Source organism: Pseudonocardia sp. HH130629-09 (assembly GCF_001294645.1).
In the GTDB taxonomy this organism is placed as follows: Bacteria; Actinomycetota; Actinomycetes; order Mycobacteriales; family Pseudonocardiaceae; genus Pseudonocardia.
Genome location: NZ_CP011868.1, coordinates 3,321,702 through 3,437,044, shown reverse-complemented (window position 1 = coordinate 3,437,044; position 115,343 = coordinate 3,321,702). Strand labels below are relative to the sequence as shown.

106 protein-coding genes (2 of these 106 cut by a window edge) are annotated in these 115,343 nt (G+C 74.6%); 68 read left to right on the top strand and 38 right to left on the bottom strand.

Annotated features, from left to right (window positions below):
• The 18 genes from ftsW to dnaE all read left to right on the top strand — a co-directional run.
• On the top strand, positions 1-630 hold the final stretch of the coding sequence (gene ftsW, locus XF36_RS15760; protein WP_060712576.1) for a putative lipid II flippase FtsW. Its footprint begins 651 nt before the window's first position; 630 of the gene's 1,281 nt are visible here — the last part of the coding sequence; its start codon lies beyond the left edge, outside the window; the stop codon is at positions 628-630.
• Between the two features lie 2,136 nt (positions 631-2,766).
• Positions 2,767-3,843: a UDP-N-acetylglucosamine--N-acetylmuramyl-(pentapeptide) pyrophosphoryl-undecaprenol N-acetylglucosamine transferase gene (locus XF36_RS33335; RefSeq protein WP_060714741.1), complete on the top strand. Its 1,077-nt coding sequence runs from the start codon at positions 2,767-2,769 to the stop codon at positions 3,841-3,843.
• 47 nt (positions 3,844-3,890) lie between these two features.
• Positions 3,891-5,255: a UDP-N-acetylmuramate--L-alanine ligase gene (gene murC / locus XF36_RS15750; protein WP_168169598.1), complete on the top strand. Its 1,365-nt coding sequence runs from the start codon at positions 3,891-3,893 to the stop codon at positions 5,253-5,255.
• A 99-nt stretch (positions 5,256-5,354) separates the two neighbouring features.
• Positions 5,355-6,440, top strand: a complete 1,086-nt coding sequence (locus XF36_RS15745; protein ID WP_060712574.1) for a cell division protein FtsQ/DivIB — start codon at positions 5,355-5,357, stop codon at positions 6,438-6,440.
• 213 nt (positions 6,441-6,653) lie between these two features.
• Positions 6,654-8,057 carry a cell division protein FtsZ gene (gene ftsZ, locus XF36_RS15740; protein WP_060712573.1) on the top strand — a complete coding sequence of 468 codons (1,404 nt, stop codon included), beginning with the start codon at positions 6,654-6,656 and terminating at the stop codon, positions 8,055-8,057.
• Between the two features lie 77 nt (positions 8,058-8,134).
• Positions 8,135-8,857 (top strand): peptidoglycan editing factor PgeF, encoded by a 723-nt coding sequence (pgeF, locus tag XF36_RS15735; protein ID WP_060714740.1) that lies wholly within the window; start codon positions 8,135-8,137, stop codon positions 8,855-8,857.
• A 64-nt stretch (positions 8,858-8,921) separates the two neighbouring features.
• Complete coding sequence (locus XF36_RS15730) at positions 8,922-9,692, top strand: YggS family pyridoxal phosphate-dependent enzyme (RefSeq protein WP_060712572.1); 771 nt, start codon at positions 8,922-8,924, stop codon at positions 9,690-9,692.
• A gap of 128 nt (positions 9,693-9,820) precedes the next feature.
• A complete protein-coding gene (locus XF36_RS15725) occupies positions 9,821-10,570 on the top strand; it encodes a cell division protein SepF (RefSeq protein ID WP_064485438.1) in 750 nt (249 codons plus the stop codon).
• A 21-nt stretch (positions 10,571-10,591) separates the two neighbouring features.
• The gene (locus tag XF36_RS15720) at positions 10,592-10,870 is read left to right on the top strand and encodes a YggT family protein (RefSeq protein ID WP_060714739.1); all 279 of its coding nucleotides are present in this window, start codon (positions 10,592-10,594) and stop codon (positions 10,868-10,870) included.
• Between the two features lie 47 nt (positions 10,871-10,917).
• Positions 10,918-11,772 carry a DivIVA domain-containing protein gene (locus XF36_RS15715; protein ID WP_060712570.1) on the top strand — a complete coding sequence of 285 codons (855 nt, stop codon included), beginning with the start codon at positions 10,918-10,920 and terminating at the stop codon, positions 11,770-11,772.
• Positions 11,773-11,860: 88 nt separating this feature from the next.
• Positions 11,861-13,513 (top strand): PepSY domain-containing protein, encoded by a 1,653-nt coding sequence (locus tag XF36_RS15710; protein ID WP_060712569.1) that lies wholly within the window; start codon positions 11,861-11,863, stop codon positions 13,511-13,513.
• A gap of 275 nt (positions 13,514-13,788) precedes the next feature.
• A complete protein-coding gene (ileS, locus tag XF36_RS15705; RefSeq protein ID WP_060712568.1) occupies positions 13,789-16,989 on the top strand; it encodes an isoleucine--tRNA ligase in 3,201 nt (1,066 codons plus the stop codon).
• A 153-nt stretch (positions 16,990-17,142) separates the two neighbouring features.
• On the top strand, positions 17,143-17,952 hold the full coding sequence (locus tag XF36_RS15700; protein ID WP_060712567.1) for a class I SAM-dependent methyltransferase: 810 nt from the start codon (positions 17,143-17,145) through the stop codon (positions 17,950-17,952).
• Between the two features lie 13 nt (positions 17,953-17,965).
• Entirely contained in the window at positions 17,966-19,459 is a 1,494-nt protein-coding gene (locus XF36_RS15695) for a potassium/proton antiporter (RefSeq protein WP_060712566.1), read from the top strand.
• A 43-nt stretch (positions 19,460-19,502) separates the two neighbouring features.
• Positions 19,503-20,051 (top strand): signal peptidase II, encoded by a 549-nt coding sequence (gene lspA / locus XF36_RS15690; protein WP_082375447.1) that lies wholly within the window; start codon positions 19,503-19,505, stop codon positions 20,049-20,051.
• Between the two features lie 10 nt (positions 20,052-20,061).
• Positions 20,062-20,973, top strand: coding sequence for an RluA family pseudouridine synthase (locus XF36_RS15685; RefSeq protein ID WP_060714737.1), 912 nt, complete (start codon positions 20,062-20,064; stop codon positions 20,971-20,973).
• A gap of 3 nt (positions 20,974-20,976) precedes the next feature.
• Positions 20,977-21,702 (top strand): hypothetical protein, encoded by a 726-nt coding sequence (locus XF36_RS15680; protein ID WP_060712565.1) that lies wholly within the window; start codon positions 20,977-20,979, stop codon positions 21,700-21,702.
• A 724-nt stretch (positions 21,703-22,426) separates the two neighbouring features.
• On the top strand, positions 22,427-25,975 hold the full coding sequence (gene dnaE / locus XF36_RS15675; protein ID WP_060712564.1) for a DNA polymerase III subunit alpha: 3,549 nt from the start codon (positions 22,427-22,429) through the stop codon (positions 25,973-25,975).
• Positions 25,976-26,036: 61 nt separating this feature from the next.
• On the opposite strand, the gene XF36_RS34155 is transcribed toward dnaE, so the two are convergent.
• Positions 26,037-27,062, bottom strand: a complete 1,026-nt coding sequence (locus tag XF36_RS34155; protein ID WP_060712563.1) for a PaaX family transcriptional regulator C-terminal domain-containing protein — start codon at positions 27,060-27,062, stop codon at positions 26,037-26,039.
• A 41-nt stretch (positions 27,063-27,103) separates the two neighbouring features.
• On the opposite strand from XF36_RS34155, the gene XF36_RS15665 reads away from it, so the two are divergent.
• The 7 genes from XF36_RS15665 (at position 27,104) to XF36_RS15635 (ending at position 34,678) form a co-directional block, all read left to right on the top strand.
• Positions 27,104-28,465 (top strand): adenosylmethionine--8-amino-7-oxononanoate transaminase, encoded by a 1,362-nt coding sequence (locus tag XF36_RS15665; protein WP_082375446.1) that lies wholly within the window; start codon positions 27,104-27,106, stop codon positions 28,463-28,465.
• Positions 28,466-28,742: 277 nt separating this feature from the next.
• A complete protein-coding gene (locus XF36_RS15660; protein WP_060712562.1) occupies positions 28,743-31,061 on the top strand; it encodes a SulP family inorganic anion transporter in 2,319 nt (772 codons plus the stop codon).
• A 49-nt stretch (positions 31,062-31,110) separates the two neighbouring features.
• On the top strand, positions 31,111-31,500 hold the full coding sequence (locus XF36_RS15655; protein ID WP_060712561.1) for a thioredoxin family protein: 390 nt from the start codon (positions 31,111-31,113) through the stop codon (positions 31,498-31,500).
• 73 nt (positions 31,501-31,573) lie between these two features.
• The gene (locus XF36_RS15650) at positions 31,574-32,755 is read left to right on the top strand and encodes an 8-amino-7-oxononanoate synthase (protein ID WP_060712560.1); all 1,182 of its coding nucleotides are present in this window, start codon (positions 31,574-31,576) and stop codon (positions 32,753-32,755) included.
• Positions 32,752-33,450 carry a dethiobiotin synthase gene (bioD, locus tag XF36_RS15645; RefSeq protein ID WP_060712559.1) on the top strand — a complete coding sequence of 233 codons (699 nt, stop codon included), beginning with the start codon at positions 32,752-32,754 and terminating at the stop codon, positions 33,448-33,450. Before XF36_RS15650 ends, bioD begins: the two co-directional genes overlap by 4 nt.
• A gap of 2 nt (positions 33,451-33,452) precedes the next feature.
• Entirely contained in the window at positions 33,453-34,460 is a 1,008-nt protein-coding gene (gene bioB / locus XF36_RS15640) for a biotin synthase BioB (protein ID WP_060712558.1), read from the top strand.
• Entirely contained in the window at positions 34,457-34,678 is a 222-nt protein-coding gene (locus XF36_RS15635; RefSeq protein WP_060712557.1) for a hypothetical protein, read from the top strand. The genes bioB and XF36_RS15635 overlap by 4 nt, the downstream gene beginning before the upstream one ends.
• Before the next feature lie 15 nt (positions 34,679-34,693).
• Here the strand turns inward: XF36_RS15635 and XF36_RS15630 are convergent, their stop codons facing one another.
• A complete protein-coding gene (locus tag XF36_RS15630; RefSeq protein ID WP_060712556.1) occupies positions 34,694-35,731 on the bottom strand; it encodes a zinc-dependent alcohol dehydrogenase family protein in 1,038 nt (345 codons plus the stop codon).
• An 80-nt stretch (positions 35,732-35,811) separates the two neighbouring features.
• Between XF36_RS15630 and XF36_RS15625 the strand changes: the two genes are divergently transcribed.
• Both XF36_RS15625 and XF36_RS15620 read left to right on the top strand, forming a co-directional pair.
• Positions 35,812-36,366, top strand: coding sequence for a type II toxin-antitoxin system PemK/MazF family toxin (locus XF36_RS15625; protein ID WP_060712555.1), 555 nt, complete (start codon positions 35,812-35,814; stop codon positions 36,364-36,366).
• Between the two features lie 129 nt (positions 36,367-36,495).
• Positions 36,496-38,124, top strand: coding sequence for an ABC-F family ATP-binding cassette domain-containing protein (locus tag XF36_RS15620; RefSeq protein WP_060712554.1), 1,629 nt, complete (start codon positions 36,496-36,498; stop codon positions 38,122-38,124).
• 2 nt (positions 38,125-38,126) lie between these two features.
• Here XF36_RS15620 and XF36_RS15615 read toward each other — a convergent pair whose 3' ends face one another.
• A complete protein-coding gene (locus XF36_RS15615; RefSeq protein ID WP_060714735.1) occupies positions 38,127-38,798 on the bottom strand; it encodes an LON peptidase substrate-binding domain-containing protein in 672 nt (223 codons plus the stop codon).
• A 13-nt stretch (positions 38,799-38,811) separates the two neighbouring features.
• On the bottom strand, positions 38,812-39,522 hold the full coding sequence (locus tag XF36_RS15610) for an NUDIX hydrolase (protein ID WP_060712553.1): 711 nt from the start codon (positions 39,520-39,522) through the stop codon (positions 38,812-38,814).
• Between the two features lie 166 nt (positions 39,523-39,688).
• On the opposite strand from XF36_RS15610, the gene nadA reads away from it, so the two are divergent.
• The 3 genes from nadA to nadC are packed head-to-tail and all read left to right on the top strand — an operon-like array spanning position 39,689 to position 43,199.
• On the top strand, positions 39,689-40,687 hold the full coding sequence (gene nadA / locus XF36_RS15605; RefSeq protein ID WP_060712552.1) for a quinolinate synthase NadA: 999 nt from the start codon (positions 39,689-39,691) through the stop codon (positions 40,685-40,687).
• Positions 40,684-42,285 carry an L-aspartate oxidase gene (locus XF36_RS15600; RefSeq protein ID WP_060712551.1) on the top strand — a complete coding sequence of 534 codons (1,602 nt, stop codon included), beginning with the start codon at positions 40,684-40,686 and terminating at the stop codon, positions 42,283-42,285. The genes nadA and XF36_RS15600 overlap by 4 nt, the downstream gene beginning before the upstream one ends.
• Positions 42,282-43,199 carry a carboxylating nicotinate-nucleotide diphosphorylase gene (gene nadC / locus XF36_RS15595; protein ID WP_082375445.1) on the top strand — a complete coding sequence of 306 codons (918 nt, stop codon included), beginning with the start codon at positions 42,282-42,284 and terminating at the stop codon, positions 43,197-43,199. Before XF36_RS15600 ends, nadC begins: the two co-directional genes overlap by 4 nt.
• 150 nt (positions 43,200-43,349) lie before the next feature.
• Here the strand turns inward: nadC and XF36_RS15590 are convergent, their stop codons facing one another.
• Positions 43,350-44,540, bottom strand: a complete 1,191-nt coding sequence (locus XF36_RS15590) for a winged helix DNA-binding domain-containing protein (protein WP_060712550.1) — start codon at positions 44,538-44,540, stop codon at positions 43,350-43,352.
• Between the two features lie 174 nt (positions 44,541-44,714).
• Here XF36_RS15590 and XF36_RS15585 point away from each other — a divergent pair, with 174 nt between their 5' ends.
• From XF36_RS15585 to XF36_RS15565, 5 genes are read left to right on the top strand one after another with little or no spacing between them, the layout of a single operon-like run.
• Positions 44,715-46,193 carry a hypothetical protein gene (locus XF36_RS15585; protein ID WP_168169525.1) on the top strand — a complete coding sequence of 493 codons (1,479 nt, stop codon included), beginning with the start codon at positions 44,715-44,717 and terminating at the stop codon, positions 46,191-46,193.
• A 34-nt stretch (positions 46,194-46,227) separates the two neighbouring features.
• A complete protein-coding gene (gene hisD, locus XF36_RS15580; RefSeq protein ID WP_060712548.1) occupies positions 46,228-47,553 on the top strand; it encodes a histidinol dehydrogenase in 1,326 nt (441 codons plus the stop codon).
• A complete protein-coding gene (locus XF36_RS15575) occupies positions 47,550-48,671 on the top strand; it encodes a histidinol-phosphate transaminase (protein ID WP_060712547.1) in 1,122 nt (373 codons plus the stop codon). Before hisD ends, XF36_RS15575 begins: the two co-directional genes overlap by 4 nt.
• Positions 48,668-49,267, top strand: coding sequence for an imidazoleglycerol-phosphate dehydratase HisB (hisB, locus tag XF36_RS15570; RefSeq protein ID WP_060712546.1), 600 nt, complete (start codon positions 48,668-48,670; stop codon positions 49,265-49,267). Before XF36_RS15575 ends, hisB begins: the two co-directional genes overlap by 4 nt.
• Before the next feature lie 46 nt (positions 49,268-49,313).
• Entirely contained in the window at positions 49,314-50,363 is a 1,050-nt protein-coding gene (locus XF36_RS15565; protein ID WP_060712545.1) for an LLM class flavin-dependent oxidoreductase, read from the top strand.
• Between the two features lie 63 nt (positions 50,364-50,426).
• Here XF36_RS15565 and XF36_RS15560 read toward each other — a convergent pair whose 3' ends face one another.
• Positions 50,427-51,311, bottom strand: a complete 885-nt coding sequence (locus XF36_RS15560) for an NAD(P)-binding domain-containing protein (RefSeq protein ID WP_060712544.1) — start codon at positions 51,309-51,311, stop codon at positions 50,427-50,429.
• Positions 51,312-51,393: 82 nt separating this feature from the next.
• Here XF36_RS15560 and XF36_RS15555 point away from each other — a divergent pair, with 82 nt between their 5' ends.
• The gene (locus XF36_RS15555) at positions 51,394-51,741 is read left to right on the top strand and encodes a winged helix-turn-helix transcriptional regulator (protein WP_193393972.1); all 348 of its coding nucleotides are present in this window, start codon (positions 51,394-51,396) and stop codon (positions 51,739-51,741) included.
• A gap of 139 nt (positions 51,742-51,880) precedes the next feature.
• Here XF36_RS15555 and XF36_RS15550 read toward each other — a convergent pair whose 3' ends face one another.
• Positions 51,881-52,525 (bottom strand): response regulator, encoded by a 645-nt coding sequence (locus XF36_RS15550; protein WP_060712542.1) that lies wholly within the window; start codon positions 52,523-52,525, stop codon positions 51,881-51,883.
• On the bottom strand, positions 52,516-53,727 hold the full coding sequence (locus XF36_RS15545; protein WP_060712541.1) for a sensor histidine kinase: 1,212 nt from the start codon (positions 53,725-53,727) through the stop codon (positions 52,516-52,518). The genes XF36_RS15550 and XF36_RS15545 overlap by 10 nt, the downstream gene beginning before the upstream one ends.
• Before the next feature lie 111 nt (positions 53,728-53,838).
• On the opposite strand from XF36_RS15545, the gene XF36_RS15540 reads away from it, so the two are divergent.
• Genes XF36_RS15540 through XF36_RS32480 form a run of 3 tightly spaced genes read left to right on the top strand, consistent with a single transcriptional unit; the run spans position 53,839 to position 56,929 of the window.
• The gene (locus XF36_RS15540) at positions 53,839-54,612 is read left to right on the top strand and encodes an ABC transporter ATP-binding protein (RefSeq protein WP_082375443.1); all 774 of its coding nucleotides are present in this window, start codon (positions 53,839-53,841) and stop codon (positions 54,610-54,612) included.
• Entirely contained in the window at positions 54,609-56,093 is a 1,485-nt protein-coding gene (locus tag XF36_RS15535; protein ID WP_060712540.1) for an FtsX-like permease family protein, read from the top strand. Before XF36_RS15540 ends, XF36_RS15535 begins: the two co-directional genes overlap by 4 nt.
• Positions 55,991-56,929, top strand: coding sequence for a hypothetical protein (locus XF36_RS32480; RefSeq protein ID WP_168169524.1), 939 nt, complete (start codon positions 55,991-55,993; stop codon positions 56,927-56,929). The genes XF36_RS15535 and XF36_RS32480 overlap by 103 nt, the downstream gene beginning before the upstream one ends.
• Before the next feature lie 59 nt (positions 56,930-56,988).
• Here the strand turns inward: XF36_RS32480 and XF36_RS15530 are convergent, their stop codons facing one another.
• On the bottom strand, positions 56,989-57,921 hold the full coding sequence (locus XF36_RS15530) for an amidohydrolase family protein (protein WP_060714732.1): 933 nt from the start codon (positions 57,919-57,921) through the stop codon (positions 56,989-56,991).
• A 109-nt stretch (positions 57,922-58,030) separates the two neighbouring features.
• Between XF36_RS15530 and hisH the strand changes: the two genes are divergently transcribed.
• A complete protein-coding gene (gene hisH / locus XF36_RS15525; RefSeq protein WP_060712539.1) occupies positions 58,031-58,666 on the top strand; it encodes an imidazole glycerol phosphate synthase subunit HisH in 636 nt (211 codons plus the stop codon).
• On the opposite strand, the gene XF36_RS15520 is transcribed toward hisH, so the two are convergent.
• Complete coding sequence (locus XF36_RS15520) at positions 58,656-59,369, bottom strand: hypothetical protein (RefSeq protein ID WP_060712538.1); 714 nt, start codon at positions 59,367-59,369, stop codon at positions 58,656-58,658. The genes hisH and XF36_RS15520 overlap by 11 nt on opposite strands.
• A gap of 140 nt (positions 59,370-59,509) precedes the next feature.
• Between XF36_RS15520 and priA the strand changes: the two genes are divergently transcribed.
• Genes priA through hisI form a run of 3 tightly spaced genes read left to right on the top strand, consistent with a single transcriptional unit; the run spans position 59,510 to position 61,409 of the window.
• Positions 59,510-60,259 (top strand): bifunctional 1-(5-phosphoribosyl)-5-((5-phosphoribosylamino)methylideneamino)imidazole-4-carboxamide isomerase/phosphoribosylanthranilate isomerase PriA, encoded by a 750-nt coding sequence (gene priA, locus XF36_RS15515; RefSeq protein ID WP_060712537.1) that lies wholly within the window; start codon positions 59,510-59,512, stop codon positions 60,257-60,259.
• Positions 60,259-61,032: an imidazole glycerol phosphate synthase subunit HisF gene (hisF, locus tag XF36_RS15510; RefSeq protein WP_060712536.1), complete on the top strand. Its 774-nt coding sequence runs from the start codon at positions 60,259-60,261 to the stop codon at positions 61,030-61,032. The genes priA and hisF overlap by 1 nt, the downstream gene beginning before the upstream one ends.
• The gene (gene hisI / locus XF36_RS15505) at positions 61,029-61,409 is read left to right on the top strand and encodes a phosphoribosyl-AMP cyclohydrolase (protein ID WP_060712535.1); all 381 of its coding nucleotides are present in this window, start codon (positions 61,029-61,031) and stop codon (positions 61,407-61,409) included. The genes hisF and hisI overlap by 4 nt, the downstream gene beginning before the upstream one ends.
• 4 nt (positions 61,410-61,413) lie before the next feature.
• On the opposite strand, the gene XF36_RS15500 is transcribed toward hisI, so the two are convergent.
• On the bottom strand, positions 61,414-62,331 hold the full coding sequence (locus XF36_RS15500; RefSeq protein WP_060712534.1) for an oxygenase MpaB family protein: 918 nt from the start codon (positions 62,329-62,331) through the stop codon (positions 61,414-61,416).
• Here XF36_RS15500 and XF36_RS15495 point away from each other — a divergent pair.
• The gene (locus XF36_RS15495) at positions 62,330-62,674 is read left to right on the top strand and encodes a response regulator transcription factor (RefSeq protein ID WP_145981378.1); all 345 of its coding nucleotides are present in this window, start codon (positions 62,330-62,332) and stop codon (positions 62,672-62,674) included. The two genes, XF36_RS15500 and XF36_RS15495, sit on opposite strands and share 2 nt — an antisense overlap.
• Here the strand turns inward: XF36_RS15495 and XF36_RS15490 are convergent.
• On the bottom strand, positions 62,632-63,279 hold the full coding sequence (locus XF36_RS15490) for a TetR family transcriptional regulator (protein WP_060712532.1): 648 nt from the start codon (positions 63,277-63,279) through the stop codon (positions 62,632-62,634). The two genes, XF36_RS15495 and XF36_RS15490, sit on opposite strands and share 43 nt — an antisense overlap.
• 57 nt (positions 63,280-63,336) lie before the next feature.
• Between XF36_RS15490 and XF36_RS15485 the strand changes: the two genes are divergently transcribed.
• From XF36_RS15485 to XF36_RS15465, 5 genes are all read left to right on the top strand, one after another.
• Positions 63,337-64,968 carry an anthranilate synthase component I gene (locus XF36_RS15485; RefSeq protein ID WP_238588897.1) on the top strand — a complete coding sequence of 544 codons (1,632 nt, stop codon included), beginning with the start codon at positions 63,337-63,339 and terminating at the stop codon, positions 64,966-64,968.
• Positions 64,965-65,615 (top strand): Trp biosynthesis-associated membrane protein, encoded by a 651-nt coding sequence (locus XF36_RS15480; RefSeq protein WP_060712531.1) that lies wholly within the window; start codon positions 64,965-64,967, stop codon positions 65,613-65,615. The genes XF36_RS15485 and XF36_RS15480 overlap by 4 nt, the downstream gene beginning before the upstream one ends.
• 127 nt (positions 65,616-65,742) lie before the next feature.
• A complete protein-coding gene (trpC, locus tag XF36_RS15475) occupies positions 65,743-66,534 on the top strand; it encodes an indole-3-glycerol phosphate synthase TrpC (protein WP_043281760.1) in 792 nt (263 codons plus the stop codon).
• Between the two features lie 72 nt (positions 66,535-66,606).
• Entirely contained in the window at positions 66,607-67,518 is a 912-nt protein-coding gene (gene lgt / locus XF36_RS15470) for a prolipoprotein diacylglyceryl transferase (protein ID WP_145981631.1), read from the top strand.
• The gene (locus tag XF36_RS15465) at positions 67,515-68,153 is read left to right on the top strand and encodes a DUF2461 domain-containing protein (RefSeq protein ID WP_060712530.1); all 639 of its coding nucleotides are present in this window, start codon (positions 67,515-67,517) and stop codon (positions 68,151-68,153) included. The genes lgt and XF36_RS15465 overlap by 4 nt, the downstream gene beginning before the upstream one ends.
• Positions 68,154-68,229: 76 nt before the next feature.
• Here the strand turns inward: XF36_RS15465 and XF36_RS15460 are convergent, their stop codons facing one another.
• Complete coding sequence (locus XF36_RS15460; protein ID WP_060712529.1) at positions 68,230-68,598, bottom strand: VanZ family protein; 369 nt, start codon at positions 68,596-68,598, stop codon at positions 68,230-68,232.
• A gap of 93 nt (positions 68,599-68,691) precedes the next feature.
• Between XF36_RS15460 and pyk the strand changes: the two genes are divergently transcribed.
• From pyk to XF36_RS15435, 5 genes are read left to right on the top strand one after another with little or no spacing between them, the layout of a single operon-like run.
• Positions 68,692-70,116 (top strand): pyruvate kinase, encoded by a 1,425-nt coding sequence (gene pyk / locus XF36_RS15455; RefSeq protein WP_060712528.1) that lies wholly within the window; start codon positions 68,692-68,694, stop codon positions 70,114-70,116.
• Between the two features lie 25 nt (positions 70,117-70,141).
• Positions 70,142-71,059, top strand: coding sequence for an acyl-CoA thioesterase (locus XF36_RS15450; protein WP_060712527.1), 918 nt, complete (start codon positions 70,142-70,144; stop codon positions 71,057-71,059).
• Positions 71,056-71,766 (top strand): dienelactone hydrolase family protein, encoded by a 711-nt coding sequence (locus tag XF36_RS15445; protein WP_060712526.1) that lies wholly within the window; start codon positions 71,056-71,058, stop codon positions 71,764-71,766. The genes XF36_RS15450 and XF36_RS15445 overlap by 4 nt, the downstream gene beginning before the upstream one ends.
• 18 nt (positions 71,767-71,784) lie before the next feature.
• Positions 71,785-73,116, top strand: coding sequence for an O-acetylhomoserine aminocarboxypropyltransferase/cysteine synthase family protein (locus XF36_RS15440; RefSeq protein WP_060712525.1), 1,332 nt, complete (start codon positions 71,785-71,787; stop codon positions 73,114-73,116).
• Positions 73,113-73,592 (top strand): CoA-binding protein, encoded by a 480-nt coding sequence (locus XF36_RS15435; RefSeq protein ID WP_020627508.1) that lies wholly within the window; start codon positions 73,113-73,115, stop codon positions 73,590-73,592. Before XF36_RS15440 ends, XF36_RS15435 begins: the two co-directional genes overlap by 4 nt.
• 20 nt (positions 73,593-73,612) lie before the next feature.
• Here the strand turns inward: XF36_RS15435 and XF36_RS15430 are convergent, their stop codons facing one another.
• Positions 73,613-73,837, bottom strand: coding sequence for a hypothetical protein (locus tag XF36_RS15430; protein WP_060712524.1), 225 nt, complete (start codon positions 73,835-73,837; stop codon positions 73,613-73,615).
• A 288-nt stretch (positions 73,838-74,125) separates the two neighbouring features.
• On the opposite strand from XF36_RS15430, the gene XF36_RS15425 reads away from it, so the two are divergent.
• On the top strand, positions 74,126-74,458 hold the full coding sequence (locus XF36_RS15425) for a hypothetical protein (RefSeq protein WP_060712523.1): 333 nt from the start codon (positions 74,126-74,128) through the stop codon (positions 74,456-74,458).
• A 93-nt stretch (positions 74,459-74,551) separates the two neighbouring features.
• On the opposite strand, the gene XF36_RS15420 is transcribed toward XF36_RS15425, so the two are convergent.
• Complete coding sequence (locus XF36_RS15420; protein ID WP_064485618.1) at positions 74,552-75,742, bottom strand: DUF418 domain-containing protein; 1,191 nt, start codon at positions 75,740-75,742, stop codon at positions 74,552-74,554.
• Between the two features lie 98 nt (positions 75,743-75,840).
• Between XF36_RS15420 and XF36_RS15415 the strand changes: the two genes are divergently transcribed.
• Positions 75,841-76,827 carry a malate dehydrogenase gene (locus tag XF36_RS15415; RefSeq protein ID WP_060712521.1) on the top strand — a complete coding sequence of 329 codons (987 nt, stop codon included), beginning with the start codon at positions 75,841-75,843 and terminating at the stop codon, positions 76,825-76,827.
• 188 nt (positions 76,828-77,015) lie between these two features.
• Here XF36_RS15415 and XF36_RS15410 read toward each other — a convergent pair whose 3' ends face one another.
• From XF36_RS15410 to treZ, 5 genes are all read right to left on the bottom strand, one after another.
• The gene (locus XF36_RS15410; RefSeq protein ID WP_060712520.1) at positions 77,016-78,095 is read right to left on the bottom strand and encodes an ABC transporter ATP-binding protein; all 1,080 of its coding nucleotides are present in this window, start codon (positions 78,093-78,095) and stop codon (positions 77,016-77,018) included.
• 15 nt (positions 78,096-78,110) lie between these two features.
• Complete coding sequence (locus XF36_RS15405) at positions 78,111-79,448, bottom strand: ABC transporter substrate-binding protein (protein WP_060712519.1); 1,338 nt, start codon at positions 79,446-79,448, stop codon at positions 78,111-78,113.
• A 46-nt stretch (positions 79,449-79,494) separates the two neighbouring features.
• Entirely contained in the window at positions 79,495-80,367 is an 873-nt protein-coding gene (locus XF36_RS15400; RefSeq protein ID WP_060712518.1) for a carbohydrate ABC transporter permease, read from the bottom strand.
• On the bottom strand, positions 80,364-81,326 hold the full coding sequence (locus XF36_RS15395; RefSeq protein WP_145981377.1) for a carbohydrate ABC transporter permease: 963 nt from the start codon (positions 81,324-81,326) through the stop codon (positions 80,364-80,366). Before XF36_RS15395 ends, XF36_RS15400 begins: the two co-directional genes overlap by 4 nt.
• A gap of 148 nt (positions 81,327-81,474) precedes the next feature.
• Complete coding sequence (treZ, locus tag XF36_RS15390) at positions 81,475-83,220, bottom strand: malto-oligosyltrehalose trehalohydrolase (protein WP_060712517.1); 1,746 nt, start codon at positions 83,218-83,220, stop codon at positions 81,475-81,477.
• A gap of 83 nt (positions 83,221-83,303) precedes the next feature.
• On the opposite strand from treZ, the gene XF36_RS15385 reads away from it, so the two are divergent.
• On the top strand, positions 83,304-83,816 hold the full coding sequence (locus XF36_RS15385) for a DUF5709 domain-containing protein (protein ID WP_060712516.1): 513 nt from the start codon (positions 83,304-83,306) through the stop codon (positions 83,814-83,816).
• A gap of 58 nt (positions 83,817-83,874) precedes the next feature.
• Here the strand turns inward: XF36_RS15385 and treY are convergent, their stop codons facing one another.
• From treY to XF36_RS15370, 3 genes are all read right to left on the bottom strand, one after another.
• On the bottom strand, positions 83,875-86,241 hold the full coding sequence (gene treY / locus XF36_RS15380) for a malto-oligosyltrehalose synthase (protein ID WP_060712515.1): 2,367 nt from the start codon (positions 86,239-86,241) through the stop codon (positions 83,875-83,877).
• 3 nt (positions 86,242-86,244) lie between these two features.
• Positions 86,245-88,413 (bottom strand): glycogen debranching protein GlgX, encoded by a 2,169-nt coding sequence (glgX, locus tag XF36_RS15375; RefSeq protein ID WP_060712514.1) that lies wholly within the window; start codon positions 88,411-88,413, stop codon positions 86,245-86,247.
• Between the two features lie 170 nt (positions 88,414-88,583).
• Entirely contained in the window at positions 88,584-89,051 is a 468-nt protein-coding gene (locus XF36_RS15370) for a PPOX class F420-dependent oxidoreductase (RefSeq protein ID WP_060712513.1), read from the bottom strand.
• 79 nt (positions 89,052-89,130) lie between these two features.
• Between XF36_RS15370 and XF36_RS15365 the strand changes: the two genes are divergently transcribed.
• The 3 genes from XF36_RS15365 to XF36_RS15355 all read left to right on the top strand — a co-directional run bounded on the left by XF36_RS15365 (position 89,131) and on the right by XF36_RS15355 (position 92,050).
• Positions 89,131-89,556, top strand: coding sequence for an HIT family protein (locus tag XF36_RS15365; protein ID WP_060712512.1), 426 nt, complete (start codon positions 89,131-89,133; stop codon positions 89,554-89,556).
• 4 nt (positions 89,557-89,560) lie between these two features.
• On the top strand, positions 89,561-90,157 hold the full coding sequence (locus XF36_RS15360) for a histidine phosphatase family protein (RefSeq protein WP_060712511.1): 597 nt from the start codon (positions 89,561-89,563) through the stop codon (positions 90,155-90,157).
• Between the two features lie 573 nt (positions 90,158-90,730).
• Positions 90,731-92,050: a GGDEF domain-containing protein gene (locus XF36_RS15355; RefSeq protein ID WP_060712510.1), complete on the top strand. Its 1,320-nt coding sequence runs from the start codon at positions 90,731-90,733 to the stop codon at positions 92,048-92,050.
• Between the two features lie 62 nt (positions 92,051-92,112).
• Here XF36_RS15355 and XF36_RS15350 read toward each other — a convergent pair whose 3' ends face one another.
• Positions 92,113-93,405, bottom strand: coding sequence for a GGDEF domain-containing protein (locus XF36_RS15350; protein ID WP_060712509.1), 1,293 nt, complete (start codon positions 93,403-93,405; stop codon positions 92,113-92,115).
• A gap of 763 nt (positions 93,406-94,168) precedes the next feature.
• Here XF36_RS15350 and dxs point away from each other — a divergent pair.
• Genes dxs through XF36_RS15335 form a run of 3 tightly spaced genes read left to right on the top strand, consistent with a single transcriptional unit; the run spans position 94,169 to position 97,957 of the window.
• Complete coding sequence (gene dxs, locus XF36_RS15345; RefSeq protein WP_060712508.1) at positions 94,169-96,109, top strand: 1-deoxy-D-xylulose-5-phosphate synthase; 1,941 nt, start codon at positions 94,169-94,171, stop codon at positions 96,107-96,109.
• Positions 96,109-96,786: a response regulator transcription factor gene (locus XF36_RS15340; protein ID WP_043278510.1), complete on the top strand. Its 678-nt coding sequence runs from the start codon at positions 96,109-96,111 to the stop codon at positions 96,784-96,786. The genes dxs and XF36_RS15340 overlap by 1 nt, the downstream gene beginning before the upstream one ends.
• A gap of 4 nt (positions 96,787-96,790) precedes the next feature.
• Positions 96,791-97,957, top strand: a complete 1,167-nt coding sequence (locus XF36_RS15335) for a sensor histidine kinase (protein WP_238588896.1) — start codon at positions 96,791-96,793, stop codon at positions 97,955-97,957.
• Positions 97,958-97,981: 24 nt separating this feature from the next.
• Here the strand turns inward: XF36_RS15335 and XF36_RS15330 are convergent, their stop codons facing one another.
• The 3 genes from XF36_RS15330 to XF36_RS15320 all read right to left on the bottom strand — a co-directional run bounded on the left by XF36_RS15330 (position 97,982) and on the right by XF36_RS15320 (position 100,849).
• Complete coding sequence (locus tag XF36_RS15330; RefSeq protein ID WP_060712506.1) at positions 97,982-99,163, bottom strand: HRDC domain-containing protein; 1,182 nt, start codon at positions 99,161-99,163, stop codon at positions 97,982-97,984.
• 86 nt (positions 99,164-99,249) lie between these two features.
• On the bottom strand, positions 99,250-99,810 hold the full coding sequence (locus tag XF36_RS15325; RefSeq protein ID WP_029239699.1) for a LuxR C-terminal-related transcriptional regulator: 561 nt from the start codon (positions 99,808-99,810) through the stop codon (positions 99,250-99,252).
• A gap of 418 nt (positions 99,811-100,228) precedes the next feature.
• Complete coding sequence (locus tag XF36_RS15320; protein WP_060712505.1) at positions 100,229-100,849, bottom strand: DUF3000 domain-containing protein; 621 nt, start codon at positions 100,847-100,849, stop codon at positions 100,229-100,231.
• 95 nt (positions 100,850-100,944) lie between these two features.
• On the opposite strand from XF36_RS15320, the gene hemE reads away from it, so the two are divergent.
• The 3 genes from hemE to hemQ are packed head-to-tail and all read left to right on the top strand — an operon-like array spanning position 100,945 to position 104,243.
• Positions 100,945-102,039 (top strand): uroporphyrinogen decarboxylase, encoded by a 1,095-nt coding sequence (hemE, locus tag XF36_RS15315; protein ID WP_060712504.1) that lies wholly within the window; start codon positions 100,945-100,947, stop codon positions 102,037-102,039.
• The gene (gene hemG / locus XF36_RS15310; RefSeq protein ID WP_060712503.1) at positions 102,036-103,514 is read left to right on the top strand and encodes a protoporphyrinogen oxidase; all 1,479 of its coding nucleotides are present in this window, start codon (positions 102,036-102,038) and stop codon (positions 103,512-103,514) included. The genes hemE and hemG overlap by 4 nt, the downstream gene beginning before the upstream one ends.
• A 33-nt stretch (positions 103,515-103,547) precedes the next feature.
• Positions 103,548-104,243, top strand: a complete 696-nt coding sequence (gene hemQ, locus XF36_RS15305) for a hydrogen peroxide-dependent heme synthase (RefSeq protein WP_060714728.1) — start codon at positions 103,548-103,550, stop codon at positions 104,241-104,243.
• A gap of 40 nt (positions 104,244-104,283) precedes the next feature.
• On the opposite strand, the gene msrB is transcribed toward hemQ, so the two are convergent.
• Positions 104,284-104,736 (bottom strand): peptide-methionine (R)-S-oxide reductase MsrB, encoded by a 453-nt coding sequence (gene msrB / locus XF36_RS15300; RefSeq protein WP_020625557.1) that lies wholly within the window; start codon positions 104,734-104,736, stop codon positions 104,284-104,286.
• 60 nt (positions 104,737-104,796) lie between these two features.
• Positions 104,797-105,078 (bottom strand): hypothetical protein, encoded by a 282-nt coding sequence (locus XF36_RS15295; protein WP_060712502.1) that lies wholly within the window; start codon positions 105,076-105,078, stop codon positions 104,797-104,799.
• 57 nt (positions 105,079-105,135) lie between these two features.
• On the opposite strand from XF36_RS15295, the gene ligD reads away from it, so the two are divergent.
• Positions 105,136-106,140 (top strand): non-homologous end-joining DNA ligase, encoded by a 1,005-nt coding sequence (gene ligD, locus XF36_RS15290; RefSeq protein WP_060714727.1) that lies wholly within the window; start codon positions 105,136-105,138, stop codon positions 106,138-106,140.
• Between the two features lie 94 nt (positions 106,141-106,234).
• Positions 106,235-106,393, top strand: coding sequence for a hypothetical protein (locus XF36_RS32475; RefSeq protein ID WP_168169523.1), 159 nt, complete (start codon positions 106,235-106,237; stop codon positions 106,391-106,393).
• On the opposite strand, the gene XF36_RS15285 is transcribed toward XF36_RS32475, so the two are convergent.
• The 9 genes from XF36_RS15285 to XF36_RS15245 form a co-directional block, all read right to left on the bottom strand.
• Entirely contained in the window at positions 106,394-107,356 is a 963-nt protein-coding gene (locus XF36_RS15285; protein WP_060712501.1) for a DNA polymerase domain-containing protein, read from the bottom strand.
• A gap of 3 nt (positions 107,357-107,359) precedes the next feature.
• Positions 107,360-108,334, bottom strand: coding sequence for a glycine betaine ABC transporter substrate-binding protein (locus XF36_RS15280; protein ID WP_060712500.1), 975 nt, complete (start codon positions 108,332-108,334; stop codon positions 107,360-107,362).
• 110 nt (positions 108,335-108,444) lie between these two features.
• Complete coding sequence (locus tag XF36_RS15275; protein WP_060712499.1) at positions 108,445-109,416, bottom strand: glycine betaine ABC transporter substrate-binding protein; 972 nt, start codon at positions 109,414-109,416, stop codon at positions 108,445-108,447.
• 54 nt (positions 109,417-109,470) lie between these two features.
• Positions 109,471-110,277 carry an ABC transporter permease gene (locus XF36_RS15270; protein WP_020622351.1) on the bottom strand — a complete coding sequence of 269 codons (807 nt, stop codon included), beginning with the start codon at positions 110,275-110,277 and terminating at the stop codon, positions 109,471-109,473.
• Positions 110,274-111,347: an ABC transporter ATP-binding protein gene (locus tag XF36_RS15265; RefSeq protein WP_414706194.1), complete on the bottom strand. Its 1,074-nt coding sequence runs from the start codon at positions 111,345-111,347 to the stop codon at positions 110,274-110,276. The genes XF36_RS15270 and XF36_RS15265 overlap by 4 nt, the downstream gene beginning before the upstream one ends.
• Positions 111,340-112,023 (bottom strand): ABC transporter permease, encoded by a 684-nt coding sequence (locus tag XF36_RS15260; protein ID WP_060712497.1) that lies wholly within the window; start codon positions 112,021-112,023, stop codon positions 111,340-111,342. The genes XF36_RS15265 and XF36_RS15260 overlap by 8 nt, the downstream gene beginning before the upstream one ends.
• 399 nt (positions 112,024-112,422) lie before the next feature.
• Positions 112,423-114,000, bottom strand: coding sequence for an alpha/beta hydrolase (locus XF36_RS15255; protein ID WP_064485613.1), 1,578 nt, complete (start codon positions 113,998-114,000; stop codon positions 112,423-112,425).
• A 52-nt stretch (positions 114,001-114,052) separates the two neighbouring features.
• On the bottom strand, positions 114,053-114,805 hold the full coding sequence (locus XF36_RS15250; RefSeq protein WP_043278159.1) for a 3-hydroxybutyrate dehydrogenase: 753 nt from the start codon (positions 114,803-114,805) through the stop codon (positions 114,053-114,055).
• A 67-nt stretch (positions 114,806-114,872) separates the two neighbouring features.
• A protein-coding gene (locus XF36_RS15245) for a hypothetical protein (protein ID WP_060712495.1) crosses the window boundary here: on the bottom strand, positions 114,873-115,343 show its 3' portion. It continues 219 nt past the right edge of the window; only the last 471 of its 690 coding nucleotides appear in the window; its start codon lies off the right edge, out of view; the stop codon is at positions 114,873-114,875.

Genomic DNA, 115,343 nt, shown 5'->3' with positions numbered 1-115,343 from the left:
GGCCTGGCCGGTGCGGTGATCCTCGGGCTGACCGCCGGCTACCGGGCCAGCCGGATCACGGCGTTCCTGTCGCCGTCGGCGGACCCGCTGGGTCCGGCGTACCAGGCGACGCAGGCGCTGTACGCGCTCGCCGACGGCGGCCTGTTCGGCGTCGGGCTCGGCCAGGGCCGGGCGAAGTGGGACTACCTGCCCAACGCCCACAACGACTTCATCTTCGCGATCATCGGCGAGGAGCTGGGGCTCGTCGGGGCCGGAGCGGTGCTCGCACTGTTCGCGACGCTGGCCTACACCGGCATGCGGATCGCCGCCCGCAACACCGACCCGTGGCTGCGGATCGTCGTCGCGACGTCGACGGCGGGCCTGGTTGTCCAGGCCTCGATCAACATCGGGTACGTCGTGGGACTGCTGCCGGTGACCGGGCTGCAGCTCCCGCTGATCTCCTCCGGCGGTACCTCGCTGGTGGTGACCATGTTCCTGTTCGGGCTGCTCACGAACGCGGCCCGGCACGAGCCGGAGGCGGTCGCCGCGCTCCGGAAGGACGGGCAGGGGCGGCTGGCGAAGCTGCTGCGCCTGCCGTTGCCGCAGCCCTACCGCGCACCGGTCCCGGTGTCGCGGTGGGCGGCGCGTTAGGGCGCTCCCACTCCGGGTGGAAGCGGACACGACGGACGACGCGAGGGGCACGAGAGCGTGACGGGTACGGATCAGACCGGCGGGAACGACGGCACCGGCTCGGGCCGGGAGCCCGGCCGGCGTCCGACCATGGGCGGCCGTGCTCCCGGGCCCCACGAGGTCCGGCCGGACGGCGTGGTCTTCGGCGGGCCCGACGGAGCCGGTGGCACGGGTGGGTGCACGGCCTGGCCTGCGGAGACCCCGTCGGGTTCCGACCTGTTCAGCGCCCCCGCGCAGCCCCCCTCGTCACAGTCCTCGTCGCGGCAGCCCTCGTCGCCACAGCCCCCCTCGGGACAGCCGTCCGCGGAGCCGGGGGAGCCGCAGGGCGTGCGCGGGCCGCAGCGGCTGCCCGGGACCGGGTGGGACCCGCACGCGCAGTCCCGGCGCCCGGGTGCCCGCCCGCTCAACGGGAGTGGGTCGCAGGGCACGAACGGCGTCGCGCACGGCGACCGCGGGGCGGCACGGCCGGTGGGCGACGCCGCACACGAGGAGCCCCGGCCGGACGGCACCGACCGCCACGAGGCCCCGCTCAACGGTGCTCCGCGCAACGACGGCCCCTCCAACGGCGTTCCGCGCAACGGCGCCCCGGGCAGCGGCGCTCCGCAGAACGGGGCCCCGCTGAACGGGGCCCCGCGCAACGGGTTTCCGCGCGGTGCTGCCGGGGGCGGGGACCAGGGCGCCCCGCAGGGCCCGAACGCCGTGACCGGCGGCCAGGACGGCGCCCCGGACGGTGGGCCGCGCGGCCGCAACGGCGCCCCGCGTTCCGACGACGCCGGAGGGCAGCCGGGTGGCCTGCCGCGTCGCCGGCCCGGGCGACCGGTGCCCCCCGCGGCGATGCCGGCGCGACCCGGTGCGGCCGACGACCTGTTCACCCCACGCGCGAGCACCGGACGCGGTGGATCGGCGCCGGCGGACCGCGGCCCGGCGGACGGCGCGGACCCGACCCGGTCCGGCGACCCGGTGAACGGCGTGCCGCGCACCGGCCCGGCGCAGGACGGCCCCGCCGCCGGTCCGGGACCCGACGTCCCCGGCGGGTCCGCGACGGACACCGGCCCCACCGTCACGCCGCACACCACGGCCCCGCAGGGCGCCGATGCGGAGGGCACCGGAACGAACGGTGCCGTCCCGAACGGGGCCGTCCCGAACGGCACCGGCCCGGATACGGCCGACGCGTCCGGACCCGACGCCGGGACCGGCCCGCAGCGGCCCGTCGCCGACGCCCGGGGCGAGCAGGCGGCCCCCGACGAACCGCCGACCGTCGCGCAGCCCGCCGGTGACACCGCAGCGCTCCCGGCCGCCGCCTCGGCGGACGGGCCGTCGGGCACCGGGCGGCAGCAGGCCCGGCCCCCGTCGGCTCCGCAGCAGCGCCCGGGCCGGCCCGACGAGCGCGAGCACGCCGGCGTCACCGCCACCGGTCCGCAGAGCGGGCCCGAGCCGGGCGCCCTGTCGGCGACCGGCCCCCGCGGTCCGGTTCCGCCGCACGGCCGGTTCGCCCCCGGCCCGTACGCGCCGGGCCGTGCCGGCGTCGGTCCGCAGGGTCCCGGCCCGGTCCCCGGCGGACCCGGCCCGCAGCAGTTCGGGCGTCCCGGCCCGACCGGGCCGAACGCCCTGACCGGCATCGGTCCGCACCACCCCCACGCCCCCGGCAGGCAGGGCCCCGGCCCGGCCGCCCCGGGACAGCAGGGCCCCGGCCGCCCGGCGCCTGGGTTCGCGGGCCCCGGACGACCGGGTCCCGCGGGGACCGGCCCGTTCCGCCCGGGCGGGTTCGGCCCGGCAGGTCCCGGCGCCCCTCGCCAGTACGGTCCCGGCGGACCCGGCGCTCCCGGTCGGCAGGGCCCCGGCGTACCCGGGCAGCAGGGCCCGGGTGCTCCGCAGGACCCCCAGGATCCCGGCGCCCCGCAGCCCCAGGGCTTCCAGGGACCCGGCCCCCAGGCACCCGGCCTGCAGCCGACCGGTCCGCAGCCGACCGGTCCGCAGCAGAGCCCGCAGGGCGAGGGTGTGCAGGGACCCGGCGTGCCCGGACCCACGACCCCCGACGCGACCCGCACCGGCGGCCCCGCCACCACGCGTCCCGCGGGGGAACAGGCACCGGGCCCGGTGTCGGGCGGCCTGTCGGTCGTCGTCGCCGGGGGTGGCTCGGCCGGGCACATCGAGCCCGCGCTGGCCGTCGCCGACGCGATCCGCCGGCTCGTCCCGGGGGTCCGGATCACCGCGCTCGGCACCGAGAAGGGCCTCGACACCCAGCTGATCCCGGCCCGCGGCTACCCGCTCGAGCTGATCCCGCCGGTGCCGCTGCCCCGCAAGCCCACCGCCGACCTGCTCAAGCTCCCCGGCAACGTCCGCGGCGCGGTGAAGCGGGTCAGGGAGGTGCTGGAGGCGGCCGAGGCCGACGTCGTCGTTGGGTTCGGCGGGTTCGTCTCGCTGCCCGCCTACCTGGGCGCCCGCGGCCGGGTGCCGATCGTCGTGCACGAGGCCAACGCCCGCGCCGGGCTCGCGAACAAGGTCGGTGCGCGGTTCGCCTCCGCCGTCTGCGTCGCGGTGCCCGGCACCGGCCTCGCGAACGAGGAGGTGGTCGGGATGCCGCTGCGCCGCTCGATCACCTCCCTGGACCGGGCGTCGCTGAGGCCGGAGGCCCGGACGTACTTCAACCTGCCGCCGCACGGCCCGGTGCTGCTGGTCTTCGGCGGCTCCCAGGGCTCCCGGACGCTCAACGAGGCGGTCGCCGCCTCGCTGCCGGCGTTCACCGAGCGCGGCATCTCGGTGCTGCACGCGTACGGGAAGGGCGGCACCCCCGCCGACCCGCGGCCCGGCTACGTGCCGGTGCCCTACATCGAGCGGATGGACCTCGCCTACGCCGCCGCGGACGTCGTCCTCGGCCGCTCGGGCATGACCACCGTCGCCGAGCTGACCGCCGTCGGGCTGCCCGCGGTGTACGTACCGCTGCCGCACGGCAACGGCGAGCAGGCGCTCAACGCCCGTCCGGTCGTCGAGGCCGGGGGCGGCAAGCTCGTGCAGGACGAGGACATGAACGGCGACCGCGCGATCGACGAACTGATGCCGATGCTCACCGACCCCGACCTGGCCCTGGCCATGGGCCGACGCGCCCGCGCCGCCGGGCACGGCGAGGCCGACGAGAAGATCGCCCGCATCGTCCTCGAGGTGGCGGGCCGGTGAGCGTGCTCTCCGACCACGTCCACCTCATCGGGATCGGCGGCGCCGGGATGAGCGGGATCGCACGGATCCTGCTCGCCCGCGGGGCCACGGTCTCCGGGTCCGACGCGCGGGACTCGCGCACGGTCACCGCGCTGCGTGCGCTCGGTGCCCGCGTCGAGACCGGGCACGACGCCGGCCACCTGCGGCACGACGGCGAGTCCCCGCCGACCGTGGTCGTCTCCACCGCCATCCGGGAGACCAACCCGGAGCTGGCCGCCGCCCGCGAGCGCGGCTACGACGTGGTCCACCGGGCGGTCGCACTGGCCGCGCTCACCGAGGGACGACGGCTGGTCGCCGTCGCCGGGACGCACGGCAAGACCTCGACGACGTCGATGGTCACCGTCGCCCTGCAGCACGCCGGGGCCGACCCTTCGTTCGCGATCGGCGGCGACCTGTCGGTGTCCGGGTCGGGCGCGCACCACGGCAGCGGCGACGTGTTCGTCGTCGAGGCCGACGAGAGCGACGGCTCGTTCACCGCGTTCGCCCCGTCGGTCGCGATCGTCACCAACGTCGAGCCCGACCACCTCGACCACCACGGCGACGAGGCCGCCTACCGGGCCGTGTTCGAGCGGTTCCTGGAGCGGCTCGTCGCCGGCGCCACCCTGGTCGCCTGCGCCGACGACCCCGGGTCGGAGGCCGTGGCCGTGCGGGCGGAGCAGGCCGGCGTCACCGTGCTGCGCTACGGCCGCACCGCGACCGGCCGGCAGGACGCCCGGCTGCTCGAGTTCACCCCGGACGGCACCGGCTGCCGCGCCCGGTTCCGCACCGGCGACGCCGAGCACGAGCTCACCCTCGGCGTCCCGGGTGAGCACATGGTCCTCAACGCGCTCGGTGCCTTCCTCGCCGGCCGCGCCGTCGGGGCCGACCCCGCCGTGCTGCTGGAGGGGCTCGCCGGGTTCGGCGGGGTGCAGCGCCGGTTCGAGTTCAAGGGCCGCGCCCGCGGCGTGTCCGTCTACGACGACTACGCCCACCACCCCACCGAGGTCGCCGCCACCCTGCGCGCCGCCCGCGAGGCCGCACCGGTCCGGAACGGGCGGTGCGGCCGCGTCCTGGTCGTGTTCCAGCCGCACCTGTACTCCCGCACCCGGCTGTTCGCCGCGGAGTTCGGCGCGTCGCTGTCGCTGGCGGACGAGGTGATGGTGCTCGACGTCTACGGTGCCCGGGAGGATCCCGAACCCGGCGTCGGTCCGGCGCTCATCACCGACGCGGTGACGTTGCCGGCCGAGCGGGTGCACCGTGCCCCCTCGTGGGAGCGGGCACCCGCGGCGATCGCCGCGCTCGCGACCGACGGAGACGTCGTGATCACCATGGGCGCCGGTGACGTCACCGCGCTCGGGCCGGAGATCCTGCGGGAGCTCGCCGGCGAGGGGTGAGCGCGCGGGCAGCAGCGCCACACCAGCGCCACGGCAGTGGGACGGCGGCGGCAGACCGGCGGCAGACCGGCGGCAGACCGGCGGCACAGCGGGGGCACGATGAGCAGCGACGAGCAGGACACCGGCGACGACCGGGCCCGGGACGGTGCCCGCTCGTGGGGCCGCCGTGACCCGGAACGGGAACGGCGCGCCGCCGAGCGTGCCCGCCGCATCCGCGAGCGCCGTGCCGCCGAACGCCGCGCCGGACGCCGTGGCACCGCCGGGACCCCCGCCGACACCGACGATCACACTGCCGCCGCCGACCACACCGCCGCCGACACCGACGACGGGGCGACCGACGACGGGGCGACCGACGACGGGTCGACCGACGACGGGGCGGCCGGCACCGACCGGGCCGGGACGGCGGGCCGGGGGAGCGGACGCGGCGCGGCCGCCGCCGTCCGGGAGCGCACGGCGGCCCGTGCGGCCGAACGGTCGCGCAGCCGCGACCCCCGCTACCGGCGCCGCCGCCTCGTCGCCCTGCTGGCCACCGCCGCCGTCGTGCTCCTCGGGGTGTCCGCGGCCGGCTGGTGGGCGCTGGGGGAGTACGGCCCGCCGGTGGCCACCGTGCAGGTCGACGGCACCCGCCAGATCCCCGTCCGCGACGTCGAGGACGCCGCCGGCGACCAGACCGGGGTCCCGCTCGCGGCGGTGGACACCGACGGCGTCGCCGCCCGGGTGTCGGCCATCCCGGGCGTCGCCGCGGTGGAGGTCGACCGGTCCTGGCCGGACACCCTGGTCGTGGTCGTGACCGAACGCACTCCGGCCGCGGTGCTCGACACACCGGACGGACCGAAGCTCGTCGACGTCACCGGGTTCGTCTACCGCGACGCCCCGCCGGACGTGCGGCTGCCCCGGCTGCAGCTGCCGCGCATCGCCCCGGACGACCCCGCCACCCTCGCCGCGGTCGGCGTCCTGCAGGCGCTGCCGGTCCCGGTCCGGGACCAGGTGCAGACGCTGTCGCTCGGCGGGGGCGGTTCCACCTTCGAGCTGGGGTTCACCGAGGACCGGCGGGTCCTGTGGGGCCCGTGGGCGGACACCGGGCAGACCGTCGCCCGGGCCCGGGTGCTCGGGCCGGTGCTGCAGCGCCCGGGCGCCGTCTACGACGTCTCCAGCCCGTCGCTGGTCACCGTCCGGCAACGCTGAGCACCCGTCCGCTGCAGCGGGTGACCGGACGACGACCCTGCGCGTTTCCATCGGGGGAGAAGACGAACCACCCGAGCAGGGTGTTGTCGTTGCGCGGCGCGCCTGCTGGACCCGGGCACCGCACTCCACTTAGCGTGCGCGTTCGAAGGCCCGGGGCACCCGGAGCTTGACCCACCCGAACCCCGGACCCCGAGCGACTGGAAGGTGCCGCGCATGACGCCCCCGCACAACTACCTGGCAGTGATCAAGGTGGTCGGCATCGGTGGCGGCGGCGTCAACGCCGTCAACCGGATGATCGAGGTCGGCCTCAAGGGCGTCGAGTTCATCGCGGTGAACACCGACGCCCAGGCCCTCCTCATGTCCGACGCCGACGTGAAGCTCGACATCGGCCGTGAGCTGACGCGCGGCCTCGGCGCCGGCGCCAACCCCGAGGTCGGGGGCAAGGCCGCCGAGGACCACGCCGAGGAGATCGAGGAGGTCCTCAAGGGGGCCGACATGGTCTTCGTCACCGCGGGAGAAGGCGGCGGCACCGGCACCGGCGGTGCGCCCGTCGTCGCGTCGATCGCCCGCAAGCTGGGTGCTCTGACCATCGGCGTCGTCACCCGCCCGTTCACCTTCGAGGGGCGCCGTCGCGCCGGCCAGGCCGAGGAGGGCATCCAGGCGCTCCGCAACGAGTGCGACACCCTCATCGTCATCCCGAACGACCGGCTGCTGCAGCTCGGCGACGTCGGCGTCTCGCTGATGGACGCCTTCCGCTCCGCCGACGAGGTGCTCCTCTCCGGTGTGCAGGGCATCACCAACCTGATCACCACCCCCGGCCTGATCAACCTGGACTTCGCCGACGTCAAGTCGGTCATGTCCGGTGCCGGGTCGGCGCTGATGGGAATAGGGTCCGCCCGCGGCGAGGGCCGCGCGGTGCAGGCCGCCGAGAAGGCGATCAACTCGCCGCTGCTCGAGGCGTCGATGGACGGCGCCCAGGGTGTGCTGCTGTCGATCGCGGGCGGCTCGGACCTCGGCCTGTTTGAGATCCACGAGGCTGCGTCGCTGGTCCAGGAGGCCGCGCACCCCGAGGCGAACATCATCTTCGGCACCGTGATCGACGACTCGCTCGGCGACGAGGTGCGGGTCACCGTGATAGCGGCCGGCTTCGAGGGCGGCACGCCGACCCACAAGAAGCTCGAGCCCGCCGTGTTCGCTCGGGGAGGCCAGAAGCCCGCCGGGTCCGCCCAGCAGGCCGCGTCGCCCGCGACCCCGCAGCAGCCCGAGCAGACCCAGCAGCACCAGACCCAGCAGCAGGGTCAGCAGCCGCAGGGCCAGTCCCGCTGGGCCGCGACGACCGCGACCACCCCGTCGGCGCCGCACCTGCCCGCCACCACGCCGGCGCCCGAGCGCTCCGGCGTGCTGCCGCCCGAGCGGCCCACCGCCCCGGCCCCGCGCCAGGGCGACACCCAGCAGCACTGCGGCGACGGCGCGTCCGTCCCGAGCAGCCCGATGTCCGCGCCGGCCTCGTCGACGTCGTCTCCGGCCCAGCACGGTGCGGTCGGTGGGAGCTCCGCGACGCGTCCGGCCGAGCCGGTCGAGGACGAGGTGGACGTCCCGCCGTTCATGCGGCGCTGACCCGCGTGCCGGACTCAGCAGGCCCGGCCCGGACCCCGGCCACGGCGGCCCGCGCCGGCACCACCCGCCGCGCGCGGATCCGCCGGGTCACCACCACCCGCGCCGGTGGCCGGTCCGAGGGCCCGTTCACCTCGTTCAACCTGTCGGCGGGGGTCGGGGACGACCCGGCCGCGGTGGCCGGGAACCGGGCCCGGGTCGTGCGTGAGCTCGCCCTGTCCGGTCTGGTCTTCCTGAACCAGGTCCACGGCCGTGACGTCGCGGTGCTGCGCGAGCCCCCGCGGGCCCGCCCCGGCACGGGCGGCGTCGCCCCGGACATCGCCGACGTCGACGCCGTGGTCACCGACGTGCCGCTGCTCGGTGTCGCCGTGCTCGCCGCCGACTGTGTGCCGGTGCTGCTCGGCGACCCGGTCGCCGGCGTCGTCGGGGCCGCCCACGCGGGTCGCGTCGGCGCGGCCGCGGGCGTCGTCGACGCCGTCGTGACCGATATGACCGCGCTGGGCGCGGAGCCCGCACGGCTGGAGGTCCTGCTCGGGCCGTCGGTCTGCGGCCGCTGCTACGAGGTGCCCCCGGCCATGCGTGCCGAGGTCGACGCCGTGCTGCCGGGCAGCGCGTCCACCACCCGCACCGGCACGGCCGGGCTGGACCTGCGGGCCGGTCTCGTCCGCCGCCTCGCCGACCTCGGCGTCACCAAGGTCGCGACCGACCCGCGCTGCACCGTCGAGGACCCGGACCTGTTCAGCCACCGCCGCGACGGCCGCTGCGGCCGCCAGGCCGCGGTCACCTGGCTCGACCCGCGCTGACCGGCACCTCGGCCCGGCGATTCTCACCACGCGGGGCTCGCGGGCGCTCCCGCGGGCGGGAACCATGGGCGCCGTGCCCGATCCCGTGTCCGATCTTCGTACCCCCGCCGCCGACCGTGTCGGTGAACTGACCGACCGACTGGCCGCCGTCCGCGAGCGGGTGGCCGCGGCCTGCCGCGCCGCCGGCCGCGACCCCTCCGAGGTCGACCTGCTCGCCGTCACCAAGACGATCCCGGCCGTCGACGTGGCCGCGCTGCTGGACCTCGGGCTGGACGCCTTCGCCGAGAACCGCGCGCAGGAGGCCGCGTCCAAGGTGGACGAGGTCGGGGCTCTACGCCCGGCCGCCGCCCCGGACTGGTTCTTCGTCGGCGGGCTGCAGCGGAACAAGGTACGGACGGTGCTCCCGTGGGTGACACGGATCGACTCCGTCGACTCGCCCCGGCTGGCCCGCGCCATCGACAAGGAGGTCGCGAAGGCCCGTGACGCCGGGGCTCGCGGTGGCCCGCTGCCGGTGCTCGTGCAGTACAGCGTGGACGGCGACCCCGACCGCGGCGGCGTCGCCCCGGACGGGCTCGTCGAGCTGACCGACCTGGTCACGGAGCTGCCGGGGCTGGAACTGGCCGGGCTGATGGCCGTCGCGCCGCTGGGCTGGGAGCCCGACGCGGCGTTCGAGGGGATCGCGCAGGCGCACCGGGAGACCGTCGGGCGGCACCCCGGCGCCACGGTTCTGTCGGCCGGGATGAGCGGGGACCTGGAGTCGGCGATCGGTCACGGATCGACGGTGGTGCGTGTCGGTACGGCCCTTGTGGGGGATCGGCGGATAGCCTCCGAGTAATCGCTGGTGGGTGTGGGTACTGAGCACGAGGCGGACACCGCGCCGCCGGCGAGACCGTCGCCAGAACGCGGGGTGCGCGTGCGGTTGGGACGCGTACGGAGTCGAGCAGTACTGCGAGGGGACAGCGGATGAGCGCGATGTACCGGCTGAAGGCGTACTTCGGCATGGTCCCGGCCGACGAGATGGACTATGTGGACGAACCGGATCACTACCGGGGCGGCCACGAGCACCACGCCGGCCCGCGCGGTGACCGTTGGTCCGCCGGGGCCGGTCGGTTCGCCGACCAGGCGTCCTACGATGACGACCGCTACGAGCCCGCGGTGCGCTACGAGGACGGATGGGGAGCCCGCCCGGCGCGGGAGACCCTCCGCCCGGCGCGCGCCGTGCGGCAGGATCCACGCGGCGAGCGGGAGACGCTCGGGTTGGTCCCGGAGCGCGGGAGCCTTCCGACACCCCTCGGAGGGGGTGCCGGAGCGGCCGTCCGCGGGGCGCTGGCGATGGACCCGGAGAGCCTCCGGGGCCCGGCACGCGAGGAGCGGAGCGAGCCCGTCGTCGCCCCGGCGCCGGTGCCGGAGCAGCGCGACCGGGCCGCCGCGGGACCGGCGTCGATCACGACGCTGCACCCCCGCAGCTACAACGAGGCCCGCACCATCGGCGAGCGCTACCGCGACGGTGTGCCCGTCATCATGAACCTCACGGATCTGGACGGCGCGGCCGCGAAACGCCTGGTGGACTTCGCCGCGGGCCTCGCGTTCGCCCTGCGCGGGAGCATCGACAAGGTCACCGACCGGGTGTTCCTGCTCACTCCGGCCGACGTCGAAGTGTCCGCGGACGACGCGCGGAGACTCGCCGAGCGCGGAGCTTTCCGACAAGATTGAGTCGTGGCCGTCGCGATCCTGATGTTGATCTACTACATCCTGTTCTTCTTCTGGTTGCTGCTCGCGGCCCGGATCGTCGTCGAGATGGTCCGGTCGTTCGCGCGCCAGTGGCGACCCGCCGGAGCGCCCGCCGTGGCGCTCGAGGTCGTCTTCACCGTGACCGACCCTCCGGTCAAGTTGCTGCGGAGAGTGATCCCCGTGGTCCGTATCGGAGGCGTAGGACTGGACCTGTCGATTATGGTTCTGTTGCTGGTGGTGTTCATCTCGATGAGCGCCGTCAGATCACAGCTCCTGGGATGAGCCCCAGTCACCCGGGAGTGCCGCCGAGGACCGCATGAGGTGATCCGATGCCGCTGACGCCCGCCGACGTTCATAACGTCGCGTTCAGCAAACCCCCGATCGGGAAGCGGGGTTACAACGAGGACGAGGTCGACGCCTTCCTCGATCTGGTCGAGGCCGAACTGGCCCGGCTGATCGGGGAGAACGACGACCTGCGCGACCAGGTCGCGCAGCTGGAGCAGCGCCTCGGCGATGCCGAGGCCGACCTGGAGGAGGCGCGGAGCCAGCCGGCTCCGGCGCAGACCCAGGTCATGGCCGCCTCGCCGTCGCCGATGGGCCGTGGTCCGGGGGCTCCCGCTCCGCAGCTGGCCGGTGCCGGACCCGCCGATGCCGACGGCGGTGACCACCACGTGCAGGCCGCCAAGGTCCTGGGTCTCGCCCAGGAGATGGCGGACCGCCTGACCGCGGAGGCCAAGAACGAGGCCGACACGATGTTGTCGGACGCCCGGAACAAGTCCGAGCAACTCCTGTCGGACGCCCGGACGAAGGCCGACGGCCTGGTCAACGACGCGCGGTCGCGCGCCGAGACCATGCTCAACGACGCCCGCACGCGGGCCGAGACGCTCGAGCGCCAGTCGCGCGAGAAGGCGTCCGGCCTGGTCAGCGAGGCCGAGCGCAAGCAGAACGAGATCATGGGCGCCATCCAGCGCGACAAGTCCGTTCTGGAGAAGAAGATCGACGAGCTCCGGACCTTCGAGCGGGAGTACCGCACCCGCCTGAAGACCTACCTGGAGTCGCAGCTGCGTGACCTGGAGGGTCGCGGTTCCGCTGCCCCGTCGGACGGCACCGGTGCCACCAGGTCGGGCTCGAACGGCGGCTACGCCGCCTCCGGGTACGGCCAGCGGGCCGACACCGGGAGCTGACCGCCCCACGGCGCCGCCCAGGCGCCGGGGACGACCGACGACGACCGGGTAGCGGACAGGTGCCGCTGCCGACCGACGGAGTTCGCCGATGCTGGTGCTGGTCCTGATCCTCGTGGTCATCGCGCTGGTGCTGCTGCTCGCAGGATGGTTCCTGCACGTGGTGGCACTGGCGTGGACATCGGTGGTCATCAGTCTGATCGCGGGCCTGGTGCTCGCCTACGACTGGTGGCAGACCCGTGCCGCGGTGAAGGCCGGTGACCGGGCGGAGGCCGATGCCTCCGGTCGTGGCACCGGTGCCCCCGCGGGGCCGGACCAGGCCGACCGGGCGTCGACGGAAGCGGGCCACGGCGCCGACTTGGAGCCCGCGACGCAGGTCCTGCCGGTCGTCCGGCCGGACGGTGGCGCGACCTCGGGTTCGCCCGAGGCCGCACACAATGCGACCGACGAGACCATCCAGATGCCGGTGATCCGGCCGTCCGGCTCTGCGGAGGGACCGTCCGGCGCATCTCGTTCGAGTGGACTTTCGTCACGCACGGTCACCGATTCGGGGGCCGAGGACGTGGTGGACCCGAGCGGGGTGGGCCCGCACGCGGGTGCCCCGGCGGGCGTGGACGCGTCGGCGGGAGCGGACGGGGACGACGGTGCGGGTCGTGGCGGCGACCCGGCGCGGTCCGGCCCCGCCGATCCCGGCACCGCGGAACCGCCCGCCGAGGCAGCGCGGGCGACCGACTCGCGTCCGACCGGATCCGGCGGCGTCGGCACGGCGTCGGCGGTGACGGCGGCAGCCGCGGGCGCGGTCGTCGCCGGCACCGCCGCCGGACGCGACACCACGTCGGGTGCGGACCCGGCGGCGCGCTCCGGTGCCCGCGAGGGCGCCGACGACCCGGGCTTCGGCTCGGGTACCGGCCCGAGTGGCACCGGCCCGAGTGGCACCGGTCCGAGCAACAACGGCCCGGGCGCCCCGGCCGCGGCCGGACCCGACCGCCCGGGCGCCACGGACGGCCCGTCCGACGCGACCACCGCGACCCGTGCCCCGGGAGCAGCGGACGCGAGCACCGCGAACGGTGCTCCCGCGGGAGTGGACCCGACCACGGCGGACCGTGCCCCGGGAGCGGCGGCCACGGGAGCGGCGGCCACGGGAGCGGCGGCCACGGGAGCGGCGGCCACGGGAGCGGCGGACGCGGGAGCGGCGGACGCGACCACGGCGACCCGCACCCCCGCAGCGGCCGACGCCACCACGGCAGCCCGCGCCGCGGGCGCACCCGGTGGCCCGGGCGGGGGCACCGACCGTGCCTCCGGCGGACCGGCCGGTGCGAACACCCCGTCCGGTGCGGGCCTTCCCGATTCCGCCGTGCCCGCGGGCGCCGCGGCCGCGGGATCCGGCGCGCCGGTCGACGACCCCCGCGGCGGGGCTCCCGCGGGCGCGCCCGCCGGGGCCGGCACGGACACCGGCGGCGGTCCGGCCGACGCGGCCGGGACCGACGGGGCCGCCGGCGCGGACGGCGACTCCCCGGAGGAGCCGCACGAGCCCACCCTCGCCGCACTCGCCGCGCGCCTGCCCGACGAGGTGCTCGTGATCGATGAACACCCCCGCTACCACGTGCAGACCTGCCGGGCCCTCACCGGACGCCCGGTGATCCCGCTGCCCGTCAGCGAGGCCGTCGAGCTCGGGTTCACCCCGTGCGGCTGGTGCGCGCCGAACCGGACCCTCGGCGAGCGGCACCCCGCCCAGGCACGCTGACCAGCGGCGGGACGTGCCCCGCGGAATAACGGGGTGCGCATCCGCGCTACCCTGGTTCCACAGGCATCGATCCGGCCATCACCGGGGAGCCTCCGGAAGAAACGGCCACGTGATCCACCGGCCGGAGTAGAACCGGACGGGTGCGGCCCGTCATCGCCGTCGAACGAGAGGCTCGTGCACCCGTGCACGGGCAAACGGGGTGGTACCGCGGCCCGGCTCGCCAGAGCCGTCGTCGTCCCCGTGCGAAGCGCGAGCACGCACGAGGAGCGACACACGTGAGCGGCTATCCCGACGTCCCGGCGCACCCGTCGTTCCCGACGCTCGAGCAGGACGTGCTCGCGTCGTGGGACACCGACGAGACGTTCCGCGCCTCGGTCGACCAGCGGCCCGCCGGCGAGAACGGCGCGGACGAGTACGTCTTCTACGACGGCCCGCCCTTCGCCAACGGCCTGCCCCACTACGGCCACCTGCTGACCGGCTACGTCAAGGACGTCGTCCCGCGGAACCGCACCCTGCGCGGCCACCGGGTCGAGCGCCGTTTCGGGTGGGACACCCACGGTCTTCCCGCCGAGGTCGAGACCGAGAACCAGCTCGGCATCAAGCACAAGTCCGAGATCGACGAGATGGGCGTCGCCGCGTTCAACGAGGCGTGCCGGACCTCCGTGCTGCGCTACACCGGCGAGTGGCGCGACTACGTGACCCGCCAGGCCCGCTGGGTCGACTTCGACGACGACTACAAGACCCTCGACCTGGACTACATGGAGTCCGTCATGTGGGCCTTCAAGTCGTTGTGGGACAAGGGTCTGGTCTACTCCGGCTTCCGGGTGCTCTGGTACTGCTGGCGTTGCGAGACGCCGCTGAGCGCCACCGAGACCAAGATGGACGACGTCTACACCGACCGGCAGGATCCGGCCGTCACCGTCGGGCTGCGCCTGTCGACGCCGGGCCGTCCGGAGACCGACGGCGTCCTCGCCCTGGTCTGGACGACCACCCCGTGGACCCTGCCGTCCAACCTCGCGATGGCCGTGCACCCCGACGTCGACTACGTGGTGGTGGAGGCGGACTCCGAGCGCTGGCTGCTCGCGGAGGCCCGGGTCGCCGCGTACGCCCGCGAGCTGGGGGAGGAGCCGCCGGTCCTGGCGCGGGTGAAGGGCTCCGACCTGCTCGGCGCCAGCTACACCCCGCCGTTCGACTTCTTCACCGGCCGCGAGAACGCCCACCGGGTGCTGGCCGCGGACTACGTCACCACCGACGACGGCACCGGGCTGGTCCACATCGCCCCCGCCTTCGGTGAGGAGGACAAGGAGGTCACCGACGCGGCCGGCATCGAGGTCGTCAACCCGGTCGATTCCCGCGGCGAGTTCACCACCGAGGTCCCCCCCTACGCCGGCATGCAGGTCTTCGACGCGAACCCGCAGGTCATCCGCGACCTCAAGGACGGCAACGCACACGCCCAGGGCGTCCTGCTGCGCCACGAGACCTACGACCACCCCTACCCGCACTGCTGGCGCTGCGGCAACGCGCTCATCCAGCGCGCCGTCGACTCCTGGTTCGTGCGCGTCACGCAGTTCCGGGACCGCATGGTCGAGCTCAACCAGCAGATCGACTGGACCCCGGCGCACGTGCGCGACGGGCAGTTCGGCAAGTGGCTGGAGGGTGCCCGCGACTGGGGCATCTCCCGCAACCGCTACTGGGGCAGCCCGATCCCGGTGTGGCAGTCCGACGACCCGCGCTACCCGCGCACCGACGTCTACGGCTCGCTCGACGAGATCGAGCGCGACTTCGGCGTGCGCCCGACCGACCTGCACCGGCCGTACGTCGACCAGCTGACCCGGCCCAACCCCGACGACCCCACCGGCAACTCGACCATGCGCCGGGTGCCGGAGGTCCTCGACTGCTGGTTCGAGTCCGGCTCGATGCCGTTCGCGCAGGTCCACTACCCGTTCGAGAACCGCGACTGGTTCGAGGACCACTACCCGGGCGACTTCATCGTCGAGTACAACGGCCAGACCCGTGGCTGGTTCTACACGCTGCACGTGCTGGCCACCGCCCTGTTCGACCGGCCCGCGTTCCGCAACTGCGTCGCGCACGGCATCGTCCTGGGCGACGACGGCGCGAAGATGTCCAAGTCGCGCAAGAACTACCCCGACGTCAACGAGGTCTTCGACCGCGACGGCAGCGACGCCATGCGGTGGTTCCTCATGTCGAGCCCGGTCCTGCGCGGCGGCAACCTCGTCGTCACCGAGCAGGGGATCCGCGAGGGCGTCCGCCAGGCGATCCTGCCGCTGTGGAACACCTGGTACTTCCTGTCGCTCTACGCCGGCGACGAGCGCGGCACGTTCCGCACCGACTCACCCCACGTGCTCGACCGGTACGTGCTGGCCAAGACCGCCGACCTCGTCGACGGCGTCACCGCGGCCATGGACGCCTACGACATCGCCGGGGCCTGCGACCGGATCCGCGACCACGCCGAGACCCTCACCAACTGGTACGTCCGCCGGTCCCGTGAGCGGTTCTGGTCCTCCGACTCCACCGAAGGCGGCCGCACCGTGCGCCGCGACGCCGTCGACACCCTGCACACCGTGCTGGAGGTGACCTGCCGGGTCGCGGCGCCGCTGCTGCCACTGACCGCCGAGGCGATCTGGCGAGGGCTCACCGGGGGGCGGTCGGTGCACCTGACCGACTGGCCCGGGGGATCCGACCCGTCGGTCTCGCACCACCAGGCCGGCGCCGGGCTGCCGCACGACACCGACCTCGTCGCCGGGATGGACCGGATCCGGCAGGTCGCGAGCGCGGCGCTGTCGCTGCGCAAGTCGGCGAAGGTCCGGGTGCGCCAGCCGCTGCCCGCGCTCACCGTCGCGGCGACCGACGCCAAGGCGCTGGAGGACTTCACCGGGCTGCTCGCCGACGAGGTCAACGTCCGCTCGGTCGAGCTGACCGAGGACGTCGCCACCCACGGCCGGTTCGAGGTCGCCGTCAACGCCCGGGTCGCCGGCCCGCGCCTGGGCAAGGACGTCCAGACCTGCATCCGCGCGGTCAAGACGGGGGAGTGGACCCAGGAGGGCGACACCGTCGTCGCCGCCGGCATCACGCTGCAGCCGGGCGAGTTCACCGAGAAGCTCGTCGCCGCCGACCCGGAGCGCACCCAGGCCCTGCCCGGGAACGCGGGGCTCGTCGTCCTCGACACCACGGTGACGCCGGAGCTGGCGGCGGAGGGCACCGCCCGCGACGTCGTGCGCGTCGTGCAGCAGGCCCGCCGCGACGCCGGCCTCGACGTGTCCGACCGGATCGCGCTGACCCTCGACGGGCCCGACGCGGTGCTCGACGCCGTCCGGACCCACGAGGCGTTCGTCGCCGGTGAGGTGCTGGCGACCTCGGTCGCCTACGGCCCCACCGGGGCCGGCGCGTCGAGCGGGCAGGTCGTCGGTCCCGACGGCGCGTCGGTCACGCTGTCGGCCGCGGTCGCCCGCGCCTGACCGGCCCGGCGCCGACCACCGCTCACCGGCGGGGCGTCCCCGCGGGACGGACGCGGTGGTCGGCGCCGGGATCCCGGGCGACCCGGGCGTCGCCGGGATCTCCGGAACCACCGGTCCGGGGTGCGGGCCCCACCGGGCCCTATCCTCACCCCCATGGGTGACGCGGCGGAACGGTGGCGGGAACGCCAGACCGCCCGCGGGATCCCCGACCACGTCCTCCGCCGGGCCCCCGCCGACCCGTGGACCCACGACCCCGCCGACTTCACCCCGCCCGGCCAACCTGCCGACACGCCGTCGCACCGGGCCGCACGGGCGATCGCCGAGCGCGCCGCCGCGTGGACCTGCGCCGGGGCGAGCGTGCTCGACGTCGGCTGCGGCGGCGGGGACGCCGCGTTCGGCGCGGCGTGGCCGGAGCCGTCGCCGGTGGCGCGGGTGGTCGGCGTCGACCGGCAGGCCGACATGCTCGCGGTGTTCGCCGAGGCCGCCCGCGCCCGGGGACTCCCGCACGCCACCGTGCACGGCAGCTGGCCCGAGGCGGCCGGGGACGCCGGGCGGCACGACGTCGTCGTCTGTCACCACGTGCTGCACAACGTCGTCGACCTGCCCCCGTTCCTCGCCGCGCTGACCGGTACCGTCCGCGCCGGGGGCGGGATCGGCGGTGTCGTGGTCGAGATGCTGACCGAGCACCCGCTGGCCTGGCTGGACCCGCTGTGGGAGCGCTTCCACGACGTGGTCCGGCCGCCGTCGGCCACCCATGACGACGCCGTCGCGGTGCTGCGCGAGCAGCAGGGCGTCGACCCGGAGGTCCTGACCTGGACCCGCACGGCACGCCTGCCGCACGACGCCGCCTGGGTCACCCGCAGGCTCTGCCTGCCTGCCGACCGTGTCGAGGAGGTCGCCGCTGCACTGGTGGACCTCCCGCCGCGACGCACCGACGCCGTCACCCTGACCTGGTCGCCCTGAGCAGGGGGCCCCGGTGAGTCTGGAACTGCTGCTCGGCATCTCCGCGGGGGTATTGCTGCTCGGCGTGCTCGCGGTGCGGGTGTCGGTGCGACTCGGCCTGCCGTCGCTGCTGCTCTACCTGGGCATCGGGGTGCTGCTCGGCGAGTCCGTGCTCGGCATCCGGTTCGACGACACCGGCCTCACCGAGTCCCTCGGCCTCACCGCGCTCGTGCTGATCCTCACCGAGGGCGGGCTCACCACCCGCTGGTCGGCGGTGCGGCCCGCGCTCGGGCTCGGGCTGCTGCTGTCGACGCTGTCGGTGCTGGTGTCGATCGCGGTCACGGGCGGGCTGCTGCACCTGCTGCTCGACCTGGAGTGGCGCACCGCGCTGCTGTGGGGCGCGGTGCTGTCCTCCACCGACGCCGCCGCGGTGTTCTCCGTGCTGCGCGGCGTCGCCGTCCCGCAACGCCTGGCCGGGACCCTGGAGCTCGAGTCCGGCATGAACGACGCGCCGGTGGTGATCGCCGTCGTCGTCCTGGCCGGGACCGAGGCCATCAGCTGGACGACGCCGCTGCTGATCGTCTACGAGCTCGTCGCCGGCGCCGTCATCGGTGTGCTGCTCGGGCTGGGCGCGGCCTGGGCACTGCGCCGCGCCGCGCTGCCGTCGACCGGCCTGTACCCGCTGGCGGCGATCGCGTTCTGTCTGCTCGCCTTCGCTGCCGGGCAGGGGGTGCACGCCTCCGGGCTGCTCGCCACCTACTGCGCCGCGCTGGTGCTGGGCAACTCCCGGCTCCCGCACCGCGGCGGCGTCGTCTCCTTCGCCGAGGGCACCGGCTGGATCGCCCAGATCGGGCTGTTCGTGCTGCTCGGCCTGTACGCGGTGCCCGCGCGGCTGCCCGCCGCGGTGGTGCCCGCGCTGGTCTGCGCCGCCGTCGTCCTGCTCGCCGCGCGGCCGCTGTCGGTGGCCGCCGCCGCCCTGCCGTTCCGGGTGCCCTGGCGGGAGCAGGCGTTCCTGTCCTGGGCGGGGCTGCGCGGTGCCGTGCCGATCGTGCTCGCCCTCATCGCGGTCACCGAGGGCGGCGGGCAGAACCAACGGCTGGTCGACGTCGTGTTCGTGCTGGTCGTGCTGCTCACCCTGGTCCAGGGCACCACTCTGCCCTGGGTGGCGCGCCTGCTCGGGGTGGTCTCGCGCACCGACACCCGCGGCGTCGAGGTCGACGCCGCCCCGCTCGACGAGGTCGACGCCGAGCTCCTGCAGGTCAAGGTGCCCCCCGGGTCCCGGCTGCACGGCGTCTACCTGCGCGAGCTGCGGCTGCCCCGCGGAGCCACGGTCAGTCTGGTCGTGCGCGACGCCGAGGCGTTCTCCCCGGGCACCGACACCCGGCTGCGCGAGGGCGACCAGTTCCTCGTCGTCAGCACCCGGGACAACCGGGAGGACACCGAGAAGCGGATCCGCGACGTCGACCGCGGCGGCAAGCTGGTCCGCTGGCACGAGGGCGGGGGCCGGCCGGGCGGGCGGACCGGCTGACCGGCCGGTCGGCGGTGTCGGGGCGACCCGCATAATCACGGGTGTGAGTGCCGACCCCCCACCCCCCACCGTGCCGATCGACCCCGCCGTACGACGGCGCGGTGTGGCGCTGCTGGCGGGCATCGCCGCGGTGTGGCTGGCGCTCGACCTCGTCACCAAGATCGCCGCCGTCGCCGCGCTGGAGGGGGAGCGGCCGGTCACCGTGATCGACGGGTTCTTCTACCTCACGCTGCTGCGCAACCCGGGCGCCGCCTGGTCCATTGCCACCGGCTACACCTGGGTGCTGACGATCGTCGCCGTGGTCGTCGTCGGCGTGATCATCCGGATCGCGCGGCGGCTCGCCTCGACCGGGTGGGCCATCGGTCTCGGCCTGGTCCTCGGCGGCGCGCTCGGCAATCTGGTCGACCGGTTCTTCCGCGCGCCCGGACCGATGCGCGGGCACGTCGTGGACATGCTGGCCTTCTTCTCCCCGGACGGGAGCGTCTTCCCCGTGTTCAACCTCGCCGACACCGGCATCGTGTGCGGCGGGATCCTGCTGGTGCTGATGGCCGTGCGGGGCATCGAGATCGACGGGAGTCGCGACCGTGGGTGAGGTACGGAGCATGCCGGTGCCTGACGGGCTGGACGGCATGCGGATCGACGCCGGGCTGTCCCGGCTGCTGGGGCTGTCGCGGACCGTCGTCGCCACGCTGGCCGAGTCCGGCCGGATCTCGGTCGACGGTCGTGAGGCCGGCAAGTCCGACCGGCTGCCGGGTGGGTCCTGGCTGGAGGTCGAGCTGCCCGACGCGCCCGCGCCCGCGGTCATCGAGGGCCCGGCCGAGGTCGTCGCGGGCCTGACGGTGCTGCACTCCGACGACGACATCGTCGTCGTCGACAAGCCGGTCGGGGTCGCCGCGCACCCCTCCCCGGGCTGGACCGGGCCGACCGTGACCGGCGGGCTCGCCGCGCTCGGGTTCCGGCTGTCCACCTCCGGCGCCGCCGAGCGGCAGGGCATCGTGCACCGGCTCGACGTCGGCACCACCGGGGTGATGGTCGTAGCCACCTCCGAGCACGCCTACACCGAGCTCAAGCGGGCCTTCAAGGAACGCACCGTCGACAAGCGCTACCACGCCGTCGTGCAGGGACACCCGGACCCGTCGTCGGGCACGATCGACGCCCCGATCGACCGGCACCCGCGCCACGACTACCGGTTCGCGGTGATGCAGAGCGGCAAGCCCAGCGTCACCCACTACGACACCATCGAGGCGTTCCGCTCGGCCAGCCTGCTCGACGTGCACCTGGAGACCGGCCGCACCCACCAGATCCGGGTGCACTTCTCCGCGCTGCGCCACCCCTGCGTCGGCGACATCACCTACGGCGCCGACCCGACGCTGGCCAAGCGGGTCGGGCTGTCCCGGCAGTGGCTGCACGCCCGCACGCTCGGGTTCGCCCACCCCGCCGACGGCCGGCACGTCGAGTTCACCAGCCCCTACCCGGCCGACCTCGACGCGGCGCTGGACGTCCTGCGGGACTGACGCGTGACCGGTCTGAGCACCCGGGCGCTGGGGTGGATCGCCGCGGCGATGGCGGTGGTGTTCCTCGGTGCCGTCTGGGCGGCCGGGTCCGGACCGTCGGCCGGGCCCCCGGCGGCGACCGGGTCGGTGCGGCTGGGCCCCGACCCCGGCCAGGACGTCGCCGGCTACCTCGCCGGGCTGCCCGCGACCCTGCCTCCGCCCGGCCCCGCCGTGCCCGCGCTCGTCCAGCTCGCCCGGCCGCTGACGGTCGACGCCGCGGCCGCCGTGCCCGCCGGGGTCGGCCCGGTCGGGACCGCGGTGTTCCGGGTGCCGATCGACCGGGTGCAGACCGCGCTGCGGTTCGAGCCGGTCACCGGCACCGGGGACGCCGCCAGCGCGCTCGGCGTCGCCCGCGAGCGGGCCGCGTACGCCGCCGGTGCCGACGCCGACCGGGCCGCCCACGACGGCGGGGGAGCGGGCACCCCGGAGGCCCGCGCCGCGCTCGCCCGGCGGGCCGCGGTGGCCGCCGCCGAGGGCCGCGCCCTCGGCGACCCGGGCTGCGCCTGCGTGGTCGCGCTGGTCGTGACCGCGGACCGGGCCGGGCTCGAGGCGCTCGCCGCGCGCCGGGGGGTGCGTGCCGTGCAGGCCGCACCGCCCGGGACCACCGCACCGGAGCTGGCGCTGTCGCCGCTGCTGCCCGAGCAGACCACCAGCGCGAGCCCGCCCCCCGACGACGGCCCCGTCCCCTGAGCAGTCCTCCCGGTCCACCCACCGCTGCGAGCCGCCGGTGACGACGGTGGCCCGGCGCCGCCGCCCACCGGCTGCCCGGTCATGATCGCGACGACCGAGCCGATCGGTGCCGGATCCGGCACCGACCGCTGCCTCGGTGGTGATCATGCGGCGCCCGGGCTCTGAGCCGCGGTCCGGCCCGCGATCTGCCCGGGCCCGGTGGCGCCAGTACGCCTCGCGCAGCGCAGGCTCGGACACCCCGAGCACCGCGGCCAGACGGCGTTCGAGCCCCGCGGAGGGGACGAGCACCTCACCGAGGTCGAACACGACCGTCCTCGGCATCGGCGGCAGTGTCGTCGGCGGCGTCGGCGTCTGCGGCGGCTCGGGGGTGGCGGGCATCGTGGCCCGACCCTGACCCGCCGCCGGGGGTCCGCGACACGCCGTCGTCCGGGGTGGACGGGGGCTGAGCTGGAGCGACACGCGGGGCCCGATCGTGCCCGCCCGCCGTCGCCGGAACCGTCGGACCCCACCGTTACGCTGAGGCCCTCACCGACCCGGTCGGTCCGGACCCGCAGGGTCCACCGGCTCCGGCGAGCGGGCCCCGCCAGGCCCGCGCACCCGGCGCCGTCGTCCCTGCCCGGCCGTGCCGCCGGCCCGGTGTCGGGCACGTCCGCCCCGACGGGCGTGCGCACCATCGTCAGGTCCGCGCCGTCCCAGCGGCGCGGGAGAGGAGCGCGGGACACACATGGGCAGTGCCGGATCCGGGAATCGCTCCTTCGTCCATCTGCACACGCACACCGAGTTCTCGATGCTCGACGGGGCCGCGCGGCTCGACGACCTGTTCTCCGAGGCCGCCAAGCACGAGATGCCGGCCATCGCGATGACCGACCACGGCAACGTGTACGGCGCCTTCGAGTTCTGGCGCAAGGCGAAGGCGCACGACGTCAAGCCGATCATCGGCATGGAGGGCTACCTCGCGCCCGGGTCGCGCCACGAGCGCAAGCGCACCGCGCTGGGCAACGGCAGCGAGAACAACCCCGACCTCATGTACACCCACATGACGCTGCTCGCGGAGAACACGGAGGGGATGCACAACCTCTTCCGGCTCTCCTCGCTGGCCAGCCTCGAGGGGTACTACTACAAGCCGCGTATGGACCGCGAGCTGCTCGAGAAGTACGGCAAGGGCCTGATCGCGACGACGGGCTGCCCGTCCGGCGAGGTCGCCCGGCTGCTCCAGCAGCACGACTTCGCCGCCGCCTGCCAGGCCGCGAGCGACTACCGCGACATCTTCGGGAAGGACAACTTCTTCCTGGAGCTGATGGATCACGGCATCGAGATCGAGAAGCGGGTCCAGGAGGACCTGTTCCGCCTCAAGGACAAGCTCGACCTGCCCGGTCTCGCGACGAACGACCTGCACTACACCTATCCCGACGACACCAAGGCGCACGAGGTGCTGCTGTGCGTCCAGACCGGCAAGACCCTCGCTGACCCGAACCGGTTCAAGTTCGATGCGCAGGACTTCTACCTCAAGTCCGCCGCCGAGATGCGCCAGCTGTGGGACCCGATCCACCCCGAGGCCTGTGACAACACGCTGCTCGTCGCCGAGCGCTGCAACATCGACTTCACCACCGGCCAGGACCTCCAGCCCAAGGCCCCCGTCCCGGAGGGGGAGACCGAGGAGTCCTGGCTGATCAAGGAGGTCGAGCGGGGACTGCACATGCGGTTCCCCGACGGCGTCACCGAGCGCTACCGCCAGCAGGCCAACTACGAGGTCGGCGTCATCATCAAGATGGGCTACCCCGGCTACTTCCTGGTGACCGCGGACCTCATCCAGCACGCCAAGTCGGTCGGCATCCGGTGCGGCCCCGGCCGAGGCTCGGCGGCGGGCTCGCTGGTCGCCTACGTCCTGGGCATCACCGACCTCGACCCGATCCGGCACAAGCTGATCTTCGAGCGGTTCCTCAACCCCGACCGTGTCTCGATGCCCGACATCGACATGGACTTCGACGAGCGCCGCCGCGGCGAGATGATCCGCTACGTCACCGAGAAGTACGGCGAGGACCGGATCGCCCAGATCATCACCTACTCCACGATCAAGGCGAAGGCCGCGATCAAGGACTCGGCGCGGGTGCTCTTCGGCCAGCCCGGCTACTCGGTCGCCGACCGCATCTCCAAGGCGATGCCGCCCGCGGTGATGGGCAAGGACATCCCGCTGTCGGGCATCTTCGACCCGTCGCACAAGCGGTACTCCGAGGCGACCGAGGTCCGCGCCCTCTACGAGGTCGACCCGCAGGTCAAGGAGATCGTCGACACCGCGCGGGGCCTGGAGGGCCTCAAGCGCCAGTGGGGTGTGCACGCCGCAGGCGTGATCATGTCCTCGACGCCGCTGATCGACGTGATCCCGATCCAGCGCCGCGAGTCCGACGGCGCGATCATCACCCAGTTCGACATGGGCGTCTGCGAGACCATCGGTCTGCTGAAGATGGACTTCCTGGGGCTGCGCAACCTCACCATCCTCGACGACGCCCTGGAGAACATCGAGCTCAACGGCAAGCCCGCCGTCGACCTGGACAAGGTCGAGCTCGACGACCGCAAGACCTACGAGCTGCTCTCCCGCGGTGACACCCTGGGGGTGTTCCAGCTCGACGGTGGTCCGATGCGGGACCTGCTGCGCCGCATGGCGCCCAGCGAGTTCGAGCACATCTCCGCGGTCGGCGCGCTGTACCGCCCGGGCCCGATGGGTGCGAACGCGCACAACGACTACGCCGACCGCAAGAACGGCCGGCAGGAGATCACGCCGATCCACCCGGAGCTGGCCGAGCCGCTCAAGGACGTCCTCGGTGAGACCTTCGGCCTGATCGTGTACCAGGAACAGGTCATGTCCATCGCGCAGGTGCTGGCGGGCTACACGCTCGGCCAGGCGGACCTGCTCCGCCGCGCGATGGGCAAGAAGAAGAAGGAGATCCTGGACAAGGAGTACGCCGGCTTCGCCCAGGGCATGAAGGACAACGGCTACTCCGCGGCCGCGGTCAAGACGCTCTGGGACATCCTGCTCCCGTTCTCCGACTACGCCTTCAACCGTGCCCACTCCGCCGCCTACGGGGTGGTGTCCTACTGGACGGCCTACCTCAAGGCGAACTACCCGGCCGAGTACATGGCCGGCGTGCTCACCTCGGTGCGCGACGACAAGGACAAGGCCGCGGTCTACCTGGCGGAGTGCCGCCGGATGGGCATCACGGTCCTCCCGCCGGACGTCAACGACTCGGTGCGCAACTTCGCCCCGGTCGGCGACGACATCCGCTTCGGCCTCGGCGGCATCCGCAACGTCGGGCACAACGTCGTCGACGCGATCGTCGCCGCACGACGGGAGAAGGGGAACTTCGTCGACTTCTCCGACTTCCTGCGCAAGGTCGACGCGGTCGTCTGCAACAAGAAGGTCGTCGAGTCGCTGATCAAGGCGGGAGCCTTCGACTCGCTCGGGCACTCCCGCAAGGGCCTGCTGCTCGTGCACGCCGACGCCATCGACGCGGTGATGAGCACCAAGAAGGCCGCCTCGATGGGCCAGTTCGACCTGTTCGGGTCCCTGGACGGCCCCGGCGAGGGCGACGACGGCGGCCTCGGTGGCATCTTCGACGTGAAGGTGCCCGACGAGGAGTGGGACTCCAAGCACAAGCTCGCCGTTGAGCGGGAGATGCTCGGCCTCTACGTGTCCGGGCACCCGCTGCAGGGTCTCGAGCAGGCGCTCGCCGCGAAGTCCGACACCTCGATCGCCGACATCGTCGAGGGCTCGGTCGCCGAGGGCGCGCAGGTCACCGTCGGCGGCATCCTTGCCAACGTCAACCGCCGGGTGAACAAGAACGGCGAGCCCTGGGCCTCGGCGCAGATCGAGGACCTCGCCGGTGGCATCGAGGTGCTGTTCTTCCCGCGGGCCTACCAGGTGGTGGGCGTCGACGTCGCCGAGGACGCGATCGTGCTGGTCAAGGGGCGGGTCAACAAGCGCGACGACCGCGTCTCGCTGATCGCGAACGACCTCGCGGTGCCCGAGCTCGCCACCGGTGAGGCCGGGCTGCCGATTCGGGTCAGCCTGCGCACCGACCAGTGCACGCCCGAGCGCGTGGCCAAGCTCAAGGAGGTGCTGACCCACCACCCCGGCACCTCCGAGGTGCACCTGACGCTGGTCTACGGCAGCAAGATGACCGCCCTGCGGCTGGACGACTCGCTCAAGGTCACGCACACCTCGGCCCTGATGGGGGACCTGAAGGCCCTGCTCGGCCCCGGCTGCCTCGGCGGCTGACCGGGCACACCCGTCCCTGGCGCGTCCGGACCCGTCGCTACAGGTGGTGGGCGCGAGGTGGTCAGGCCCGGTGGGCCAGGTCGGCCCAGGCGGCGCGGGCGGGGGCGTCCCAGCGCTCGTGCAGCGTGGTGAACAGCTCCGCGGCGCGGGACCCGGCCCATTGCTCGGGCAGTAGCTCGGCGGGCAGCTCGGGGTCCAGGAACGGGAACCGCCGCCAGGCGTGGACCAGCCGGACCTGGCGGGCGAGGACGTCGCAGCCGTCGGCGGAGGTGGAGGCGGCGGTGTGGCCGGCCGCGGCCGCGCCGGCGCGGGCGTGGCCGGATGCGGCGGGCTCGACCGTGGAGCGACCGCCTGCGGCGGGCCCCGGCTCGGAGCGGCCGGATGCGGCGGGCCCGGGCTCGGAGCGGCCGGAAGCGCCGGGCCCGAGGTGCGGGCCGAACTCGTCGAGGAACTCGGAGTAGGCCCGCTCCACGACGTCGAGGTCCCAGGCCTGGGCGACGATGTCGTCGGCGCGGCCGATGCCGCCGTAGTGCCCGACGAAGGAGTAGCCGGACCCGGCGAGGTCGAGCTCGTCGAGCACCGCCGCGACCCGGGCCTCCTTGCCCGGGTCGGGGCTGACCCACACCCCGGGGGTGGGGGAGCCCAGCCCAGCCCAGGCGAGCCGGGTGCGCAGCCGGTGCCGCAGGCGTCGCCGCGACTCCGGGACCGAGGCGAGCAGCACCAGCCAGCGACCGTCCCAGCCGGTCGTCGGGCGGCCGAAGCCGTAGATGCGGGCGGCGCCGTCGGACAGCAGCTCCGACCCGGCGGGGGTGAGCGACCAGCGGACCCGGCGGCCGTCGCGGTCGGAGGTGAGCAGACCCTCGCCCGCGGTGCGGGCCAGTGCCTGACGGGCCGACTTGGCCTCCACCCCGAGCGCGCCCAGCACGTCGAGCAGGGCCCGGGTCCAGACCGGCTCGTCGGCCGGGAGGACGAACTCGCCCAGCACGGTGAGCAGCAACGATCGGGCGGAGGTCTGCCCGAGCTCGCGCCGGCGCAGGGCCGACCCGTCGGGCCCCTCCGGCTCGTACACGGAGTCGGGCGTGGCCATGGTCGGGCCAGCGTAGAGGGTCGGCACTAGCGTGGCCGTTCATGACCACCGCAGGCCCCGGGCGTGTCCCGGACCCGACCCTCTCCGGATCCGCGTCCGACACGGCGGCGCTGCTCGCCACCGACCGGGACCACGTCTGGCACCCCTACGCGCCGATGCCGGCCACCCGGGCGCCGATCGTCGTGGAGTCGGCGCAGGGAGTGCGGCTGACGCTGCCCGACGGCCGTGAGCTCGTCGACGGGATGTCGTCGTGGTGGTCGGCGATCCACGGCTACCGCCACCCGCGGCTCGACGCGGCGGTGCGCGACCAGCTCGGCCGGATGAGCCACGTGATGTTCGGCGGCCTGACCCACGGCCCGGCGGTCGACCTGGCCCGGCTGCTCGTGGACGTCGGCCCGGAGGGGCTGGAGCACGTGTTCCTCGCCGATTCCGGCTCGGTGTCGGTCGAGGTCGCCATCAAGATGTGCCTGCAGTACTGGCGGTCCCGCGGCCGCCCCGGCAAACACCGGCTGATGACCTGGCGGCGCGGCTACCACGGCGACACCTTCGGCGCGATGAGCGTCTGCGACCCCGACGGCGGCATGCACTCGCTCTGGTCCGACGTGCTCCCGCAGCAGGTGTTCGCCGACGCCCCGCCGGAGGACTTCACCCACGACTACGTCGCCCACCTCGCCGGGCTCGTCGAGACCCACGCCGACGAGCTGGCCGCGGTCGTCGTCGAGCCGGTGGTGCAGGGAGCCGGGGGGATGCGCTTCCACGACCCCCGCTACCTGCACGTGCTGCGCGAGCTGTGCCACGCCCACGACGTGCTGCTCGTGTTCGACGAGATCGCCACCGGCTTCGGCCGCACCGGCGAGCTGTTCGCCGCCGACCACGCGTCCGTCGCCCCGGACGTCATGTGCGTCGGCAAGGCGCTCACCGGCGGCTACCTGACGATGGCGGCGACCCTGTGCAGCACCCGGGTCGCGCGCGGCATCACCGACGGCGAGGCCGGCGTGCGCATGCACGGACCGACGTTCATGGGCAACCCGCTCGCCGCCGCCGTCGCCCACGCCTCGGTGTCGCTGCTGCTCGAACGGGACTGGCGGCGCGAGGTGACCGACATCGCCGCCGGACTGCGCGCCGGGCTGGCCCCCGTCCGGTCGCTGCCGGGGGTGCGGGAGGTCCGGGTCCTGGGCGCGATCGGCGTCGTCGAGCTGGACGAGGAGGTCGACGTCGCGGCCGCGACCGCCGCCGCGGTGCTCGCCGGGGTCTGGCTGCGGCCCTTCCGGAACCTCGTCTACGCGATGCCGCCGTTCGTCAGCACCCGCGACGACATCGCGCTGATCACCGCCGGGATGCGGGCCGCGGCGCTTGCGGGGCAGCGGGATCACCACGGCGACGGGCACCGCGACCAGCACTGAGCGTGGGATCGGACCACCGATCCGGTGGATCTTCTCGTGATCCACAGCACGTTACGCAGAGATGTACGGCGCTGACCGGGCGTTTCGTCGCAGACGTCCGAAACGATGAGAAGCGCTCTCATCAGGATCCGATTCTCTGGCCGGGGTGAAACGGTGTCGGCCGATCGCATTCGTCCGGTCGCCGCACCCGCTCCGCCGGTCGCGCACCGCACGACCCGCCCCAGTCGACCGCACCGTTGCGGTCCGGCACCCCCCACGGACCGATACGGAGGATCCGGTGCCCGCGCACAGTCACTCCAGCACCACCCGACCCACTGGCGACACCAGCAACACCGAGAACGGCATGCAGGACCACGAGCACGCCCCGGCCGAGTCCGGCCGTGGCGAGCACTCGCCGCCCGGCGGCTCCTGGTTCGGGCGCACGTTCCCGCACGCCCGGGCGGACCTGTCCGCCTCGATCGTCGTGTTCCTCGTGGCGGTGCCCCTCTCGCTGGGCATCGCCGTCGCCTCCGGCGCCCCGATCCTGGCCGGCCTCATCGCCGCCGTCGTCGGTGCCGTCGTCGCCGGTCTGCTCGGCGGCTCGAAGCTCCAGGTCTCCGGCCCCGCCGCGGGTCTGACCGTGATCGTCGCCGAGCTGGTCAACACCTTCGGCTGGCAGGTCACCACCCTGATCACCGCGGGCGCCGGCATCCTGCAGATCGTCTTCGGACTCACCCGGCTGTCCCGGTTCGCCCAGGCGATCCCGCCCGCCGTCGTGCACGGCATGCTCGCGGGCATCGGCGCCACCATCGCGCTGGGCCAGCTCAACGTCGTGTTCGGCGGCCAGGCCCAGACCGGTGGCGTCGCCTCGATCACCGCGCTGCCCGGCGCGATCGCGAACCTGTCCTGGCCCGCGCTGCTCCTCGGCGGCATCGTCATCGCGATCATGCTGACCTGGAACCGGCTGCCCGCGAAGCTGACCGTCGTCCCGGCCGCGCTCGTCGCGATCGTCACGGCCACGGTCGTCTCGCTCGCCTTCACCGACGTCGTCCGGGTGCAGCTGGGGGGCTCGCTCCTGGACGCCCTGTCGCTGCCCACGCTGCCCGAGTCGAACTGGGGCGGCGTGCTGTTCGGCATGCTGACGATCGCACTGATCGCGAGCGTCGAGTCGCTGCTGTCCGCCGTCGCCGTGGAGCGCATGCGCCCGGGCCTCCGCACCGACACAGACCGCGAGCTGCTCGGCCAGGGGGCGGCGAACACCGTGTCCGGCATGATCGGCGGTCTGCCGATCACCGGTGTGATCGTCCGCTCCGCCGCGAACGTCAAGGCCGGCGCCGAGACCCGCGCCTCGGCGGTCCTGCACGGCGTCTGGATCGCGCTGTTCGCGATCGTCCTGATCGGCGTCATCGAGCTCATCCCGATGGCCGCACTGGCGGGTCTGCTGGTCATGATGGGTGTCGGCCTGATCAAGCCCGCCGACATCCGCACCGCCCGGCAGCACGGTGAGCTGGCGATCTATCTCGCCACCCTGGCCGGCGTCGTGTTCCTCAACCTCCTCGAGGGCGTCGTCATCGGGCTTGTCCTGGCCGGGCTGATGCTGCTCTGGCGTGCCGTGCGGTCCCGCCCGCACCTGGAGCAGGCCGACGACGGCCACTGCGAGCTCGTCGTCGAGGGCTCGCTGAGCTTCCTCGCCGTGCCGCGCCTGTCGCGCGAGCTGAACTCGGTCCCGCGCGGCTGCGACGTCACCGTCCGGCTGGTCACCGAATACCTCGACCACGCCGCCTACGACCACCTGCTCGCCTGGAAGGCCCGCCACGAGGGCACCGGTGGCACCGTCACCGTCATCGAGCCCGAGCAGGCGCGCCGCACGACCGCGCCCGGCGCAGGCTTCCTGACCTGGGCCGAGTGGCAGGACCGGGAGACCGAGCACGACGCGACCGGGACCCTGATGGCCGGTGTCGCGGCCTACCACGACCACACCTGCGAGGCGATCCGCCCGACCATGACCGGGCTCGCCGAGGGGCAGGCCCCGTCCGCGATGATGATCACCTGCGCGGACTCCCGCGTGCTGCCGCACGTCATCACCCACAGCGGCCCGGGTGACGTGTTCACCGTGCAGAACGTCGGCAACCTGGTGGTCGGCCCGGGCACCGCGGCCGCGGTCGAGTTCGCCACCGGCACCCTGGACGTCCCGATCGTCGCCGTGTGCGGCCACTCCGGCTGCGGTGCGATGAAGGGACTGCTGGCGGGCGCCACCGCCGGGGACTCCGCACTCGCGACCTGGCTGCGCGAGGCACGGCCGGTGCTGCGGGCCTACGAGACCGGCCACCCGGTCGCCGTGGCCGCCGCGGAGGACGGCTTCGGCGAGGCCGACCAGCTGGCGATGGTGAACGTCGCGATGCAGCTGGAGATGCTGCGGGCGCAGGACTCCGGCGCCGAGGTGCTGGGCCTGTTCTACGACATCCGCAGCGCCCGTGTGCTCGTCCTCGACGAGGCGGCGGGCCGGTTCGTCGAGCCCCGCGCCGACATCGGGACCGACGGCTCGGACCTCGACCGGATCGCCGCCGGACACGGGCACGGAGCCACCGCCGCCGCCCGCCGGCTGCTGAAGGTCTGAGACCGCGCACCCGGGAACAATCCGCACCCACGACGTCGTTGAGGACCGTATGGCCACCGTGGAACTGACCACCGACAACTTCGACGACGTCGTGGGCGCGCCCGGGACGACCGTGCTCATCGACTTCTGGGCGTCCTGGTGCGGGCCGTGCACCCAGTTCTCCCCCGTGTACGACGCCGCCTCCGAGAATCATCAGGACGTGACCTTCGGCAAGGTCGACACCGAGGCCCAGCAGGCGCTGGCCGGCGCGTTCGGGATCTCCTCGATCCCGACCGTGATGGCCGTCCGTGACGGTGTGGTGCTCTACTCCGAGCCGGGTGCGCTGCCCGCCGAGGCCCTCGAGGACCTCATCGGCCAGGTGAAGGCGGTCGACATGGACGAGGTCCGTGCCGCCGTCGCCGAGCAGGAGAAGCAGCAGGGCGAGGCGCCGCAGGCCTGACTGGCGACCGCCCGCCCCCGGAGCCCCGCCCACCTACCGGTGGGCGGGGCTCCGCTCTGCCTAGGGTGTGGACGTGACCGGCCACCTCCCGACGACGCCAGGATCCGGCCCGCTGGCCTGGCTCGACCAGCACGCCCGCGCCCGTACCGAGGCCGGTCTGCGCCGCAGGCTGTCCCCGCGACCGGCCGACCCCGCGGACGGGCCGTGGCTCGACCTCGCCGGCAACGACTACCTCGGGCTGTCCACCGACCCGCGGGTCCTCGACGGGGCCGCGGCGGCCCTGCGCACCTGGGGCGCGGGCGCCACCGGATCGCGCCTGGTCACCGGCTCGACCGCGCTGCACGGCGAGCTGGAGGCCGAGCTCGCCGCGTTCTGCGGGTTCGCCGACGCGCTGGTGTTCTCCTCGGGGTACACCGCCAACCTCGGAGTCGTCACCGCCCTCACCGGGCCCGGCTCCCTGATCGTCTCCGACGCCGCGGCACACGCCTCGCTGGTCGACGCGTGCCGGCTCTCCCGGGCCCGGGTGGTCGTCGTGCCGCACGGCGACGTCGACGCGGTCGACGCCGCGCTGGCGGCCCGCACCGAGACCCGCGCGCTCGTCGTCACCGACTCGGTCGGGTCCGCCGACGGCGACCTCGCCCCGCTCACGGCGCTGCACCGGGTCTGCCGCGCCCGCGGCGCGGTGCTGCTCGCCGACGAGGCGCACGGCCTCGGCGTGCGTGGTCCCGGCGGGCGCGGGCTGCTCGCCGAGACCGGGCTCGCCGGGGCCGACGACGTCGTCGCCACCGTCACGCTGTCCAAGGCGCTCGGCAGCCAGGGCGGCGCCGTCCTCGGCCCGGCCGCGGTCACCGCCCACCTGGTGGACTCGGCGCGCAGCTTCATCTTCGACACCGGCCTCGCCCCGGCCGCGGCCGGCGCGGCGCTCGCCGCGCTGCGGGTGCTCGCCGCCGAGCCCGGCCGGCCGGCCGAGGTGCTGCACGTCGCCGGGGTGCTGGCCGGGGCCTGCGACGCCCCGGTGCCGGTGTCCGCGGTCGTCCCGGTCGTGCTGGGCGAGCCCGGCCCCGCCGTCGATGCCGCCGAGGCCTGTCTGCGCCGCGGGCTGCGGGTGGGGTGCTTCCGCCCGCCGTCGGTCCCGCCGGGCACCTCCCGGATGCGCCTGACCGCCCGCGCCGGACTCACCGACGCCGAGCTGTCGTTCGCGGCCGGGGTGCTCACCGAGGTGCTGGCCGCGGCGCGGACGGTGGTCCCGGCATGACCGGCCGCCACCTGGTCGTCACCGGGACCGGCACCGAGGTCGGCAAAACCGTCGTCACCGCCGCGCTGGCCGCGGTCGCGGTCGCGGCGGGGGAGCGGGTGGCGGTGCTCAAGCCCGCCCAGACCGGGGTCGGACCGGACGAGCCGGGGGACGCCGCTGTCGTCGCGCGGCTGGTGCCGCAGGCGCACACCGCGGAGCTCGCCCGCTATCCCGAGCCGCTCGCACCCGGGACCGCCGGACGGCGGGCCGGGCTCGCCCCGGTCACCCCCGCCGTGGCCGCCGACGCCGCCCGCGAGCTGGCCCGCACCCACGACCTGGTGCTCGTCGAGGGCGCGGGCGGGCTGCTCGTGCACCTCGACGACGACGGCGGCACCGTCGCCGACGTCGCCCGCCTGCTCGACGCGCCGGTGGTCGTCGTCGCCGCGGCCGGGCTCGGCACGCTCAACCACACCGCGCTGACCGTCGAGGCACTGCGGGCGCGTGACCTGGTCTGCGCCGGGGTCGTCGTCGGGGCCTGGCCGGACACGCCCGACCTCGCCGCCCGGTGCAACCTCGACGACCTGCCCGCGACCAGCGGGGTGCCGCTGCTCGGAGCGCTCCCGGCCGGGCTCGGCGGTGCCGCTCCCGAGTGGTTCCGCGACGTTGCGTGCCGCACATTCGGACCGCGCCCGGTCGGCCGCTGGCAGGATGCCTGATCATGACGACCGCCAGGACCGACGTTCTCACCGTCGCGCGCGACCAGGTCCTCGACCAGGGCCGCGGCCTCACCGTCAGCCAGGTGCGCGAGGTGCTCGACCTGCCCGACGACCGTCTCGACGACCTGCTGGAGCTGGCCCACGAGGTGCGGATGCGCTGGTGCGGGCCCGACGTCGAGGTCGAGGGGATCATCTCGCTCAAGACCGGCGGGTGCCCCGAGGACTGCCACTTCTGCTCGCAGTCGGGTCTGTTCGCCTCGCCGGTGCGCTCTGCCTGGCTGGACATCCCGATGCTCGTCGAGGCCGCCAAGCAGACCGCGAAGACCGGGGCCACCGAGTTCTGCATCGTCGCGGCCGTCCGCGGCCCCGACAAACGGCTCATGTCCCAGGTCGCCGCCGGCATCGCGGCGATCCGGGACGAGGTCGACATCAACATCGCCTGCTCGCTGGGGATGCTCACGGCCGAGCAGGTCGACGAGCTCGCCGCGATGGGCGTGCACCGCTACAACCACAACCTCGAGACCGCCCGCAGCCACTTCCCCAACGTGGTCACCACCCACACCTGGGAAGAGCGCTGGGCCACCCTGCGCATGGTCCGCGCAGCCGGCATGGAGGTGTGCTGCGGCGGCATCGTCGGGATGGGGGAGACCCTGGACCAGCGCGCCGAGTTCGCCGGGCAGCTCGCCGAGCTGGAGCCCGACGAGGTGCCGCTGAACTTCCTCAACCCGCGCCCGGGCACCCCGTTCGGGGACCTGGAGCCGATGTCCGGGCCGGACGCGCTGCGTACCGTCGCCGCGTTCCGCCTGGCGCTGCCGCGCACGATCCTGCGCTTCGCCGGTGGCCGTGAGATCACCCTCGGTGACCTGGGCGCCCGCAAGGGTCTGCTCGGCGGGATCAACGCGGTGATCGTCGGGAACTACCTGACGACGCTGGGACGTCCGGCCGAGTCCGACATCGACCTGCTCGGCGAGCTGGAGGTGCCGATCAAGGCCCTCAACGAGACGCTGTGACGGCGCCGGTGCCGGTCTCCACCCGGGAGGACGGGGGCCCGTACTACGACCAGTGCGGGAACCCCGACGCGACGGCGGGCCACGACCGGTGCGCCGCGCGACGCGAGCTGGAGCCGCCGCGCTTCTGCCCGGACTGCGCGCGGCGGATGGTGGTCCAGGTCGACCCGGTGGGCTGGACCGCCCGGTGCAGCAGGCACGGCGAGCGGTCCAGCCGGTAGCGGGCCCGGTCCCGGTCAGGGCTTGATCAGGACCTTGAGGGCCTCGCGGTCGTTCATGGCGCGGTAGCCGTCGGCGACCTCGTCGAGGCCGACCGTGCGGTCGAAGACCTTGCCCGGCCGGACCGTGCCCTCCAGCACGTCGGGCAGCAGCTCCTCGATGTAGGCCCGCGCCGGTGCGACGCCGCCGTGCACGCCGACGTTGCGCATGAACGAGCCGACGCCCAGCGGGATGTCGGAGTACTGGGAGACGCCGACCCGGCCGACGAGCTTGCCGTCCTTGGTGACCTCGACGGCGGTGCGGACGGCCTCGACGTAGCCGACGCACTCCAGCGCGGCGTCGACGCCGTCGCCGCCGGTGAGCTCACGGACCTTGTCGATCGCCTCGTCGCCGCGCTCAGGGACGACGTCGGTGGCGCCGAACTCGCGTCCCAGGTCGGTCCGGGCGGTGTGCCGGCCGAGCAGGATGATGCGCTCGGCACCGAGCCGCTTCGCCGCGAGCACCGCGCAGAGCCCGACCGCGCCGTCGCCGACGACGGCCACGGTGTCCCCGCGCTGCACCCGCGCCGAGACGGCGGCGTGGTGGCCGGTGGGGAACACGTCGGACAGGGTCAGCATCGAGGCGAGCAGCGCGTCGTCCGGCTCGCCCGGCATCGGGACCAGGGTGCCGTCGGCGAACGGCACACGGACGGCCTCGCCCTGGCCGCCGTCGGTGCCGTCGGAGCCCCAGCCGCCTCCGTGCCGGCAGGAGGTCTGCAGGCCCGCGGCGCAGAAGTCACAGGTGTTGTCGGCCCACACGAACGGCGCGACGACGAGCTGGCCCTTCGTGCGGTTCCGGACGCCGGACCCGACCTCCTCGACCACACCGAGGAACTCGTGGCCGATGCGGTGGCCCTCGGTGGAGTCCTCCGCCGAGTTGTACGGCCACAGGTCGCTGCCGCAGATGCAGGAGCGCAGCACTCGCACGATCGCATCGGTGTCGTCACGGACGACCGGGTCCGGTACGTCGGACGAGATCCGGATGTCGTGCTTGCCGTGGATCAGAGTCGCCTTCATACCGATGGGTGCCCACATGCGGAACCGTTCATGCTCGCCCGGTCGCGGTGACGCGCCGCACATGCGGCAGGCTGGCCGGCATGGCGATCAACTGGGGCTCGGTCCTGCGCAAGGCCGCGGACGTGGCGGTGCAGTTCCTCAAGGACTCGCAGAAGGACGCGCAGAGGCCCGGTCGGAGGGCACCGCGGGGTGCGCGGCCGGGCGGCGGGGCCCGGCCCGGTCCGCCGCCCACGGCCGGGCGGGTGCGGACCGCGCCGACCGGCGACCGTGCGCGGGAGATCGCCTACGCCCCCGAGCCCGACGGCGCCGCGGACCCCGGCGAGATCGTCTGGACCTGGGTGCCCTACGAGGAGGACGCGAGTCAGGGCAAGGACCGGCCGCTGCTCGTCGTCGGGCGCTCGGGTGGGGACCTGCTCGGGCTGATGCTGTCCAGCCAGGACAAGCGGGCCCACGACCCGGACTGGGTCGGGATCGGCTCCGGCGCCTGGGACCGAGAGGGGCGCGACTCCTACATTCGGCTGGACCGGGTGCTGGAGGTGGAGGAGCACGGGATCCGCCGGGAGGGCGCGGTGCTGGACCGGGCGCGGTTCGACCGGGTCGCCACCGAGCTGCGCTCGCGCTACGGCTGGCACTGAGAAACCGGGGTGCGCCGCACCGGCGCGCCCGCTAGTCTCCCGCTCATCATGAGGCACTGACGACCCCACCGACCGCGGACGCGGCACACGCCCCCGCGGTCCTCCTCCGTCTCCACCGGAGCCGTCGTCATGTCATCGATCGAGCAGATCCGTGCCGTCACCGCCCGCGGGCTGGTCCGTTCCTACGCCACCCGCGCCGGCCGCCCCCCGGTGCTCGACGGCGTCGACCTCGTCGCCGCACCGGGCACCCGGGTCGGCCTGATCGGGGAGAACGGCTCGGGCAAGTCCACGCTGCTGAGGCTGCTCGCCGGCGTCGACACCCCGGACGGTGGGACGCTCACGGTGCCCGCGGACCGGGTGTACCTGCCGCAGGAACCGGACCTGGGCGACGGGGGGACCGTCGGCGACCTGCTGGACGCGGCGCTGCGCCCGCTGCACGACGCCGTCGCCGAGCTGGAGCGCCTGGCCGGCCGGCTGGCCGACGGCACCGGCGCCGCGGCCTACGACCGGGTGCTGGCCTGGGCGATCGCCCACGACGCGTGGGACGCCGACCGGCGCGCCGAGGTCACCGCGGGCACGCTCGGCGTCGCCGACCTGGAGCGGGACCGTCCGGTCGCGACCCTGTCCGGCGGTGAGCGCACCCGGCTCGCGATGGCCGCCGCGCTGGTCCGCCGCCCCGCGGTGCTGCTGCTCGACGAGCCCACCAACCACCTCGACGACGCCGCCCTGGACCTGCTGGAACGCTCACTCGTGGAGCTGCCCGGCGTCGTCGTCGCGGCGAGCCACGACCGCACCTTCCTCGACCGGGTCTGCACCGAGCTGCTCGACCTCGACGCCGGCGAGCTCGGCACCGACGGGCACGGCGGACGCCGGTTCGGCGGCTCGTTCACCGAGTACCTCGACGCCGCCGCGGCGAGCCGCCGTCGCTGGGAGGAGCGCTTCGTCGCGGAGCAGGAGGAGATCGCCGCGCTGCGCGAGCGGAGCCGGGCCGGGCTGTCGACGATCGCCCCCGGCCGCGGCCCGCGCGACAACGACAAGTTCATCCACGCCTTCAAGGGGGCGGGCGTCGAGCGCACCCGGGCCCGCCGGGTGCACGACGCCCAGCGCCGCCTGGAGACCGCCGAGCGCGAGGCGGTCCGCAAGCCGCCCCGCCCGCTGGAGTTCACCGGGCGCCTGACCGGCGAGGCCCCGGCCGACGGGCTCGCCGTGAGCATCCGGGACCTGCGGGTCGACGGCCGGCTGCGGCTCGACCTGCTCGACCTGCCCGTGGGGGAGAAGCTGCTGGTCACCGGTCCGAACGGGGCCGGGAAGTCGACCCTGCTGGCGGTCCTGCACTCCGACCTCGCCCCGAGCGCGGGCACCGTGGACATGCGGGCGCGCCGGGTCGGGCTGCTGGCCCAGGACCCCGACGTCGGCCCGCCCGACCGCAGCGCCGCGAACGCCTACGCCGACGCCGTCGGTGTCGAGCGGGCCGAGGCCGTCCCGCTGCGCGAGCTGGGGCTGCTGCACCCGCGCGAGCACGGCACCGCGGTCGGGGAGCTCAGCCTGGGCCAGCGACGGCGGCTTGCACTGGCCGTCGCCGTCGCCGACGCCCCGGACCTGCTGCTGCTCGACGAACCGACCAACCACGTCTCGCTGCGGCTGGCCGGGGAGCTGGAGGACGCGCTCGGGGCCGCGCCGGGGACCGTCGTCGTCACCTCTCACGACCGGTGGCTGCGCCGGCGCTGGGACGGGCCGCACCTCGCGATCGGCGGGTGAGCTCAGTTCGGGCTGTGCTCGTCGGTGAACGACCCGAGCGGCGCGGGCACCGCCCGCAGGTTCTCCAGCAGGCCGCGCTCGCGGGCGAGCAGCCGGCGGATCTCCCGCAGCCGCTGCACCGGACTGGTCTGCTCCAGCAGGAGCTGGCGGTCGTCGAGGGGGAGCAGGCAGTCCCCGGCGAGCAGGTGCGCGAGCTCGGCGGTGGGGGTGTCGTCGGCGGGTTCGGACCAGTCACCGGTCCGCCACGCGGTGTCGCAGTACTCGCGGTGGGCCGCGCGGGCGGACCGCTCCAGCATCGCCACCAGCCGCGGGTCGGCGTCGTCGCCGGTGTCGTCGGGCAGGAACTCGACCTCGCCGCAGAGGTAGGAGTGCGAGGTCGCGTCGAGGTCGAGCAGCCGGAAGCGGCGGGCCCCGCGGGTGACGACGTCGTAGCGGCCGTCGGGCAGCCGCCGGGCGTCGATGAGCACGGCGGTGCAGCCGACGGGGTGCATGCCCGCGGCGCCGGAGCGGTCCGGTGAGTGGCCCTCGCGGACCGCGACGACGCCGAACTCGCGGTCGGGGACGGCCCCGGTGAGCAGGTCGACGGTGAGCTGGCGGTAGCGGGGCTCGAAGATGTGGAGGGGAAGCGCCGCACCCGGCATCAGCACCGTTCCCAACGGGAACAGCGGGAGCATGGCGGACACCGGCTCACGGTAGTACGGCGTCGCGGGCCCCGCCGGGTCGCGCAGGCGGGCGGAGCACGGCGAACGCGTCGGTGACCCGCAGGCAGCGGTCGGTGAACCGGAACACCGCGGCCGGGCGCCCACCCGCGCGCCCGGACGGCGCGACCTCGCCGGTGGGCTCCAGCAGGCCGCGACGGGTGAGGACGCGCTGCAGGTTCGTCGCCGACACCTCGTGTCCCAGCGCGGCGACGTAGTGCTCCCGCAGCGCCGAGATCGTGAACTCCGCGGGGGCGAGCGCGAACCCGAGGTTGGTGTAGGAGAGCTTGGCGCGCAGCCGGTCCCGCGCCGCCGCGACGATCCCGGCGTGGTCGAACGCAGTCGCGGGCAGGTCCTCGACCTCGTGCCACGCGGTGTCGTCGGGCAGTGCCGGGTCCGCGTCGGAGGGGACCAGGCCGAGGAACGCGGTGGCGATGCGGCGCCTGCCGGGCGAGCGGGCCGGGTCGGAGAACACCGACAGCTGCTCGACGTGGGCGACCTCGCGGACGTCGACCTTCTCGGCGAGTTGCCGGCGCACGGAGGTCTCGACGTCCTCGTCGGCGCCCAGGGTGCCGCCGGGCAGCGCCCAGCGGCCGACGTCCGGGTCCAGGGCGCGCTGCCAGAGAAGGGCGTTGACCCGCCCCTCCCGGATCCTGAGCACGACGGCGAGGACCTCGTGCAGGACCGGTGGCGGTGTCACGGCCCCAGCCTAGGGCGGATCGGGAACCGCACCGGGACGTGACGGTGAGGTGTCCGTCAGGTGAGGTCCCGGTCACCACGGAGGTGCCGGTGACGGACGACCGGTGCTAGTATCCGGTCAGTTTCCGCCCGCTAGGCGAAAACCTGATTCGGCCCGGGAGGGCGCAATGACCGGAACGCTGACGGCACCCGGCGACACGGGGATCGACCCCGGCTGGGTCGACGAGGTGCGTGCGCTGGCCCGCGAGCGGGACGCGGTCCTGCTGGCGCACAACTACCAGTTGCCCGAGATCCAGGACGTCGCCGACCACGTGGGGGACTCGCTCGCGCTGTCCCGGATCGCGGCCGAGTCCCCGGCGTCGACGATCGTGTTCTGCGGCGTGCACTTCATGGCCGAGACCGCCAAGATCCTCAGCCCGGACAAGACCGTGCTGATCCCCGACGCGCGGGCCGGCTGCTCGCTGGCCGACTCGATCACCGCCGACCAGCTGCGGGAGTGGAAGGCAGAGCACCCGGGTGCGGTCGTCGTCTCCTACGTCAACACCACCGCCGCGGTGAAGGCCGAGACCGACATCTGCTGCACGTCCTCCAACGCCGTCGAGGTCGTCGACTCGATCCCGCGCGACCGCGAGGTGCTGTTCCTGCCCGACCAGTTCCTCGGGGCGCACGTGCGCCGCACCCTGCAGCGGGAGAACATGCACGTCTGGGCCGGGGAGTGCCACGTGCACGCCGGCATCAACGGCCGCCAGCTCACCGACCGGGCCGCCGCCCACCCCGGCGCCGACCTGTTCGTGCACCCCGAGTGCGGCTGCGCGACCTCAGCGCTCTACCTGGCAGGGACCGGCGCGGTGCCCGCCGAGCAGGTGAAGATCCTGTCCACCGGCGGGATGATCGACGCCGCCCGCGCGACCGGTGCGACGGAGGTGCTCGTCGCGACCGAGGTCGGGATGCTGCACCAGCTGCGCCTGGCCGCCCCGGAGATCGAGTTCCGCGCGGTGAACGAGCACGCGTCCTGCCCCTACATGAAGATGATCACCGCCGAGGCGCTGCTGCGGTCGGTCCGCGAGGGCACCGACGAGGTCCACGTCGACCCCGACCTCGCCGCGCGCGGCCGCGCCGCCGTGCAGCGGATGATCGAGATCGGTCAGCCAGGAGGTGGGGAGTGACGGCGCGGGGAGCCGGCTGGGAGGCCGGCGCCGACCTGGTCGTCGTCGGGTCCGGGGTGGCCGGGCTGACCGCCGCGCTCGACGCGGCCGCGGCCGGGCTGCGCGTCGTGGTGGTCACCAAGGACGGCATCGGTGAGGGCTCCACGCGCTGGGCACAGGGCGGGGTGGCCGTCGTGCTCGGCGACATCGCCGGGGACACGCCCGACTCCCACGTCGCCGACACCGTCGCCGCGGGCGGCGGGCTGAACGACGTCGCCGCGGTGGAGACGATCGTGCGCGCCGGACCGGACGCGGTGCGCAGGCTCCGCGCACGCGGCGCCCTGTTCGACCTGAGCGGGGACCGCCCCGCGCGGACCCGGGAGGGCGGCCACTCGGCGTACCGGGTGGTGCACGCCGGGGGCGACGCGACCGGCGCGGAGATCGAGCGCGCGCTGGTCGCAGCGACCCGGTCGGCGCAGCTCACCGTGCTCGACGGGCACGTCGCCGCCGACCTGCTGCGCGACGCCGGCCGGGTCACCGGCCTCACGGTGCTCGACGCCGACGGCCGCGCCGGGGTGCTCTCCGCGCCCGCGGTGCTGCTCGCGACCGGCGGCTACGGGCAGCTCTACGCCACCACCACCAACCCGGCCACCTCCACCGGCGACGGCGTCGCGCTCGCCCTGCGCGCCGGTGCGGTCGCGGCGGACCTGGAGTTCGTGCAGTTCCACCCGACCGTGCTGTGGACCGGCCCCGGCAGCGGCACCGCCGGGCGTCGCCCGCTGGTGACCGAGGCCGTCCGCGGCGAGGGCGCGGTGCTGCGCGACCGGGCCGGGACCGCGTTCATGGCCGGGGTGCACCCGCGGGCCGACCTCGCCCCGCGCGACGTCGTCGCCGCGGCGATCACCCGCCGGATGGCCGAGACCGGGAGCGAGTGCGCCTGGCTCGACGCCACCGCGTTCGACGGGTTCGCCGCGCGGTTCCCGACCGTCTACGCCTCCTGCCGGGCCGCCGGGATCGACCCGCTGACCGAGCCGATCCCGGTGACCCCGGCCGCGCACTACGCCTGCGGCGGCGTCGTCACCGACACGTCCGGCCGGACCGGTGTCCCGGGCCTCTACGCGGCGGGTGAGGTCGCCAGGACGGGGTTGCACGGGGCGAACCGGCTGGCGTCGAACTCGCTGCTGGAGGGGCTGGTCGTGGGGGAACGGGTGGTCCGCGCGGTGCTCGCCGACGCGGGCCCGACCGGGGTGCCGGCCCCGGCCGTGACGGTCCCGGCGCTGCCGGTGGCCGACCGCACCGTGGTGCAGCGGGCGATGTCGGGCAGCGCCGGGATCGGCCGCGACGCCGCCGGGCTCGCCGGCGCGTCGGACGCGATCGAGGCCGTCACCACCACCGCGGTCCCGGTCGACCGCACCGGGGTGGAGGACGCGGCGCTGACCCTGATCGCCCAGGCCGTGCTGGTGGCGGCGGGCACCCGCCGGGAGACCCGCGGCTGCCACGTGCGCACGGACTTCCCCGACCGGGACGACACGCACCAGCGGTCGTCGCTGCGGATCCGGGTCGACGCGACCGGACGGCCGGTGGTCGTGGCGGACGGCTCGCTGGTGGGTGCGGCATGACGGCACACACCGGTACGACGCGGGGCGGGACGCGCGTCGCCGCCGGGGTCGGTGGGGTCAGCGACGTCGGCGTCCCGGACCCCGAGGACCTGCTGCGGGTGGTGCGCACCGCGCTGCAGGAGGACCTGCGGTACGGCCCGGACGCGACGACGGCGGCGACCGTGCCCGCCGAGGCCGTGGCGACCGCGTCGTTCACCCCGCGGGCCGACGGGGTGCTCGCCGGGCTCCCGGCGGCCCGCGTCGTGCTCGACGAGGTGCTGGGCGCGGGCGGGTACGCGGTGCTCGCCGGGGCCGCCGACGGCGACCGCCTCACCGCCGGGAACCCGGCGCTCACGGTGCGGGCCCCGGTCCGCGGGCTGCTCACCGCCGAGCGCACGGCGCTGAACCTGCTCACGCACCTGTCCGGGATCGCGACGGCCACTCGGGCCTGGGTGGACGCCGTCGACGGCACGGGAGCCCGGATCCGGGACACCCGCAAGACGTTGCCGGGCCTGCGGCTGCTGGAGAAGTACGCCGTGCGGTGCGGCGGCGGGGTGAACCACCGGCTCGGGCTGGGCGACGCGGTGCTGATCAAGGACAACCACGTCGCGGCGGCCGGGTCGGTCTCCGCGGCGCTGGCCGCGGCCCGCGCGCTCGCCCCGGACCTGCCGTGCGAGGTGGAGGTCGACTCGCTCGACCAGCTCGACGAGGTGCTGGAGCTCGCCGCCGAGCTGGTGTTGCTGGACAACTTCACAGTCCCCGAGACGGCCGAGGCGGTCCGGCGGCGCGGGGGCCGGGCCACGCTGCTGGAGTCCTCCGGCGGGCTGGCCCTGGGCAGCGCCCGGGACTACGCGGCCACCGGTGTGGACTTCCTCGCCGTCGGCGGGCTGACCCACTCGGTGACCGCGCTGGACCTCGGGCTCGACCTGGAGTGACCGCCGCCGAGTGGCACACCGTGCACCCCGAGACGGGTGCCGCGGGTGCATGGTGTGCCACTCGGCGCCCGGCCGGCCGCACCGCGCCCGCCGAGCGCGGCGTACTCCGATCTGCGCCGTGGTCGGGCCCGCGCGGTGTCGCCGGGACTGTCAGGCGAGCAGCCGGGGATGGGCGGGGGCCGGGAACCGGGTGGAGAACCGCGCGTCGCCGAGGAACTCCCGCAGCCGCTGCGCCGCGTCCCGCACCTGCGCCCGCGCCCGGGCCGTGACCGGCGCGAGCAGCAGGGTCGCGATCTCGCCGTCCGGGCGCTGCACCCAGGTCCCGACGATGCGACCGTCCACCCAGACCGCCGGTCCGCCGTTGCCGTTGCGGTCGAACAGCTCCGGTGCCACCTCGGCGGGCAGGTACCAGCCGCGGGCCTTCCACCCCATCGTCGACGGGTCGAGGCTCGGCAGCAGCGCCACCGACGGCCCGGGGTCGGGGACCGGGTCCAGGTCGTCGGGGAGCAGGAACCCGGTGTCCCCGCCGTCGAGGGTCACCTCGACCGCACCGACGTCGGCCAGCGCCCTGGTGGTGGTGGCGACGGTCCAGCCCGCCCACCACTTCAGGTCGTCGCGGCGGACCGGGCCGAACGCCCGCAGGTGGGCGCGGGCCAGCCCGGCCGCGGCCGCGCGACGGGCGTCGCCGTCGGGGTCGGGTGCGGGGCCGATCCCGCCGGGGACCCAGGCGTCGGCCGCGGCCCAGCGGTACTGGCCGTTGACCCACGTCCCGAGCGGTCGGGTCCGCAGCACCCGGCCCTCGAACCCGAGCACCAGCAGCACCCGGGTGTGGGCGGGCTGCGGACCCCCGCCGGGCAGGACGAGCCGTTGCGCGGCGAGCCCGGGCAGGGACTTCGCGACGTCGCGGGCGGCGGTGGGGCCCCGTTCGGCGAGCACCGCCAGGACCTGGTCGGCGGCGTCGGCGTACCACGCCTCGGGGTCGTCGTGGCCGGCTGCTGCGGCCTGACGCAGCAGGTCACGACGCTGGACGGCGGCGACGTCGACGGTGGCGGCGTGGTGGGCCAGCGCGGCGTGGCCGCGGCCGAACACCCACAGCGTGCGACGCATCGCGTGGTGGCGCAGCAGGGTGCGGTCGGTGTGCAACGCGGCGTCGACCGGACCGAGTGACGGGGTCACCATCCGCGCGGCCGCCGACAGGTACACCGTCACCGGGTCGGTCGAGTGCAGTCCGACCAGGTCGTCGCTGATCGCGACGACGTCGTCGGTGCGGGTGTGCGGGGCGAGCCGGTGGCGGGTCACCAGCCGGGCGCGGCGCTCGTCGTCGGTCACGTGCCGGGTCACGCGCGAAGGGTGCCACGCAGCGCCCTCCGTGGGCGACCTCACTCCGGCGGAGTGGCGGGGCCGTGTCCGGGGCGCTGCGCCACCTGCAATTCTTTCTCCGTGCTCGCCGCGGTCCGCCCGGGACGATCGGCTCCGGAGCCGCGCCCGTGGGGGACGCGCCGGGGCCGCCACCGTGTGCCCGCAGCGCCGCCGCCGCGCTGGTCCGCCGCGGTGCTGCCCGCGGCCGCCGCCCTGCTCGCGGCGGGCGCGTTCGCGCTGGTCCGCGGGGCGCTGATCGACGACGCCTACATCACCCTCGCCTACGTCCGCACGCTCGCGCTGCACGGGGAGTGGGGCGTGTCGCCCGGCCTGCCCGCGAACAGCGCCACCTCCCCGCTGAACGTGCTGCTCCAGGCGGCGGTGACGCTCGTCGTCCGCGACGCCGTGGTCGCCGCCGGGATCGTGCTGGCCGGGCTGATGGCGCTGCTCACCCACTGGAGCGCGGGGACCGCCGCGGCGCTCGGGCTGCCCAGCTGGACGGCTGCGCTCCCGGCGCCGCTGCTGCTGGCGAACCCGCTGCTGCTGTCCACCGGGGGGCTCGAGACGTACCTGGCGGTCGTCCTGCTCGCCGGGCTCGCGCACGCCGCGGTCACCGGCCGCGCGCGCACCGCGGGCGTGCTGTGCGCGCTGCTCGTGCTCACCCGGCCGGACCTGGTCGTCGTCGCCGTGCTCGCGGTCGTCGCGGTTCCGGCGCTGCGCCGACGGCGGTGGGCGGTCGGCGCGGCGGCGTTCCTCGTCGCCGCGCCCTGGTACCTGTTCTCGTGGGTCGTGCTGGGCTCGTTCGTGCCGGACACGCTGCTGTGGAAGGTCGGCGACAGCTGGGGGCGTGACCACATCACCTTCGCGAACGGGCTGACGGTCTACGCCAGGGTGTTCCCGGTGGCGACCGTCCTCGCGCTGCTCCCGGCCGTCGCCGGGGTGGTGGGTGGTCTCGCCTGGGGGGCCGTGCGACGCCGGGGTCGGGCCGCGGTGACGGTCCTCGGGCTGGGTGCGGCGGTGCACGCGGCGGCGTTCGTCGTGATCGGGACGGCGCCCTACCACTGGTACTACGGCCCCGCGGTCGGTGCGCTGACGGTGCTGGCCGCGTGGTCGGTCGGCGCGCTGGCCCGACCGGTCCGGCGCGACGGGCCGGCCCCGCGCGCGGTCACGACCCTCTCGGCGGCGACGGCGACGCTGCTCACCGCCGTGCTGGCGGTGCTGGCGGTGGCGTCCGCCGCGTTCGACATCGGCCACGGGACGCCGTGGCGGCTCGCGCCGATCTCGACCAACCACGCCACGGCCGCCGAGTACGCGCGGGTCGCCTCCGGTCTGCACGGCACCGTGGTCAGCGCCGGCGAGCTGGGCGCACTCGCCTACTTCTGCGACCGGCGCTGCACGATCGACGACCCGCTGTCGGAACGGGCCCCGATGCTGACCCGGATCGCGGCCCGCCGCGCCGAGGCGGGCCCGGTCGCCTCGGTGCTCTACGACGTCAACTACCTGTTCCTGCGCCCCGCCCCGTACGAGCGCGGGACCACCCGGCTGGTGCACCGGGCCGGGCACCATCCGGACGGCGTCGACGTCGGGACGCCGTGGGCGGGTGCGGGGAACCTGCTCGTGGTCCCGGTGGGCTGAGGGGGCCTCGGAGCACCGCCGTACCCTGGGGACCATGCTCCGCCGCCTCGACCTGCGAGCCGAACCGCTGCCCCGTCCGGCCACCCTGCGCGCCGTGATGCCGCGCGCCGAGCTGGACATCGACGCCGCGCTGGAGCGCGCCCGCCCGCTGGTGGAGGACGTGCGCCATCGCGGCGCCGCCGCCGCGCTGGACGCCACCGAGCGCTTCGACCGGGTCCGCCCGGAGACCGTGCGGGTGCCGACCGCGGCGATCACCGAGGCGCTGCGCGACCTCGACCCGGACGTGCGCGCGGCGCTGGAGACCTCGATCGAGCGGGCCCGGATCGTGCACGCCGAGCAGCGCAGGCCCGACGTCGTCACCCAGGTCGTCCCCGGCGGCACGGTCACCGAGCGGTTCGTCCCGGTCCGGCGGGTCGGGCTCTACGCCCCGGGCGGGCTGGCGGTCTACCCGTCGAGCGTGGTCATGAACGTGGTCCCGGCACAGGCCGCGGGTGTGGAGTCCCTGGTCGTCGCCTCGCCGGCGCAGGCCGAGTTCGGCGGGCACCCGCACCCGACGATCCTCGCGGCGGCCGCGCTGCTCGGCGTCGACGAGGTGTGGGCCGTCGGTGGTGCCCAGTGCGTGGCGCTGCTGGCCTACGGCGGCACCGACACCGACGGTGCCGAGCTGGAGCCGGTCGACATGGTCACCGGCCCTGGCAACGTCTACGTCACCGCGGCGAAGCGGATGCTGCGCGGGCTGGTCGGGATCGACGCCGAGGCCGGCACCACCGAGATCGCGATCCTGGCCGACGACACCGCCGACCCCGCGCACGTCGCCGCCGACCTCATCTCGCAGGCCGAGCACGACCCGAACGCCGCGTCGGTGCTGGTCACGACGTCCGAGGCGCTGCTGGAGGCGGTCGAGGCGCAGCTGGAGACCCGGGTCGGCGCGACCAAGCACAGCGAGCGCGTGCGCACCGCGCTGACCGGCCCGCAGTCCGGGGTCATCCTGGTGTCCTCGACCGACGACGGGGTCGCCGTCGTCGACGCCTACGCCGCCGAGCACCTGGAGATCCAGACCGCCGACTCCGCGGGCGACGCGGCGAAGGTCCGCAACGCCGGCGCGATCTTCGTCGGGGCGCACTCGCCGGTGTCGCTGGGTGACTACTGCGCCGGGTCGAACCACGTGCTGCCGACCGGGGGCTGCGCGCGGCACTCCGGCGGGCTGTCGACGTCGACGTTCCTGCGCGGCATCCACGTCGTCGACTACGGCCGCGAGGCGCTGGCCGAGGTCGCCGACCGGGTCGTGACCCTGGCGAACGCCGAGGACCTGCCCGCGCACGGCGAGGCCGTCACCGCCCGGTTCGAGGCCCGCGCGTGACCGCGGGGGAGGGCGTGCGGCTGTCGGACCTGCCGCTGCGCGAGGACCTGCGCGGCAAGAGCCCGTACGGTGCGCCGCAGCTCGACGTCGCGGTGCGGCTCAACACCAACGAGAACCCGTACCCGCCGCCGCCGGAGCTGGTCGCCGACGTCGCGGCCTCTGTGGAGGACGCCGCCCGCGAGCTGCACCGGTACCCCGACCGCGACCTCGTCGCGCTGCGGGGCGACCTCGCCGCCTACCTGTCCCGGCAGACCGGGGTCGAGCTGACCACGGCGAACCTGTGGGCCGCGAACGGGTCCAACGAGATCCTCCAGCAGATCCTGCAGACCTTCGGCGGGCCCGGCCGGACGGCGCTGGGCTTCGTGCCCAGCTACTCGATGCACCCGCTCCTCGCCTCGGGCACGCAGACCGAGTTCGTCCCGGTCCCGCGCCGCGAGGACTTCACCCTCGACGTCGACGCGGCCGTCGCCGTCCTGGCGGAGAAGTCCCCGGACATCACGTTCGTGACCAGCCCGAACAACCCGACCGGGCAGTCGATCGCCCCGGCCGACCTGGCCCGGCTGGTCGACGCCGCGCCGGGGATGGTCGTCGTCGACGAGGCCTACGCCGAGTTCGCCGAGGCCACCGGCCGGCCGAGCGCCACCACCCTGCTGGCCACGCACGGCCACAAGCTGGTGGTGTCGCGGACGATGAGCAAGGCGTTCGCGTTCGCCGGGGGACGGCTGGGCTACCTCGCCGCCGCGCCTGCGGTGATCGACGCACTCCAGCTCGTGCGGCTGCCGTACCACCTGTCGGTGCTGTCGCAGGCCGCCGCGCGGGCCGCGTTGCGCCACGCCGAGGCCACCCTCGGCTCGGTGGCGCTGCTCGCCGCCGAGCGGGACCGGATCTCCGGCGAGCTGGCCGCCGCCGGCTACGACGTCGTGGCCTCCGACGCCAACTTCATCCTCTTCGGGCGCTTCGCCGACGCCGGCCGCGCCTGGAAGGGGTTCCTCGACCAGGGCGTGCTGATCCGCGACGTCGGCATCCCCGAGCGGCTGCGGGTCACCGTGGGCACTCCGGAGGAGAACGACGCGTTCCTCGCCGCCGCCACCGACCTCGCCACCCAGGAGCTGTTGTGAGCCGCATCGGACGCGTCGAGCGCGTCACCAAGGAGACCCGGATCGTCGTCGAGATCGACCTCGACGGCACCGGGCGCACCGACATCGCCACCAAGGTCCCGTTCTTCGACCACATGCTCGACGCGTTCGGCAAGCACGGCAGCTTCGACCTGTCCGTGCACGCCGAGGGCGACATCGAGATCGACTCCCACCACACCGTGGAGGACGTCGCGATCGTGCTGGGCCAGGCGATCCGGCAGGCGCTGGGGGACAAGAAGGGCATCCGCCGGTTCGGCGACGCCTGGATCCCGATGGACGAGGCCCTGGCCCAGGCCGTCGTCGACGTCTCCGGACGGCCCTACACCGTGTGCACCGGCGAGCCGGAGACGATGCGCGGCTTCGTCGTCGGCGGGCACTACCCGACGGTGCTGAACAAGCACGTGTTCGAGTCACTGGCCTTCCACGGGCACCTCGCGCTGCACGTGCGGGTGCTCGACGGCCGCGACCCGCACCACATCACCGAGGCCGAGTTCAAGGCCGTCGCCCGTGCGCTGCGGGCCGCGACCGAGTCCGACCCGAGGGTGACCGGGGTGCCGTCCACCAAGGGCGCCCTCTAGGGAATCCCCAGGGAATGTTGAGCCCTCAACCTTCGTTGGAGAGGGCATGACGAAGATCGGGTTCCTGTCGTTCGGGCACCATGGGGAGGTCCCCGGGTCCCGGACGCCCACCGCCGCCGACGCGCTGCGCCAGACCGTGGAGCTGGCACGCGCCGCGGAGGACATCGGCATCGACGGAGCCTTCGTGCGGGTGCACCACTTCGAGCGGCAGCTGGCCGCGCCGTTCCCGCTGCTCGCGGCGATCGCGGCGACCACCAGCCAGATCGAGATGGGCACCGGCGTGATCGACATGCGCTACGAGAACCCGCTCTACATGGCCGAGGAGGCCGCCGCGACCGACCTGCTGTCCGGCGGACGGCTGCAGCTCGGTGTGAGCCGGGGCGCGCCCGAGACCGCGCTGAACGGGTCCGAGGCGTTCGGCTACCGGCCGGGCGAGGGGCAGACCCACGCCGACCTCGCCCGGGCCAAGGCCGAGGTGTTCCTCGCCGCGATCCGCGGCGCCGGGGTGGCGCCCGCCGACCCGGCCCGCACCCGCGGCCGGCACGTCGCGCTCCCGGTGCAGCCACAGTCCCCGGGCCTGGCCGACCGCGTCTGGTGGGGCGCCGGCACCCGCGCCACCGCCGAGTGGGCCGCCGCCCAGGGCATGAACCTGCAGAGTTCCACGCTGCTCGGTGAGGACACCGGGGTGCCGTTCGACCGGCTGCAGGCCGAGCAGATCCTGCGCTACCGCGAGGCATGGGCGGCTGCCGGGCACGAACGCACTCCGCTGGTGTCGGTGTCGCGCAGTGTCATCCCGGTCACGACCGATCTCGACCGCTCCTACTTCGGCGAGCGCGGCGAGGACGACCAGGTCGGGATCCTCGACGGCGCCCTGTCCCGGTTCGGCCGAAGCTACGTCGGCGACCCGGACCGGGTCGCCGCCGAGCTCGCCGAGGACGCCGCCGTCCGCGAGGCGGACTACGTGCTGTTCACCGTGCCCAACCAGCTCGGCGTGGACCACAATGCGCACCTGCTCCGCTCGATCGCCGAGCAGGTCGCCCCGGCGATCGGCTGGGCACCGGCCGGTCACCGGGTGGGGGCGGTCCCCAGCAGATGAGGCGGGCGGAGCAGTGGCGCGGGCCGGCCGCCGAACTGCAGCGGGAGCAGGCTGCGCCCGGGATCAGCTCGTCGTGATCCGCGGCAGGAACCCCTCGGCGACGACGTCCCAATCCGCTCCGGGAGGACTGCTGGTCATCGCCAGGGCGGAGGCCGCACGCACCGTCTCCGCGAGTCCTGGGTCGATGCCGGCGTCGCGGCTGGAGGCCACGACGTGTTCCAGGAACGACAGGCACATGTCGAGGCGGGCCTGTCCGGAGTCGTACCGGCGGCTCCCGATCGACGTCGTCAGGTCGGCCAGTGACGCCCCCAACGTCGTGACGATCCCCTGCGCGTAGGGCAGGAACCGGTGCGGGGCGATGCCGTTCGCGGCGGCGAGGGCAGTGGCGTGCAGATGGGCGTACATGCCGGCGAAGTAGATGTCGAGCATCGCCAGGTCCAGGGCCGGGGGAACGGTGTGGTCCCCACCGACCACGTCGCTGGTGCCGCGCATCGCGGCGGACAGCGGGGCGAGCCGCTCGAGGTCTGCCGGGTCCCCGGCGTAGAGCACGACGCAGTGCTCGGTCCCGACCATCGGGGTCGGCACCATGACCGCGCCGGTGACGTACCGCACGCCGAGTCCGGCCGCCTGTCTGGCCGACTCGGCAGCCTCCACCGGGGTCCCCGTCGAGAGGTTCACGACGACCCGCCCCGCCACGTGCCGGGCGACCTGATCGAGCACGGCGCGGCTCGCGGAGTGGTCACGGACGCACAGCACCACGAGGTCCGCCCCCGTCACCGCCGTGGCGGCCGATGCCTCGACGTCGATGCCCCCGTGCGGCAGGGCCTTCGGTGTGCGGTTCCAGGCGCGGACCCGGCGCCCGTCGGCGGCGAGAGCTCCGGCGATCGCCGCGCCCATGGCGCCGAGGCCGAGAACGGATACGGTCGTGGTGGCGTTCGTGTCGGTCATGCAGACATGCTCGGCGGGCGCACCGGGCGCGGTCCAGAACGCACAAGATCGTGGGTACCGGCCCCGAGGTGAGCGAGGCGCGATGAGCAGGTCGGATCGGCAGTGCGGCGTGAACGTGGTCTTCGACCTCGTCGGCTCCAAGTGGAAGCCCACGATCCTGTGGCGCCTCGACCAGGGCGAGCACCGGTTCGTAGAACTCCGCCGCGCCATCGTCGGAGTGTCGGAGAAGGTCCTGACCGATCAGCTGCGTGAGCTCGAGCGCGACGGCCTCGTCATCCGCACCGCGGGCGACGGGTTCCCGCTCCGGGTCGACTACCGGCTCAGCGAGGAGGGTGCCGAGCTCAACGCCCTTCTCGACCCGCTCGCGGTGTGGGGCGACCTGCGGACCTCCCAGGAGCCGCGCCCCGACGCGACGATTCCCACCACCTGACCCAGCTGCCCGTTCGGCGACGTACCCCGCGGCTCGCCGCGTTCTCCGGGCGGCCCCCGAGTCGGCCACGCGGCGGGGTGCCCGGCACCCGCGACGCACCGGGCCCGCCGGGGTGGCGCGGGCCGTCCGGGGCCGGGCATCAGCCCGCCGACCGCAGCCAGGCCAGCACCGCCAGCACCCGGCGGTGGCCGGGGGCGTCCGCGGGCAGGTCGAGCTTGGTGAACACCGACCGGACGTGCTTGTGCACCGCGGCGTCGGACAGCACCAGCGCCGCGGCGACCTCGGTGTTGGAGCGGCCCTGCGCCATCAGGTCGAGGACCTCGCGTTCACGCGGGGACAGCCGCGCGACCGGGTCGCGCCGACGGCGCACCAGCCGGGCCACCACCTCGGGATCCAGCACCGTCCCGCCCGCGCCGACCCGTTCGACGGCGGCGACGAACCCGGCCACGTCGGCCACCCGGTCCTTCAGCAGGTAACCGACACCGGTGCCGTCGCCGGTGTCGAGCAGCTCCTCCGCGGCGACCGGTGCGACCACCTGGGACAGCACCAGCACGGGCAGCCCGGGGTCGGCGCGCCGCAGCTCCACCGCGGCGCGCAGCCCGCTGGCCGGTCCCGCGGGCATCCGGACGTCGGTCAGGACCAGGTCGGGCCGGTCGGCCCGGACCGCCGCCAGCAGAGCCGGTGCGTCGCCGACCGCGTCGACGACGGTGTGGGAGAACCGCGTCAGCACCCCGACGATCCCGTCGCGCACCAGCACGGAGTCCTCGGCGACGGTCACCCGCACGGCAGCTCCACCCGCAGGAGCGTCGGCCCGCCCGCCGGGCTGGACAGCCGCAGCCGGCCGCCGGCGAGGGCGACCCGCTCGGCGAGCCCGGACAGCCCGGTCCCGCCCGCCGGGTCGGCGCCGCCCCGGCCGTCGTCGCGGACCTCCAGGACGAGCTGGTCGGCGTGCCGGCCCCCGCCGATCGAGGCGGAGGTGGCGCCGCTGTGGCGGGCGATGTTGGTCAGCGCCTCGGTGAGTACGAAGTACGCGGTCCCGGCGACGGCCGGCGGCAGCTCGGCCGGCAGGTGCAGGTCCACCTCGACCGGCACCGGGCAGCGCCGGGCCCGGTCCGCGACGGCCACGGCGAGCCCGTTGTCGGCCAGCGTCGCCGGGTCGAGGCCGCGCACCAGGTCACGCAGCTCGGTCAGCGCCAGCCCGAGCTCGTCGCGGGCGCTGTCGAGCCGTGCCGCGCAGGCCGAGCCGTCGACGGCGTCGAGGCGGGCGAGTCCGAGGGTCACCCCGAGCGCGACGAGCCGTTGCTGGGCGCCGTCGTGCAGGTCCCGCTCGATCCGGGCCCGTTCGGTCGAGAACGCGCCCAGCAGCCGCCGGGTCGCGACGTCGGACAGGTCGGGGCCCAGCTCGGTGCCGCGCGGTCCGAGCACGGTGCGGGTCAGCGTCGCCCGCGCCCCGGCCCACGCGGTGACCGTCCAGGGGGTGGCGACGAGCAGCAGGACCCCGGGCGCGACCAGTGGCCAGGTGGACGGGTCGTCGGCGGCGGAGGTGAACAGCAGCACCGGCAGGACCAGGGAGAAGCCGAGGACTCCGGCGTCGAGCGCGGCGAGGCCGGTGGCGGCGAGCAGCGCGAATCCGATCTCCCGCCAGACCAGCGGGGTCCGCCACCGCTGCGCCGACCACCAGCGGCCGGGCCGAGGGGACGGATCCGGCAGGGGCGCGGTGTCCACCAGCCACAGCCGCGACCGTTCCAGCGCCGCGATCGGCCGCCCGGCCAGGCACGCCGCCGTGACCAGCAGGAGCGCGATCGCGGTCGCGACCCATGGGCCGCCCAGCACGAGCCCGGAGGCCCAGATCCCGGCGACGCCGACGAGCCCGGCCCCGAGCATCGTCCCGGTCAGGAGGAAAGCCAGCGACCGCCACGGCCAGGCCGTCGCGAGGAACCGCAGCGGCTGCTGGTCCAGCGCCTGCCAGGCCGTCACGATCCGCACGTCCCGCAACCTAGCCCGCCGTGCGAGCCGGGCGCGGTAACGCAGGCACTACCCCGGAACTCCCGTCGAGGTGACCGCGTGGGACCGGGCCCGGGCCGTCCACTGGGGCCCATGCCGACCACGACCATCGAGCTCCACGACCTGCACCACGTCCACCGGCCCCGCGGTGCGCCCCCGGTCCGCGCGCTCGCCGGGGTGTCGCTCGCCCCGCGACCCGGGACGGTCACCGCGATCATGGGTCCGTCGGGGTCGGGGAAGTCGACCCTGCTGCACTGCGCCGCCGGGCTGCTCGTCCCCGCCTCCGGCCGCGTGCTGCTCGGCGGTGTCGATCTGACGGCGTTGTCCGAGCGGCGACGCACGCTGGCCCGCCGGGAGCGCACCGCCGTCGTGTTCCAGGCCTTCAACCTGGTCGCCGCGCTGACCGCGGCCCAGAACGTCGCACTGCCCGCGCGGCTCGCCGGCGGTCGGGTGGGTACCCGCGCGGTCGTCGCCGCCCTCGACGAGGTCGGCCTGGCTGACCGGGCCGGGCACCGTCCGGCCCGGCTGTCCGGCGGGCAGCAGCAGCGCGTCGCGATCGCGCGCGCCCTGCTCACCCGGCCCGCGGTGCTGTTCGCCGACGAGCCGACCGGCGCGCTCGACTCGGCCGCGTCCACCGGGGTCCTGGGACTGCTCCGCCACTGCGCCGTCGACCGGGGCGCGACGACGCTGATGGTCACCCACGACCCGGCTGCCGCGGCCTGGGCCGACGAGGTGGTGGTACTGGGCGACGGGCGCCTCGTCGACCGGTTCCCGGTGCCCGGCCCGCCGGGGGACCGGCAGGCCGCCGCCGCCATCGCGCACCGCCTCACCGGACCCGCTGTCCCGGCCCCGGACGGCGTCCGATGATCGCCGTCGCGAGTGTGCGCGGCCGGTGGCGGGAGCTGCTCGCCGCGGTCCTCGCCGTCGCCGTCGGGGTCGGGTTGCTCGGGGCGGTGCTGCTCGCCGCGGCCGCGTCCCGCCCGGGGGTCCAGGAGCGCCTCGCGGCCACCTCGGCGCTGGTCGTCGCCCCGCCGGTCGTGACGTCGACGACCCCGCGCTCGCACGGGCGGATCCCGTGGAGCGGCCCGGTCGTCGACGCCCTCGCCGACCGCCTGGCCGCGTCGCCCGGCACGACCGCGGTGCCCGACCGATCGTTCCCCGCGGTCGCCCTGCCCGGCGGACGACCGGTCGGTGACCCCGACGACCTGGAGGGCGGTCACGGCGTCGCCTCGCTCGTCCTCGGCGGGTACCGCGTCACGGCGGGGGAGCGTCCGCGGGGCCCTGGCGACGTGCTCGTCCCCCGCACGCTCGGGGTCGGCCCGGGCGACCGGCTCGCGGTGCAGTTCGCCGACACGGTCCGCACGATGCGCGTCTCCGGCACGACGGACGGTCCCGGCCTCTGGGTGGACGACGCCGAGGCCGCCCGGCTCGCCCCGGGTGTGCGGACGATCGGCGTGCTCGGCGCGGTCCCGCCGGCGCCGCCGGACACGACCGTCCTGACCGGCGACGACCGCGCGGCCGTCGAGCCGGTCCAGGAGGCCCGCGTGCGCTGGCGCGGCGACCAGCTCCTCGCCGCTCTCGCGCTGCTCACCGCGGTCACGACCGTCGTCGTGGTCGGTGCCGCGCTGTCGACGGCCGTCGCGGGGCGCCGCCGCGAGCTGGGCCTGCTCCGCGCCGCCGGCGCGCTGCCCGGCCGGGTGCGCCGCCTGGTGCTCGGCGAGTCGGCACTGGTGGGGCTCCTCGGTGCGGCGGCGGGCACGGTCCTCGCGGTCGTCTCGGCCGCTCCGCTGCACGCCGTCCTCGTCGCCACCGACGCCGCGCGGCCGGCACCGGTGCCTGCCGCCGCCGGGCCGCTCGCCGCTGGGCCGCCGCCGGCGTGCTGCTCGCGGTCACCGGGGGGCTCGCCGCGGCGCGCCGGGCGGTCCGGGCGGCGCCGCTGGACGTCGTGCACGGCACCGGTCCCGGACGTGGGTCGGCGCGAGGCCGCCTCCTCGGCGGGGTGGTCGCGCTCGCCGCCGGGGTGCTGCTCGCGGTTCGGACGGCGGCAGCCATCGGCGACGGCCGGGTCGGGCTCGCCCTCGCGACCGGTGCCGCGCTGGTGGGCGCGGCCGCGCTGCTCGCTCCGGCCCTGGTCGGGCTGCTCGCGCGGGTCGGCCCCGCTCGTCCGGGCGGCCGGGTCACCGCGATGCTGGTGCGCGCCGAGCTCGCGGCGAACCCGGCGAGGGCCGGCGCGGTCGTCGCACCGGTGGTCGTCGCGGTCGGGTTCGCGGTGCTGCTCGGCGGGCTCGTCGCGACCTCCGCCGACGCGTATCCGGCCCAGCGGACCGCACAGCTCGCCGGGCAGGTGACCGTGGAACGCGACGGCACGCCCGGCCTGCCCGACGACGTCGCCCGCACCCTCGCCGTCCCCGGCGCCCGGATCCCGCTGCCGACCGTGCTCGTCGTCCCCGGACGTGCGGGACCGACCGCCGTCGACGCCGTCGGGACCGCCGACCCCGGCCTGGTCCGGCCGGGTGAGGTGGTCCTGTCCGTCCCGGCGGCCGACGCGCTCGGCCTCGCCCCGGGCGGGTTCCTCGACGCCCGCTTCGCCGACGGCACCGTCGCGGGGCTGCGGGTCACCCGGGTCCTGCCGCCCGACGAACGGCGCGGGGACGTCGTCGTCGACCGGTCCCAGGTCCGCGCCCACGATCCGGCCGCGATGACCCGCACCGCGTTCCTGCCCGCCGGAGCGGTGCCCGGCCCGCTCCCGCCCGAGGTCGCGGTGCGCGACGCGGCTGCCTACGCCGCGCAGGAGTACGCGGTGGACGCCCGGCTGACCGACACCCTGGCCGCCCTGCTGGTCACGGTGTCCTCCGGCTACGGCGCGCTCGCGGTCGCCGCGGGGGCGCGGGCGGCGGCACGCATCCGGCGGACCGACCTGGCGGCGCTGGTCGCGGCCGGCGCGACCCGCCGCCGGGTCGCCACGACCGTCGCCGCGGAGAACGGTGTGGCGGCGACCCTGGGCGCCGTCCTCGGGGTCGCGGTGTCGCTCCCGCCGCTGGCCGCCGTGGCGTCGGGGCTGTCCGCGGCGACGGGGACGGCGGTCGGTCCGGTGCTCGACACGGCCGTCACCTCGGCCGCGGCCGGTCTCTGCGTGTTGGTCGCCGTCGTCGCGGGTGGGGTGGGCGCCGCCACCACGAGGTGAGGGCACGTCCCGGTGCGGCTCGACCGGGGGCGCCGGCCGGCGGGCGGCAGAGTGCGAGGTCAGCCGAGGAGCCGTCGCGCATTGGCGGTGGTCAGCTCGCGCCAGCCGCGGCCGTCCGCGGCCGGAGGAGCGGTGTCGAGCGAGGCGACCTGGGCGCGCACGGCCGCGGCCGGTGTCCAGCACGAGTCGCTGTCGTAGACCAGCCGTTCCACTCCGACGGTGCGCTCCAGGGCCGGGACCTGGTGCGGGAACGGGGTCCCGGCGGTGTCGAACCAGAGGGACCGCAGCTGGTCGGACGCCGGGGCGCCCCCGCCGTCGCCGAACGCCGTGCGGAACAGCTCGATCCGGTCGGCGAGGGCGGGCGGCGCACCGCCGCAGTGCGTGGCGATCCACCGGACACCGGGGAACCGGGTGAGGGTTCCGGACAGCATGAGATCGGTGTAGGTGCGGGCGGTGTCGAACACGAACTCCAGCATCGGTCGGGGTCGACCGGCGGTCAGCTCCGCCGCGTGCGGCGGCGAGGTGGGGTGGACGAGCACCACCGCCCGACGCCGGTCCAGCTCCGCCCACAGGGGCGCGAACGCGGGATCCCCGAGATACCTGCCGTGGGCGTTGGTCTCGACGGTCACACCGTCGCTGCCGAGCTCGTCGAGGGCGTGGACGGCCTCGGCCAGCGCTCCGTCCACGTCGGGCAACGGCAACGAGGCGAGGTGCCCGAACCGGTCCGGGTGGTCGGCGCGCAGGGATGCGCCGGCCTCGTTCACCTCGCGGGACAGGCGTCGGGCGGCCCGGGCGTCCCCGAAGTGGGTCCCCGGCGAGGAGACGGACAGCAGGGACGTGGTGATCCCGCACTCGTCCATGAGCGCCAGGTGGCGAGCCGGGTCCCAGTCCGGCCATCCCGGCATGCCGTCGGGGCTGGTGTGCCCGGCCGACCGGGCGGCCTTGACGTAGGACGGGGTGAGGAAGTGGGAGTGCAGGTCGATCAGGGTCATCGGGGCCCTCCGGACGGAGCGGATGCGGAACGGGCGGTGGGCGGCAGCCGCGCGGCGCGACCGCCCCGCGCCACCGGTCCCGGGCGGGATGACGACTATCCTGGTCGCCGTGGCACGCATCGTCGTCCTCGACTACGGCTCCGGGAACCTGCGCTCCGCCGAGCGCGCCCTGCAACGCGTCGGCGCGGACGTCACCGTGACGTCCGACTTCGACGCGGCGACCGAGGCCGACGGTCTCGTCGTCCCCGGCGTGGGCGCCTTCGCGGCGTGCATGCGGGGCCTGCACTCCGTCCGCGGCCCGCAGATCATCGGGCGTCGCCTCGCCGGCGGCCGTCCGGTCCTCGGGATCTGCGTCGGCATGCAGGTCCTGTTCGAGCGCGGCGTCGAGTTCGACGAGGACACCGAGGGTTGCGGTGAGTGGCCCGGCACGGTCGAGCGGATCCAGGCCGACGTGCTGCCGCACATGGGCTGGAACACCGTCCGGACCCCGCAGGACAGCACGCTGTTCGCCGGGCTCGACGCCGACGCCCGCTTCTACTTCGTGCACTCGTTCGGCGTGCGGCGCTGGACCCTGGAGCCCTCGCACGCGATCGCGTCGCCGAAGGTCACCTGGACCCACCACGGCGAGGACGTCGTCGCCGCGGTGGAGAACGGGCCGCTGTCGGCCACCCAGTTCCACCCGGAGAAGTCCGGCGACGCCGGCGCCACGGTCCTGGAGAACTGGCTGCGGTCGGTCACGGCCTGACACCCACCACGACGCCGCCGCCGTCGGGCCGGGCTTCCAGCTCGCCGACGCGGCCGTCGCGGCCGATGCAGGTGACCACGACGGCAGGACCGCTGCCGAGGTCGGCGACGAACAGGCGGGTGGTCTCCGGTGCGGGCACACCCACGGCGCCGGGGGCCCGTGCGACCACCTCCGCGACCGGTCCCGGCGCGAGGTCGTCGAGGTCGACGGTGCGCTGTGCCGGGTCCCGGGCGAGCGGTCGGTCGGTCGTGACCACGCCCAACCCGTCGTCGGAGTTCCAGACGTAGGTCCGGGTGCGGGTGGGCCGGCCGGGGTCGGCCGTCTGCACGGTTCCCCCGTCCGCGCCGTACGCCGCGAGCCGGTCGACGACCGTGCTCCCGGTCGCGCGGCGGACGTCGTCGACGAGGCGGGTCAGTCCCTCTGCCGTGCGGATGTCGGTGGCCGGGGCGGCCGGCGCGGAGACGACGGGAGCCGGGTTGCGGACCGGACCGAAGTCGATCTGCTCGACCTGGACGTGCAGCCAGACCCGTCCGACGACGATGATCACCACGAGGGAGATCAGCCCGCCGATCCACGAGGGCGGTCCGTACTTCCACCTCCGGTACTCGGCGATCTCGCGCGGGTCCGGTGCCCACGGCAGGAACGGCGGTTCGACACGGGGCGCGGTCCGGTCGGCGCGCGTACGGGCACGGAGGAGAGCCACGACGGGGAGTGTGGCCGTGCTCGCGCGCGGCCACGGGCGTTCCGCGGAACGCGCCTCGGCCCAGCGCGTACTCCCCGGAACGCATGCTGTCCCCCTCGGCCACCCCCGGAGGCCACGAGCGACGCGGATACCCTGGCGCGGTGAGCTTCACGTTGCTTCCCGCGGTGGACGTCGTCGACGGGCAGGCCGTCCGGCTGGTGCAGGGCGAGGCCGGCACCGAGACCGGCTACGGCTCGCCCCTGGAGGCGGCCATGACCTGGCAGGCCGGCGGCGCCGAATGGGTCCATCTGGTGGACCTCGACGCCGCGTTCGGCCGTGGCTCGAACGCCGAGCTGCTGGCCGAGGTGGTCGGGAAGCTCGATCTGCGGGTCGAGCTGTCCGGCGGCATCCGCGACGACGATTCACTGGACCGCGCCCTGTCCACCGGCGCCGCCCGGCTCAACCTCGGCACCGCGGCGCTGGAGCAGCCCGAGTGGTGCCGGAAGGTACTCGCCGAACATGGCGAGAAGATCGCGATCGGCCTCGACGTCAAGGTGATCGACGGCAGGCGCCGGGTCGCCGGCCGCGGCTGGACCTCCGACGGCGGCGACCTCTGGGAGGTCCTCGCCCGCCTCGACGCCGACGGTGCCACCCGCTACATCGTCACCGACGTCTCCAAGGACGGCACCCTCCAGGGCCCGAACGTCGAGCTGCTCACCGAGGTCGCGCAGGCCACCACCGCCCCGGTGGTCGCCTCGGGCGGGATCTCCGAGGTCGCCGACCTGACCCGGCTCGCCGAGGTCGCCGCGAACGGGGTGAACATCGAGGGCTCGATCATCGGCAAGGCGCTCTACGCCGGCCGGTTCACCCTGCCCGAGGCCCTGGCGGCCGTGAACGCGGTGAGCGCCTGATGGGCGTCGCGGTCCGTGTCGTCCCGTGCCTGGACGTCGACGCCGGGCGGGTGGTGAAGGGCGTCAACTTCAAGGAGCTCCGCGACGCGGGCGACCCGGTCGAGATGGCCCGCGTGTACGACGCCGAGGGCGCCGACGAGCTGACCTTCCTCGACGTCACCGCGTCGTCGTCGGAGCGCGGAACCATGATCGACGTGGTGCGTCGCACCGCCGAGCAGGTGTTCATCCCGCTGACCGTCGGCGGTGGCATCCGCACCCCCGACGACGTCGACCGGATGCTCCGCGCGGGCGCGGACAAGGTCTCGGTGAACACCGCCGCGATCGCCCGGCCCACGCTGCTGCACGAGATGTCGCGTCGCTTCGGCAGCCAGTGCATCGTGCTGTCGGTCGACGCCCGCCGGGTCCCCGAGGGGGAGCAGCCGCAGCCGTCGGGCTGGGAGGTCACCACGCACGGCGGGCGTCGCTCCGCCGGGATCGACGCCGTCGAGTGGGCGCAGCGCGGCCAGGAGCTCGGTGTCGGGGAGATCCTGCTCAACTCGATGGACGCCGACGGCACCCGCGCCGGGTTCGACTTGGAGATGCTGACCGCGGTCCGCAAGGTCGTCGACGTCCCGGTGATCGCCTCCGGCGGTGCCGGTGCGGTCGAGCACTTCGCGCCGGCCGTGCGCGCCGGGGCGGACGCCGTGCTCGCCGCCAGCGTGTTCCACTTCGGTCAGCTGCGGATCGGTGAGGTGAAGGACGCGCTGCGCGCGGAGGGGGTCGAGATCCGGTGAGCACCCGTCTCACGGCGGCCGAGTCCGCGCTGGACCCGGGGATCGCCACCCGCCTCAAGCGCGACGCCGACGGGCTGGTCTGCGCCGTCGTCCAGTCCCGCGCCGGTGAGGTACTGATGGTCGGCTGGATGGACGACGAGGCGCTGCACCGCACCCTGACCACCGGCCGGGGGACCTACTGGTCGCGCTCGCGCCAGGAGTACTGGGTCAAGGGCGACACCTCGGGGCACGTGCAGCACGTGCACGAGGTGCGGCTGGACTGCGACGGGGACGCGGTGCTGGTCGTCGTCGACCAGGAGGGGCCGGCCTGTCACACGGGGACCCGGACCTGCTTCGACACCGACGTCCTGCTCGCCAGGGACGGCGGCGGGGTCTGACCGCTCACGGGTGCACCGGCGGCGTCGCTGGCGGCTGGGCGGGTGCCGAGGTGACCCACCGGATCCCGGCGGTGATCGCGTGCCCCCCGGCCCGCACCACGGTCGCCTCGGCCACGGGCAGCCAGGGCAGCCGCAGCGGCAGCCGCGTCCAGCGCGGCATCAGCCCGACCGACGCGGCCGCGAGCACGCCGTAGGGCAGCCGGGCGGACAACGGCAGCGGCGGCTCCCACAGCAGGAACCGGGCGGCGTCGCGGGCCTCCGGGGTCCCGGCCAGCTCGGGCCGGTAGGCGGCGAGCTGGGCGTGCAGCTCGGCGACGGACTCCGGCGGGTCGGGCACCCCCAGCTCACGGGCGACGCGTGCGGTGTCGGCGACGTAGGCGTCGCGTCCGGCGGCGTCGAGCGGGGCGGCGCCGTAGCGGTCGTGCGCGGTGAGGAAACTGTCGATCTCGGCGATGTGCACCCAGCGCAGCAGGTGCGGGTCCGACGCCGAGTAGGGACGCCCGTCCGGCGCGGTCCCGCGGACGCGGACGTGGGCCCGCCTGATCCGCGCGATCACCCGCTCGGCCTCCTCGGCCGGCCCGAACGTCGTCGCGGCCAGGAAGTACGAGGTGCGCTGCAGCCGTCCCCACGGGTCGCCGCGGAACCCGGAGTGCCCGGCGACCCCCGCCATGGCCAGCGGGTGCAGCGACTGCAGCAGCAGCGCACGCAGTCCGCCGACGAACATCGACGCGTCGCCGTGCACGGTGCGGATCGCGGCGTCCTCGGCGAACCAGCGCGGGCCCTCGGCGCCGAGGACGCGGGCGCGGCGGCCGGATCCCTCGTCGCCGGCGACCCGGCTGAACACCGCCGACCCGACCCGCGAGCGCAGTGCCGCGAGCCGGTCGGCGACGGCGCCGGGCAGCCGGGCGGACAGATCGACCATGACCCCAGTGTGCGGTCGTGCGGCCCCGGCCGCCCTGCTGGCGAGCTCGTGGCCGGGTTCGCCGCGGGCGACGGCGACCGTCTCGCCGGCGCCGGGCTCGCCGCCCTCGAGGGGCGAGGTGCTGCGGCTGACGGCGCGTGGCCCGTCCGACGCCGAGATCGCCGCCGAGCTGGTGCTCGGGGTGGAAACGGTGACGACCCAGGTGGCGGGCGCGCTCGCGAAGACCGGGTCGCGGAACCGGACCCAGGCCCGCGGAACCGGACCAGGCCCGCGGAACCGGACCCGGGCCGTCGTCGCCGCCTACTCCTCGGGGTTCGTCGCCCCCAGGTTCCCGGTCAGGTAGCGCTGCACGGTCGGCCCGACCGCGGCGACGACGTCCTCGCGCGGGGCCGAGGCCAGCGGCTCCAGGCGCACCACGTAGCGGATCATGCCGATCCCGATCAGCTGCGCGGCGACGAGTGCGCCCCGCTCGTCGGGCCGGTCGGGGGAGTGCACGCGCGTGACCGGTACGAGGATCGCCCTGCCGACGAACTCGCGCAGCATCCGGGCCGCGGCATCGTGACCCGCGACGCTGCGCAGCATCGCCGCCATCGGGGCGCCGCCACCGGTGTCCCACACGGTGAGGAAGGTCCGCACGATCCGCTCGCCGACGGCGTCGTCCGGGCCGCGCAGCACGCGCTCGCGGACCTGCTCGGGCTCGATCGGCAGGTCGAGCGCGGCGAGGAACAGCTTCTCCTTGCCGCCGAACCAGTGGTTCACCATCGCCGGGTCCACCCCGGCGCGGTCGGCGATCCGGCGGACCGTCGCGCCGTCGAAGCCGCGGTCGGCGAACTCGACGCGGGCGGCGGCCAGCAGCCCGGCGCGGGTGTCCGCACCGCCGGACCGGCGGCCACGACGCCGGGGCTGCGCCGCCGGGTCCGGGGGTGCGCTGGCGCTCGGTTCGGTCATGCGTCCCATCCTCACCCGCGCGAGGGTGGTCGTCACTGCTCGGGGACAATGAGTCGCATGACCCAGCGGACCCAGAACGCATCCGGTGGCGCGACGACGACGGGCGCCCCCGCCCCCGCGGTTCCCGCAGCCGCAGCCCTGGGCCCGGTGAGCCCTACCCGCGAGGAGTTCCGGGAGCTGGCGCGTGCGCACCGGGTCATCCCGGTGACCCGGCGGCTGCTGGCCGACGACGAGACCCCGGTCGGGGTGTACCGCAAGCTGGCCGGTGGGCGGTCCGGCACGTTCCTGCTGGAGTCGGCCGAGAACGGCCGGTCCTGGTCGCGGTGGTCGTTCGTCGGGGCGCGCAGCGCCGCCGCGCTCACCGCCGTCGACGGCGAGCTGGCCTGGACCGGTGAGGTCCCCGACGGCCTGCCCACCACCGGGGACCCGCTCGAGGCGCTGCGCACCGTGGTCACCGAGCTGCACTCCGAGCCGCTGCCCGGGCTGCCGCCGCTGACCGGCGGCATGGTCGGCTACCTCGGCTACGACATCGTCCGCCGCGTCGAGCGCATCGCCGACCCGGACGACCCGGCCGTCGACGACCTGGCGCTGCCCGAGCTGGTCATGCTGCTGGCCACCGACCTGGCGGCGCTCGACCACCACGAGGGCACCGTCACCCTGATCGCGAACGCGATCAACTGGGACGCCACCGACGACCGCGTCGACCAGGCCTACGACGACGCGGTCGCCCGGCTGGACCGTATGACCGGCGAGCTCGCGGTCCCGTCGCCGAGCTCGGTCGCGGTGTACACCCCGACCCGCCCGGAGTTCCTCCGCCGGCGCACCCCCGAGCAGCACCACGCCGCGATCGAGGACGCGAAGGAGCAGATCCGCGCCGGTGAGGCCTTCCAGATCGTGCTGTCGCAGCGCTTCGAGATGGAGTGCGACGCCGACCCGCTCGAGGTCTACCGGATCCTGCGCACCACGAACCCGAGCCCGTACATGTACCTGCTGCGCCTCGACGACGCCGCGGGCGGGCCGCCGTTCTCGATCGTCGGGTCCAGCCCGGAGGCGCTGGTCAGCGTGCTCGACGGGCGCGCCACCACGCACCCCATCGCGGGCACCCGCTGGCGCGGCGCGACCGTCGAGGAGGACCAGCTCCTGGAGAAGGAGCTGCGCGGCGACGAGAAGGAGCGCGCCGAGCACCTGATGCTCGTCGACCTCGGACGCAACGACCTGGGCCGGGTGTGCGAGCCCGGCACGGTGACGGTGCGGAACTTCTTCGAGATCGAGCGCTACAGCCACGTCATGCACCTGGTGTCGACGGTGTCCGGGCTGCTGCGGCGCGACCGCACCGCATTCGACGCCGTCGTCGCCTGCTTCCCCGCCGGCACCCTGTCCGGGGCGCCGAAGGTGCGGGCCATGCAGGTCATCGACCGGCTGGAGCCGACCCGGCGCGGCCAGTACGGCGGCATCGTCGGCTACCTCGACTTCGCGGGCAACGCCGACACCGCGATCGCGATCCGCACCGCGATGATCCGCAACGGGACCGCGTACGTGCAGGCGGGCGGCGGGATCGTCGCCGACTCCGACCCGGCCGCGGAGGACATGGAGTGCCTGAACAAGGCCCGGGCGGTGCTGTCGGCCGTCGCCGCGGCCGGCTCGCTGTCGGCCCCGCTGGCACCCCCGCCCGTCCCGGGCAGCGCGTGACGGCGCCCGGCGACGACGGGGTCGCCACGCCCGCACCGCACCGCACCGACCGGCGGGCACTCGGCCTGACCGTGCTCGGCCTGCTGCTCGGGGCCGGGGCCCTGTGGGGCGCCGGGTCCGCCGACTGGTTCGTGCTGGAGGTGCCCACCGCCACCCGCGGCACCGTGCAGCTGGGCGCCACCGGCGCGCAGCTGCAGCCCGTGGTCACCGCGGTCGCCGCGCTGCTGGTCGCGGCGGTCGCCGCGCTGGTCGCGCTGTCGGGGATCGCCCGCCGGGTGCTCGGTGCGCTGGTCGGGCTCGCCGGGGTGGCCGCGGTGGTGCTCACCTTGCGACTGGTCGCCGTGCCGCCGTCGGCGGTGGAGCTGGCCTCGGCCCGCTCCGGGCTGACCGCCCCGAACGCCCCCGCGGGCTCCGGCGCGGTCTCGGCGACGCCGTGGCCCTGGCTGGCGGTCGCCGGCGGGGTCGTCGCACTCGCCGCCGCGGTGCTGCTGGTGGTGCGCGAACCGCGGCTGCCGCGGCTCGGTGCCCGCTACGCCGCACCGGGGACACAGGCGGCCACGACACCGACCGACCCCGACCGGGCGGCCTGGGAACGGCTCGACGCCGGCGGCGACCCGACCGTCGGTCCGCGTGAGGGGGAGAACTAGCATGACCTCGACGTCCGGGCGACGCGCGAGCGGAGGAGGAGTCGGTCCTGTGAGCACTACGGGCACTGCCGGTACGACCGGACACCCGAACGGGACTCCGGGTCGCGTACCCAGCGTCCTCGAGGCCATCGTGGACGGGGTCCGGGAGGACCTCGCCGTGCGCGAGAGCGTCGTCGACCTCGCCGAGATCAAGCGGCGGGCCGCGGCCGCGCCGCCCCCGCGGGACGCGATGGCGGCCCTGCGCGAGCCGGGCGTCGGCGTCATCGCCGAGGTGAAGCGGGCCAGCCCGTCGAAGGGGTCGCTCGCCGACATCCCCGACCCGGCCGACCTCGCCGAGGCCTACTCCGCCAACGGTGCGCGGGTGATCAGCGTGCTCACCGAGCAGCGCCGCTTCGGCGGATCCCTGGCCGACCTCGACGCCGTCCGCGCCCGGGTCGACACCCCGCTGCTGCGCAAGGACTTCGTCGTCACGCCGTACCAGGTGCACGAGGCCCGCGCGCACGGCGCGGACGTCGTGCTGCTGATCGTCGCCGCGCTGGAGCAGCCGGTGCTCGCCTCGCTGCTGGACCGCATCGAGTCCCTCGGGATGACCCCGCTGGTGGAGGTGCACACCGAGGAGGAGTGCGACCGCGCCCTGGAGGCCGGCGCCACGCTGATCGGTGTCAACGCCCGCAACCTGCACACCCTCGAGGTGAACCGGTCGGTCTTCGGGGAGATCGCGCCCGGCCTGCCGTCCCACGTGCTCAAGGTCGCCGAGTCCGGCGTCCGCGGCCCCGGTGACCTGCTGACCTACGCGGGATGGGGCGCCGACGCGGTGCTGGTCGGCGAGGGCCTGGTGACCAGCGGGGACCCGGCGGCCGCGGTCCGCGGTCTGGTCGCGGCCGGGTTCCACCCGTCCTGCAGCCGGAACGGCGGCTGATCCGTGCTCGTCACGCTCGCCACCGCACTGCCCACCGCACTGCCCACCGCACTGCCCACCGCACTGCCCGGCGTGCTCCCGGCGTCCATCCCCAGCCCGGACCGGGGTGTCTGGCACCTCGGCCCGATCCCGATCCGGGCGTACGCGCTGTGCATCATCGCCGGCATCGCGGTCGCCCTGTGGTGGGGCGAGCGCCGGCTGCAGGCGCGCGGCGGGCGGGCCGGGACGGTGCTCGACGTCGCGGTGTGGGCGGTGCCGTTCGGCCTGCTCGGCGGGCGGCTCTACCACGTCGCGACCGACTGGCGGACCTACTTCGGCCCCGGCGGCAACCCGTGGGGCGCGCTGGAGATCTGGAACGGCGGGCTCGGCATCTGGGGCGCCATCGCGCTCGGCGGGGTCGGGGCCTGGATCGGTTGCCGCCGGCACGGCGTCCCGCTGCCGCTGTTCGCCGACGCGGTCGCGCCCGGCATCATCGTCGCCCAGGCCATCGGACGGCTCGGGAACTGGTTCAACCAGGAGCTCTACGGCGGCCCGACCACCCTGCCCTGGGGGCTGGAGATCTACCGGCGGGTCGACCCCGCGACCGGGCTGGACGACCCGCTCGGCGGTGTGGCACTCGACCCGACGCCGATCGCGGTCGTGCACCCCACCTTCCTCTACGAGCTGCTGTGGAACCTCGTCGTCGCCGCGCTGATCGTGCTGGCCGACCGCCGGTTCCGGCTCGGCCACGGCAGGGTCTTCGGCCTGTACGTCGCGGGCTACACGCTCGGCCGGTTCTTCATCGAGCTCATGCGCACCGACCCGGCGACGCGGGTCTTCGGCGACGTCCGGATCAACGTCGTCGTCGCGGCCGTGGTGTTCGTCGGGGCCGTGCTCTATGTCGCCTTCGCCCGTCGCGGCCGCGAGGAGTACGTCGCCCCCGAGCCGGCGGACACCGCCGGGCCCGGGCAGCAGGGCAGCCCCCAGGAGCGCGAAGACGCGTGAGCGCGTTCGCGGGCTTCGGTGAGGGCGCCGTCGAGTTCTACGACGGCCTGCTCGCCGACAACTCCCGTGCGTACTGGACCGACCAGCGTGCGGTCTACGAGAACGACGTCCGCGGCCCGATGCTGGCGTTGCTCGCCGACCTCGAACCGGAGTTCGGGGCGGGGAAGGTGTTCCGCCCCTACCGCGACGTGCGCTTCGCCGCGGACAAGACTCCGTACAAGACCCACTGCGGGGGCTTCGCCGAGCCGTTCTACGTCGAGGTGTCCGCCGACGGGATGCTCGCGGCCGGCGGCTACTACCACCTGGCGCCCGACCAGCTGGCCCGCTACCGCGAGAGCGTCGACGACGAGCGCCGCGGCGAGGACCTGCGGGCCCGCCTCGACACCGCCCGCGCCGCCGGGCTCACCGTCGACGGTGCGACCCTGAAGACCCGGCCGCGCGGCACCGACCCGGACCACCCGCGGCTGGACCTGCTGCGGCACACGGGGCTCTACGTGGCGCGGCACTGGCCGCCGGACGACGTGCTGCACGGCCCGCGGGCCCGTGAGCGGGTCCGCAGGGTGTGGCGGGCGACCCGCCCGGTCACCGAGTGGCTCGACGACCACGTCGGCCCCAGCGAGCTCCCGCGGCGCTGACCCGGGGCCGCGGCCGTGGGGCTCGGCGCGCCCGGAGCATCGGTGCAGGACCGTCGGAGGAAGGGGCCGCCCCGCCTCAGAGCCGCGACGACGTCTCGCGGCCCGGTCGCCGTCGGGCCACCAGCACGGTCAGCCCCAGCCCGAGCGCCGCCCCGGCGACGTCGACGAGCGCGTCGAGGACGTCCCCGCTGCGCCCGATCGGCAGCAGCGCCTGCGCGACCTCCGAGGCCGCCGCGTAGGCGACCAGCCCGCCCAGCAGCGGCCACACCCGGATCCCGGCGGCCCGCCCGGTCCACGCCAGCAGCGCGAACAGCAGCAGGTGGACGAGCTTGTCGGTGCCCGCAGGTGCCGTCGGGACCCCGGACGCCGGGGTGAACAGGATGACCAGGCTCAACAGGACCGACAGGATGAACGGCTGGACGCGCACGCCCCCAGTCTGCTCCACCGCCGATCCTCCGGATGAACACCGTCGAACCGGACACCGACAGGCCGGGTTCCCGTCGTCCTGATCGTTCCAGACACCGCTACCCTGATAGCCGTGACACGTCGAACCAAGATCGTCTGCACCATCGGACCGGCCACGGCGACCCCGGACCGGATCCGTGACCTCGTGGAAGCGGGCATGGACGTGGCCCGGCTCAACTTCAGCCACGGGGACCGCGCCGACCACAAGCGGGTCTACGAGATGGTCCGCGACGCCGCCGACTCGACCGGGCGCGCCGTCGGCATCCTGGCCGACCTGCAGGGCCCGAAGATCCGCCTCGGCCGCTTCGCCGACGGTCCCACCGAGTGGCGCACCGGGGAGGAGGTGCGGATCATCGTCCAGGACCGCGCCGGCACCCACGACCAGGTCTCGACCACCTACAAGGGCCTCGCCCAGGACGCCCGGGTCGACGACCGGATGCTCGTCGACGACGGCAAGGTCGGCCTGCGGGTCGTGGCCGTCGAGGGGGACGACGTGGTCTGCAAGGTCACCGAGGGCGGCCCGGTCTCGGACAACAAGGGCCTGTCGCTGCCGGGGATGAACATCTCTGTGCCGGCCCTGTCGGACAAGGACGTCGCGGACCTGGAGTTCGCGATGTCGCTGCGGGTCGACGTCGTGGCGCTGTCGTTCGTGCGCAGCCCCGCCGACATCGACCTCGTCCACAAGATCATGGACAACACCGGCGCCGGCCGCGTCCCGGTGATCGCCAAGCTGGAGAAGCCCGAGGCCGTCGACAACCTCGAGGCCGTCGTGCTGGCCTTCGACGGGATCATGGTCGCCCGCGGCGACCTCGGCGTCGAGCTCCCGCTGCAGAACGTGCCGCTGGTGCAGAAGCGCGCCGTGCAGATCGCCCGGGAGAACGCCAAGCCGGTCATCGTCGCGACCCAGATGCTGGACTCGATGATCACCAGCTCGCGGCCGACCCGGGCCGAGGCGTCCGACGTCGCCAACGCGGTGCTCGACGGCACCGACGCGGTGATGCTGTCCGGAGAGACCAGCGTCGGCCGGTACCCGATCAAGACCGTGCGGACGATGGCCGAGATCATCGAGGCGGTGGAGGCGGGACCGGCCGACGTGCCGCCGCTCAACCACGTGCCCCGCACCAAGCGCGGCGTGCTGTCCTACGCCGCCCGCGACATCGGCGAGCGGCTCTCGGCCCGGGCGCTGGTCGCGTTCTCCCAGTCCGGGGACACCGTGCGGCGCCTGGCCCGGTTGCACACCCGGCTCCCGCTGCTGGCCTTCACCCCCGAGCCCGCGGTGCGCAGCCAGCTCGCGATGACCTGGGGCGTGGAGACGTTCCTGGTCGACAGGGTCGACTCGACCGACGCGATGATCCGCCAGGTCGACCACGCGATCCTGTCGATCGGCCGGTTCAAGCCGGGCGACCTGGTCGTCGTCGTCGCCGGTTCGCCGCCCTCCACGGTCGGCTCGACCAACCTGATCCGGGTGCACCGCCTGGGCGAGGACGACCACGCCTGACCCCGGTTCGGCATACTCACCGACCGTGAGTGCCGATTCCGCAACCGCGCAGACCGCAGCCGACGGCGAACCGCGCGGCCAGGCCGTCCTCGACGACCTGGTCGCGCTGCTGGACCTGGAGCGGCTGGAGGACAACCTGTTCCGCGGGGTCAGCCCGCCGGTCTCGCTGCCCCGGGTGTTCGGCGGGCAGGTCGCCGGGCAGGCGCTGGTGGCCGCGGGCCGCACCGTGCCCGCCGACCGCGGCGTGCACTCGCTGCACGCCTACTTCATCCGGCCGGGGGACCCGAGCATCCCGATCGTCTACGAGACCGAGAGGGTCCGCGACGGCCGCTCGTTCACCACCCGCCGGGTGCTCGCCATCCAGCGCGGTGAGGCGATCTTCTCGCTGTCGGCGTCGTTCCAGCTGCCGCAGAAGGGCCTGGAGCACTCCCAGCCGATGCCGGCGGGCGTCCCCGAGCCCGACGCCGTCGACGACCTCGGGACCCGCGCAGCGCGCGGTGACGGCGGCTGGATGGCGGGGCTGCCCCGCCCGCTCGACATCCGGCTGATCGACGAGCCGTCGTGGTCGCAGGACCACCCCGGCCCGTCGGACGATCCGATGCGGCTCTGGCTGCGGGCCGACGGCGAGCTGCCCGACGACCCGCTGCTGCACGTCTGCCTGCTCACCTACGCCAGCGACCTCACCCTGCTCGGATCGGTCGTCGCCCGGCACGACGTGCCCCGCACCGGCCTGCAGATGGCGAGCCTGGACCACGCGATGTGGTTCCACGGGCCGCTGCGCGCCGACGAGTGGCTGCTCTACTCCTGCTTCTCCCCGGCCGCGTCCGGCGGGCGCGGGCTCGCGAGCGGGAGGTTCTTCACCGCCGACGGCCGCCTGGTCGCCACCACCATGCAGGAGGGGCTCGTCCGGGTCCCCCGTCCCGGCCGGGAGGACCGCCGGTGACCGTCGAGTCCGAGGTCTCGCTGCCCAGCGTCAACGGCGGGCGGCTGCCCGGCCTCCTGGTCCGCCCGGAGTCCGGCACGCCCGGCCCCGCGATCGTGATGATCTACGAGATCTTCGGGATGACGGGTGAGATGCGCCGCATCGCGCGGGAGTTCGCGCGCGACGGCTACACCGTGCTGATCCCGGACCTGTTCGCCCGGGGCCAGGTCCGGCCACTGTGCATCGCCGCGACCGTCACCACGATGGCCACCGGACGCGGCGCCGCGCTCGGCGACTGCGAGTCGGCGCGGCGCTGGCTGGCCGACCAGCCGACCGTCGACCGCGACCGGATCGGCGTCATGGGGTTCTGCATGGGCGGCGGGTTCGCGATGCTGCTGTCCCGGACCGGCCTGTACCGGGTCGCGGTGCCGTTCTACGGCCGCGCCGGCGTCGCGGTGGAACCGGTCTGCCCGGTCGTCGCCAGCTTCGGGGAGCGCGACGCGCAGTTCGCCGACGGCTACCCGCAGCGCCTCGGGGCCGACCTGGAGGAGCGGGGGATCCCGCACGACGTCGTCGTCTACCCCGGGGCGGGCCACTCGTTCATGACCCGCACCCCGGGTGTGACGGGGGCGCTGGCGCGGCGCTCGCCGCTGCACGCGGAATACCACGAGCCCTCGGCGACGGACGCGACCGAGCGGGTGCGGGCCTTCCTGCACGATCACCTGTAGGAGGGGCAGGATGGGGACGTGAGCGAACCATCTGGACCGAGCGAGCGCGACGACCGGTCGGACCGGGCCTGGGGGTTCCGCACCCGGGCCGTGCACGCCGGGACGGTGCCGGACGCGGCGACCGGCTCGCGCGCGGTGCCGATCCACCAGACCACCAGCTACGTCTTCCGCGACACCGACGACGCCGCGGCGCTGTTCGCGCTGCAGAAGTACGGGCTGATCTACTCCCGGATCGCCAACCCGACGGTGTCGGCGCTGGAGGAGCGCCTGGCCAGCCTGGACGGTGGCATCGGCGCGGTGTGCACGGCCAGCGGGCAGTCCGCCGAGTTCCTCACCTTCGCCGCCCTCGCCGGGGCGGGCGACCACGCCGTCGCCGCGGCCGGGCTCTACGGCGGCACCATCACCCAGCTCGACGTGACGCTGCGCCGCTTCGGCGTCGACACGACCTTCGTGCCGGGCACCGACCCGGCCGACTACGCCGCCGCGATCCGCGCCGACACCAAGTTCGTGTTCGCCGAGGTCGTGTCCAACCCGGGCGGCGAGGTCGCCGACATCGCCGGGCTCGCCGAGGTCGCGCACGCGGCCGGGCTCCCGCTGATCATCGACGCGACGCTGGCGACGCCGTACCTGTGCCGGCCGCTGGAGCACGGCGCGGACATCGTGATCCACTCGGTGACGAAGTTCCTCGGCGGGCACGGCACCACCCTCGGCGGTGTGGTGATCGAGTCCGGCCGCTTCGACTGGGGCAACGGCCGCTTCCCCGGGATGACCGAGCCGGTCCCGTCCTACGGCGGACTCACCTGGTGGGGCAACTTCCAGGAGCTCGGGTTCCTCACCAAGCTGCGTGCCGAGCAGCTGCGCGACGTCGGCGCCACGCTGTCGGCGTACTCGGCGTTCCTGCTGATGCAGGGCGTCGAGACGCTGCCGCAGCGGATGGAGGCGCACGTGGCGAACGCACAGAAGGTCGCCGAGTGGCTCGAGGCCGACCCGCGGGTGGAGTACGTGACCTACCCCGGGCTGCCGTCGCACCGCCACCACGAGCGGGCTCGCCGGTATCTGCCCGCGGGGCCGGGCGCGGTGTTCGCGTTCGGGGTGCGCGGCGGCCGGGCGGCCGGGGCGCGGTTCATCGAGGCGGTGCAGCTGTGCAGCCACCTCGCCAACGTCGGCGACGCCCGGACCCTCGTCCTGCACCCCGGGTCCACCACCCACCAGCAGCTCACCACCGAGCAGCTGGAGCACGCAGGCGTCCCCGAGGACATGATCCGGATCTCGGTCGGTCTGGAGGACCCGGACGACATCGTCTGGGACCTCGACCAGGCGCTGGCCGCCTCGCAGAAGGAGAGCTCGTGACCTGGGAGAACCCGCCCGCGTGGCGGCGCCAGCAGATCCTGCGCGACACCCGCACCGTCGCCGTCGTCGGGGCGAGCCCGAACCCGGCCCGGGCCAGCAACTTCGTCGCCACCTACCTGCTGGCCTCGACCGGCTTCGAGGTGTACTTCGTCAACCCGAACGCACCGGAGATCCTCGGGCGCCCGGTGTACCCCTCGCTCGCGGAGCTGCCGGTGGTGCCGGACCTGGTCGACGTCTTCCGCCGCCCCGAGGACCTCGGCGGGGTGCTCGACGAGGTCCTCGCCCTGGACCCGACGCCGTCGACGTTCTGGCTCCAGTTCGGCCTGTTCGACGAGGAGCTGGCCCGTCGCGCGGAGGCCGCGGGCCTGACCGTGGTGATGGACCGGTGCCTCAAGGTGGAGCACGCGCGCTTCGCCGGCGGTCTGCACCTGGCCGGCTTCGACACCGGCGTGATCACCTCGCGGCGCCGGGACTGATCCCGCCCGGGGCACGACGGTCAGATCCGCTCGGGGGCCCGCTCGCCGTCGTCCTCGACGACCTCCTCGATCGCCTGCTCCCGCGCGGTCGGGGGGCCGGCCTCCTCCCGGGCCTGTGCCGCCGCGTCCTCGGCCTCGTCCCGGGAGGCGTACTGGGTGAGGAGCCCGCACCCGCAGTCGCACCGCACCACCCACCGATCGGCGACGTCGGCCATCGGCAGCACCTGCGGGTCGTGATTCTCCACGAGGACCTCCTCTGTGGGGAGTGGGTGATCGGCATCATGGCGTGACGCAGTGCCCCGGCGCCATTCGGGAGAGGGGGTCGCCGGACGACGGCCGGGCCGCACCGGGCCGGTCTCACCAGCCGAGCAGACCGACCAGCACGGCGTGGACCAGCCAGAACGGGGCGAACGCCAGTGCCACGAGCCCGCCGGGGCCGACCCCGCGCCGGGCCGGGAACACCAAGCGCGAGGGCGGCGAGCCCCCACGGCACGAGCAGCGCGAGCCCGCGCAGCGGCCACGACCCGACCCCGGTGACCAGGGCCAGCAGCAGCGCCACCGCCACCCAGCCGGCCGCCGCGGCCACGCAGCGGGGGAGCACGGCGGCGACGCCCGGGAGCTCCGGTGACCGGGCGGTGACCGGGGCCGGCTCCGGCTCCGTGCCCGGTGGGTACGGCGGCGCGCCGGGCAGCGGGGCGTGCGGCGGGACCTCCACCGGGCCGGACGACGCCGGGGCCACCCGGGAGAAACCCGGGGCGCCCTGCCACGACGGCGTCGCCCCGGCCGACCCGCGCACGTCCGGCCGCGCCGGCTCGTCCGGTCCGGGCCGGTCAGCGGGGTCGGTGCCGCTCATGTCGGGAGCCTAGACCGCCACCCGCCCGCGGGCCCGCACCGCACGATGATCGCCGGGAGTGGAGTTCAGAGCGCAGCGGGGTGCGTCCGGCGTCCACTCCCGGCGACTATGGTCCGGCGGGGCGGTGTGCGGGAGCCGGGGTGCGGCCGTAGGTCAGCCGGCGCAGCAGCACCTCGGCCGGGCCGCGGTGGCCTCGGCGCCCGGCGACCACGGCGACGACGACGGTCACCAGCCACACCCCGGCCCCGCACAGCGTCGCCGCCCACAGCGGCAGGCCCGCGCCGAGCCCGAGCGTCCAGGCCGGGAACAGGGCCACGAACGCCACCGACTGCGCCAGGTACCCGCTCAGCGAGCGCCGCCCCAGCGCGACCAGCGCGCGGATCACCCACCCGCCCGGCGCCGCTCCGGCGGACCGTGTCCGTCGCGCGACGACCAGCCCGGCCAGCGCCGCGTACCCGGCGCCCGCGGCGTGGCCGGTGACGGCGTGCAGCACCCCGACCACGAGCGCGACCGGCGCCGACGGCGTCCACGCCCCCGCGGCGACCAGCCCCAGCGGCAGGCCGCCCACGACCCCGGCCCCGATCCCCGCGACGGCGACCCGGCGCAGCGCGCGACGGTGCCGGGCCGGGTCGTCGAGCCAGCCGGCCCGGGCGACGAGGACCCCCGCGACCGCGGCCCCCGCCAGCCCGACCGCGCTGATCAGCAGGTTGCCGAACAGCCACTCGCCGAAGCGCTCCACCGCCGCGGACACCACGTCCGGTGCGACCAGCGACGGCGACGCCGACGCCGCGTCGGACCGGGTCAGCGCGACGGGGGCGTAGAGCACCGCCAGCAGCGTCGTCGCGGCCACGCCGGTGAGCACCAGCACCGCGGTCGACCCGCGGACCAGCACCGGCGCGAGCACCACGGCGATCAGGCCGTAGGCGGCGACGAAGTCCCCGTGCCACAGCAGCACCGCGTGCGCGGCGCCGACGGCGAACAGCGCCCCGCCCCGGCGCCGGACCAGGGCCAGCACCTGGTCGGGCCCGGCACCGGCGCGGGCCGCGCGGCGGGCGAGCCCGGCGATGCCGTAGCCGAACAGCAGCGCGAACAGCGGGTAGGCCCGGCCGTCGACCAGGGTCAGCTGCACCGCGGCGAGCCAGGCGTCGACGCCGGTCGGGTCGAGCGGGTAGGTGCGCACCCCGATGCCCCGGTGGGTGACGAAGGTGTGCGCGTTCGCCACGGCGATCAGCAGCAGCGCCGCGCCGCGGGCCAGGTCCGGCGCCGGTGCACGACCGGTCACCGGGACGTCACGCATCGCCCGCACGCTACCGGCGGTGTGGTTCGTGCCACGCATGGCGGTGGGTGTGCTCCCCGTCGCGGTACGCAGGCGCGAACGGGGCTAGGGTCCGGGGCGTGTCTGCTACCCCCGTTACCGTTACCGTCACCGGAGCCGCTGGCCAGATCGGTTACGCGCTGCTCTTCCGGATCGCCTCCGGGCAGCTGCTGGGGCCCGACACCCCAGTCACGCTGAACCTGCTGGAGATCCCGCAGGCCGTGAAGGCCGCCGAGGGCACCGCGATGGAGCTCGACGACTGCGCCTTCCCGCTGCTGCGCGGGATCGACATCTTCGACGACGCGAACGCCGCGTTCTCCGGCACCAACGTCGCGCTGCTCGTCGGTGCCCGTCCCCGCAGCAAGGGCATGGAGCGCGGCGACCTGCTCGAGGCCAACGGCGGCATCTTCGGCCCGCAGGGCAAGGCGATCAACGCCGGTGCCGCGGACGACGTGCGCGTCCTGGTCGTCGGCAACCCGGCCAACACCAACGCCCTGATCGCCCAGGCCGCGGCGCCGGACGTCCCGGCCGAGCGGTTCACCGCGATGACCCGCCTCGACCACAACCGCGCGCTGGCGCAGCTGTCGAAGAAGCTCGGCGTCGGCCTCGACGAGATCAGCAAGCTGACCATCTGGGGCAACCACTCGGCCACCCAGTACCCCGACCTCTTCCACGCCGAGGTCGGCGGCAAGATCGCCGCTGAGCAGGTCGAGCGGGAGTGGCTGGAGAACGACTTCATCCCGACCGTCGCCAAGCGCGGCGCCGCGATCATCGAGGCCCGGGGCGCGTCCTCGGCCGCGTCGGCCGCGAACGCCGCCATCGACCACGTCTACGACTGGGTCAACGGCACCCCGGCCGGCGACTGGACCTCCGCCGCGATCCCGTCGGACGGCTCCTACGGCGTCCCCGAGGGCATCATCTCCTCGTTCCCGGTCACCTCCGAGAACGGCGCGTGGAAGATCGTCCAGGGCCTGGAGATCGACGAGTTCTCCCGCGGGAAGATCGACGCGAGCGTCGCGGAGCTGGTCGAGGAGCGCGACACCGTCGCCAAGCTCGGCCTCATCTGAACCGACCGCACACGCACCGCGGCCCCGCACCCGTCACGGGTGCGGGGCCGCGGTGCGTCCGGAGCCGTTCCCGCCGGCCACCCGGCGCACCGGTGATCGCCGATCCGCGCGGTGATCCGCGCCGCGCGCGTCCGGACACGCGCGCACCGGTGATCACCGCGCGGGAGCGGGGGACCGCCCGGGTCGGGTCACCCCAGGCGGGCGCCGGTGCCGCCGTCGAACAGGTGGGTGCGGTCCGGGTCGGGGACCAGGCGCAGGCGGGTCCCGCGCTCCGGCGGGGTGCGCGCGTCGACCCGGGCCACCAGCGTCGTCCCGGCGCCGTCGTGTCCCGCGGCCTCGGTGAGGGTGCCGTAGACGTAGGCGTCGGCCCCCAGCTCCTCGACGACGTCGACGGTCACCTCCAGCCCGTCCCCGGCCCCGGCGGGGCGCAGGTCCTCCGGCCGGATGCCGACCGTGACCGTCTCCGACGACCCGCCGGGCACCGGGATCCGCACCCCGCCGAGGGACACCGACCCGTCGGTGCCGGTGGGCCCCGTCACCAGGTTCATCGCCGGTGACCCCACGAACCCGGCGACGAAGGCGTTCACCGGGCGCTCGTACAGCTCGCGCGGGGCGGCGCACTGCTGCAGCACCCCGCCCGACAGCACCGCGACGCGGTCGCCCATCGTCATCGCCTCCACCTGGTCGTGGGTGACGTAGACGGTGGTGACACCCAGGCGCCGCTGCAGGGAGGCGATCTGGGTCCGGGTGGACACCCGCAGCTTCGCGTCCAGGTTGGACAGCGGCTCGTCCATGCAGAACACGGCGGGCTCGCGCACGATCGCGCGGCCCATCGCGACCCGCTGACGCTGCCCGCCCGACAGGGCACGCGGCTTGCGGTCCAGCAGTCCCTCCAGGTCGAGGATCTTCGCCGCCTCGGCGACGCGGCGGGCGATCTCGTCGCGCGGCCGGCCCGCGTTGGTCAGCGCGAAGCCCATGTTCGCGGCGACCGTCATGTGCGGGTAGAGCGCGTAGTTCTGGAACACCATCGCGATGTCGCGGTCCTTGGGCCGGACGTCGGTGACGTCGCGGTCGCCGATCCGGATGGCGCCGGCGTCGACGTCCTCCAGACCCGCGAGCATCCGCAGCGACGTCGACTTCCCGCAGCCGGACGGCCCGACGAGCACGAGGAACTCGCCGTCGGCGATCTCCAGGTCCAGCTCGTCGACGGCGGGGGTGTCCGACCCGGGGTAGATCCGCGTCGCCGAGTCGTAGGTGACCGTTGCCATGTCAGCGTCCCGCCATCAGATGTTGGGCTTCACGTCGGTGTCGAAGATGCCGTTCAACGTGCCCCTGAGCGTGGTCAGCTCGCTCTGCACGTCGGCCCGCTGGTTGAGGATGTTGGCACAGGCCCGCGCGATCTCCTGGTCGGCGCCCGGGAGGAACGCGCGTGCCCGGTCCTGGGTGCGGGTGCGGTCGAGCTGGTCGAGGGCGACCTCGCGCAGCGGGGTCTCGGCGAGAAGCGGACCGGTGTCCGCCGAGGTCCGGAGCGGCAGGTAGCCGGTGGCCTGGGACAACAGCACGGTGTTCTCCGGGCTGGTCAGGAACTTCGCGAAGTTCGCGGCGGCGAGCTGGCGCTCCGGGGGGATCCCGGCCGGGATGCCGAGGCCGGCGCCCCCGGTCGGGCAGACCGGACCGGCGACCGGGCCCGCCGGCAGGAACCCGGCGCCGACGTCGAACCGCGCGGCGTCGAGCACGGTGACCAGCGAACCGGTGGACCCGACCGTCGCCGACACCGCCCCGGCACCCAGGTCGGTGGTGCCGTCGGTCGCGGCGACGCCCGCCCAGCCCGAGGTCACCGCGTTCTGCAGGGCCGAGATCGCCCGGACGGCCTCGGGGGAGTCGCAGGTGACGTCCCACTCGTTCGACCAGGCACCGCCCTCGCCCCAGAGGTTGTTCTGGAACGACCAGCCGGCGTAGTCGGCCAGGGCGGGGAGCTGGTACGCCTTCTGCGCGCCGGTGCCCGCGGCCTGCAGCCTCGGCCCCCACTCGGCCATCTCGGCCCAGGTCGCGGGCGCGCGGTCGGGCAGGCCGGCCTTCTGCCAGTGCGCCTTGTTGTAGTAGAAGATCGGCGTCGAACGCGCCCAGGGCAGGGCCCAGAGCTTGCCGTCGTAGCGGTAGTCCTCGATCAGCTGCTGCCGGTAGTCGGCGGTGTCGATGCCCGTCGCGGCGATCAGCGGGTCCATCGGCACGATGGAGCGCTGCATGTAGTAGCGGAACCACCACACGTCGGACAGGACGACGAGGTCGGGCAGCTGCGAGCCGCCGCCGGCCTGCGCGGTCTGGAAGCGCTGCGCGATCTCCTCGTAGTTCGCGCCCGCGGTCACCAGGCTCACCGTCGTGCCCGGGGTGGCCTGCTGGTAGGCGGCGATGATCTGCCGCGACACCGTCTCGGAGCCACCGGGGTTGTTCGTCCACCAGGTGACCTCCCTCGCCGGCTGCACACCGGCGTAGTCGATCTCCGGCACGTCGGCGGGGCCGCCGCCGCTGGTGGACGGTCCACCGCAGGCGGCCAGCGCCGCGGCGGCACCGGCGATGCCGGCGACCTTGAGGAATCCGCGACGGTCGAGCGACGGGATCATGGGGTGGCGTCCTTTCGGGAGGAGCGGGACCGGGTGACGGCCGCGGTCAGTCCTTGACCGCGCCCTGGGTGAGGCCGGCGATGATGTGGCGCTGCAGCGCGATGAAGACGATGAGGACGGGCACGATCACGGCGACCGAGCCGGCCATGAGCTGGCCGTAGGCGGCCGCCCGGTTGTCCACGTTGGCCAGCAGGGTGAGCCCTACGGGCAGGGTCATCATCTGCGGATCGGAGACGATGACCAGCGGCCACAGGTAGTCGTTCCACTCGTAGACGATGGTGATCAGCGCGACGGTGGCGACGGTCGGTGCGGACACCGGCAGCACCACCCGGGTGAGCCGGCGCCAGTGCCCGGCACCGTCGAGCTCCGCGGCCTCCAGCAGGCTCGGCGGGAGCGTGCGGAAGTGCTGGCGCAGCAGGAACGTGCCGAACGCCGTCCCGAGACCGGGCAGGATGATGCCCCAGTACGTGTCCGCGCCGCCGAGCGCGGTGATGAGCGTGTAGTTGGGCAGCAGCGCCACCTGCGGCGGCACCATCAGAGTCACCAGCAGCCCGGCGAAGATCCAGTTCTTGAACGGGAACCGGACGAACACCAGCCCGTAGGCGGTGAACACGGCCAGCGCCACCTTGAGCACGGCACCGACCACGGTGACCAGCACCGAGTTGAGGAACACCCGGCCGAACGGAAGGCGCTCGGCGACGGTGGCGTAGTTCTCCGTCGTCGGCGCGGACGGCAGCAGCGCCGGGGTCTGAGTGATGATCTCGGTCAGCGGCTTGAACGACGACAGCGTCATCCACAGCAGCGGGAACAGCACGACCAGCACGGCCACCAGCAGCGGAACGTAGGCGCTGGTCACGACCTCGAACAGGGCCCGCGGGGTGAGTGCGCGGGAGCGCTGCGGGACGGGGGTGGTGGTCATGCGTAGTGCACCCGCCGTTCCATCCACCGCAGCTGGACCAGGGTGAACACCACCAGCAGCGCGAACAGGACCGTCGACACCGCCGCGGAGTAGCCCGCCCGGTTGCTCGCCCCGAACGCCTGCAGATAGGCCTCGTAGATCAGGGTCGTCGTGCCCTGCCCGAGCGGGGTCATGATCCGGATGAGGTCGAAGGCCTGAAGCGAGTTCAGCACGCTCGTCACGACCAGGAAGAAGGTGACCGGCGACAGCAGCGGCAGCACCACCCGGAAGAACGTCCGAGTCGTGGACGCCCCGTCCAGGGCGGACGCCTCCAGCAGGTCCCTCGGGATCGACTGCAGACCCGCCAGGTAGATCACCGCGGCGTAGCCCATGTTCTTCCAGACGTAGACGATGCAGATCATCGCCAGCGACATCGTCGGGTCGTTGAAGAAGTCCGGGGCGGTCCCGCCGACGGTGCGGACGACCGCGCCGAGCACCCCGATCGACGGGTCGAACACGAACAGCCACACGAGCCCGACGCCGACCCCCGACAGCACGTACGGGGAGAACACCGCCGCCCTGGCCACGCCGGTGCCGGGCACCCGCCGGTTGAGTGCCAGTGCGATCAGCAGGCCCAGCACCATCGAGCCGCCGACCGTGACCACGGTGAACACCAGCGTCGTCCACAGGATCCCCGCCGACGACGGCGAGCTGAGGAACGTGACGTAGTTGTCGAGGCCGACGAACGTGGCCGACGGCGAGCCGAGGGTCCAGTTCAGCAGCGAGTACCGGACGTTCTCGATCACCGGCCGGTAGGCGAAGACGATGATCAGGGCGGCGTTGGGGAGCACCAGGGCGAGGAACACCCAGAAGTCGTGCCGGTCCCGGGCGGTGAAGCGCCGCCGTCGCCGTGGCGGGGGCTGCGGGGTCGTACCCGGCGCCGTCGACGCCGGGGCGGCCCGGGTGGGAGTGGACGTCACGTGACCTCACGTCTGTCGCAGGGGCGAACGCGGGGCCGCACCGTCGGCGACCTCGCAGACCCTCGCAGTCTCGTGTGGCCCGGCTGTGTCACGTGTCCGGCGAACAGGTGAACGGCAGTACTCGTACGGGTGACGCGACAGGGGATCGCTACTCCGCCACGCGGCAGATGGCGAAGGCCTCCGCCGGAACGGTGAACGAGGAGCCGTCACTGGTCGTCGGCTCGGAGGCCAGCAGGATCCGGGTGATCTCCGACCCGAGCGACAGCGTCACCGGCTCCGGCCCGAGGTTGACCACCACCCGCATCCGCCCGCGGACGACGACGAGGGTGCGCGCCTGCTCGTGGACGTCGACGCCGACCCGGTCCAGCCACGGGTCGGACAGCTCCGGCCACGCCCGGCGCAGTGCGATGAGCTCGCGGTGCATCCGCAGCAGGGTCGCGTGCGGCTCCTGCTCGGGCTCGGACCAGTCCAGCCGGGAGTCGATGAAGGTCGACTCGGCGTTCGGGTCGGGCACCTCGGCGGCGTCGTCCCAGCCGTGGTCGGCGAACTCGGCGCGCCGGCCGTCGCGGACGGCCTTCTGCAGGGCCGGGTCGCCGAAGCGGGAGAAGAACTGCCATGGCGTCCGCGCGCCCCACTCCTCGCCCATGAACAGCATCGGGGTGAACCCGGAGGTGAACAGCAGCGCCGCCCCGCAGGCCAGCAGGCCGGGTGACAGCGTGTGGGTGAGCCGGTCGCCGGTGGCACGGTTGCCGATCTGGTCGTGGTTCTGCAGGTAGGTGACCAGCCGCGAACCCGGGATCCGGGCGGTGTCGATCGGGGCGCCGTGGCTACGCCTGCGGAACGACGACCAGGTGCCCTCGTGCAGGAACCCGCGGGTGAGCACGTGTGCGAGCCCGTCCAGGCCCGCCTCGGCGAAGTCGCCGTAGTAGCCCTGGCCCTCGCCGGTGAGCACCGTGTGCAGGCAGTGGTGGACGTCGTCGGCCCACTGGGCGTCGAGGCCGTAGCCACCGCCCTCCCGGGCGGTGATCATCCGCGGGTCGTTGAGGTCGGACTCGGCGATCAGCGACAGCGGGCGGCCGACGTGCGCCTCCAGCGCGGTCACCTCGACGGCGAGCTGCTCCAGCACGTGCTGGGCCCGGGTGTCGCGCAGCGCGTGCACGGCGTCGATCCGCAGCCCGTCGACGTGGAAGTCGCGCAGCCACATCAGCGCGTTCTCGATCATGTAGCGGCGGACCTCGTCGGAGCCCGCCCCGTCGAGGTTCAGCGACGGGCCCCAGATGTTGGAGCCGGCGAAGTACGGGCCGAACCGGTCCAGGTAGGCCCCGGACGGGCCGAGGTGGTTGTAGACGACGTCGAGGACCACGCCCAGGCCGCGGGCGTGGCAGGCCTCGACGAAGCGCTTGAACGCGTCCGGCCCGCCGTAGTTCTCGGTGACGGCGTACCAGCCGACGCCGTCGTAGCCCCAGTTCACCGGCCCGTCGACGGCGTTGACCGGCAGCACCTCGACCAGGTCGATCCCGAGCGAGACCAGGTGGTCGAGCCGGTCGATCGCGGAGTCGAACGTCCCGCCGTCGGTGAAGGTGCCGATGTGGCACTCGTAGAGCACCGACCCGGCCAGCGCACGGCCCGTCCAGTTCTCGTCGGTCCACCAGAACGCGTCGTGCTCGTAGACGCGGGAGCGCTCGTGCACTCCCTTCGGCTGCCAGGTGGACCGGGGGTCGGGCAGCGGCGTGGCGTCGTCGTCGAGCAGGAACGCGTAGTCGGTCCCGTGCCCGTGGTCGGGCGCCTCGATGCGCCACCAGCCCCCCGGGGAGGGATCGAGCGCGATGCGCCGCTCGCCCACCAGCACGCTGACGCGGTTCCTGTCGGGGGCCCATACGGCGAACTCCGTCACGGGGGCCGATCCTTCCGCACCCGGTGGGGTCGGCGCGCGCCCGGCGGGGGGTGGGCCGGGTCACGCGCCGCTAGGCTGCCCTGATGAGCGACCCCGACGGAGGCGACGACCTCGACCAGGACGCGCAGCTCCAGCCCGAGGACACCCTGGAGTACGGCGGCGTGACCGACGTGCTCGACGAGGGGTACTCGCCGCCCGAGCGGCCCTGGAACGACCGTGACGACGAGACCCTCGACGAGCGCCTCGCCGACGAGGAGCCGGACACCTGGGCCGCCGAGCTCGAGGCGACGGCCGACGCGGAGGACCGCGACGACGCCCGCGCCGCCGGTGTGGTCGGGGACCCGGACTCCCGCGAGGACTTCTCCGACGTCGACGACGCCACCGGTGGGCTGCTCGGCGACGCCCCGGGCACCGACGGCGAGCTGCTCGCCGACGACGAGGTCGGCGACCGCCGCGCCGGGCGCCTCACCATCGACGACGCGAGCTTCGACGGCAGCGACGGTGGGGAGAAGGACCTGGTGGCGGGCGACGCCGGCATCGACGGTGCGGGCGCCTCGGCCGAGGAGGCCGCGGTGCACCTCGTCGACGAGCCCTGAGTCCCGGACGCACGCGTGCCCCGGTCGCCGACGGCGGCCGGGGCACGGTGGCCGTGGCTCAGGCCGGGCGGACCAGCAGCGCGACCGGGTAGCGCGAGAGCAGGTCGGCCAGCGCGGGCGCCGGCCCGTCCACCGGCCGGTTCGCGATCATGTCGTGCCAGTCGTCGAACCCGCCGGGCAGCGGCAGCCGGGTGTCGTCCCAGCCGCCGCGGCCGGCCAGGCCCTCGGGCAGCCGGGTCGCGACGGCGACGAGCGCGCCCCCGCCACGGGAGAACGCGACGGCGTGCTCCGCCGCCGTGCCCTGGGCGTCGACCCGGCCGTACCCGCTGAACAGCTCGGGGCGGAACCGCCGCAGCCGCGCCGTCGCCGAGGTGACCAGCAGCTTCGCGGCACCGGTCGCGTCGACAGGTGGCTGCTCGCCGGCGTCGAGACGCTCCAGGAGCGCGCGCCGGGCGTCCCAGTCGACCGGGCGCCGGTTGTCCGGGTCGACCAGCGAGTACTCGAACAGCTCGGTGCCCTGGTAGATGTCGGGCACACCCGGGCCGGCCATCTGCAGCAGCTTCTGGGCCAGCGAGTTCGACCAGCCGGGCTCGGCGATCTCCGCGACGAACGCCTCGATCTCGGCGACGAGCTCGGCGTCGGCCAGTACCTGCTCCGGCCAGGCCGCGATCGCCTCGTCGACCTCGGCGACGGCGTCGATGTGCGAGGTCACCAGCTTGGCCTCCTTGGAGGCCTTGCCGAGGTAGCCGGCGAGCCGCTCGGCCGTGATCGGCCACGCCCCGACCAGCGACTGCCAGGCCAGCAGCTCCAGCGACCGGTCGGGCAGCGGGTGGCGCACCGACCACTCGCGGACCCGCGCCGCCCAGTCCGCGGGACGCTCGGACAGCACGGCCAGCCGGGCCCGCACGTCCTCCGACCGCTTGGTGTCGTGCGTGGACAGCGAGGTCATGGTGCGCGAGCGTCCCGCCTCGCGGCGGGCGAGCCCGGCGTGGAACTCCTCGGGCGTCACCCCGAAGCGCGCCGGGTCGCCGCCGACCTCGTTCAGCGCGACGAACCGGTTGTACCGGTAGAAGGCGGTGTCCTCGACACCCTTGGCGGTGACCATCCCCGAGGTCTGCTGCAGCCGGGTCGCGTACTCCGACCCGGGCTCGCGGACCAGCCCGGCGTGCAGGGCACCCAACACCGCGGCCAGGTCGGGGCGACGGGTGCGGGCCACCGCGACCGCGGTGTCGGCGGCCGCCCGGCCCTCGGCGATCTCGGGGGTGAGGTAGGAGCGGTAGACCGGGAAGCCGCACAGCAGCTCGGCGACCGCGTCGTGCAGGTCCTCGGCGGCGACGTCGGCGAGGTCGAGCCCGGTGGTGCCGGAGTCGGCGCCGGGGCCCGCGCGGAAGGCGTCGGCGATCCGGCGCACCTCCGCGACCAGGATCTCCCGGACGACGAGGTGCCGGCCGTCGTCCTCGACGGCGTGCGCGGAGCGCTTCTCCCCGGTGTGCTCGGCGGCGAACTGGGTGAGCAGCCCGGCGCCGTCGGGGTCGACGAGCACCCCGCAGACCTCGCGCAGCGCCTCGTAGCCGGTGGTGCCGTCGACCGGCCAGGAGATCGGCAGCTCCTCGCCGACGCCCAGGATCTTCTCCACCAGCAGCCACTTGCCCGGGCCGAGCTCGGCGCGCAGCCGGCGGGCGTAGCCGCCCGGGTCGGACAGGCCGTCGGGGTGGTCCACCCGCAGCCCGACGACGGTGTCGTCGGAGCGCACGATGTCGAGGACGGTGCGGTGGGTGTCGGCGAAGACCTCCGGGTCCTCGACCCGGACCGCGGCGAGGTCGCTGACGTCGAAGAACCGCCGGTAGGTCAGCTCCGCGGCGCCGCGCCGCCAGGACACGAGCCGGTAGTGCTGGCGGTCGTGCGCCTCCTGCGGGGTGCCCTCGCCGGTGCCGGGCGCGAGCGGGAAGCGGTGCTCGTAGTAGCGCAGCTCCCCGTCGACCACCGACAGCTCCGCCAGGGCCTTCTCCTCGTCGGCGTCCAGCACCGGGAGCAGGATCGGCCCGGCGCCCCAGTCGACGTCGAAGTGCCGGGCCCGGCGCGAGGACGGTCCGTGCGTGAGCACGTCCCACCACCACGGGTTCTCGGCGGGCTTCGCGACGCCGACGTGGTTGGGCACGATGTCGATCAGCATCGTCAGACCGTGCTCGCGCAGCGTCGCGAGCAGCGACCGCAGCCCCTGCTCGCCGCCCCGCTCACCCGACACCCGGGTCGGGTCGGTCACGTCGTAGCCGTGGGTGGACCCGGCCGTGGACTCCAGCAGCGGTGAGGCGTAGAGCGCCCCGACCCCCAGCCGGTCCAGATAGCCGGTCAGCGCGGCGGCGTCGGCGAAGGTCTGTTCCGCCGAGAGCTGCAGCCGGTAGGTCGATCCCGGAAGGCGGGTCACGCCTCAGCCCTTCGATCGCAGGACGAGCAGGGAACGGGCGGGCAGGGTCAGCACCGAGCCCGCGGACACCGGGTCGAGGTCGGTCCCCGTGACGCCGGCGGCGTTCGGCGGGTGCACTTCGCCCGAGTGGGTGTCGACGACGATCTCCCACGCCTGCCCGAACTCGGTGTGCGGGAGCGTGGTGTCGATGTCCTCCCAGAAGGAGTTGAAGCACAGCAGGAACGAGTCGTCGACGATCCGCTGGCCGCGCTGGTCGACGTCGGCGATCTGGCTGCCGTTGAGGAACACGACCACCGAGCGGCCCAGGTCGTTGTCCCAGTCCTCCTCGGTCATCTCCCGCCCGGCGGGGGTGAACCAGCCGATGTCGGCGACGTCCTCGCTGGTGGAGGACCGGCCGATCGGGCGGCCGGCGAAGAACCGGCGCCGGCGGAACACCGGGTGGGCGTGCCGCAGCGCGGCGACGCCCGCGGTGAACGTGGTCAGGTCGTCGTGCTTGCCCGCGAGCTCCCAGTCCTGCCAGGCGATCTCGTTGTCCTGGCAGTAGACGTTGTTGTTGCCGCCCTGGGTGCGTCCGGCCTCGTCGCCGTGCAGCAGCATCGGGGTGCCCTGGGACAGCAGCAGCGTCGCCAGGAAGTTGCGCTGCTGGCGGGCCCGCAGCTCGACGATGGTCTCGTCGTCGGTGGGACCCTCGACGCCGCAGTTCCAGGACCGGTTGTGGCTCTCGCCGTCGTTGCCGCCCTCGCCGTTGGCCTCGTTGTGCTTCTCGTTGTACGAGACGAGGTCGGCCAGGGTGAACCCGTCGTGCGCGGTCACGAAGTTGATCGAGGCGAACGGTCGGCGGCCGTCGGCCTGGTAGAGGTCCGAGCTGCCGGTGATCCGCGACGCGAACTCGCCCAGGGTGCCCGCCTCACCGCGCCAGAAGTCGCGCACGGTGTCGCGGTACTTGCCGTTCCACTCGGTCCACAGCGGCGGGAAGTTGCCGACCTGGTAGCCGCCAGGGCCGACGTCCCACGGCTCGGCGATCAGCTTGACCTGCGAGATCACCGGGTCCTGCTGGACGAGGTCGAAGAAGGTCGACAGCCGGTCGACGTCGTAGAACTCGCGGGCCAGGGTGGAGGCAAGGTCGAAGCGGAAGCCGTCGACGTGCATCTCGGTCACCCAGTACCGCAGCGAGTCCATGATCAGCTGCAGGGTGTGCGGGTTGCGGACGTTGAGGGAGTTCCCGGTGCCCGTGTAGTCCATGTAGTAGCGGGCGTCGTCGTCGACCAGCCGGTAGTAGGCGTGGTTGTCGATGCCGCGCATGGACAGCGTCGGGCCCATGTCCGAGCCCTCGGCGGTGTGGTTGTAGACCACGTCGAGGATGACCTCGATGCCGGCGTCGTGCAGGTCGCGCACCATCGCCTTGAACTCCGCGACCTGGGTGCCGGACCGGATCGAGCCCGACGAGTACGCGTGGTGCGGGGCCAGGAAGCCGATGGTGTTGTAGCCCCAGTAGTTCGACAGGCCCTTCTCGGTGAGGTGGTGGTCCTGCACGAACTCGTGCACCGGCATGAGCTCGACGGCGGTGATCCCGAGCCGCTTGTAGTGCTCGATCATCGCCGGGTGCGCCACGCCGGAGTAGGTGCCGCGCAGCTCCTCCTCGACGTCCGGGTGCTGGATCGTCAGTCCCTTGACGTGCGCCTCGTAGACGACGGTCTCGTTGTAGGGGATCTTCGGCGGGCGGTCCGAGCCCCAGTCGAAGTACGGGTTGACGACGACCGACTTCGGCACGTGCGGCGCGGAGTCGGTGTCGTTGCGCGAGTCCGGGTCGCCGAAGTTGTAGCCGAACACGGCCTCGTCCCAGTCGACCGGGCCGTCGAGGGCCTTGGCGTAGGGGTCGATGACCAGCTTGTTCGGGTTGCACCGCAGACCCCGGGCCGGGTCGTAGGGACCGTGCACGCGGTAGCCGTAGCGCTGGCCGGGCTCGATGCCGGGCAGGTAGCCGTGCCAGACGAAGCCGTCGACCTCGGTCAACGGGACCCGGGTCTCGGCGAGTCCGCCGGGCGCGCCCGGGTCGGGGGAGAACAGGCACAGCTCCACGGCGTCGGCGACCTCGGAGAACAGTGCGAAGTTGGTGCCGGTGCCGTCGTAGCTGGCACCCAGCGGATAGGCGTGCCCGGGCCAGGCCTGCATGGTCTGTGTCCTCTCGTCGCGTACCCCCGGCCGCAGGCCGCTGGCACGCTCACACTGTGTAGGGCGGGCTCCGTTGCCGCATGGTGGACGGGGCCGCCGGCGGCCCACGCCACATCACCGTCACGTCCGCAGCTGCTGCGGACGGGGGCGGTCGATCGTCCCAGGGACGGTCAGGAGTCGGCGAGCCGGGCGGGGAAGCCGCCGGTGGCGACAGGGCTCCAACGGGTCGGGGTGATGCGGATCAGGGCCTTCCCCTGGTCGGCCATGGCCCGGCGGTACTCGTCCCAGTCCGGGTGCTCGCCGGAGACGGCGCGGAAGTAGTCGACCAGCGGCTCGAGCGCGTCGGGCAGCGTGATGAGCTCGGCGTCGCCCTCGACCTGCACCCAGGCGCCGTCGAACTCCTCGCTCAGCACGACGACCGCGGCCCTGCCGGCCTTCGCCACGTTGGCCGACTTGGCGCGCTCGGGATAGGTGGAGATCACGATGCGCCCCTCGTCGTCGACGCCGCCGGTGACCGGGGAGGCCTGCACTCCGCCGTCGGAACGGGTGGTCATCAGCACCATGTGGTGCCGGGGACGGACGAACTCGAGCAGCTCGTCCCGGTCGACGCGGTCACTGCGGGCGATGGTGCGGGGCATGCCCGGGATCCTAGGGCGGCCGGGGGCCCGGCGCCCGCCGTTCCTCACCCCGCGCCGCGGGCCACTAGGGTCCGGATCCGTGGCGACTGTCTTCACGAAGATCATCAGCGGCGAGATCCCGGGCCGGTTCGTCTGGGCCGACGAGCAGTGCGTGGGGTTCCTGTCGATCAACCCGCTCGGCCCGGGGCACACCCTCGTCGTGCCGCGCGCCGAGATCGACCAGTGGGTCGACGCCGACGCCGGCCTCGTCGCCCACCTCACCGGGGTGGCGCGGACCGTCGGACTCGCGGTGCGGGAGATCTGGTCGCCGCCCCGGGTGGGTCTGCTGGTCGCCGGGTTCGAGGTGCCCCACCTGCACGTCCACGTGTTCCCGGCGTGGGACATGCGCGCCTTCGACTTCGCGAACGCGGCCGCCACCGTCGACGGCGCCGAGCAGGACGGGCACGCCGAGACCCTGCGCGCGGCGCTGCGGGCCGCCGGACACGACGCGCACGTCCCGGGCTGAGCGGGTGCACCTGCTGCTCGTCCGGCACGCGCTGCCTGAGGCCGTCGAGCACGACGACGGTACGCACGCCGACCCGGGCCTCGCGCCGCAGGGCCGGGAGCAGGCCGCCCGGCTGGTCGACGCACTGGCCGGCTCCCCGGTCGACGCGCTGTACACCAGCACGATGCTCCGCGCGGTCCAGACCGCGGAGCCGCTCGCGCGCGAGCGCGGCGTCGCTCCGCACACCCGGTCCGACCTGTGCGAGTACGACGCAGAACGCTCGCTCTACGTCCCGGTCGCCCGGATGGCGCAGGCCGACCCGGCGGCATGGGCGCGGATGCGGGCCGGGCACCTGCCAGACCACGTCGACGGCGCCGCGTTCCGGGCCCGGGTGCGTGCCGGGATCGAGGACGTCGTCGCGGCGCACCCGGGCCGGGCGACGGTGGTCGTCGTCGCCCACGCGGGCGTGGTCAACGCCTACCTCGCCGAGGTGCTGGGCATCGGACGGGACCTGCCGTTCCCCCTCGACTACGTCGGCGTCTCGCGGGTGGTCTGCGCACGCGACGGGATGCGCAAGGTCGCGACGGTGAACGAGACGGCCCACGTCGCGGACCTGCTCTGACCCCACCGTCGACCGTTGCGCAACGGTCGTCGACCGCTTGCCGTCGACCGTTTGCCGTGGACGGCGGTGCACGTGGTGGGCCTGTGCCCCACTCGTACGCCGTTCGCCGCCGTCGTTGCGCCGCCCGGCTTCGGACGGGTGATCCAGGACGCCGAGCGGGCGGGCTGTACCTACGCTCTACTGCGTCTCCGCCCGACGACGATGCCGAGGTCGCGGGGCCCCGTCGAGGTCGGGTGCCGGATCCGGTACGGGCCACCCATGGACTCCGAAGGGACCTCACGCCGATGGCCGAGCGCGGAGGCTGCGGGACGACGGGCGTCGCGTCCACGCTCCCGCCGGCCCTGCCGTCGCGTGTGGCGCCTGCCCGGTCCGCGACGACGGCGCACCGTGCGTGCTCGCCCTCGGCGCCGTCCGGATGCGCCGCCCGGATGCTCCGGCCGACCGGTCCCGGGGCGATCGCATGACCCCGGCAGGGGTGGTTCCCGGTGGTCACCGGCCTCGGTCGCGCACGACGTCACAGGTGCCGCACGGTCGCGACGAGACGATCGGTCCCGACCGTTCGGGCAGGCACCGGTGACCGCGATCCGGGGTGAGGCCACCGATCGGCCCCGCTGGCCCTCGCGCGGCCTGCTGGCCCGGGTGCTCGCCGTGCTGGTGCTGGTCGAGGTCACCGCCGTGGTGCTCGTCGTGACCGACGTCGCTCGGCTGCCGTGGGACCGCGACACCGGCATGCTGGCGCTGGGTGCCCTCGGTCTCGCCGCACTCGGCGCGCTGCACACCGAGATGGCGTCCGGTATCGACCAGGTGCGCCGACGCGGAGCGCAGGTCACCTACTTCGACCTGTCGACGGTCTGGACCTTCGCGGCCGCGCTGCTGTTGCCGCCGGGGGTGGCGGGCCTGGTGGTCGTCGCGGTCTACGGCCACCTGTGGTGGCGGGTCTGGCGCCCGGCCGGGGCGAAGCTGTACCGGCACGTCTACACCACCGCGACCGTCGTGCTCGCCGCGATGGCCGCCTCGGTCATCGTCCCGTCCGACTCGCTCACCGCGGCGGCGGGGCTCGGCGGTGCGAGCCAGGTGGTCGGCTACCTGTCGCTGCTGCTGGCCATGGCGGTCTACGGGCTGGTCAACCAGGTCCTCGTCGCGACCGCGCTGGCCCTGACCTCGCCACATCGTCCCGACTGGCGACGCCTGATGGGGGACTGGGACGACCACGTGCTCGAGGGCGCGACGCTGTGCCTGGCGGTACTGGCCGCGCTCGCGGTGCAGCGCCAGGTGCTGCTCGCGCTGCTGGTCCTCCCGCCGCTGCTGGTGCTGCACCGGGCGGTGCTGATCCGGCAGCTGGAGGAGCGGGCGAACACCGACGCCAAGACCAACCTGCTCACCGCGGTCGCGTGGCGGGGCCGGGCGCACCGGGCGCTCACGCGGGCCCGGCGCCAGCGCGGTGCCGTCGCGGTGCTGATCCTCGACCTGGACCACTTCAAGGCCGTCAACGACGGCTACGGCCACCTCGCCGGCGACGAGGTGCTCACCGCCGTCGCCGCGACGCTGAAGGCCCAGGTTCGCGAGGTCGACCCGGTCGGGCGCTTCGGTGGGGAGGAGTTCGTCGTCCTCCTCGCCGGGCTGCCGGTGGGGCCGGAGGGGTGCGCGCTCGCCCACGGCGCGGCCGAGCGCATCCGGCGGACCATCCGGTCGCTGACGGTGCACGTCGACGGCCCGGGCGGCGGCATCACCATCCGCGACCTGTCGGTGTCGGTCGGGGTCGCGGTGACCGGCGGCGACGGCGAGTCCCTCGACGACCTGCTGCAGGTCGCCGACCACGCCCTCTACGCCGCCAAGCGTGCCGGACGCGACCAGGTCCGGATCGGGCGCGACGGGAGCGTCCCCGGCCACTGAGCCCCGGCTACTGAGCCCGGGCGGTGGGGCCCGGTGCCGCGGCGGCGGCAGGACGGTGCGGGTCAGGCGTGCTCGGGCTCGGCCGGGAAGGTGTGCCGCCCGATCCGCACGGCGTCGCGCCCGGCGCGCTTGGCGGCGTAGAGCGCGGAGTCCGCGACCTCGAGCAGCCCGGTCAGGGCGTGGCCGTCGTCGGGGAACAGCGCCCCGCCGATCGAGACTGTGATCCCGGTCCGGGACGGAGGGCCGTCGGTCCCGGGGGCGTCCGGGGGTGGTGTGGGCAGCCGCTGTGCGGGGACCCCGTCCACCGGCGCCGCCGGGTCGGACTCACCCGCGATCCGCCTGCGCAGGCGCTCGGCGATCTGCCGGACCTCCTCGCGCCCGTCGTGCCCGGACAGCCGGGGGAGCAGCACGACGAACTCCTCCCCGCCGAACCGGCCGACGAGGTCGTGGTCGCGCAGCTCCTCGCGCAGCACCCGGGCGGTGGCGGCGAGGACCTGGTCGCCGTAGAGGTGGCCGTGGGTGTCGTTGATCTCCTTGAAGTGGTCCAGATCGAGGATCAGCAGTGCCGCCGGCCGCCGTTCGCGTTCGGCGATGGTCAGCTCGTGGGTGCCGCGCAGGTGCCAGGCCGCGTGGTTGAGCAGACCGGTCTTGGAGTCGGTGTCGGCGCGTTCGCGCAGCTTGCGGACCAGGATCGTGCGGTGCAGGGCCAGGATCGGCGGCACCGCGAGCAGCGCCACGAACGGGCCGCTCGCGGCCAGCGCCCCCGCCGTCAGCGCCCCCAGACAGAGGGTCGCCAGCTCCAGGGTGAGCTCGTCGCCGCCGAACAGGATCCGCACCACCCGGGTGTCCGGGCTGGCCATCGCGACCACACCGAGCACCAGGCAGGTGTTGACGACGGTGTACGTGAGCAGGGCCAGCGGCAGTTCGAGGGCGTCGGGCAGACCGGAGTACACCTCGCCCTGACGGGTTGCGGCCAGCACCCCCGCCGTCGCGTACACGGCGAGTAGCACCGTCGCTCCGCTGTAGACCAGGCGATAGGCGGGATGCCGGTCGGGAGACGGGACCGGCCGCTGCACCCGGAGGTAGAGGTGGGCGTAGACCACCATCACCATCAGGCCGCCGAGCGCCGCAGGCAGCAGCAGTGCCGAGGCGAACGTCCACACCGAGGTGAGGTTCACGTGGTGGGTGTCCGCGCTGTACCGCCGGAGCCGCTCCACGCCAGCCACCAACTCGGTGTGCAGCACTCCGGCGACGGTCAGCGTGGCGAACAGCCCCCATGTGGAGTGGTCGAGTCGGGGTGGGACGAGAAGCGCGGCGAGAGTCAGGAGGAGCGCCAGCAGCTCCACGACCAGCACCGGTCCCAGCAGACGGGTGGGGATCGACCAGAGGGGCCAGCGCGTGACCTGATGCCACCGAGGTGGCGCAGGAGACACGTCGTCCTCCCCTCCACCGGTGTGCATCGCACCCGATCTTGCCTCGACAGCGGGCGTGATGGGCGTTTCCCCTCCGTGATCCTAGCCGCAGATGATCGCAGGGAGTGATCGATACGTCTCCGAGACCGTGTCGTTGCTGCCCGATCATGCAAGGCGATCACTGTGTGTAGGCAGCGGTGCTGAGGATGACCGTCGTCGTGATCGCAATGGGGTCCGCTGGATTGTTTCGCGCGGGGCGCTTCGTCAATCCTTTCTGCGCCGGGCGGAAATCGGCGGAAGAGCGCTCGACGGTGAGTGGGTTGTTGCGTGCCGGTCAAGTGCCGTCACGTGCCCCACGTGCAGAGCAGTGATGTGAAGGAGGTGCTCACGTGCGTAACTGGGAGTGGTGATCAGTGATGCGGGCGATACCGGTGTGTGCGCCCCGATCAATATCGGCTCATGTCGGAAAGGGGGCTCGAATCATGCGCAACTGGGAGTGGTGAGATGCGATAGTGCCGAGGTGGCCGCACGGGGCGTGGCGGGTCAGTCGTCCGGGTGACGACTGTCGCCCGCCGCGCCCGGCAGCGCCATCGAGTCCCCTCGGCCGCCTGTCCGTAGAGTGGGACCCCGAGTCGATGCCGGTCCTCCCTGCGGTCTCTCCGCCGTGGAGGACTCCCGAACGGGGCCGGCGGCGAGGAGGCAGTACGTGACGACGAACCGGGGACTCTCGGCGATCCGACGCCCGGCCGATCTGCGAGGGCTCGGGCCCGAGGAGCTGGCCTCGCTCGCGGCCGAGATCCGGGGGTTCCTCATCAAGGCGGTGTCCCGCACCGGCGGTCACCTGGGGCCCAACCTGGGCGTGGTGGAGCTGAGCATCGCCCTGCACCGGGTCTTCGAGTCCCCGCAGGACACCCTGATCTGGGACACGGGCCACCAGGCGTACGTGCACAAGCTGCTGACCGGCCGTCAGGAGGGCTGGGACCGGCTGAAGAAGACCGGCGGGTTGTCGGGCTACCCGAGCCGCGCCGAGTCCGAGCACGACCACGTTGAGTCCAGCCACGCGTCGTCGTCGCTGTCCTGGGCCGACGGGATCGCCCGCGCGCACGCGCTGACCGGGGTCGACCGGCACGTCGTCGCGGTGATCGGCGACGGAGCACTGACCGGCGGCATGGCCTGGGAGGCGCTCAACAACATCGCGGCCGGTGCGGACCGCAATGTCGTGATCGTCGTGAACGACAACGGCCGCTCCTACTCGCCGACCATCGGCGGGCTGGCGGACCGGCTCGCGTCGCTGCGGCTGCAGCCCGGCTACGAGCGCGTGCTCGAGGCCGGCAAGCGCACCGTCCGTGGCACCCCCGTCGTCGGGCCCGCGCTCTACGCGGGCCTGCACGCGTTCAAGGCCGGGGTGAAGGACGCCCTGTCCCCGCAGGAGCTGTTCTCCGACCTGGGGCTCAAGTACTTCGGTCCGGTCGACGGCCACGACATCGGCCAGCTCGAGTCCGCGCTGCGCCGGGCGAAGCGCTTCGGTGGGCCGGTCATCGTCCACACGGTCACCCGCAAGGGCAACGGCTACCCGCCCGCGGAGAACGACGAGGCCGAGCAGATGCACAGCCCGGCCGCGTTCGACCCGGAGACCGGTCTGCCCACCGGCACCCCGGTGACCGGCTGGACCGACGTGTTCGCCGAGGAGATGGTGGCGCTCGGGACACGGCGCACCGACGTCGTCGCGATCACCGCGGCGATGCTCGGCCCGACCGGTCTCGCCCCCTTCGCGGCCGCCCACCCGGACCGCATCGTCGACGTCGGGATCGCCGAGCAGCACGCGCTGACCACCGCCGCCGGGCTGGCCCGGGCCGGGCGGCACCCCGTCGTCGCGCTGTACTCGACGTTCCTCAACCGAGGCTTCGACCAGCTGCTGATGGACGTGGGCCTGCACCGCGAGCGCGTCACGCTGGTGCTGGACCGCTCCGGGGTCACCGGCAGCGACGGCCCGTCGCACAACGGGATGTGGGACCTGTCGCTGCTGGGCATCGTGCCCGGCATGCGGGTCGCCGTCCCGCGCGACGAGACGACCCTGCGCGAGGAGTTCCGGGAGGCCGTCGCGGTCACCGACGGCCCGACCGCGCTGCGCTACCCCAAGGGCTCGGTGATCGGCTCGGTCCCCGCGCTGCGCCGGCTCGACGGCGGGGCCGGGGTCGACGTGCTGCACGAGCCGTCCGACGGGCGCTCCCAGGTGCTGCTCGTCTGCGTCGGGCCGTTCGCCAAGTCCGGCGTCGCCGTCGCCCGGCGGCTCGCCGACCAGGGCGTCGACGTCACCGTCGTCGACCCGCGGTGGGTCCTGCCGGTTCCGCGTGAGCTGTACACCCTGGCCGCCGACCACCAGCTCGTGGTCACCGTCTCCGACTGCGGCACGCACGGCGGGTTCGGGTCCGCGCTGTCGGACGCGTTGCGCGCCGCCGAGGTCGACGTGCGTCAGCGCGACCTCGCGCTGCCCCAGGAGTACCTGGAGCACGGCAGCCGCGACGACGTGCTCGCCACCTGCGGGCTGACCGAGCAGGACATGGCCCGCCGGATCACCGAGTGGGCGGCCGCGGCGGTTCCCTCGACCCCCGAGGGGGCCGTTCCCGGGCGGGAGCGCACCCGCTGATGCGCGTCATCGTCGTCGAGGACGAGCCGGCGATGGCCGACGCCGTCGTGCGCGGCCTGCGCCGGGACGGGATGGCCGTCGACGTCGCCTACGACGGCGACGAGGGTTCGGAGAAGCTGTCGGTGACCCGCTACGACGTCGCGGTCCTCGACCGGGACCTGCCCGGCCGCAGCGGCGACGACCTGTGCGACGAGCTCGTCGCCGCGGGCGGTCTGACCCGGGTGCTGATGCTGACCGCGTCGGGCACCCCGGCCGACAAGGTCGAGGGCCTGTCCCGCGGCGCCGACGACTACCTGGCCAAGCCGTTCGACTTCCCCGAGCTGGTCGCCCGGGTCCGGGCGCTCGGCCGTCGGGCGACCCCGGCGGTGCCGCCGACGCTGCGGGCCGGCGACGTCGTGCTGGACCCGGCCCGGCGCACCGTGCTGCGCTCCGGGCGCCCGGTCGAGCTGACCCGCAAGGAGTTCGGTGTGCTGGAGGTCCTGCTCGCCGCCGGTGGTGCCGTGGTGTCGTCGGAGGAGCTGCTCGAACGCGTCTGGGACGAGAACGCCGACCCGTTCACGACCACGGTGCGGGTCACCGTCATGACCCTGCGCAAGAAGCTCGGCGCGCCGGGTCTGATCGACACCGTCGTCGGTGCCGGGTACCGGGTGCCCGCCGACGGGACCCCCACGGCGTGACGCGGTGGGCGCCCTCCGGCCGCGGCTGACGCTGCTCGCGACGGCGCTCGTCGCCGCCGTCGCCGCGCTGCTGCTCCTGCTCGGCTGGATGCTGGTGGGCGCGGTCATCGCAGGCACCCCGGCGCTGCCCGGGACGGTGTTCGTGGGCGGGGTCGCGGTGCCCGCCGAGACGGCCCGCGACGCGGTCGCCGCCTCGGCGCGCGCCGAGGTGCTGCGGGCCGGGCTGATCGCGTTCCCCCTGGTCGTGGCGGCCGGTGCGGTCGCGTCCTGGGTGCTGGTCGGGCGGGTGCTGTACCCGCTGCGCCGGGTCGTCGAGACCACGTCACGCCTCTCGGCGAGCTCGCTCGACGAGCGGGTCGCACTCGCCGGGGCCCGCGGCGAGGTCGCCGAGCTGGCCGCCGCCGTCGACGCGATGCTCGATCGGCTGCAGGCCGCGTTCGACGCCCAGTCCCGGTTCGTCGCCAACGCCGGGCACGAGCTGCGCACCCCGCTGGCGGTGCTCCGCACCGAGATCGACGTGACGCTCCAGGGTCCCGACGCCGACGCCGCGGAGCTGCGCCGGATGGCCGGGGTGGTCCGTGAGGCGGGCCGTCGCTGCGACGAGTTGGTCAGCGGGCTGCTGCTGCTCGCCCGCACCGAGGCCGGGGGAGCGTTGCAGGACTCGGACCGGGTGCCGGTGGACCTGGCCGCGCTCGTCGCCGCGGAGCTCGCGGCGGTGACCGGGGACGTCGCCGTCCGCGGACTGGTGGTGCGGACCGACCCGCGACCCGCGACGACCCGGGGCAACGAGCCGTTGCTGCGCCGGATGGTGGCGAACCTGCTGGAGAACGCGGTGCGGCACAACCGCGACGGAGGCTGGATCGAGGTCGGCTGCGGCACCGGAACGCCCGGGTCGGCGGTCGTGCTGCGGGTCGCGTCGTCGGGGCCGGAGCTGGCCCCGGACAAGGTGGCCGAGCTGTTCGAGCCGTTCCGGCGGGGCCCGGTGGCCCGTACCGGCCATACCCGCGGATCCGGCCTGGGGCTGTCGATCGTGCGGTCGGTCGCGACCGCGCACGGCGGCACCGTGCACGCCGAGGCGGTCCCCGGCGGGGGACTGGCGGTGCACGTCGCGCTGCCCGACGACACGACGGCCCCCGTGCCCTCGGGCGGCGCCCCGGCGCTGGCCCGCTGACCGGCGGGCAGGCCCGGTCCGGGCTCAGCCGGCGCGGGTGGCCAGGGCCGGTTCGAGCACCGGGGTCAGGAGCTCGACCTGCCACGGGCGGGCGCCGCCGGCGCGCAGGGCGGCCGGGAGGTCGCCGTCGGTGGGCGGGGTCCAGCAGACCCGGCGCAGCAGGTCGGGCTGCAGCAGGTTCTCCACCGGCACGTCGTGCTGCTCGGAGACCGTGCTCAGTGCCGCGCGGGCGGCGGCGAGCCGGGCGGCGGCGTCGGGGTCCCGGTCGGCCCAGCGCGACACCGGCGGGGGGCCGTCGGTGGTCGCGGCGCCACGCGGCAGCTCGGACTCGGGCAGCTCGGCGGCCCGGCGGAGCGCGTCGAACCAGTACCGGGCCAGCCTGCGCTGGGAGCGTCCGCGGAACACCGGCAGCTCGGCCAGTGCCTGCGGGGAGTCGGGGTTGCGCACCGCGGCGTCGACGATCGCGGCGTCGGGCAGGACCCGGCCGGGGGCGATGTCGCGCTCGGCCGCAAGCGCGTCGCGGGCCAGCCACAGCTCCCGGACCGCGGCGAGCGGCCGGGGGCGGCGGACCTTGTGGATGCCGGAGGTGCGCCGCCAGGGCTCCGCGCGCGGCGCGGGCGGCGGTGCGGTGCGGACCGCCTCGAACTCCTGGCGGGCCCACTCCAGCTTGCCCTGCTCGTCGAGCATCCGGGTCAGGACGTCCCTCAGGTCGATGAGGACCTCGACGTCCAGCGCGGCGTAGACCAGCCAGTCCTCGGGCAGCGGGCGACGCGACCAGTCGGCGGCGCCGTGCCCCTTCTCCAGGCCGAGGCCCAGCAGGTTCTCCACCATCGGGCCGAGCCCGACCCGGGGGAGCCCGGCGAGCCGACCCGCGAACTCGGTGTCGAACAGCGACGCCGGGCGCAGCTCCAGCTCGGCCAGGCACGGGAGGTCCTGCGAGGCCGCGTGGAGCACCCACTCCGGCCCGTCGAGGGCCTCGGCGAGCGGCCCCAGCTCGCCGCGCAGCGGGATCGGGTCCACCAGCGCGGACCCGGCACCGGCACGCCGCAGCTGCACCAGGTAGGCGCGCTGGGAGTACCGGAAGCCGGAGGCACGCTCCGCGTCGACGGCGACCGGACCGCTGCCCCCGGCGATCGCCGCCGCCACGCGGGCGAGGTCGTCGGGGGTCTCGGTGACCGGGGGGAGGCCGTCGGCGGGACGGAGCAGCGGTACCGGATCGGGTGAACCGTCCGGAGTCGCCGAGACCGGCGGCCGGGTCGTGTCCGTACCGCCGGCGGCGCCGGTCCCGGGATTCAGCGAATGACCCCCGCGCGCATGGCGAGCGCGACCATCTGGGCGCGGTCGCCGGTGCCGAGCTTGCGGCCGATCCGGGAGAGGTGGCTCTTCACCGTGAGGGCGGAGAGGTTCAGGGCCTCACCGATCTCCTTGTTGGACTGGCCGTCCGCGACGAGCTGCAGCACCTCGACCTCGCGGGCCGAGAGCTCCCGCGGGGTGTTGTCGGTGCCCGGCACGCGGGACCCGGTGGCCAGCAGCGGGGCGACCGTCGGGTCGGCGTAGACACCGCCGTCGAGCACCCGCTTGACGCCGTCGGTCACGACCGACGGCGACGCCGACTTGAGCAGGTACGCCTGCGCGCCGGCCTGGAACGCCGAGCGGACCGCGTACGGGTCGTCGGAGGAGGCGAGCACGACCAGCCGGTTCCAGCCGAGCGAGCGGAGCTCGCTGACCAGGTCCAGCCCGCTGCCGTCCGGCAGCGTCAGATCGAGGATCGCGAGGTCGCAGGGGCCCGCCGCGTGGGCGCGTGCCCGCGCCTCGGTCACCGAGGCGGCCTCGTGCACGGTGCCCGCTCCCATGGAGCGCAGCCGCCCGGCGATCGCCTCCCGGAGCAGCGGGTGGTCGTCCACGACGAGAACCGTGAACAGCTCCTCCCTCGGCTGCGGGACGATCCCAGGTGAGAGCACTGCTCCACCGATCGGAGCGCCACCTGGGGTGGTGTTGCCGGAGCTCTGCGCCGGCACTTGCTGGCCAAGTACAGCCACGTCGTCAACCTTCCTGGAGTCGGTCGTACGCCCCCGACCAACACCGGAACCCGAGGGACGGAGAGTGGCGCTCGGCCGCCCGGGCGGGTGCCATGGCAGAGATGGTATCCCTCCATGCGGCCTAACGTCTGGTGTGCATTCGTCTTTCCGGCTCCGAAAGTTACATGCGTGTGGGCGCGGTCCCACCCCTCCGGGTGAAAGATGTCCGACACATGCCGCTGACCTGCGACGTTCAGCCGGGCGATCGGCTCAACGGCACTGCGCCGACCGGCGGCAGGCCCGCGGCGGTCGACACGAGGGACGCGAACGCGACGGCGTGTCGGGACAGATCGCCGTCGCTCTCCGTGGGGGACCAGGAGGCGCGCAGCTCGACGTCGTCCTCCCGCGGGGGCGCGTCGCCGGGGCCGCCACCGTCCGCGCAGAGCCCGCCGAAGCGGACCGACGAGGTCTGGGTGACGGTCCCGCCGAGGGCGGTGAAGCCCGCCCCGGCGTGGTCGAGCGCGTCGGTCAGCCAGGACCATCCGATGCGCGGCAGCATGTCGTCGCCGAGCTGGCCGGGCTCCAGCCTGGCCTGCACGAAGCAGACCAGCCGGAAGGTGCCCTCCCAGCGTTCCTGACCCTCGGGGTCGTGGAGCAGGATCAGCCGGCCGGAGGTGTCCGGCTCGTCGAGGTCGTCGGTCCCGTCGCCGCGGTGCCCGATGTCGGCCTCGACGCTGGTCGCCCAGCTGTACGGCGCGAGCCGGGGTGGGGCCTCGAGCGGCCGCACCACGAGCTCGGGGCGCGGTCGGACCGACGCGAGCGAGCGGACCGCGCTGCGGAACGCTGCTGGTGGTGGTGAGTTCGGGTCCGGCACGGCGTCGGACTCTAGGGTGCGATACCGGTCGTACCTGGCAGGCGCGCCGGGGCGCCCGAGTACCGGCCCCGTCCGCGTGGGATCATCCGGAGGTCATGACTGCAGGCATCGTCTCCGCGCCCCCCGCCCGCCGCGACCTCGCGGGCGCTCCGTTCCTCGATGCAGTGCGCGGCGCGACGCCGTCGCGGCTGCCGGTCTGGTTCATGCGTCAGGCGGGTCGCTCGCTGCCGGAGTACCGGGCCCTGCGCCGGGACAACGAGATGCTCGAGGCGTGCCTCACCCCGGATCTGACCTGCGAGATCACTCTGCAGCCGGTCCGCCGTCACGACATGGACGCGGCCATCCTGTTCTCCGACATCGTGGTGCCGCTGCACCTGGCGGGCATCGGGATCGACATCGTTCCGGGCACCGGCCCCGTCGTGGACTCGCCGGTCCGCACCGCCGCCGACGTCGCGGCTCTGCCCGAGCTGGCGCCGGAGCAGGTGACGCGCGTCACCGAGGCGATCGGTCTGCTGCTGCCCGAGCTGGGCCGGGTCCCGCTGATCGGGTTCGCGGGCGCCCCGTTCACCCTCGCCTCCTACCTCATCGAGGGCGGCCCGAGCCGCAACCATGAGCGGACCAAGTCCCTCATGCGCTCCGCCCCCGAGGTCTGGCACGCCCTGCTCGGCAAGCTCGCCGTGCTCACCGGCACGTTCCTGCAGCAGCAGGTCGCCGCCGGGGTGGACGCGGTCCAGCTCTTCGACTCCTGGGCGGGCGCGCTCTCCGAGCGCGACTACCGCGAGTTCGTGCTGCCGCACTCCGCCGCCGTGCTCGGTGCGCTCGCCGGGGCCGGGGTGCCGCGGATCCACTTCGGGGTCGGCACCGCGGAGCTGCTGGGCGCGATGACCGAGGCCGGCGCCGACGTGATCGGCGTCGACTGGCGGACCCCGCTCGACGTCGCGGCCCGCCGTGCCGGGGGAGCGGTGCCCGTGCAGGGCAACCTCGACCCGGCCGTGCTGTTCGCCGGCCAGGAAGCCGTCGACGCCGAGGTCGTGCGGATCGCGGCCGAGGGCGCCCGCACCCGCGGGCACGTGTTCAACCTCGGCCACGGTGTGCTGCCGGCGACCGACCCGGACGTGATCACCCGGACCGTCGAGACGGTGCACGCCCAGCCCGTGTCCGGGCCGACGGGCGAGCGTCCGGCGCGATGACCCGCGTCGCCGTCGTCGGCGGCGGTGTCTCCGGGCTGGCGTGCGCGCACCGGCTGCGGACGCTGCTCGGCCCGTCCGCCGAGATCGTCGTGCTGGAGCAGCGTGACCTGCCCGGCGGGGTGCTGCGCACCGTCGATCTCGCGGGCGCGCCGTTCGACGTCGGCGCCGAGGCCTTCCTCGCCCGCCGCCCCGAGGTCCCCGCACTGCTCGCCGAGATCGGGCTGGCGGGCGCGCTCACCCACCCCACCGCGGCGACGGCGACGATCCGCGCCGGGGGCCGCACCGTCGGCCTGCCCCGCGGCACCCTGATGGGCGTGCCCGGCCGGGACGCCGACCTCCGGGGAGTGCTGTCCGACGCCGGACGGGCCGCGGTGGCCGCCGAGCCGTCCACGCCGCTGGAGTGGGAGCCCGGCACCGACGTCGCGCTCGGGGCGCTGCTGCGCCGTCGGTTCGGCCCGGAGGTCGTCGACCGGATCGCCGACCCGCTGCTGGGCGGTGTCTACGCCGGCCGGGTCGACCGGCTCGGCCTGCGCGCCACGGTCCCGGCGCTCGCCGCCGCGCTCGACGCGGGGGCCGGCTCGCTCACCGAGGCGGCCAGTACCGGGATGGCCGCGTCCGGCCAGCGCAGCGGCACCCTCGCCGCCGGGACGCCGGCCGCCAGGGGCTCCGGGGCCGATCCCGCCGCGGTGCCACAGCCGGTGGCCGCCGGACCGGTCTTCGGTGCCGTGCGCGGGGGCTACCGCGAGATGACCGCCGCACTCGTCGCCGCGTCGGCGGCCCGGGTGCGGACCGGTGTCTCCGTGCGGGAGCTGCAGCGCCGCCCCGGCGGCTGGCGGCTGGTCCTCGGCCCGGTCCCGCAGCCGGAGGCGCTCGACGTCGACGCCGTCGTCCTCGCCGTCCCCGCGCCCGCCGCCCGCCGGCTGCTGGAGCCGGTCGTACCGGCCGCGGCCGCGGCGGCCGGGCGGGTCGAGCTGGCCTCCTCCGCGGTCGTCGCGCTCGCCTACCGGGCGGCCGACGTCGCCGGCCTGCCCGGCACCTCCGGCTGTCTGGTCGCCGCGGACGAGCCGCTGTCGGTCAAGGGCGTCACCCACGCGTCGACGAAGTGGGCCCACCTCGGTGCGGACGGTCTGGTCCGGATCCGGGCCTCGATCGGCCGGTTCGGGGAGGAGGCGAGCCTGCAGGTCGACGATGCCGAGCTCGTCGACCGCGTCCGCGCCGACCTGGCCGTCGTCGACGGCGTCGACGCCGTCCCGGTCGCGTCGTTCGTCCAGCGCTGGGGCGGCGGTCTGCCGCAGTACGGGGTCGGCCACGGCGCGGTCGTCGACGCGCTGGAGTCGGCCGTCGCCGCCGTCGGGGGCCTGGAGGTCGCCGGGTCGATGCTGCACGGGGTCGGTGTCCCCGCGTGTGTGGCGACCGCGCGGTCCGCCGCCGAGCGGCTCGCCGCGGCCCTGCCCCCCGCACCGACCGGTCCCTGAGGGCACCCTCACCGGCCGCGTACCATGCCCGACATGGCCCGCGTGGACGTCAAAGCGATCAACGACACCATCCGCTACACCATGTGGTCGGTCTTCCGGGTCGAGCCCGGCCGCCTCGGCGACGACCGTGCCACCGCCGCCCGCGAGGCCACCGAGTACCTCGACGCGCTCGCGAACAAGGACGTCGCCGTCCGCGGCGTGTACGACCTCGCCGGTGTGCGGCACGACGCCGACTACATGATCTGGTGGCACGCCTCGGAGATCGAGTCGCTGCAGGCCGCCTACTCCGACCTGCGCCGCACCACCGCGCTCGGCCGGGCCAGCGTGCCGGTCTGGAGCCAGACCGCGCTGCACCGCCCGGCGGAGTTCAACAAGAGCCACGTCCCGGCGTTCATGGCCGGCGAGGACCCGAAGCGCTACGTCTGCGTCTACCCGTTCGTCCGGTCCTACGAGTGGTACCTGCTGCCCGACGCCGAGCGCCGGAAGATGCTGGCCGACCACGGCATGGAGGCCCGCGACTACCCGGACGTGCGCGCCAACACCGTCCCGGCCTTCGCCCTCGGCGACTACGAGTGGATCCTCGCCTTCGAGGCCGACGAGCTGTACCGCATCGTCGACCTCATGCGGCACCTGCGCGGCACCGAGGCCCGCCGCCACGTGCGCGAGGAGATCCCGTTCTACACCGGCCCGCGGGTCGAGGTCGGCGACCTCGTCGCGTCCCTGCCGTGAGCCGGGTGCGGGGCCGTCGCGCGACGGCCCCGCACCGGTGTCAGCCCTCCGTGGGCTCCAGGGTCAGCGACACGGAGTTGATGCAGTAGCGCAGGTCGGTCGGGGTGCCGTAGCCCTCACCCTCGAAGACGTGGCCGAGGTGGCCGTGGCAGTTCGCGCACAGCACCTCGGTGCGCGTCATGCCCAGGCTGGAGTCGACCCGCTCGATGACGGCGTCGCCCGCGAGCGGGGTGAAGAACGACGGCCACCCGCAGTGCGACGCGAACTTCGAGTCGCTGCGGAACAGCTCCGCCCCGCAGGCCCGGCAGCGGTAGACGCCGGTGGTGGTCGTGTCGGTGTACTCACCGGTGAACGGGCGCTCGGTCCCGGCCTTGCGGAGCACCTGGTACTCGGCCGGGCTCAGCTGGGCCCGCCACTCCTCGTCGGACTTCTGCACCTTCGGGGCCGGGAGCTCGGACCCGGAGGCGGTGGTGTTGCGGCTGAACAGACCCATGCATCCACGGTAACCCGTTGATCGGTCGTGCGCCGCCGGTCGTCGGACCCGGGTGGCTCGTCAGACCCAGGTGGCGACCACGAACCCGGCCGCGTTCGCGATGACCCACGCCGCGACGAGCAGCAGCAGCACCGTCACCGCGACCGCGGCGGCCCGCCGGGGGCCCCGCAGCCGGTTCGTCGACTCCGCGAAGTCCCCGACGCCGCGGATGTAGCCCTCCACCGAGCACGACGGCAGCCGCTGCATGCGGTCCAAGTGCGCGGCGAACTCCCGCGCCTCCGGGTCCTCCGGGTCGAGGCCCAGCAGGTCGTCGTCGAAACGGGGGGACCGGTCGGAACCCATGGGCACACGATAGTCACCGGGGGGTAGGTTCGCCGGGTGGCGAGCCGTGAGGTCGTGATGCTGCAGGTCGACGGGCCGGACGGGCCGCGTGAGGTCCGCCTGACCAGCCCGGACAAGGTGGTGTTCGGCGAGCTCGGGATCACCAAGCGCGAGGTGGTCGAATACTACGTCGCGGTGGGGGAACCGATGGCGTCCGCGCTGCGTGACCGCCCCACCAACCTGAAGCGGTTCAACTCCGGGGTGGACGGCGAGCCGTTCTTCGTCAAACGCGTCCCGAAGGGCGCCCCGGACTGGGTGCGGACCTGCACGGTGACCTTCCCCAGCGGCCGCACCGCCGAGTCGGTGTCGATCACCGAGCCGGCGACGATCGCCTGGGCGGCCAACCTCAACACCCTCGACTTCCACCCGTGGCCGGTCCGCTGCGCCGACACCGACCACCCAGACGAGCTGCGCATCGACCTCGACCCGCAGCCGGGCACCGACTTCGGCGACGCCGTCGTCGTCGCGCAGACGCTGCGCGAGGTCCTCACCGAGGCCGGACTGGCCGGGTGGGCCAAGACCTCCGGTGGGCGGGGCGTGCACGTCGCCTGCCCGATCCGGCCCGAGTGGGACTTCGTGCAGGTCCGGCACGCCGTCATCGCGATCGCCCGGCGCGTCTGCCGGCGGACCCCGGAGCTGGCCACGGTGGACTGGTGGAAGGAGGAACGCGGCGAGCGGGTGTTCCTCGACTACAACCAGGCGGCCCGTGACCGCACCATCGCCTCGGCCTGGTCGGTGCGCGGCCTGCCCGCCGCGACCGTCTCCATGCCGGTCACCTGGGACGACCTCGGCGAGGTCGACCCCGCGGCGTTCACCCTGCGCACCGTGCCCGGTCTGCTGGAACGCCACGGGGACCCGCACGCCGGGATGGGCGACGAGCGGGGGAGCTGCGCGAGGGCGCTGGAGTGGTACGCCGAGGACGAGACCGAGCGTGGCCTGGGGGACCTGCCCTACCCGCCGGAGTACCCGAAGATGCCCGGCGAGCCGCTGCGGGTGCAGCCCAGCCGGGCACGCAAGCAGTAGCTACCGTGGCGGCCACGGCGACGACCGTCCAGATCACCGGGGCCGGGTCGGCGCACCGGCCCGGGGGCCGGGCGCGGTGGCAGAATCCCCTGCCATGTACGCGGTCCTGGACGACGGTCCCTACGCGGGCGAGCAGGTGCGCATCGACCCCGACGCCACCGGCCGTCCGCCGCGGACGATCGAGCTGTCCGACCCCGGCGGGGGCCCCAGGGGCTACGTGCTGATCGGACCGCTCGCCGACGCCGACCGGTGATCACCCGTCGCGTTCGCGGGCGCGCTTGCGGCGCTTCCCCTCGTGCATGGCCGCGACCCGCGGTACCGGGATCGCCCGGCCCTCGGTGAGCAGCACCTCCGGCACGGCCGCGGGTGCGGGCCGCAGCTCCGACCAGGTCGGGCGCCCGTCGAGCAGACCGGCCACGGTGCCCACCGTGAAGTCGGCGGGAGAGGCCCCGTCCAGCTCGTCCCAGGTGAGGGGGAACGAGACGGGCAGGCCGGGGCGAGCCCGCGGGCTGTAGGGCGCGGCGAGGGTGGCCCCGCCCGCACGGGTCGGGTCGAGGAAGACCCGGCCGCCGCGGTCGTCCCGGATGAACGCGGTCGTCGCGACCTCGGGGGCCAGCGCCGCGGCGCGGGCGCACACCGCGCGGGTCGCGGCGAACGCGTCGTCGATCGGGAGCTGCTCGGCCAGCGGAACCACCAGGTGCAGGCCGGTCGCGCCGCTGGTCTTGACCGCGGCGGCGAGGCCCAGCTCGGCCAGCGCCGCCCGGACCGGGTGCGCGGCCGCGACGACGCGGTCGAAGCCCGCGCCGTCGGGCGGGTCGAGGTCGATGACGAGCTCGCCGGTGGTCGTCGCGCCGTGCGGCACGAGGGTCGGGTGGAGCTCGACGGCACGCTGGTTGCCGAACCACAGCAGCGTGCGGCGGTCGTGGCAGAGCGGGTAGTGCACGGTGCGCTGCGAGGACTCCGCCCACACGTCGACGGTCGGGATCCAGTCCGGCGCCCCGCGCGGGAGGTTCTTCTGCATGAACGGCGCCTGGCCGGGGCGGGCCCGCACCACCGACAGGGGCCGGTCGGCCAGCGCGGGCAGCAGCAGGTCGGCGACGGCGTCGAGGTGGTCGAGCAGGGCCCGCTTGGTGACGCCGGCGCCGTCGAAGGCCTCGGCGTCGAGGCTGGTGAGCTCCACCCCGTCGCGGACCTCGTCGACCTGCCGGCGCGCCACGGCTCAGCTCCTGATGAACCCGCGCTCGGCCAGCCAGGCCCGCGCGACGTCACGGGGGCTCTGCCCGCCTGCGGAGACCCGGCCGTTGAGCTGCTGCACGGTCTGCTGATCCAGGGCCGCGGTGATCGGGGCGAACAGGTCGGCGACTTGCGGGGCCCGGTCGAACACGTCGGCCCGGAAGACCGGGACCGCGCTGTAGGTGATGTGGTAGCCGCGGTCGTCGGTGAGGACCTTCAGGCCCAGCGCCGGGATGCGGCCGTCGGTGGCGGCGACCTCGCCGAACAGGCAGACGCCGTCGGCCGTCGACTGGAAGATGACGCCCTGGTCGAGGGTCTTGCGCCGCTCGCCGGGCAGCTCGAAACCGTAGGCGCGCTGGAGCCCGGCGAGGCCGTCGGCGCGGGAGGCGTACTCGGTCTCGACGCAGACGTCGCCGGGCTGGCCGGAGCGGACGTAGGCGGCCATGTCGCTGATCGTGTTCAGGTTCAGCCGGGCGGCCGTCGCCCCGTCGACGACGAAGGAGTACGTGTTGTCGAACCGGGCGCGGTCCAGCCACACCACGCCGTTCTGCACACGGTCGCGCCGGCGCAGCTCGGCGAGGACCTGGTCGTCGGGGAGGGTGCGGGTCTCGCGCAGGTACGACGCCCACGCCGTGCCGGTGTACTCCCAGTAGGTGGAGATGTCCCCGGACAGCAGCGCCTGCCGGGTGGCGTCGGACCCGCCGATGTTGCACCGGTCGGTCACCGAGGCCCCGGCGGACTCCAGCGCCGCGATCGAGATCTGGCACAGGATCTGCTGCTCGTCGAAGTTCTTCGACCCCACGACGTAGGTCCGCCCGGACAGGTCGACGCCCCGGGCGAGCGACCCGGCCGACGCCCGTGGTCCGCCGCCGGCCAGGCCGGTGCAACCGCCCACCAGCAGCGCGACGGCGAGCAGGGCCGGGACCAGCGTCCGCAGCCTGCGGCCGGGGAAGGGGCTCACGGGATCGTCCTGGTTCGCCGGGAGAGCATGGTCCGGTCAGCCGATCACGAACCGTCCCCCGGCGCAACGTTCACGCGCGCACGGTGACCGACCCGCGACACCGGGACACCTCAGCCGATGAAGCCCTTCTGGGTCAGCCACTCACGCGCGACGTCGCGTTCGTTCTGGCCGAAGGAGGACACCTTGCCGTTCAGGTCCAGGATGGTGTTGTAGTCCAGGGCCTGGGCGATCGGCGCCAGCACCTGCCGGACGGCGGGGTTGGCGTTGTAGACGTCGGCCCGGATGGTCGGTGCCGCGTTGTAGGTGACGTGGTAGCGCTCGTCGTCGTCGAGGACCTTGAGCTTCAGGCCGGGGATGCGGCCGTCGGTGGTGAAGACCTCGCCGAACAGGCACTTGTTGTCCGCGGTGGCCTGGTAGATCACGCCGGTGGCGAGCACCTGCGGGTTCTGGGCGGTGAAGCCGTAGGTCTCCTCCAGGCCGCGCAGGCCGTCGTCACGGGAGTTGTACTCGGTCTCCACGCACATCGAACCCGCCGGTGCCCGGCCCGACTCGATGTAGTCGGCCATCTGCGACAGCGTCGTGATGCCGAGCTCCTGCGACTTCGCCTCGGTCATGGCGAAGGCGTAGGTGTTGTTGAAGTTGGCCTTGTCCAGCCACTGGATCTTGTTCTGCTCCAGGTCGCGCTGGGCGACGAGGTTGTAGAGCTCGTTGTCGTCGGTGATCCGGCGGGTCTCCTTGAAGAAGGAGGCCCAGGCGGTACCGGTGTACTCCCAGTAGATGTTGATGTCCCCGGCCAGCAGCGCCTGGCGGGTGACGTCGGTGCCACCGGTGTTGCAGCGGTCGGTGACGTTGCCGCCGGCCGACTCGAGCGCGGCGACCGTGATCTGGCAGAGCACCAGCTGCTCGTCGAAGTTCTTGCCGCCGACGACGTAGTTCTGTCCGCTCAGGTCGCCGGCCTGGGCCAGCGAGCCGCCGGAGGCCGACGGGCCGCTGCCGCTCAGGCCGCCACAGCCCGCCAGGGCGATGGCCGCCGCGGCCGCCATCGCCGTCAGGGCGAGACGCCGGGATCGTCCGAACTTCACGTGTCCTCCAGGGAATGCGGTACTGCGGGGATTCGGGGGCGAGCGGGGCCCGCGTCAGCCGGCGTTGCGGCGGACGGCGTACTCGGCGAGACCGGCGAGCCAGTCCACGATCAGGGCCAGCGCGGCGACGATGGTCGCGGCGACGAGGGTTCCGGTGGGGCGGCCGAGCTCCAGCATCCCCTTGATCGGCTCGCCGAGACCGCCGGCGCCGACGTAGGTCGCCAGGGCCGCGGTGCCGACGTTCAGCACGAGCGCGACGCGGACGCCGGCGACCATGACCGGTGTCGCCAGCGGCAGCTCGACACGCAGCAGTGTCTGCCGCGCCGACATCCCGATGCCGCGGGACGCCTCGATCAGCGCCTTGTCGACCTGCTGGAGCCCGACGACGGTGTTGGTGAGCACCGGCAGCAGCGCGGCCAGTGCCAGCGCGACGACGGCGGTGGGCAGGCCCAGCCCGAGCGGGGAGAACGCGAGCAGGACGATCACGCCGAACGCGGGCAGGGCCTGCATGAACCCGGTGAACGCCAGGATCGGGCGCTGGATCCGGTGGGCGGACGGGCGGCTGATCGCGATGCCGGCCGGGATCGCCACGATGATCACGACGAGGGTGGACAGCCCGGTCAGCACCAGGTGCTCCCCGAGCCGCTCCCCGAGCGAGCTCGCGTTGATCACCGAGGCCTCGACGTCGTCGAGGCCCTGGGAAGCGGCGTAGAGCAGCACCAGCACCACACCGACGACGGCGATGAGCGGGTTGACGATGAGCGACCGGTCCAGCCGCCGGGTCCGGCGGACGACCGGCTCGGCCGAGGACGACCCGGACGGCGCGCCGGCGCCGGTCTCCTCGGCGGCGGGGGCGCTCACGAACCGGCCTTCGTCTTGAGGCCCTCGACCAGGTCGCGCCACCAGAGCGCGCCCTGCAGCTTCTGCTGCTCGTCGACCACCCCGACCAGCTCGGTCTGGGAGTCGAGCATGACGTCGACGGCGTCGTAGACGGTCCCGGTGCGCGGCACCGTCACCAGCTTGGGCAGGTCGGCGGTGCCCGGCAGGTAGGCCCAGCGCACCGGGCGACCCTGCGCGTCGGCCTCGTAGGTGGGGGAGCCGTTGCGGGCGGCGGTGCCGTCGAGGTCGACCGGCTGCAGCTCCAGGCGGGACAGCTCCAGCAGCGACAGCCGCCGGACCGCGGCGCCGGCGCCGACGAACTCGGCGACGAACTCGTTGGCCGGGTGCGTCAGGATCATGTCGGGGGTGTCGTACTGCTGCAGCGTGCCGCCGGGCCCGAACACCGCGATCCGGTCGCCGAGCTTGACCGCCTCGGTGAGGTCGTGGGTGACGAAGCAGATGGTCTTGGCGATCTGCTGCTGCAGCTCCAGGAACTCGTCCTGGATGCGCTCGCGGGTGATCGGGTCGATGGCGCCGAACGGCTCGTCCATCAGCATCACCGAGGGGTCCGCGGCGAGTCCGCGGGCGACGCCGACACGCTGCTGCTGGCCGCCGGAGAGCTGGCGGGGGTAGCGGTCGCGGTAGTCCTTGGGCTCCAGCCCGACCAGGTGCAGGAGCTCGTCGACCCGGGCGGTGATCCGGTTGTGGTCCCACCCGAGGATCTTCGGGACGACGGCGATGTTGTCGCCGATCGTGAAGTGCGGGAACAGGCCGACCTGCTGGATGACGTAGCCGATGCGGCGGCGCAGCTCGTCGGCGTTGACGTCGGTGACGTCGTCGCCGTCGAGCAGGATGCGACCGGTGGTGGGCTCGATGAGCCGGTTCATCATCTTGAGCGTGGTCGTCTTGCCGCAGCCGGACGGCCCGATGAACATCGAGATGGTGCCCTCGGGCACCTGCAGGTCGAGTTCCTGCACGGCCGGGGTGGTGGACTTCGGATAGGTCTTGCTGATGCCTTCGAGAGCGATCATCGGCTTGCCGGAATCAGACACGGATCCCCCTCGGGGTGGTGAAGCGCTGCACGATCCAGAAGACGACCTCGTAGACCGCAGCCACGACGAGGCAGCCGAGCGTGGCCGCCAGAACCTGGTTGAACGAGTTGACCGATCCCAGCCGTTGCAGGCCGAGGAAGAGCGAGGAGCCGAAGCCAGGGCCGTTGATGGCGCCGGCGACGACCGCGATACCGATGATGATCAGGACCGCGACCCGGATGCCGGACAGGATCACCGGCCAGGCCAGCGGCAGCTGGATGGTGACCATCCGGCGGACCGACCCCATCCCCATCCCGCGGGCGGACTCGAGGACGGCGTCGTCCACCGACGAGAGCCCGGCGACGACGTTGCGCAGCACCGGGTAGATCGCGTAGATCGTCAGGGCCGTCAGCGACGGCGTGACGCCGAGCCCCAGGATCGGCTGCAGCAGGCCGAACAGCGCCAGGGACGGGATCGTCAGCGCGGCGGAGAACACGATCAGCAGCGCCTCGCGGGAGCCCGCGCGGATCGGGCGGCTCCACGACTCGGGCGTCAGACGATTGGTGTGCAGCAGGGTGCCCGCCACCAACGAGATCACGACCGCGATTCCGACCGAGATCGCGACCAGCAGGAAATGCTGCTGGCCGTAGAACACCAACTGGTTCAGCTGGGTGCCGACATAGGTGAAGAAATCCACCGTGCTCCTTCCGCCCGGGGGTCGTGTCCGCCGCTCGGGGCAGGGACACGGTCCTTCCGCACCACTCGTCGTCGGGTCCGTTCGGCGTTACACCCACCCGAACGACGTGACAGGGAGTTCGCGTGCGCCCACCGGTGCGGTGGGCATGACCTGCGGCCTCCCGCTCGCCCGACGGAGCCTAGCCGCAGAACGGTGGGGGCGGTAAGTCGAGCGGACCGTTCCGGGACGATGGCGTCGGCATTCCGGAAACGTTTCGTGCCACCATCGTCGCAGGTGGGGATGGGCGACAACGCTGTTCCCGCAACCGCACCGGAAAGCGGCGGATACGCAATCGTGACCTTCTGCGCCGGTTTCGTCGCGGTCCGGCTCCACCCAGCGTGAGCGGCCCGGAGCACGCGGTTACGGCGGGCAGACCACGGGCTGGGAGGGCGCCCGGCCGGTCAGCAGCGCCCGGTCCACGAGGCCGGTGACACACGGGGTGCGCGGATACGCCCCCGTCCCGCTGCCCTGCCAGCGCACCAGCCGCCCCGTCGCGAGCTGTTGGGCGGTCCGCTCTGCGCCGCTCTGCGGCGAACGCGGGTCCTGCGCGGTCCCGATCACGAGGACCGGGGGCGGGGGAGCGCCCTGCGGCGCCGCCGGGGTGACCGGCCCGCCCGAGGGCCACGGCCCGCAGGCCACCAGGTCCTGCGCCGCCGCGACACCGAACAGCGGGAAGCGCTGTGCCCACTGCCCGGCCAGGTCGGCGGCCTCACCGGGGGTGACCCGCACCCGGGAGTCGTTGCAGCGGGTCGCCAGGGTGGCGTCGTAGCGGCCCTGCGGGCCTCCCAGCGGGGCCAGGATGCGGACCAGACCCGCCGGGTCGCCGTCCCCGGCCGCGACCAGCGCGGACTGCAGCTCCGGCCAGCGGGCGGGCTGGGACAGGACCGAGCGGACCGCGCGCAGCGTCGCGCCCGCGGTGACGGCGTCGCCGTCGCCGGCCGGCAGGGCGGTGCGGGACAGGCGGAACACCAGCTCGTCGACGTAGCCGCGCGGGTCGGGGCCCAGCGGGCAGGCCGGCGAGGCGGTGCAGGCCACGGCGAAGGCGTCGAAGGCCTTCTCCGCGGCCGCGGTCGTGCTCTCGGTCCGGGCGGGCTCGTCGAGGGTGGAGTCACCGGGGCCGTCGAGCACGACCCGTCCGACGGAGCCCGGGTGCGCGCCGATCCAGGCGGCCGCGGCGTCGGCGCCGTCGCCGACGGCGAGCAGGTCCAGCCGGGCCGCGCCCAGCACGGACCGCAGCGACTCCAGGTCGCCGGCGCCGCTCGCGGCGCGGTAGCTGGTCAGCGTCCCCGACAGCAGCAGGTTGCAGTCCTGCACCACCTCGCGGGCGCGTTCCAGCAGTGCCGTCATGGCGGCCTCGTCGCGGCGCGCCGGTCCGGCGTCGAGCAGGGTGGTTCGCGCGTCGACCGGGGCGCAGTCGAGCAGGTCCTCCCCGGTGCCGCGGCGGTCCATGCCGATCACCTGGTAGCGGTCGAGCACCGTGGCGGGCAGCCGGGCGGCGAGGCTCACCGCGGCCCGGGCGGACCCGTCGGCGCCGGTGTCGCCGAGCACGACCAGCGCCGGCCGCCCGTCCGGTGCGCCGGGCGTGGTGACCCGGGTCAGACCGAGCCGGGCCGGGCCCAGCTCGGGCCGGTCCCGGTCGGCGGGCACGGTGAGCCGGGCGCAGCCGACCGTCAGGGGGCGCCCGGCGGGCAGCGGGGTGCCGGCCGTGGTCAGTGCCGCGGCCGTGTCGGCGGTGCAGTCGGTGAACCCGGTGGTGCGGACCGGGTCGGAGTCCGGCAGCAGGTCGGGGTCGGCGGGCGGGCCCGCGGCCGACGTCGGAGGAGCGGCGGGCAGCTGTTCGCCGCGTACCGCCACCGGTGGCCGCTGCGACGGCCCGACCGCACACCCGGCGAGCAGCACCGCGGCGAGCAGGACCCCGAGCACACTCCACCGCCGCACGAGCACCGATCATGCCCGCACCGGGGTGTGGCCGCGGTGAGCGGTCCCGCTCCTACCGCGCCGTCCAGCCGCCGTCCTGGGACAGCGAGGTCCCGGTGATCGACGCCGACGCCGGTCCCCACAGCAGAGCGGCCAGCTCCGCGGTCTCGGCGGGCTCGATCAGCCGCTTCACCGCCACCGGGGTGAGCATGATCTTCGTGACGACCTCGTCCTCGGAGATCCCGTGTGTGCGGGCCTGGTCGGCGATCTGGGCCTCGACCAGCGGGGTGCGCACGTAGGCGGGGTTGATGCAGTTGCTGGTCACGCCGTGCTCGGCGCCCTCCAGCGCGGTGACCTTCGACAGGCCCTCGAGGCCGTGCTTGGCCGAGACGTAGGCGGACTTGTACGGCGAGGCCCGCAGGCCGTGCGCGGAGGAGATGTTCACGACCCGGCCCCAGCCACGGGCGTACATGTGCGGCAGCGACCGGCGGATCAGCCGGAACGGCGACTCCAGCATCAGGCGCAGGATGTTCGAGAACATCTCCCGGTCGAACTCCTCCAGCCGCGAGACGTGCTGGCGGCCGGCGTTGTTGACCAGGATGTCGACGTCGGTGGGCAGCTGCTCCACGGCGTCGAGGTCGGACAGGTCGCACCCCAGCGGCGTGACCAGGTCGCTCTCGGCGGCCAGCGGGGCCACCCGGTCCTCGGCGAGGTCCACCGCGTACACCCGCGCCCCGTCGGCGACGAGCCGGCGCGCCACCGCGGCCCCGATCCCGCTGCCCGCCCCGGTGACGAGGGCCGTCCTGCCGTCCAGCACTGCACTCATGCCGACGACCGTACGGACGCCGACCGGCCCGGCTCCTGTGAGCCGGGTCACGCACTCGGCCGGTGGGTCAGGAGACCCGTGGGTGATCGTCGCGACGGGCCGCGTCCAGCTCCAGCCGCACCGCGACGGGCAGGTCCGCCATCCCCAGCGCGTCGCGGATCGCGGGCAGGATCTCGGTGTCGAGGCGGCGGCAGATCTCGGCGACCTCCCCGTCGGCGACGTCCTCGTCGACCCACACGGTGGCGCGCACCGCGGGCGCGGAGGCGCTGCCGACCATCCGGGCGCGGGCCCGGGTCACCCCGGGCAGTGTGGCGGCGCCGTCGGCGACGGCGTCGGCCGCGGCGGAGGCGCCGATCCGGATCTCGGTGTCCGGTCCGCCGTCCAGGACCAGCTCCGGGCGGGGTTCCGGGCGCAGCGACCGGGCGGTCCACCAGAGCCCGAGCAGCACCAGCACGAGCCCGCCCAGGACGGCGACCAGGCGGGCGGCGGTGCCGTTGGCCAGCAGGAACTGCTCGACCACCGGGTCCAGCAGCGGGCG

Coding starts and splice junctions, on each gene's coding strand:
- XF36_RS15615 (WP_060714735.1), bottom strand. CDS start 38,798: ATGCTCCCGCTGTTCCCGTTGGGAACGGTGCTGATGCCGGGTGCGGCG.
- XF36_RS15500 (WP_060712534.1), bottom strand. CDS start 62,331: ATGGTCGATCTGTCCGCCCGGCTGCCCGGCGCCGTCGCCGACCGGCTC.
- XF36_RS15700 (WP_060712567.1), top strand. CDS start 17,143: ATGGGTGACGCGGCGGAACGGTGGCGGGAACGCCAGACCGCCCGCGGG.
- XF36_RS15620 (WP_060712554.1), top strand. CDS start 36,496: ATGTCATCGATCGAGCAGATCCGTGCCGTCACCGCCCGCGGGCTGGTC.
- XF36_RS15410 (WP_060712520.1), bottom strand. CDS start 78,095: ATGGCAACGGTCACCTACGACTCGGCGACGCGGATCTACCCCGGGTCG.
- glgX (WP_060712514.1), bottom strand. CDS start 88,413: ATGCAGGCCTGGCCCGGGCACGCCTATCCGCTGGGTGCCAGCTACGAC.
- XF36_RS15530 (WP_060714732.1), bottom strand. CDS start 57,921: ATGACCCTGATCGACCTGCACTCCCACTTCCTCACCCCGTCCTACGTC.
- XF36_RS15325 (WP_029239699.1), bottom strand. CDS start 99,810: ATGGGAGCGGGCACCGTGCACGAGGCCGCCTCGGTGACCGAGGCGCGG.
- murC (WP_168169598.1), top strand. CDS start 3,891: ATGAGCGGGATCGCACGGATCCTGCTCGCCCGCGGGGCCACGGTCTCC.
- msrB (WP_020625557.1), bottom strand. CDS start 104,736: ATGGGTCTGTTCAGCCGCAACACCACCGCCTCCGGGTCCGAGCTCCCG.
- nadA (WP_060712552.1), top strand. CDS start 39,689: ATGACCGGAACGCTGACGGCACCCGGCGACACGGGGATCGACCCCGGC.
- XF36_RS15730 (WP_060712572.1), top strand. CDS start 8,922: ATGGGCGCCGTGCCCGATCCCGTGTCCGATCTTCGTACCCCCGCCGCC.
- bioD (WP_060712559.1), top strand. CDS start 32,752: ATGACCGGCCGCCACCTGGTCGTCACCGGGACCGGCACCGAGGTCGGC.
- hemG (WP_060712503.1), top strand. CDS start 102,036: ATGACCCGCGTCGCCGTCGTCGGCGGCGGTGTCTCCGGGCTGGCGTGC.
- XF36_RS15725 (WP_064485438.1), top strand. CDS start 9,821: ATGAGCGCGATGTACCGGCTGAAGGCGTACTTCGGCATGGTCCCGGCC.
- hemQ (WP_060714728.1), top strand. CDS start 103,548: ATGGCCCGCGTGGACGTCAAAGCGATCAACGACACCATCCGCTACACC.
- XF36_RS15370 (WP_060712513.1), bottom strand. CDS start 89,051: ATGCCCCGCACCATCGCCCGCAGTGACCGCGTCGACCGGGACGAGCTG.
- XF36_RS15630 (WP_060712556.1), bottom strand. CDS start 35,731: ATGAAGGCGACTCTGATCCACGGCAAGCACGACATCCGGATCTCGTCC.
- XF36_RS15685 (WP_060714737.1), top strand. CDS start 20,062: ATGCCGGTGCCTGACGGGCTGGACGGCATGCGGATCGACGCCGGGCTG.
- XF36_RS15565 (WP_060712545.1), top strand. CDS start 49,314: ATGACGAAGATCGGGTTCCTGTCGTTCGGGCACCATGGGGAGGTCCCC.
- XF36_RS15715 (WP_060712570.1), top strand. CDS start 10,918: ATGCCGCTGACGCCCGCCGACGTTCATAACGTCGCGTTCAGCAAACCC.
- XF36_RS15385 (WP_060712516.1), top strand. CDS start 83,304: ATGAGCGACCCCGACGGAGGCGACGACCTCGACCAGGACGCGCAGCTC.
- XF36_RS15665 (WP_082375446.1), top strand. CDS start 27,104: ATGACCACCGCAGGCCCCGGGCGTGTCCCGGACCCGACCCTCTCCGGA.
- XF36_RS15720 (WP_060714739.1), top strand. CDS start 10,592: ATGTTGATCTACTACATCCTGTTCTTCTTCTGGTTGCTGCTCGCGGCC.
- XF36_RS15250 (WP_043278159.1), bottom strand. CDS start 114,805: ATGAGTGCAGTGCTGGACGGCAGGACGGCCCTCGTCACCGGGGCGGGC.
- XF36_RS15540 (WP_082375443.1), top strand. CDS start 53,839: ATGCCGACCACGACCATCGAGCTCCACGACCTGCACCACGTCCACCGG.
- XF36_RS15625 (WP_060712555.1), top strand. CDS start 35,812: ATGGCGATCAACTGGGGCTCGGTCCTGCGCAAGGCCGCGGACGTGGCG.
- ligD (WP_060714727.1), top strand. CDS start 105,136: ATGCTGCAGGTCGACGGGCCGGACGGGCCGCGTGAGGTCCGCCTGACC.
- XF36_RS15420 (WP_064485618.1), bottom strand. CDS start 75,742: ATGCGTGACGTCCCGGTGACCGGTCGTGCACCGGCGCCGGACCTGGCC.
- XF36_RS15655 (WP_060712561.1), top strand. CDS start 31,111: ATGGCCACCGTGGAACTGACCACCGACAACTTCGACGACGTCGTGGGC.
- XF36_RS34155 (WP_060712563.1), bottom strand. CDS start 27,062: ATGGCCACGCCCGACTCCGTGTACGAGCCGGAGGGGCCCGACGGGTCG.
- hisD (WP_060712548.1), top strand. CDS start 46,228: ATGCTCCGCCGCCTCGACCTGCGAGCCGAACCGCTGCCCCGTCCGGCC.
- XF36_RS15490 (WP_060712532.1), bottom strand. CDS start 63,279: ATGACCGAACCGAGCGCCAGCGCACCCCCGGACCCGGCGGCGCAGCCC.
- XF36_RS15340 (WP_043278510.1), top strand. CDS start 96,109: ATGCGCGTCATCGTCGTCGAGGACGAGCCGGCGATGGCCGACGCCGTC.
- XF36_RS15485 (WP_238588897.1), top strand. CDS start 63,337: ATGACCCAGCGGACCCAGAACGCATCCGGTGGCGCGACGACGACGGGC.
- XF36_RS15400 (WP_060712518.1), bottom strand. CDS start 80,367: ATGACCACCACCCCCGTCCCGCAGCGCTCCCGCGCACTCACCCCGCGG.
- XF36_RS15555 (WP_193393972.1), top strand. CDS start 51,394: ATGAGCAGGTCGGATCGGCAGTGCGGCGTGAACGTGGTCTTCGACCTC.
- XF36_RS15745 (WP_060712574.1), top strand. CDS start 5,355: ATGAGCAGCGACGAGCAGGACACCGGCGACGACCGGGCCCGGGACGGT.
- XF36_RS15560 (WP_060712544.1), bottom strand. CDS start 51,311: ATGACCGACACGAACGCCACCACGACCGTATCCGTTCTCGGCCTCGGC.
- hisF (WP_060712536.1), top strand. CDS start 60,259: ATGGGCGTCGCGGTCCGTGTCGTCCCGTGCCTGGACGTCGACGCCGGG.
- dnaE (WP_060712564.1), top strand. CDS start 22,427: ATGGGCAGTGCCGGATCCGGGAATCGCTCCTTCGTCCATCTGCACACG.
- hemE (WP_060712504.1), top strand. CDS start 100,945: ATGACTGCAGGCATCGTCTCCGCGCCCCCCGCCCGCCGCGACCTCGCG.
- XF36_RS15495 (WP_145981378.1), top strand. CDS start 62,330: ATGACCCCAGTGTGCGGTCGTGCGGCCCCGGCCGCCCTGCTGGCGAGC.
- nadC (WP_082375445.1), top strand. CDS start 42,282: ATGACGGCACACACCGGTACGACGCGGGGCGGGACGCGCGTCGCCGCC.
- bioB (WP_060712558.1), top strand. CDS start 33,453: ATGACGACCGCCAGGACCGACGTTCTCACCGTCGCGCGCGACCAGGTC.
- XF36_RS15405 (WP_060712519.1), bottom strand. CDS start 79,448: ATGATCCCGTCGCTCGACCGTCGCGGATTCCTCAAGGTCGCCGGCATC.
- XF36_RS15710 (WP_060712569.1), top strand. CDS start 11,861: ATGCTGGTGCTGGTCCTGATCCTCGTGGTCATCGCGCTGGTGCTGCTG.
- XF36_RS15295 (WP_060712502.1), bottom strand. CDS start 105,078: ATGGGTTCCGACCGGTCCCCCCGTTTCGACGACGACCTGCTGGGCCTC.
- ftsZ (WP_060712573.1), top strand. CDS start 6,654: ATGACGCCCCCGCACAACTACCTGGCAGTGATCAAGGTGGTCGGCATC.
- XF36_RS32475 (WP_168169523.1), top strand. CDS start 106,235: ATGTACGCGGTCCTGGACGACGGTCCCTACGCGGGCGAGCAGGTGCGC.
- XF36_RS15535 (WP_060712540.1), top strand. CDS start 54,609: ATGATCGCCGTCGCGAGTGTGCGCGGCCGGTGGCGGGAGCTGCTCGCC.